103 protein-coding genes, 4 tRNA genes and 1 pseudogene (1 of these 108 only partly in view) are annotated in these 113,952 nt (G+C 71.1%); 51 read left to right on the top strand and 57 right to left on the bottom strand.

Annotation, left to right across the window (positions count from 1 at the left end; genetic code table 11):
* Positions 1 to 154, bottom strand: the 5' portion of a protein-coding gene (locus tag IF00_RS0124335) for a YciI family protein (protein ID WP_030321382.1). Its footprint begins 422 nt before the window's first position; 154 of the gene's 576 nt are visible here — the first part of the coding sequence; the start codon lies at positions 152 to 154; its stop codon lies off the left edge, out of view.
* Between the two features lie 89 nt (positions 155 to 243).
* On the opposite strand from IF00_RS0124335, the gene IF00_RS0124330 reads away from it, so the two are divergent.
* The 5 genes from IF00_RS0124330 to IF00_RS0124310 all read left to right on the top strand — a co-directional run bounded on the left by IF00_RS0124330 (position 244) and on the right by IF00_RS0124310 (position 5,843).
* Positions 244 to 1,551: a M18 family aminopeptidase gene (locus tag IF00_RS0124330; RefSeq protein ID WP_030321381.1), complete on the top strand. Its 1,308-nt coding sequence runs from the start codon at positions 244 to 246 to the stop codon at positions 1,549 to 1,551.
* A gap of 147 nt (positions 1,552 to 1,698) precedes the next feature.
* Positions 1,699 to 2,040 (top strand): hypothetical protein, encoded by a 342-nt coding sequence (locus tag IF00_RS0124325; protein ID WP_030321380.1) that lies wholly within the window; start codon positions 1,699 to 1,701, stop codon positions 2,038 to 2,040.
* Positions 2,041 to 2,310: 270 nt separating this feature from the next.
* Positions 2,311 to 3,009, top strand: a complete 699-nt coding sequence (locus tag IF00_RS0124320) for a hypothetical protein (RefSeq protein WP_030321378.1) — start codon at positions 2,311 to 2,313, stop codon at positions 3,007 to 3,009.
* 108 nt (positions 3,010 to 3,117) lie between these two features.
* Positions 3,118 to 5,445: a hypothetical protein gene (locus IF00_RS0124315; RefSeq protein WP_209439792.1), complete on the top strand. Its 2,328-nt coding sequence runs from the start codon at positions 3,118 to 3,120 to the stop codon at positions 5,443 to 5,445.
* Positions 5,446 to 5,498: 53 nt separating this feature from the next.
* On the top strand, positions 5,499 to 5,843 hold the full coding sequence (locus tag IF00_RS0124310; protein ID WP_051820588.1) for a hypothetical protein: 345 nt from the start codon (positions 5,499 to 5,501) through the stop codon (positions 5,841 to 5,843).
* On the opposite strand, the gene IF00_RS0124305 is transcribed toward IF00_RS0124310, so the two are convergent.
* Entirely contained in the window at positions 5,844 to 7,649 is a 1,806-nt protein-coding gene (locus tag IF00_RS0124305) for an NHL domain-containing thioredoxin family protein (protein ID WP_030321373.1), read from the bottom strand.
* A gap of 178 nt (positions 7,650 to 7,827) precedes the next feature.
* On the opposite strand from IF00_RS0124305, the gene IF00_RS0124300 reads away from it, so the two are divergent.
* A complete protein-coding gene (locus IF00_RS0124300; RefSeq protein ID WP_030321371.1) occupies positions 7,828 to 8,319 on the top strand; it encodes an LURP-one-related/scramblase family protein in 492 nt (163 codons plus the stop codon).
* 12 nt (positions 8,320 to 8,331) lie between these two features.
* Here the strand turns inward: IF00_RS0124300 and IF00_RS0124295 are convergent, their stop codons facing one another.
* Positions 8,332 to 9,579: a trans-sulfuration enzyme family protein gene (locus IF00_RS0124295; protein ID WP_030321369.1), complete on the bottom strand. Its 1,248-nt coding sequence runs from the start codon at positions 9,577 to 9,579 to the stop codon at positions 8,332 to 8,334.
* 63 nt (positions 9,580 to 9,642) lie between these two features.
* On the opposite strand from IF00_RS0124295, the gene IF00_RS0124290 reads away from it, so the two are divergent.
* From IF00_RS0124290 to IF00_RS0124270, 5 genes are all read left to right on the top strand, one after another.
* Complete coding sequence (locus IF00_RS0124290) at positions 9,643 to 11,157, top strand: aminotransferase-like domain-containing protein (protein WP_030321367.1); 1,515 nt, start codon at positions 9,643 to 9,645, stop codon at positions 11,155 to 11,157.
* Between the two features lie 101 nt (positions 11,158 to 11,258).
* Positions 11,259 to 11,699 carry a hypothetical protein gene (locus IF00_RS0124285; protein ID WP_030321365.1) on the top strand — a complete coding sequence of 147 codons (441 nt, stop codon included), beginning with the start codon at positions 11,259 to 11,261 and terminating at the stop codon, positions 11,697 to 11,699.
* A 14-nt stretch (positions 11,700 to 11,713) separates the two neighbouring features.
* Positions 11,714 to 13,171, top strand: a complete 1,458-nt coding sequence (locus tag IF00_RS0124280; protein ID WP_030321364.1) for a hypothetical protein — start codon at positions 11,714 to 11,716, stop codon at positions 13,169 to 13,171.
* Positions 13,172 to 13,219: 48 nt separating this feature from the next.
* The gene (locus tag IF00_RS0124275; protein ID WP_030321362.1) at positions 13,220 to 13,828 is read left to right on the top strand and encodes a hypothetical protein; all 609 of its coding nucleotides are present in this window, start codon (positions 13,220 to 13,222) and stop codon (positions 13,826 to 13,828) included.
* 88 nt (positions 13,829 to 13,916) lie between these two features.
* A complete protein-coding gene (locus IF00_RS0124270; RefSeq protein ID WP_030321361.1) occupies positions 13,917 to 14,768 on the top strand; it encodes a hypothetical protein in 852 nt (283 codons plus the stop codon).
* Between the two features lie 377 nt (positions 14,769 to 15,145).
* Here the strand turns inward: IF00_RS0124270 and IF00_RS0124265 are convergent, their stop codons facing one another.
* Complete coding sequence (locus tag IF00_RS0124265) at positions 15,146 to 15,943, bottom strand: carbon-nitrogen family hydrolase (protein ID WP_030321359.1); 798 nt, start codon at positions 15,941 to 15,943, stop codon at positions 15,146 to 15,148.
* A 155-nt stretch (positions 15,944 to 16,098) separates the two neighbouring features.
* Here IF00_RS0124265 and IF00_RS0124260 point away from each other — a divergent pair, with 155 nt between their 5' ends.
* Positions 16,099 to 16,926 carry a maleylpyruvate isomerase family mycothiol-dependent enzyme gene (locus IF00_RS0124260; RefSeq protein WP_030321358.1) on the top strand — a complete coding sequence of 276 codons (828 nt, stop codon included), beginning with the start codon at positions 16,099 to 16,101 and terminating at the stop codon, positions 16,924 to 16,926.
* Between the two features lie 134 nt (positions 16,927 to 17,060).
* Here IF00_RS0124260 and IF00_RS0124255 read toward each other — a convergent pair whose 3' ends face one another.
* The 6 genes from IF00_RS0124255 to pdhA (IF00_RS0124230) all read right to left on the bottom strand — a co-directional run bounded on the left by IF00_RS0124255 (position 17,061) and on the right by pdhA (IF00_RS0124230) (position 23,270).
* Positions 17,061 to 18,377 (bottom strand): MFS transporter, encoded by a 1,317-nt coding sequence (locus tag IF00_RS0124255; protein WP_030321355.1) that lies wholly within the window; start codon positions 18,375 to 18,377, stop codon positions 17,061 to 17,063.
* The gene (locus IF00_RS0124250) at positions 18,374 to 19,027 is read right to left on the bottom strand and encodes a GntR family transcriptional regulator (protein WP_030321354.1); all 654 of its coding nucleotides are present in this window, start codon (positions 19,025 to 19,027) and stop codon (positions 18,374 to 18,376) included. Before IF00_RS0124250 ends, IF00_RS0124255 begins: the two co-directional genes overlap by 4 nt.
* 67 nt (positions 19,028 to 19,094) lie before the next feature.
* A complete protein-coding gene (locus IF00_RS0124245; protein WP_030321353.1) occupies positions 19,095 to 19,565 on the bottom strand; it encodes a hypothetical protein in 471 nt (156 codons plus the stop codon).
* Positions 19,566 to 19,646: 81 nt separating this feature from the next.
* Positions 19,647 to 21,077, bottom strand: a complete 1,431-nt coding sequence (locus IF00_RS0124240) for a dihydrolipoamide acetyltransferase family protein (RefSeq protein ID WP_051820594.1) — start codon at positions 21,075 to 21,077, stop codon at positions 19,647 to 19,649.
* A gap of 31 nt (positions 21,078 to 21,108) precedes the next feature.
* The gene (locus IF00_RS0124235; protein WP_030321349.1) at positions 21,109 to 22,089 is read right to left on the bottom strand and encodes an alpha-ketoacid dehydrogenase subunit beta; all 981 of its coding nucleotides are present in this window, start codon (positions 22,087 to 22,089) and stop codon (positions 21,109 to 21,111) included.
* 2 nt (positions 22,090 to 22,091) lie between these two features.
* Complete coding sequence (gene pdhA / locus IF00_RS0124230) at positions 22,092 to 23,270, bottom strand: pyruvate dehydrogenase (acetyl-transferring) E1 component subunit alpha (protein ID WP_030321347.1); 1,179 nt, start codon at positions 23,268 to 23,270, stop codon at positions 22,092 to 22,094.
* A 338-nt stretch (positions 23,271 to 23,608) separates the two neighbouring features.
* Here pdhA (IF00_RS0124230) and IF00_RS0124225 point away from each other — a divergent pair, with 338 nt between their 5' ends.
* The 3 genes from IF00_RS0124225 (at position 23,609) to IF00_RS0124215 (ending at position 26,030) form a co-directional block, all read left to right on the top strand.
* Positions 23,609 to 24,268: a response regulator gene (locus IF00_RS0124225; protein WP_030321346.1), complete on the top strand. Its 660-nt coding sequence runs from the start codon at positions 23,609 to 23,611 to the stop codon at positions 24,266 to 24,268.
* A 178-nt stretch (positions 24,269 to 24,446) separates the two neighbouring features.
* The gene (locus IF00_RS0124220; protein WP_030321344.1) at positions 24,447 to 24,899 is read left to right on the top strand and encodes a pyridoxamine 5'-phosphate oxidase family protein; all 453 of its coding nucleotides are present in this window, start codon (positions 24,447 to 24,449) and stop codon (positions 24,897 to 24,899) included.
* A gap of 132 nt (positions 24,900 to 25,031) precedes the next feature.
* Positions 25,032 to 26,030 (top strand): phosphotransferase, encoded by a 999-nt coding sequence (locus IF00_RS0124215; protein ID WP_051820593.1) that lies wholly within the window; start codon positions 25,032 to 25,034, stop codon positions 26,028 to 26,030.
* A 37-nt stretch (positions 26,031 to 26,067) separates the two neighbouring features.
* Here the strand turns inward: IF00_RS0124215 and IF00_RS0124210 are convergent, their stop codons facing one another.
* The gene (locus IF00_RS0124210; RefSeq protein ID WP_037638963.1) at positions 26,068 to 27,684 is read right to left on the bottom strand and encodes a protein kinase domain-containing protein; all 1,617 of its coding nucleotides are present in this window, start codon (positions 27,682 to 27,684) and stop codon (positions 26,068 to 26,070) included.
* Between the two features lie 275 nt (positions 27,685 to 27,959).
* Between IF00_RS0124210 and IF00_RS0124205 the strand changes: the two genes are divergently transcribed.
* The 6 genes from IF00_RS0124205 to IF00_RS0124180 all read left to right on the top strand — a co-directional run bounded on the left by IF00_RS0124205 (position 27,960) and on the right by IF00_RS0124180 (position 35,729).
* Positions 27,960 to 29,639: a protein kinase domain-containing protein gene (locus IF00_RS0124205; RefSeq protein WP_030321337.1), complete on the top strand. Its 1,680-nt coding sequence runs from the start codon at positions 27,960 to 27,962 to the stop codon at positions 29,637 to 29,639.
* A 167-nt stretch (positions 29,640 to 29,806) separates the two neighbouring features.
* Entirely contained in the window at positions 29,807 to 30,556 is a 750-nt protein-coding gene (locus IF00_RS46480) for a hypothetical protein (RefSeq protein ID WP_209439791.1), read from the top strand.
* 95 nt (positions 30,557 to 30,651) lie between these two features.
* A complete protein-coding gene (locus IF00_RS0124195) occupies positions 30,652 to 31,341 on the top strand; it encodes a PadR family transcriptional regulator (protein WP_030321334.1) in 690 nt (229 codons plus the stop codon).
* A gap of 146 nt (positions 31,342 to 31,487) precedes the next feature.
* Complete coding sequence (locus IF00_RS0124190; protein WP_030321332.1) at positions 31,488 to 32,222, top strand: ABC transporter ATP-binding protein; 735 nt, start codon at positions 31,488 to 31,490, stop codon at positions 32,220 to 32,222.
* Positions 32,219 to 35,083 carry an ABC transporter permease gene (locus IF00_RS0124185; protein WP_030321331.1) on the top strand — a complete coding sequence of 955 codons (2,865 nt, stop codon included), beginning with the start codon at positions 32,219 to 32,221 and terminating at the stop codon, positions 35,081 to 35,083. Before IF00_RS0124190 ends, IF00_RS0124185 begins: the two co-directional genes overlap by 4 nt.
* 97 nt (positions 35,084 to 35,180) lie before the next feature.
* The gene (locus IF00_RS0124180; protein WP_017240334.1) at positions 35,181 to 35,729 is read left to right on the top strand and encodes a bacterial proteasome activator family protein; all 549 of its coding nucleotides are present in this window, start codon (positions 35,181 to 35,183) and stop codon (positions 35,727 to 35,729) included.
* Positions 35,730 to 36,042: 313 nt separating this feature from the next.
* Here IF00_RS0124180 and IF00_RS0124175 read toward each other — a convergent pair whose 3' ends face one another.
* The 7 genes from IF00_RS0124175 to pdhA (IF00_RS0124145) all read right to left on the bottom strand — a co-directional run bounded on the left by IF00_RS0124175 (position 36,043) and on the right by pdhA (IF00_RS0124145) (position 44,253).
* Positions 36,043 to 37,029 (bottom strand): NAD(P)H-quinone oxidoreductase, encoded by a 987-nt coding sequence (locus tag IF00_RS0124175; RefSeq protein WP_030321329.1) that lies wholly within the window; start codon positions 37,027 to 37,029, stop codon positions 36,043 to 36,045.
* A 48-nt stretch (positions 37,030 to 37,077) separates the two neighbouring features.
* Positions 37,078 to 38,163 carry a potassium channel family protein gene (locus tag IF00_RS0124170; protein WP_078944833.1) on the bottom strand — a complete coding sequence of 362 codons (1,086 nt, stop codon included), beginning with the start codon at positions 38,161 to 38,163 and terminating at the stop codon, positions 37,078 to 37,080.
* Positions 38,160 to 39,545, bottom strand: coding sequence for a molybdopterin molybdotransferase MoeA (locus tag IF00_RS0124165; RefSeq protein WP_030321326.1), 1,386 nt, complete (start codon positions 39,543 to 39,545; stop codon positions 38,160 to 38,162). Before IF00_RS0124165 ends, IF00_RS0124170 begins: the two co-directional genes overlap by 4 nt.
* Complete coding sequence (locus IF00_RS0124160) at positions 39,542 to 40,396, bottom strand: NTP transferase domain-containing protein (RefSeq protein WP_030321324.1); 855 nt, start codon at positions 40,394 to 40,396, stop codon at positions 39,542 to 39,544. The genes IF00_RS0124165 and IF00_RS0124160 overlap by 4 nt, the downstream gene beginning before the upstream one ends.
* Positions 40,397 to 40,640: 244 nt before the next feature.
* Positions 40,641 to 42,029 carry a dihydrolipoamide acetyltransferase family protein gene (locus IF00_RS0124155; protein WP_030321322.1) on the bottom strand — a complete coding sequence of 463 codons (1,389 nt, stop codon included), beginning with the start codon at positions 42,027 to 42,029 and terminating at the stop codon, positions 40,641 to 40,643.
* Entirely contained in the window at positions 42,029 to 43,093 is a 1,065-nt protein-coding gene (locus IF00_RS0124150; protein WP_030321321.1) for an alpha-ketoacid dehydrogenase subunit beta, read from the bottom strand. The genes IF00_RS0124155 and IF00_RS0124150 overlap by 1 nt, the downstream gene beginning before the upstream one ends.
* The gene (pdhA, locus tag IF00_RS0124145) at positions 43,093 to 44,253 is read right to left on the bottom strand and encodes a pyruvate dehydrogenase (acetyl-transferring) E1 component subunit alpha (protein WP_030321319.1); all 1,161 of its coding nucleotides are present in this window, start codon (positions 44,251 to 44,253) and stop codon (positions 43,093 to 43,095) included. The genes IF00_RS0124150 and pdhA (IF00_RS0124145) overlap by 1 nt, the downstream gene beginning before the upstream one ends.
* Before the next feature lie 177 nt (positions 44,254 to 44,430).
* Here pdhA (IF00_RS0124145) and IF00_RS0124140 point away from each other — a divergent pair, with 177 nt between their 5' ends.
* Complete coding sequence (locus tag IF00_RS0124140; RefSeq protein WP_106975873.1) at positions 44,431 to 45,033, top strand: Lrp/AsnC family transcriptional regulator; 603 nt, start codon at positions 44,431 to 44,433, stop codon at positions 45,031 to 45,033.
* 128 nt (positions 45,034 to 45,161) lie between these two features.
* On the opposite strand, the gene IF00_RS0124135 is transcribed toward IF00_RS0124140, so the two are convergent.
* Both IF00_RS0124135 and IF00_RS0124130 read right to left on the bottom strand, forming a co-directional pair.
* Positions 45,162 to 45,755 carry a TetR/AcrR family transcriptional regulator gene (locus tag IF00_RS0124135; RefSeq protein ID WP_030321315.1) on the bottom strand — a complete coding sequence of 198 codons (594 nt, stop codon included), beginning with the start codon at positions 45,753 to 45,755 and terminating at the stop codon, positions 45,162 to 45,164.
* Positions 45,752 to 47,362: a 3-hydroxyacyl-CoA dehydrogenase gene (locus tag IF00_RS0124130; RefSeq protein ID WP_078944832.1), complete on the bottom strand. Its 1,611-nt coding sequence runs from the start codon at positions 47,360 to 47,362 to the stop codon at positions 45,752 to 45,754. The genes IF00_RS0124135 and IF00_RS0124130 overlap by 4 nt, the downstream gene beginning before the upstream one ends.
* A 124-nt stretch (positions 47,363 to 47,486) precedes the next feature.
* Here IF00_RS0124130 and paaN point away from each other — a divergent pair, with 124 nt between their 5' ends.
* Positions 47,487 to 49,184: a phenylacetic acid degradation protein PaaN gene (gene paaN / locus IF00_RS0124125; protein ID WP_030321311.1), complete on the top strand. Its 1,698-nt coding sequence runs from the start codon at positions 47,487 to 47,489 to the stop codon at positions 49,182 to 49,184.
* A 77-nt stretch (positions 49,185 to 49,261) separates the two neighbouring features.
* Here paaN and IF00_RS0124120 read toward each other — a convergent pair whose 3' ends face one another.
* From IF00_RS0124120 to IF00_RS0124110, 3 genes are read right to left on the bottom strand one after another with little or no spacing between them, the layout of a single operon-like run.
* Positions 49,262 to 49,939 (bottom strand): TrmH family RNA methyltransferase, encoded by a 678-nt coding sequence (locus tag IF00_RS0124120; RefSeq protein WP_030321309.1) that lies wholly within the window; start codon positions 49,937 to 49,939, stop codon positions 49,262 to 49,264.
* Complete coding sequence (locus IF00_RS0124115; protein WP_030321306.1) at positions 49,936 to 51,231, bottom strand: HTTM domain-containing protein; 1,296 nt, start codon at positions 51,229 to 51,231, stop codon at positions 49,936 to 49,938. Before IF00_RS0124115 ends, IF00_RS0124120 begins: the two co-directional genes overlap by 4 nt.
* On the bottom strand, positions 51,228 to 52,043 hold the full coding sequence (locus IF00_RS0124110) for a DUF5819 family protein (RefSeq protein WP_030321304.1): 816 nt from the start codon (positions 52,041 to 52,043) through the stop codon (positions 51,228 to 51,230). The genes IF00_RS0124115 and IF00_RS0124110 overlap by 4 nt, the downstream gene beginning before the upstream one ends.
* A 112-nt stretch (positions 52,044 to 52,155) precedes the next feature.
* Between IF00_RS0124110 and paaA the strand changes: the two genes are divergently transcribed.
* The 6 genes from paaA (at position 52,156) to IF00_RS0124080 (ending at position 57,079) form a co-directional block, all read left to right on the top strand.
* Positions 52,156 to 53,208: a 1,2-phenylacetyl-CoA epoxidase subunit PaaA gene (gene paaA, locus IF00_RS0124105; RefSeq protein ID WP_030321303.1), complete on the top strand. Its 1,053-nt coding sequence runs from the start codon at positions 52,156 to 52,158 to the stop codon at positions 53,206 to 53,208.
* Positions 53,205 to 53,492 (top strand): 1,2-phenylacetyl-CoA epoxidase subunit PaaB, encoded by a 288-nt coding sequence (paaB, locus tag IF00_RS0124100; protein WP_030321301.1) that lies wholly within the window; start codon positions 53,205 to 53,207, stop codon positions 53,490 to 53,492. Before paaA ends, paaB begins: the two co-directional genes overlap by 4 nt.
* Positions 53,489 to 54,229, top strand: a complete 741-nt coding sequence (gene paaC, locus IF00_RS0124095) for a 1,2-phenylacetyl-CoA epoxidase subunit PaaC (RefSeq protein WP_051820586.1) — start codon at positions 53,489 to 53,491, stop codon at positions 54,227 to 54,229. The genes paaB and paaC overlap by 4 nt, the downstream gene beginning before the upstream one ends.
* The gene (paaD, locus tag IF00_RS0124090; protein WP_030321298.1) at positions 54,223 to 54,720 is read left to right on the top strand and encodes a 1,2-phenylacetyl-CoA epoxidase subunit PaaD; all 498 of its coding nucleotides are present in this window, start codon (positions 54,223 to 54,225) and stop codon (positions 54,718 to 54,720) included. The genes paaC and paaD overlap by 7 nt, the downstream gene beginning before the upstream one ends.
* Positions 54,721 to 55,824 (top strand): 2Fe-2S iron-sulfur cluster-binding protein, encoded by a 1,104-nt coding sequence (locus IF00_RS0124085; RefSeq protein WP_051820585.1) that lies wholly within the window; start codon positions 54,721 to 54,723, stop codon positions 55,822 to 55,824.
* 121 nt (positions 55,825 to 55,945) lie between these two features.
* Positions 55,946 to 57,079: an acyl-CoA dehydrogenase family protein gene (locus IF00_RS0124080; RefSeq protein ID WP_030321295.1), complete on the top strand. Its 1,134-nt coding sequence runs from the start codon at positions 55,946 to 55,948 to the stop codon at positions 57,077 to 57,079.
* Positions 57,080 to 57,114: 35 nt separating this feature from the next.
* On the opposite strand, the gene IF00_RS0124075 is transcribed toward IF00_RS0124080, so the two are convergent.
* The 6 genes from IF00_RS0124075 to IF00_RS0124050 form a co-directional block, all read right to left on the bottom strand.
* Positions 57,115 to 57,459, bottom strand: coding sequence for a rhodanese-like domain-containing protein (locus IF00_RS0124075; RefSeq protein WP_030321294.1), 345 nt, complete (start codon positions 57,457 to 57,459; stop codon positions 57,115 to 57,117).
* Positions 57,460 to 57,516: 57 nt separating this feature from the next.
* Complete coding sequence (locus IF00_RS0124070) at positions 57,517 to 58,260, bottom strand: hypothetical protein (RefSeq protein ID WP_106975874.1); 744 nt, start codon at positions 58,258 to 58,260, stop codon at positions 57,517 to 57,519.
* Between the two features lie 250 nt (positions 58,261 to 58,510).
* Positions 58,511 to 60,010 carry a DUF2252 domain-containing protein gene (locus IF00_RS0124065; protein ID WP_030321290.1) on the bottom strand — a complete coding sequence of 500 codons (1,500 nt, stop codon included), beginning with the start codon at positions 60,008 to 60,010 and terminating at the stop codon, positions 58,511 to 58,513.
* A 195-nt stretch (positions 60,011 to 60,205) separates the two neighbouring features.
* Positions 60,206 to 60,865: a response regulator transcription factor gene (locus IF00_RS0124060; protein ID WP_030321289.1), complete on the bottom strand. Its 660-nt coding sequence runs from the start codon at positions 60,863 to 60,865 to the stop codon at positions 60,206 to 60,208.
* Between the two features lie 37 nt (positions 60,866 to 60,902).
* Positions 60,903 to 62,681, bottom strand: coding sequence for a sensor histidine kinase (locus IF00_RS0124055; RefSeq protein ID WP_051820583.1), 1,779 nt, complete (start codon positions 62,679 to 62,681; stop codon positions 60,903 to 60,905).
* Between the two features lie 249 nt (positions 62,682 to 62,930).
* On the bottom strand, positions 62,931 to 63,380 hold the full coding sequence (locus tag IF00_RS0124050; RefSeq protein ID WP_030321287.1) for a MarR family winged helix-turn-helix transcriptional regulator: 450 nt from the start codon (positions 63,378 to 63,380) through the stop codon (positions 62,931 to 62,933).
* A gap of 196 nt (positions 63,381 to 63,576) precedes the next feature.
* Here IF00_RS0124050 and IF00_RS0124045 point away from each other — a divergent pair, with 196 nt between their 5' ends.
* The 3 genes from IF00_RS0124045 to IF00_RS0124035 all read left to right on the top strand — a co-directional run bounded on the left by IF00_RS0124045 (position 63,577) and on the right by IF00_RS0124035 (position 65,362).
* Positions 63,577 to 64,533: an aldo/keto reductase gene (locus tag IF00_RS0124045; protein ID WP_030321285.1), complete on the top strand. Its 957-nt coding sequence runs from the start codon at positions 63,577 to 63,579 to the stop codon at positions 64,531 to 64,533.
* Positions 64,534 to 64,552: 19 nt separating this feature from the next.
* Positions 64,553 to 65,200 carry an MBL fold metallo-hydrolase gene (locus IF00_RS0124040; RefSeq protein WP_030321283.1) on the top strand — a complete coding sequence of 216 codons (648 nt, stop codon included), beginning with the start codon at positions 64,553 to 64,555 and terminating at the stop codon, positions 65,198 to 65,200.
* Positions 65,201 to 65,288: 88 nt separating this feature from the next.
* Positions 65,289 to 65,362 (top strand) — tRNA-Met (locus IF00_RS0124035).
* A gap of 352 nt (positions 65,363 to 65,714) precedes the next feature.
* Here IF00_RS0124035 and IF00_RS0124030 read toward each other — a convergent pair.
* Positions 65,715 to 65,801 (bottom strand) — tRNA-Leu (locus IF00_RS0124030).
* A gap of 544 nt (positions 65,802 to 66,345) precedes the next feature.
* On the opposite strand from IF00_RS0124030, the gene IF00_RS0124025 reads away from it, so the two are divergent.
* The 6 genes from IF00_RS0124025 to pknB all read left to right on the top strand — a co-directional run bounded on the left by IF00_RS0124025 (position 66,346) and on the right by pknB (position 74,517).
* Positions 66,346 to 67,215, top strand: a complete 870-nt coding sequence (locus IF00_RS0124025; protein WP_030321281.1) for an FHA domain-containing protein — start codon at positions 66,346 to 66,348, stop codon at positions 67,213 to 67,215.
* Positions 67,216 to 67,225: 10 nt separating this feature from the next.
* On the top strand, positions 67,226 to 67,750 hold the full coding sequence (locus IF00_RS0124020; RefSeq protein ID WP_030321277.1) for an FHA domain-containing protein FhaB/FipA: 525 nt from the start codon (positions 67,226 to 67,228) through the stop codon (positions 67,748 to 67,750).
* A 179-nt stretch (positions 67,751 to 67,929) separates the two neighbouring features.
* Positions 67,930 to 69,423, top strand: coding sequence for a Stp1/IreP family PP2C-type Ser/Thr phosphatase (locus IF00_RS0124015; RefSeq protein ID WP_030321275.1), 1,494 nt, complete (start codon positions 67,930 to 67,932; stop codon positions 69,421 to 69,423).
* A gap of 26 nt (positions 69,424 to 69,449) precedes the next feature.
* Positions 69,450 to 70,874, top strand: coding sequence for an FtsW/RodA/SpoVE family cell cycle protein (locus IF00_RS0124010; protein WP_030321274.1), 1,425 nt, complete (start codon positions 69,450 to 69,452; stop codon positions 70,872 to 70,874).
* On the top strand, positions 70,871 to 72,337 hold the full coding sequence (locus IF00_RS0124005) for a peptidoglycan D,D-transpeptidase FtsI family protein (RefSeq protein ID WP_030321273.1): 1,467 nt from the start codon (positions 70,871 to 70,873) through the stop codon (positions 72,335 to 72,337). Before IF00_RS0124010 ends, IF00_RS0124005 begins: the two co-directional genes overlap by 4 nt.
* Positions 72,338 to 72,492: 155 nt before the next feature.
* Entirely contained in the window at positions 72,493 to 74,517 is a 2,025-nt protein-coding gene (gene pknB / locus IF00_RS0124000) for a Stk1 family PASTA domain-containing Ser/Thr kinase (protein WP_030321272.1), read from the top strand.
* A 121-nt stretch (positions 74,518 to 74,638) separates the two neighbouring features.
* Here pknB and IF00_RS0123995 read toward each other — a convergent pair whose 3' ends face one another.
* The 6 genes from IF00_RS0123995 to IF00_RS0123970 form a co-directional block, all read right to left on the bottom strand.
* A complete protein-coding gene (locus IF00_RS0123995) occupies positions 74,639 to 75,313 on the bottom strand; it encodes a class E sortase (protein ID WP_030321269.1) in 675 nt (224 codons plus the stop codon).
* Positions 75,314 to 75,350: 37 nt separating this feature from the next.
* Positions 75,351 to 76,574 (bottom strand): class E sortase, encoded by a 1,224-nt coding sequence (locus tag IF00_RS0123990; protein WP_030321268.1) that lies wholly within the window; start codon positions 76,572 to 76,574, stop codon positions 75,351 to 75,353.
* The gene (locus IF00_RS0123985) at positions 76,571 to 77,209 is read right to left on the bottom strand and encodes an aminodeoxychorismate/anthranilate synthase component II (RefSeq protein WP_030321266.1); all 639 of its coding nucleotides are present in this window, start codon (positions 77,207 to 77,209) and stop codon (positions 76,571 to 76,573) included. Before IF00_RS0123985 ends, IF00_RS0123990 begins: the two co-directional genes overlap by 4 nt.
* Positions 77,206 to 77,367 carry a hypothetical protein gene (locus tag IF00_RS46185; protein ID WP_024760376.1) on the bottom strand — a complete coding sequence of 54 codons (162 nt, stop codon included), beginning with the start codon at positions 77,365 to 77,367 and terminating at the stop codon, positions 77,206 to 77,208. The genes IF00_RS0123985 and IF00_RS46185 overlap by 4 nt, the downstream gene beginning before the upstream one ends.
* A gap of 64 nt (positions 77,368 to 77,431) precedes the next feature.
* Positions 77,432 to 78,100 (bottom strand): class E sortase, encoded by a 669-nt coding sequence (locus tag IF00_RS0123975; protein WP_030321263.1) that lies wholly within the window; start codon positions 78,098 to 78,100, stop codon positions 77,432 to 77,434.
* Positions 78,101 to 78,154: 54 nt separating this feature from the next.
* Positions 78,155 to 78,922 (bottom strand): DUF881 domain-containing protein, encoded by a 768-nt coding sequence (locus IF00_RS0123970; protein ID WP_078944831.1) that lies wholly within the window; start codon positions 78,920 to 78,922, stop codon positions 78,155 to 78,157.
* 140 nt (positions 78,923 to 79,062) lie between these two features.
* Between IF00_RS0123970 and crgA the strand changes: the two genes are divergently transcribed.
* The gene (gene crgA / locus IF00_RS0123965) at positions 79,063 to 79,317 is read left to right on the top strand and encodes a cell division protein CrgA (RefSeq protein WP_030321260.1); all 255 of its coding nucleotides are present in this window, start codon (positions 79,063 to 79,065) and stop codon (positions 79,315 to 79,317) included.
* A 315-nt stretch (positions 79,318 to 79,632) separates the two neighbouring features.
* Here the strand turns inward: crgA and IF00_RS0123960 are convergent, their stop codons facing one another.
* Both IF00_RS0123960 and IF00_RS0123955 read right to left on the bottom strand, forming a co-directional pair.
* The gene (locus IF00_RS0123960; RefSeq protein WP_030321259.1) at positions 79,633 to 80,517 is read right to left on the bottom strand and encodes a rhomboid family intramembrane serine protease; all 885 of its coding nucleotides are present in this window, start codon (positions 80,515 to 80,517) and stop codon (positions 79,633 to 79,635) included.
* Positions 80,518 to 80,540: 23 nt separating this feature from the next.
* A complete protein-coding gene (locus tag IF00_RS0123955) occupies positions 80,541 to 81,068 on the bottom strand; it encodes a peptidylprolyl isomerase (protein WP_030321258.1) in 528 nt (175 codons plus the stop codon).
* A gap of 166 nt (positions 81,069 to 81,234) precedes the next feature.
* On the opposite strand from IF00_RS0123955, the gene IF00_RS0123950 reads away from it, so the two are divergent.
* Entirely contained in the window at positions 81,235 to 81,945 is a 711-nt protein-coding gene (locus IF00_RS0123950; protein WP_030321257.1) for a DUF5324 family protein, read from the top strand.
* A 349-nt stretch (positions 81,946 to 82,294) separates the two neighbouring features.
* Here IF00_RS0123950 and IF00_RS0123945 read toward each other — a convergent pair whose 3' ends face one another.
* A complete protein-coding gene (locus tag IF00_RS0123945; protein WP_030321255.1) occupies positions 82,295 to 82,681 on the bottom strand; it encodes a DUF6344 domain-containing protein in 387 nt (128 codons plus the stop codon).
* Between the two features lie 602 nt (positions 82,682 to 83,283).
* Positions 83,284 to 83,356 (bottom strand) — tRNA-Ala (locus IF00_RS0123940).
* 128 nt (positions 83,357 to 83,484) lie between these two features.
* On the opposite strand from IF00_RS0123940, the gene IF00_RS0123935 reads away from it, so the two are divergent.
* The gene (locus IF00_RS0123935; protein WP_030321253.1) at positions 83,485 to 84,033 is read left to right on the top strand and encodes a helix-turn-helix domain-containing protein; all 549 of its coding nucleotides are present in this window, start codon (positions 83,485 to 83,487) and stop codon (positions 84,031 to 84,033) included.
* Between the two features lie 61 nt (positions 84,034 to 84,094).
* Positions 84,095 to 85,477 (top strand): serine/threonine-protein kinase, encoded by a 1,383-nt coding sequence (locus tag IF00_RS0123930; protein WP_030321251.1) that lies wholly within the window; start codon positions 84,095 to 84,097, stop codon positions 85,475 to 85,477.
* A gap of 22 nt (positions 85,478 to 85,499) precedes the next feature.
* On the opposite strand, the gene IF00_RS0123925 is transcribed toward IF00_RS0123930, so the two are convergent.
* The 11 genes from IF00_RS0123925 to dnaA form a co-directional block, all read right to left on the bottom strand.
* Entirely contained in the window at positions 85,500 to 86,816 is a 1,317-nt protein-coding gene (locus IF00_RS0123925) for a hypothetical protein (protein WP_030321249.1), read from the bottom strand.
* Positions 86,817 to 86,920: 104 nt separating this feature from the next.
* Positions 86,921 to 87,055 (bottom strand): DLW-39 family protein, encoded by a 135-nt coding sequence (locus IF00_RS43990; protein WP_003958712.1) that lies wholly within the window; start codon positions 87,053 to 87,055, stop codon positions 86,921 to 86,923.
* A gap of 158 nt (positions 87,056 to 87,213) precedes the next feature.
* Positions 87,214 to 87,287 (bottom strand) — tRNA-Ile (locus tag IF00_RS0123915).
* Between the two features lie 109 nt (positions 87,288 to 87,396).
* Positions 87,397 to 87,963 carry a DUF3566 domain-containing protein gene (locus tag IF00_RS0123910; RefSeq protein WP_030321248.1) on the bottom strand — a complete coding sequence of 189 codons (567 nt, stop codon included), beginning with the start codon at positions 87,961 to 87,963 and terminating at the stop codon, positions 87,397 to 87,399.
* 106 nt (positions 87,964 to 88,069) lie between these two features.
* Positions 88,070 to 90,700 carry a DNA gyrase subunit A gene (gyrA, locus tag IF00_RS0123905; protein ID WP_030321246.1) on the bottom strand — a complete coding sequence of 877 codons (2,631 nt, stop codon included), beginning with the start codon at positions 90,698 to 90,700 and terminating at the stop codon, positions 88,070 to 88,072.
* Positions 90,701 to 90,741: 41 nt separating this feature from the next.
* Positions 90,742 to 92,772, bottom strand: coding sequence for a DNA topoisomerase (ATP-hydrolyzing) subunit B (gene gyrB, locus IF00_RS0123900; RefSeq protein WP_030321245.1), 2,031 nt, complete (start codon positions 92,770 to 92,772; stop codon positions 90,742 to 90,744).
* 360 nt (positions 92,773 to 93,132) lie between these two features.
* The gene (locus IF00_RS0123895) at positions 93,133 to 93,696 is read right to left on the bottom strand and encodes a DciA family protein (protein WP_030321244.1); all 564 of its coding nucleotides are present in this window, start codon (positions 93,694 to 93,696) and stop codon (positions 93,133 to 93,135) included.
* Positions 93,693 to 94,814: a DNA replication/repair protein RecF gene (gene recF, locus IF00_RS0123890; protein ID WP_030321242.1), complete on the bottom strand. Its 1,122-nt coding sequence runs from the start codon at positions 94,812 to 94,814 to the stop codon at positions 93,693 to 93,695. The genes IF00_RS0123895 and recF overlap by 4 nt, the downstream gene beginning before the upstream one ends.
* A 60-nt stretch (positions 94,815 to 94,874) precedes the next feature.
* Positions 94,875 to 95,753 (bottom strand): phosphogluconate dehydrogenase (NAD(+)-dependent, decarboxylating), encoded by an 879-nt coding sequence (gene gnd / locus IF00_RS0123885; RefSeq protein ID WP_030321240.1) that lies wholly within the window; start codon positions 95,751 to 95,753, stop codon positions 94,875 to 94,877.
* A gap of 120 nt (positions 95,754 to 95,873) precedes the next feature.
* Positions 95,874 to 97,004, bottom strand: a complete 1,131-nt coding sequence (dnaN, locus tag IF00_RS0123880; RefSeq protein WP_030205035.1) for a DNA polymerase III subunit beta — start codon at positions 97,002 to 97,004, stop codon at positions 95,874 to 95,876.
* Positions 97,005 to 98,051: 1,047 nt separating this feature from the next.
* Positions 98,052 to 99,827, bottom strand: coding sequence for a chromosomal replication initiator protein DnaA (gene dnaA / locus IF00_RS0123875; protein ID WP_078944830.1), 1,776 nt, complete (start codon positions 99,825 to 99,827; stop codon positions 98,052 to 98,054).
* 397 nt (positions 99,828 to 100,224) lie between these two features.
* On the opposite strand from dnaA, the gene rpmH reads away from it, so the two are divergent.
* The 9 genes from rpmH to IF00_RS0123830 all read left to right on the top strand — a co-directional run bounded on the left by rpmH (position 100,225) and on the right by IF00_RS0123830 (position 106,961).
* Positions 100,225 to 100,362: a 50S ribosomal protein L34 gene (rpmH, locus tag IF00_RS0123870; RefSeq protein WP_007265229.1), complete on the top strand. Its 138-nt coding sequence runs from the start codon at positions 100,225 to 100,227 to the stop codon at positions 100,360 to 100,362.
* 21 nt (positions 100,363 to 100,383) lie between these two features.
* The gene (gene rnpA / locus IF00_RS43980) at positions 100,384 to 100,755 is read left to right on the top strand and encodes a ribonuclease P protein component (RefSeq protein WP_078944829.1); all 372 of its coding nucleotides are present in this window, start codon (positions 100,384 to 100,386) and stop codon (positions 100,753 to 100,755) included.
* Positions 100,752 to 101,078, top strand: a complete 327-nt coding sequence (yidD, locus tag IF00_RS0123860) for a membrane protein insertion efficiency factor YidD (protein WP_015034858.1) — start codon at positions 100,752 to 100,754, stop codon at positions 101,076 to 101,078. The genes rnpA and yidD overlap by 4 nt, the downstream gene beginning before the upstream one ends.
* Positions 101,079 to 101,081: 3 nt before the next feature.
* The gene (yidC, locus tag IF00_RS0123855) at positions 101,082 to 102,407 is read left to right on the top strand and encodes a membrane protein insertase YidC (RefSeq protein WP_030321236.1); all 1,326 of its coding nucleotides are present in this window, start codon (positions 101,082 to 101,084) and stop codon (positions 102,405 to 102,407) included.
* Positions 102,408 to 102,436: 29 nt separating this feature from the next.
* A complete protein-coding gene (locus IF00_RS0123850; protein ID WP_030321234.1) occupies positions 102,437 to 102,946 on the top strand; it encodes a Jag family protein in 510 nt (169 codons plus the stop codon).
* A gap of 117 nt (positions 102,947 to 103,063) precedes the next feature.
* Positions 103,064 to 103,780, top strand: a complete 717-nt coding sequence (gene rsmG, locus IF00_RS0123845) for a 16S rRNA (guanine(527)-N(7))-methyltransferase RsmG (protein ID WP_030321232.1) — start codon at positions 103,064 to 103,066, stop codon at positions 103,778 to 103,780.
* Positions 103,781 to 104,016: 236 nt separating this feature from the next.
* Positions 104,017 to 105,093 (top strand): ParA family protein, encoded by a 1,077-nt coding sequence (locus tag IF00_RS0123840; RefSeq protein WP_078944828.1) that lies wholly within the window; start codon positions 104,017 to 104,019, stop codon positions 105,091 to 105,093.
* Entirely contained in the window at positions 105,090 to 106,184 is a 1,095-nt protein-coding gene (locus tag IF00_RS0123835) for a ParB/RepB/Spo0J family partition protein (RefSeq protein WP_078944827.1), read from the top strand. The genes IF00_RS0123840 and IF00_RS0123835 overlap by 4 nt, the downstream gene beginning before the upstream one ends.
* Before the next feature lie 159 nt (positions 106,185 to 106,343).
* Positions 106,344 to 106,961: a GNAT family N-acetyltransferase gene (locus IF00_RS0123830; RefSeq protein WP_030321225.1), complete on the top strand. Its 618-nt coding sequence runs from the start codon at positions 106,344 to 106,346 to the stop codon at positions 106,959 to 106,961.
* Positions 106,962 to 107,091: 130 nt separating this feature from the next.
* On the opposite strand, the gene trxA is transcribed toward IF00_RS0123830, so the two are convergent.
* From trxA to murJ, 6 genes and pseudogenes are all read right to left on the bottom strand, one after another.
* Complete coding sequence (trxA, locus tag IF00_RS0123825; RefSeq protein WP_030321223.1) at positions 107,092 to 107,424, bottom strand: thioredoxin; 333 nt, start codon at positions 107,422 to 107,424, stop codon at positions 107,092 to 107,094.
* A gap of 46 nt (positions 107,425 to 107,470) precedes the next feature.
* The gene (gene trxB, locus IF00_RS0123820) at positions 107,471 to 108,436 is read right to left on the bottom strand and encodes a thioredoxin-disulfide reductase (RefSeq protein WP_030321222.1); all 966 of its coding nucleotides are present in this window, start codon (positions 108,434 to 108,436) and stop codon (positions 107,471 to 107,473) included.
* 139 nt (positions 108,437 to 108,575) lie between these two features.
* Entirely contained in the window at positions 108,576 to 109,535 is a 960-nt protein-coding gene (locus tag IF00_RS0123815) for a zf-HC2 domain-containing protein (RefSeq protein WP_030321220.1), read from the bottom strand.
* Complete coding sequence (sigM, locus tag IF00_RS0123810) at positions 109,532 to 110,236, bottom strand: RNA polymerase sigma factor SigM (protein ID WP_425338340.1); 705 nt, start codon at positions 110,234 to 110,236, stop codon at positions 109,532 to 109,534. Before sigM ends, IF00_RS0123815 begins: the two co-directional genes overlap by 4 nt.
* 25 nt (positions 110,237 to 110,261) lie before the next feature.
* On the bottom strand, positions 110,262 to 111,950 hold the full coding sequence (locus IF00_RS0123805) for a protein kinase family protein (protein WP_030321217.1): 1,689 nt from the start codon (positions 111,948 to 111,950) through the stop codon (positions 110,262 to 110,264).
* A 118-nt stretch (positions 111,951 to 112,068) separates the two neighbouring features.
* Positions 112,069 to 113,805 (bottom strand): annotated as a pseudogene (murJ, locus tag IF00_RS0123800) (murein biosynthesis integral membrane protein MurJ); the annotation flags it as partial.
* Positions 113,806 to 113,952: the final 147 nt, after the last annotated feature.

The following is a 113,952-nucleotide window of genomic DNA, read 5'->3' as shown; positions in this document are numbered from 1 at the left end:
TGCCGGTGACCGTCTCGCCGTCCTCACCGAAGGTCGGACCGCGGGCGATCATCTCCTTGGCGTACTGGTCCATATAGGCCCAGTGGGCCTCGATCAACTCGTCGCGCAACGCCAGGGACCCGGTCCGGTCCCGGTGATAGCAGAGAAACTCCATGGCCGAAGCATCTCCCCGCACAGGCGCGCGGGGCGAGCGTTCTGCGGGGCCCCGTATTCGTATACCGGGCTCTGCGTAAGGTGGAACCCATGAGCAGCGCAGCCTCCCGTCCCGCCGCAGGCCCCTTCGACCGCGGACACACCGACGACCTCATGGCCTTCCTGACGGCCTCGCCCTCGCCGTACCACGCGGTCGCGAGCGCCGCCGAGCGGCTTGAGAAGGCCGGGTTCCGCCGGGTCGAGGAGACGGCCGCCTGGGACGCCACGAGCGGCGGGAAGTACGTGATCCGCGGCGGCGCGATCATCGCCTGGTACGTGCCGGAGGGCGCCTCCGCCCACACCCCGTACCGGATCGTCGGCGCCCACACCGACTCCCCCAACCTCCGCGTCAAGCCGCAGCCCGACATGGGCGCGCACGGCTGGCGACAGGTCGCGGTCGAGATCTACGGCGGCACCCTGCTCAACACCTGGCTCGACCGCGACCTCGGCCTCGCCGGGCGGCTCACGCTCCGCGACGGCAGCCACCACCTGGTCAACGTGGACCGGCCGCTGCTGCGCGTCCCGCAGCTCGCGATCCACCTCGACCGGGGCGTCAACGACGGCCTCAAGCTGGAGCGCCAGCGCCACATGCAGCCGATCTGGGGCATCGGCGAGGTCCACGAGGGCGACCTGATCTCCTTCGTCGCCGCCGAGGCCGGGGTCGACGCCGAGGACGTGAGCGGCTGGGACCTGATGGTGCACGCCGTCGACGCGCCCGCCTATCTGGGCCGCGACCGCGAGCTGCTCGCCGGGCCGCGCATGGACAACCTGCTGTCCGTGCACGCCGCCGTCGCCGCGCTCGCCTCCCTCGCGGGCCGCGACGACCTCCCGTACATCCCGGTCCTCGCCGCCTTCGACCACGAGGAGAACGGCTCCGAGGCCGACACCGGCGCCCAGGGCCCGCTCCTCGGCAACGTCCTGGAGCGTTCGGTGTACGCGCGCGGCGGCTCCTACGAGGACCGCGCCCGGGCCTTCGCCGGCACCGTCTGCCTCTCCTCCGACACCGGCCACGCCGTCCACCCGAACTACGCGGAGCGCCACGACCCGACGCACCACCCGCGCGTCAACGGCGGCCCGATCCTCAAGGTGAACGTCAACCAGCGGTACGCCACCGACGGCAGCGGCCGCGCGGTCTTCGCCGCCGCCTGCGAGAAGGCGGGCGTGCCGTGGCAGTCGTTCGTCTCCAACAACGACATGCCCTGCGGCACGACGATCGGCCCGATCACCGCCGCGCGCCACGGCATCAAGACGGTCGACATCGGCGTGGCGATCCTCTCCATGCACAGCGCCCGCGAACTCTGCGGCGCCGACGACCCGTACCTCCTGGCCAACGCCCTGGTCGCCTTCCTGGAGGGCTGATACGTACCCGCATCCGAGCCGAACTCCCCGCTCCTGGTTCGCGCTTGGGCCAGGAGCGGTACTCTTTTGGGGAGAAGTCGCAGGTGGGAGGGGTGGGACGGGCCCCCTCTTCACAACTGGGTTCCTAATTCAGTAACTTACTAAGTTATGGACCTCACTCTTATCAAGCACGCCGTCGAGTGCGATGACGGCGCCAAGCGGCTCAGCATGCGCTTCCTCAAGGATCGTGCGACCGAGGGACTCCGATCGCGCTTGAGCAGGGAGCTGTGCACCCAGATCAGCGCAGAGCTGAGTAGGCTCGGCCTGACGACGATCCCTCGGACACTTCCGACATCCGAGAACGATTTCGTCTGGATCATCCAGAAGGACAGCATCCTGGGTGAAATCACTGATGTGGCCTCGGTGTTCGCCAACCTGGACAGGCTAGGACAGAACCCTCTCCCTAAGCTTTTCGATAACTACCCGAACGCCAAAGAGGGATTGCTCTAACTACGGCGGCGTCTGCATGCCATAGACGGTGGCGTATTTACATGTGCTGCCCCTGAGCGGCGAGTTACCTTTGCCATGTCGTCTCACCAGGACGCCTGAAGATGAGGGGGAAATCTCAAGGTGCTTAGGTTCCGGCCATAACCTGATTAGCCGTTGCGCCCCAGATCGCGACCGTGCCACGCTCATAGGGCAGTCGCACTATCCAACTGGGCTCATTGCACGGCGTGTTGCGTGCGGTCGGCGCCCCGTAGAGCCCCGGAGGCGCCCATCATGAGCTCCGCACCGCACACCCCCCGCCTCGGCGAGCACGACTCGACCGAGGCCTCCACCGGTCTCACGCCGGAATCCGCGCCGTCGCACCACGTCATGAAGCGGATGATCGACGTCCAGTTGCCCCCTGCGCGAGACGCCCCGCCCCCGTCCTTCCACGCCATGGGCTACTCGCGCTGGCGGGGACGGGCCACCCTCTCCGCCATTTCGCTCGCGGCCGATGAACTCCCCGCCTTCCTGGACCGGTTGACGTTGCACCTGAAGGTGATGAGGCGGCCCCGCCCGGGCCCCTTCGGCGGCCCCCCGGCTGAGTTCTTCCGGACCCTGGCCTCCCTCACCGCCGCCAGGACGACCGTCTTCCACATGCGGGAGACCCACGAGGAGCAGGCCTTCCTGCGGGCTATGGCGAGGATCGCCAACCGCCTCACCGACGGGGCTACGACCCTCGCCCTCATGCGCGTGCGGGGCGGCGCCCCCGTCGGGTACCACCTCACCCAGCACCGTACGGTCCTTCTTCCGCCCGGCTCCCCGCTGCTCGCCGGGCTGCCTTGTTCCGAGGCCGACACCCTGCTTCCCGTCGACCTTGCGCGGGACCACGCCTGGGCGAGCCACCAGTACCTCCACCGTCCGGCCACGACAGACGACCCGCGACGGCCCTCGTCGCCGCCGCCGGGTGCCGAGTCCCCGATCGAGCTCTAGCACGCACAACGCCCCTCCGGGCGGCGGCGATCACCTGCCTCGCCGCCGCCCGGAGGGGCGCTCGCCGTACTCGTTCCCCACTGCCTCTCCATCAAGGAGGTCACCACCGTGTCCACAGGCCCGACCACCACTCTCACTCTGGACGTCCCCTGGGAAGGGGAAACCGTCCAGGTTGCCAACATCGCCCGCCAGCTCCCCCAGGAGCCGACCGCCGAGCAGCAGAGCGCCGTCCTCTCCGCCGCGCTGAGCAACCCGGGGATTCAGCTTCCGGACGGCGCCTGGGCCGCCATAGCCCGTGCCACGACCCACCCCGACGCCCTGGCCGTCCAGCTCCGCCCCACCCCGAGCGACCCCACCGGCATCCTCATGGCCGAGAACGTCGAGGGCGCCACACTCCGCTCGGCCGGGACCCGCGTCCTGACGAGTGAGCTGTTCCCCGGCATCCAGCCACGCACCGGCATGTCGGTCATGGAGGTCCCCGACCCCCAGGTCCAGGGCCTGACCCACGACGGACAGCCGAGCGCGATCGTCGAGTACCGCTACGAAAGTTTCGCCCACCTGCGGGATCACATGTGGCAGACCATCAACTCCACGCTGTCGATCAACAGCTACGCCCAGTCGATCCTGACCCGGTCGGTGACCCGCAACCTGATCGTCCATCCGGTCAGGATCACGTTCGAGGACGGCACCGATCCGGTCGAGGTGCTCGTGGTACGGGACGGCATCACCCGGCTCGCGAGCACCTGGTCCGTGTACGCCGGGCCGGGCGAGGAACCGAGCACCGTCGCCACGACGGCCACGGACGCTCTCCTCGGCGGCATCTCGGTCGCCTCAGCCCAAGAAAACGGCTCTGACCTGGGAAAACGTCTGGCGGACTCCCGAGCGTCATGGCGAGCGAAGCTCCGGGAGGAGTTCGACGCGGAGATCAAGGGAGAGGTGCCCGGACCGCGCGCTGCCCAGATCTTCCAGTCCTACGCCGTGCCGGCTCAGATCGCCGTCGGCGTCGACGGGCACACGGGGCGTCTGCTGTCTCCGGAAGACCTCTTCGACGACGCCATCCGCTCCGTACTCGCTTCGATCCACGTCGAGTTCAGGCAGTGGGACACCGCCGCCCAGAACGTGGAGGTCATCACGCGTGCGCTCAAGCGAGTCATCCAGATCGGAGATCCTCGCTGGAGCACCTCCGACCTCCAGGACGTGTACGGGCTCGCTGTCGGCCGCATCCCCGTGGCCGACCTCCCTGAGGTGTTCGGCAGCACCGGGCGCCCTCCGGGCACCGCACTCTGGCGCGCCGTCTACTTGGTCAGCGCCCTGACCAAGCCCGACCTGCTTGAGGCGCTCAAAGACCAGGCCAAGGCCATCAAGGGCGGCAAGCGTATGGCCATGAAGGCCTTCGGCGGCCTGCTCGGACCGATGATCGACCTGCCGTGGCGCTCGCGGAAGAGCCTGGTCACCAAGACCGCGCGCAACGCGTGGAGCAACGGCGGCGTGCTTGCCGCCGTGGTCACCGGCGAATGGGATCCCGTGCCCACGGACGACTTCACCACGCTGGTGGAGCCGGCCCTGCTCGGGGACGTCAACGCCCGCTGCACGCTGGCCGTGGCCGGCGGTGTGGCGCTGATCGCGGACAAACTGCTCACGCGAAACGTCGGCTCGTCGCTCGACGCGCCGAAGGAGAAGAGCGGAGTCCCGTTCCGGGCCGACACCAGCGTCGTCATCGAAGGGCTGTCCCGTGAGGGCAACGAGCTGGGCCTCTGGACCCTGGCGACAGCCGCCAACACCTTCCGGGCCGACGACCTGCCGCTGAACTCGGTCACCAGGCAGAGCCTCACCGGGAGGGAGACGGCCGAGTCCGACGAGAAGCCCTACGCCTACTTCCAGGTCGATCTGACGGCGGAGGACAAGATCGCGCGGACCGCGGACGGCGTTCCGGTGCTGCTCTACGAGTGGGACGTCGTCGCCGCGTCCGACCCGGACCGAGTCAAGAAGCCCGTGGTCCCCGGCCCCGCTCCCGCCACCCAGCAGGCTCCGTCCTCCTCCCCCTCTAACGAGGAGGGCGGCTCGGACGCCGATCCGGACTGGATTCCCGAGTTCGAAGGACAGTTCCCCGAGGACGGCACCCCGGCCTCCGGCGCCATTCCCCCGCCCAGGACCTTCGACACGCCCGTGCCCCCGAGCCAGCGGGCGGCCGAGCACCGCAAGGATCTGCGCCTCCATGTGCTGGCTGCCCGGGACGCCATGGACCGCCTCCTCGCCCTGGAGCCGGAGGTCGGCGAGCACACCCCGCTCGCGCCACTGAGCACGCTCGACGACCTCCACAAGCTGCTCCTGGGCATCCAGACCGACGTGGAGAACCTGCGGCGCAGGACCCCGGCCGACGACCTGGGCGAGGATCCGTACGACGTGGTGGACGACGAGGACACCTACGCGGAGTAGGCGGCCCCGGTCGCGAAACATCCGCGAAAGGTGCCGCTTGGCAGGGTCGCCTCATGCATCGTCATGAGGGGCCCTCCCGGGGCAGGTTCTTCGCGGGTGTCGGGGGCGCCGTCGTGGTCGCCACGGCGGCGGCGGGGGTGTTGATCGGCACGTACAACGACCGGCCGCCGTGGGGGACGGACATCGCCTACGAGGGCGGCTTCATCATGGCGTCCCGGATCCGCGGGTACGACGTGGACGGCTCGCGGACGAAGGCGCTGCTCGCCGGGGAGTGCGCGCTCATGGAGCGGCAGGGCATGGGCGGCGACCGGGCCGTGCACGACCCGGCCGCCTGGGTGGACGGGTGCCTGGACGCCGCCGCCGGGCGGCCGTCCAGGCATCAGGGTCTCGTCCGCTGACTACGCGTCCATACCGGCCAGGATCAGCGGCAGCCGGGACACACCCGCCTCCGTGATCTTCACCGGGACGCCCCAGTCCTGCTGGTGGACGTGGCAGGCCGGGTACTCGTTCGCCGGGTCGTCGTCGCAGGACGCGGCCATGGCCGAGACGTGCAGGACGCCCTCGGTGAGCTCGGGGTCGAGGTCGAGCTCGCGGAAGAGGTCCGTGCCCGTGCCCTCGCCCGCGAGGAGCAGTTCCGGCGGGGTCGAGGAGACCAGGAGGCGGGTCGAGGGGCCGTACCGCTCGTCCAGCTTCTGGCCGGTGGGCGCCTGGAAGACCACGTCCAGACGGAGGCGGCCCGGGGCGACCTCGGTGGCCTCGCGGCGGGTGCGGTGGGCGACGGCCTCGACCCGGACGGCCTCCTCGGGGAGACGCAGCCGGGTCAGCCGGTGCCGGGCGGACTCGACGACCACGATGTCGCCGTCGACGAGGACCGCGTCGCTGGGCTCGCGCAGGTCCGTGGCGAGCGTCGTCACCTCGCCGGACGCCGGGTCGTAGCGGCGCAGGGCGTGGTTGTACGTGTCGGAGACCGCGACCGAGCCGTCCGGGAGGGCCGTCACGCCCAGCGGGTGCTGGAGCAGGGCCTGGCCGGCGGCGCCGTCGCGGTGGCCGAAGTCGAAGAGTCCGGTGCCGACGGCGGTGTGGACCACGCCCTCCGTGTCGACCCAGCGCAGCGCGCTGGTCTCGGAGTCGGCGACCCACAGCCGGTCCTCGGTGGCGGCGAGCCCGGAGGGCTGCGCGAACCAGGCCTCGGCGGCGGGCCCGTCGACGAGCCCCTCGTTGGTGGTGCCGGCCGCGACCTCGACGGTCTTGGTGGCCGGGTCGTACGTCCACAGCTGGTGGACGCCGGCCATGGCGATCCACACCTTGCCCTGCCACCAGGCGACGTCCCACGGCGAGGACAGGTCGACGTCCAGGGCGGGCCCGGACGTGGGGGAGCCCTGCCACCACTGCTTCCCGGTGCCGGCGATCCGCTCGATCGCGCCGGTCGCCGGGTCGAGGACGCGCAGGGCGTGGTTCACGGTGTCCGCGACGACGACGGTGCCGTCGGGCAGCTGCGTGAGGCCCTGCGGCTCCCGGAAGACGCCCTCGCCGATCCGCCGTACGACGGTCTCGCCGTCGGCGGCCAGCTCGACGAGCTGGTGCCGGGTGGTGTCGGAGACCAGGAGGTTCCCGGAGGGCAGAAGGATCGCCTTGCCCGGGAAGCGCAGGTCGGTGGCGACGGGCTCGGGCGCCACGTACGGTCCGTCGCCGCGCCGCAGGGTCCCCTTGGCCTCGTGCTCGGCCTCCAGCTCCTCGACGAGCGTCCGGATCGCGTTGGCGTGCCCCTCACCCGCGTGCTGGGCGACGACGTACCCCTCGGGGTCGATCACGACGAGCGTCGGCCACGCGCGCACGGCGTACTGCTTCCACGTCGCGAGCTCCGGGTCGTCGAGGACGGGGTGGTGCACCTCGTACCGCTCGACGGCGTCGACGACGGCCTGGTGCTCGGCCTCGTGGACGAACTTCGGCGAGTGCACGCCGACGATGACGAGCGTGTCGCGGTGCTTCTCCTCCAGGTCGCGCAGCTCGTCGAGCACGTGGAGGCAGTTCACACAGCAGAAGGTCCAGAAGTCGAGCAGAACGATCTTTCCTCGCAGGTCGGCGAGGGTCAGATCGTCCCCGCCCGTGTTCAGCCAGCCACCCTTGCCGATCAGCTCGGGGGCGCGGACACGGGCACGGCGGGACGCGGGCGCGGGAGTGGGCGCCGAAGCGGCATCGTTCATGGTTCAAGCTTGCCATCCGGGTGTGAATGCCGGATCACGCGTGTACGTCGGGGGTGCCGTGCGGATGGCCGACCCGGTGTTTCGGGTGAACACGTCAGGGTGAGATCCCCGGGAGATCCGGGTGGGATCCGGGTGGGATCCGGGTGAGAGACACCGGACGCGCGGGCAGCATAACGGCGTGAAATATCTCGTACGGGACAAGATCTTCGCGATCGGCGACGACTACTGGATCGAGGACGAGCAGGGCCGCCACGCCTTCCTCGTCGACGGCAAGGCCCTGCGCCTGCGCGACACCCTGGAGCTGAAGGACCCCGACGGGCAGGTCCTGATCACCCTGCGGCAGAAGATGTTCAGCCTGCGGGACGCCATGACGATCGAGCGCGGCGAGCGGCCGCTCGCGACCGTCCGCCGCAAGCGGCTCTCGCTGCTGCGCAACCACTACCGGGTGACGCTGGTCGAGGGCACGGAGCTCGACGTCAGCGGCCGGATCCTGGACCGGGAGTTCACCGTCGAGTACGAGGGTGAACTCCTGGCCCACATCTCCCGGCAGTGGTTCCACGTCCGCGAGACCTACGCGGTGAACGTGATCCGCGAGGACGCGGACGCCGCGCTGCTCGTCGCTGTCGCGGTGTGCGTGATCCGGATGGCCGAGCGGGAGCGGGAGGACTGACGCGGCGGACGCCTAGACGGCCTTCTCCAGCGCCTGCTCCAGGTCCGCCCACAGGTCCTCGACGTGTTCGATGCCGATGGAGATCCTGACCGTGCCGGGGCCGATCCCCGCCGCTTCCAGGGCCGTCGCGTCGAGCTGGTGGTGGGAGGTGGAGGCCGGGTGCATCACCAGGGTCTTCACATCGCCGAGGGAGACGCTGAGGGAGGCGAGCCGGACCGCCTCGACGAAGGTGCGGCCCGCCTCCCGGCCACCCGCCAGGTCGACCGAGATCACGCCGCCTCCCCCGTCGGGCAGCAGGCGCGCGGCGATCGCCCGGTCCGGGTGGTCGGCGAGGGCGGGGTGGCGTACGGCCGCCACCGCCGGGTGCGCGGCGAGCCTGGCCGCCAGATCGGCGGCGCTCGCGCACTGGCGCTCCATGCGCAGGGAGAGGGTCTGCATGCCGCGCAGGGTGAGCCAGGCGGCGAACGGGTCGGTGGACGCGCCCTGTTCGACCGCGTGGTGGCGGATCCGCCCGTACAGCCCGGCGTCCTTGAAGACGGCGAGGCCGCCGAGGACGTCCGCGTGCCCGGACAGGTACTTGGTCGCGGAGTGGATGACGATGTCGGCGCCGTGGTCGAGCGGCCGGAAGAGGAGCGGCGAGGCGAAGGTGTTGTCGACGGCGACCGGGACCCCGGCCTCGGCGGCGACGGCGGCGAGCGCGGGCACGTCGGAGACCCGGGTGGTCGGGTTGGCGATGGTCTCCAGGTAGAGCAGCCGGGTCTCGGGGCGCAGCGCCGCCCGGACCTCCTCCGGGTCGGTGCCGGAGACGTAGGTGACGTCGACGCCCCAGCGCGTGGCGAGGTCGGTGAGGACCGCGTACGTGCCGCCGTACAGGCAGGTCTGGGCGATGACGTGGCCGCCGCTGCCGAGCAGGCCGAGGAGGACGGCGTTCACCGCGCCCATGCCCGAGGCGAAGGAGACGCCGGCGGTGCCGCCTTCGAGGCGGGCGACGGCGTCCTCGAGGGTGCGGACGGTGGGGTTGCCGTGGCGGCTGTAGAGGAAGGCCTCCGTGGAGGTGAAGGCGGTGGCGAGGGCGTCGGCCGAGTCGAAGGCGAAGACATGGCCCTGGTGGAGCGGGACGCCGAGGGGCCGGCTGCCGGTGATCTCCACGTGCGGGGGGTGGACGGCGAGGGTCTCGGGGCGGGGAGACGACGAGGAGGCGGCCGTGGGGGAGGCCGTGGCGGGGACTGCGGACACGGCGGACGTGGAGTCGGTGCTCATGAACTCAGTCTGTGGACAGCGCGTTTGTCTTCCCAGGTCCAATCCCGGCAGATTGGTTCGGCCATGAAGCCAATCGCCCACTCTCCTGATCCCGACGACCTCGTCTCGCGGCTCGGCCGCTGGTCCGCCGGCCGCGGGCCCCTCTACCTGCTGCTCGCGGCCCGGCTGCGCCGCCTCGTCGACGAGGGTGCGCTGCCCCCGGGCAGCCTGCTGCCGCCCGACCGGCGGCTCGCGAAGGCCCTGGCCGTGGGCCGTACGACGGTGGTCGCGGCGTACGACACCCTGCGCCAGGAGGGGCGGCTCGTACGGCGGCAGGGCAGCGGGACCCGGGTCGCGCGGGCCGCGCTCGCGCCGGCGGCGGCCGTGGCGGGGGACGCGCCCCGCGTGACGGAGACGTCCAACCCGCTGTTCCTGCATCTCCTGGAGGCGCCGGACGACGTCATCCTGCTGAGCTGCGCCGCCCCCGCGGAGCCGCCGCCCGAGCTGGCGGAGGCGTACCACTCGCTCGTCCTGCCGGGCGGGGACCTCGGCTACCACCCGGCCGGTCTCGGCGTACTGCGGGAGGCGGTGGCCGCGCGGTACGCCGGGCGGGGCGTTCCGACCGGACCCGGGCAGATCCTGGTCACCACCGGTGCGCAGCAGGGGCTTTCCCTGCTCGCCCGGCTGCTGTTGGCGCCGGGGGACGGGGTGCTGGTGGAGGCGCCGACGTATCCGGGGGCGCTCGATCTGTTCCGGGAGGCCGCGGCCGTGCCGCTGCCCGTGGCCGTCGGGCCGGACGGGCTCGACGTGGCGGAGGCTGTACGGGTGATGGAACGGCACCGTCCCGCCCTGGCCTACGTGGTGGCCCGCTTCCAGAACCCCACGGGCACCGTGCTCCCGCCGCTCGCCGGGCGCCGGCTCGTCGAGGCGGCGAACGCGCTGGGGGTGCCGCTCGTGGACGACGAGGTGCTGGCCGACCTGGCGTTCGGCACGGCGCGGGAGCCGCTGCCCCTCTCCGCGTACGGCGAGGTGATCGCCGTCGGTTCGCTCAGCAAGGTCGTGTGGGGCGGGCTGCGGATCGGCTGGGTGCGCGGCCCGGCGTCGCTGATCGCCCGCCTCGCCCGGCTGAAGGCCCTGCACGACCTGGGCTGCGACGTGCCGTCCCAGCTGGTCGCGGTGCGTCTCCTCGGCGATCTCGGGTCCGTACGGGCCGCCCGGCTGCGCACCCTCCGCGCGGGTCACGCCCATCTGCGCGGCGAGCTCGCCCGGCTCCTCCCGTCGTGGTCCTGCGCCCCGGCGACCGGCGGCCAGACCCTCTGGGTGCGGCTCCCGCACGGCGACGGCGTCTCCTTCGCCCAGGTCGCCCTCCGGCACGGGGTGGCCGTCCTGCCGGGTGCGACCGCCGATGCCCTCGGCGGCAGCGTCCGGCACCTGCGGCTGCATTTCCTGCTGCCGCCGGACGTGCTCACGGAGGCGGTACGGAGACTGGCGGCGGCCTGGGCGGAGTACGCGCCGGCCCTGGGAGCGGAGCCGGACGAGGAGGCGAAGGCGAAACCGGGCGGGAAACCGGGGGCGTCGCTTCAGGGCATCACGCTCTGACCAGGCAGGAGATATCCAGCCTTGCATCCCGGGCTTCACCACGGAAACATACGGTGCACCTGCAAAGTGATGATCATTCTTTCTCATGGGGGCGCAGCGGCATGGGTTTTGACGAGGACTGGGCCGGAATACGGTCCGGCGCGACCGAACAAGCCCCCGTCGGAATGCGGTTGAACCAGCTCGACGGCGGCGGCGGTGGCGGCCCGTCCGGCGGGCCGCCCAGCCTCGCTACCGCACCAGCAAAGAAGAAGGCGGCGGCAAACACCATCGAGAACGAGCTGGAACCGGACACGGCCAAGGCCGCCAAGGTGGCAGACGCCGCCACGACCGCCGCCGTCGGCGGCTTCGAGGGCTGGGCGACCGCGGCCGGCCTGAAGACGGTCGAGACCACCTGGGACAGCCAGGTGAAGACACTCCTCGCCCGCCTCGCCTCCGAGAAGACCGCCCTGCGCAGCACGGCGCTCACGTTCGGCCAGCAGGAGCTCGACAACCGGGCCCGTCTCGCCGGGGTCAGGCCGACCTCGCGCATCGAGCAGTACTGAGGGGGCGGACGTACATGCTGACGTACTCCGAGATCATGACGACCGACCTGGGCAAGCTCGCCACCACCGCCGACAAGTGGACCGAGATGGCGGGCGACCTGCACAAGGTGGAGGAGCGCTACCGCGACAGCGTCGAATCGCTGACGACCTCCCAGGCCTGGCTGGGCGAGAGCGCCACCGCCGCGCAGACCAACTTCGCGGCCACCCGCTACGAGTACCAGGCCGCCCAGACCCAGGCGAAGGCCACCGCGACGGTGCTGCGCAACGCCCACGAGCAGTTCACCGAGCTGAAGAAGCAGCTGGAGAACGCCCGCGCCGACGCCGTCAAGGCCGGGATGAAGGTGTCCGAGCAGGGCAGGGTCGCCTACGACTACGAGCGGCTCTCGCCGAGCGAGCGCAGCGCCCTGCACCACGACCCGGACGGCGCCAAGAGCGTGCGGGAGGCCGAGACGGCCTGGACCGAGCACATCGACGGCTGCGTCAAGGCCTTCGACCTCGCCGACCAGGACCTGAAGAAGGACCTGGAGGCCGTGGTCAAGGACGGCCAGGGCAACAAGAACGACGCCACCGCCGGCACCGGGTTCAACGGTGACGCCGGGAAGGTCGCCGCGGCCGACGACAAGGCCAAGGACGACCGGATGAACCTGGCCTGGCTGAAGATGAAGGACAACGAGACGCTCGACGACTACGTCCAGCGGCTTCAGCGCGACGGCCTCGCCAAGCTCACCGGCAACGAGAAACTGGCCGACCTGGTCGCGGGGTTCACCAAGGGCACCGTCACGGCGGGCGCGTTCGCGGGCGCCCTGACCGCGGCCGGCCTGTACTCGTACAAGCTGTCCAAGGCGATCCGGCCGCCGTTCGTCCACCCGACGGCGCCCGGCACCTTCCTGTCCAAGCACTTCAACATGCGGCTCGCGGGCGCGGCTCCCGGCAGCCTGCTCACCAAGATCCCGCCGGGCCTCGCGACCGCGCTGACCGGCTCGGACGAGGCCGCCATGCTCGGCGGGTTCATGCGCAACGGCGCCTTCTTCATGCCGACCGCCGCCGAGGCCAACCTCCTGAAGGTCGCGCAGAACGGCGGTCTCGCCAACGCCGCCAAGGCGGCCGGCGTGCTGCGCGGCGCCGGTGTCGTCGGCGGCGTCGCGGCCACCGCGTACGGCATCGCCAACCTCACCACGTACAACTCGGACATGATCAAGGCCGACCCGGCGAAGTTCGCCTCGGACCTCACCGGAACAGCCTTCAGCGCCTCGATGACGGCGCTGACCGTCGCCCCGAACCCGGTGACCCTCGGCCTCGCCGTCGGCACCGGCGTGGCCTACGGAGCCGCGCTCATCTGGGACAACCACGAGGCCATCGGGAAGGGTATCGAGGAGGCCGGGGACTGGATCGGCGACAAGGCGTCCGACGTGGGCTCCGGGATCGCGAGCGGAGCGAAGAAACTGGGCAGTGCCCTGAACCCCTTCGACTGACGCCGACCGCGAGACCCGAGATCCCTGAGACCGAAGAGGAATCCGTTCATGCACACCCAGGTCAGCCCGTTCGAACTCCACGCCTGGAAGGAGGGGAACCGGCACAACTACAGCGCGGGCTGGAAGGGGGTCTCGCCGGAGTTCGGCGAGATCACGCTGACGGCTCCCCTCCCCCGCACCAACCCCGAGACGCTCGTCTCGGAGGTGCGCGGCGGGCTGCTCCCCGTGGCCTCGTTCGAGGCCCGCGGGATGCATGCCGAGGGGCTCAAGCTGCCGACCCTGAACCGGTCCACGCTGCGGGTCGGCGACCGGATGGTGTACGTCTCGCGGAACCGATTCGGCGCCACGCTCGACCAGCGCGCCCTGGAGATGAAGTACGCGGGCGACCAGTACCGGCTCGCGGCCCTCGACAAGAACGCCTACGTCCTGACCCGCGAGCCCGACGACGAGGACCCCGGGGTCCGGATGACCGTCCGCGAGACCGGGCGCGGCAAGAACCGCCGGCTCTCCGTGCGGGTCGAAGGGCGCGCCGAGGGCGGGGACCTGGCCCTCGGACTGATCTTCGCGGGCGTCGACCGGTCGACCCTGACCCGGATCGGCGCGGTGAAGGCGGGCATCTCCCGCGTGACCCACTTCTGGACCGAGGCGACGTACTGATTCCCCGCCCCCGGACCCATCCGTCCTGCCCGCCCTGCCCGCCCTGCCCGCCCTGTCCGCCGTCCCCGCCTACCCGAGTGAGCGACACATGCCTTCCTTCGACGTGACCCGATCCCGTTTCCGGCTGGCCGACGACGAGGTCTTCGTCCTCGCCCAGCTGGCGACCGGTCAGCCGGTCCCGGAGTCCATGGCGCCCGCCGAGGCGCGGCTCCGGGACGCCGGGCTCATGAGCGGGGCCGGGGAGCTGTCCACGCTCCTGCTGCCCCTGATGCAGACCCTCGTCAACCCCTCCGTGATCGTCTCCCTGGAAGCGGGCGGCCGGCAGGGCACCCTGCACCACGGGCTGCTCATCGGCGACGAGCACGTCGTCTGCCACGAAACCTGGCCGGGCGAGGAGGAGGCGGTCTACCGGCTCGTCGAGCCGCGGACCGTGGTGTGGACGCTGGCCGACCTGATCGCCCTGCGCCAGTCCGACGCCGCGGGCGCCGGCAACACCGAGGAGCAGGTCGTCGAGACCACCGTCGGCGTCCTGGAGGCGGGCCTCCAGGCCCTGGAGAAGGCCGCGTCGACGCCCGGCGCGGACGAGCGGTCCCTGGTCGTCGAGGCGCTGCGGGCGGCCGGAACGGCGGAGGGCACCGCCACGCGGCTCTCGCAGCTGATCGTGGAGGTGCGCTCCAACTGGCGGATGACCGCGGCCTGGCAGGGCCGCCAGGACGGGGTGCCGGGTGTGACGGCCCGCGCGGTCGCCGCCTGGGACTGCGGTCCGCTCGGATACTGGCTGCGCGAGCTGCCCGCCGAGCCGATGGCGGAGGGCGGGGCGGCGGCCGGCAGCCCGTTCCGGCTGCGCCGCGTCGCCCCGAAGCGGATCTGGCAGGAGCTGACGGGCCTGCTCCCGGACGAGTCGGAGATCGTCCGGCGGGAGGCCCCGGCACAGCCGTAGCGGCCTGCGCGGCGGAGCTCGTACGAGAAAAGGCACCGGCCCCACGTCGGCCCCCGCACCGACGGGGGCCGACTGCGGGGCCGGCGGCGCTTCCGGGGCCGGATCCCGGGCGGGGGTCCGGGCAGGCTCCCGGGTCGGGTCCCGGGCAGGGGCCGGGTCGGGTCCTGGTCGGGTCCCGGACTGTCTCCGGGGCCGCTTCCCGGGGCGGGAGGCGGCTTCGGGTCGGGCCCCGGGGCAGGGTCCCGGGTCGGGTCCGGGGCGGGTCCAAGTCGGGTCCCGGACTGCCTCCGGGGCCGCTTCCCCGGGCGGGAGGCGCTTTCGGGTCCGGGTCCGGTCAGGGACTGCTTCCGGGCCGGGCCCCTGTGGCTCCCGGCCCCTCAGCCCCGCTTCGGCGGTGCGATTCCCAGCACGCGGTCCTTCAGCGCCGGGAACTGTTCGCGGGTCGCCGTGACCTTCGCCGGGTCCAGGACCACCCGGAGGGTCTCCTCGTCCGGGCCCGCCTCGGCGACGGTCTCGCCCCAGGGGTCGACGACGATCGAGTGACCGGCCTGCTCCACGCCCGCGTGCGTGCCCGCCGTACCGCAGGCGAGGACGTACGCCTGGTTCTCGACGGCACGGGCCCTGGCGAGCAGGCTCCAGTGGGCGCGGCGACGGGCCGGCCAGCCCGCCGGGACGACGAAGGCCTGGGCGCCCGCGTCGACGAGCCCGCGGAACAGCTCGGGGAAGCGCAGGTCGTAGCAGGTGCCGACGCCGACGGTGAGGTGCGGCAGGTCGACGGTGACCAGGTCCTCTCCCGCGGCCATCATCACCGCCTCGCCCTTGTCGAAGCCGAAGCGGTGGATCTTGCGGTAGGAGGCGGCGAGTTCGCCGTCGGGGGAGAGGACCAGCGAGGTGTTGTACAGCGCGCCGCCCTCCGCCTCGACGAAGGATCCGGCGTGGAGCCAGACCCCGGCGTCACGCGCGGCGGCGGCCATCGCGCGGTGCGTGGGGCCGTTCAGCGGCTCGGACTCGGCGGCGAAGGACTCGTACGCGAAGGCCCCCATGGGCCACAGTTCCGGCAGGACGACGAGGTCGGCGCGGCCGGATTCCTCCCGTACGAGACGGGCCACGCGGGCACGTCGGGCGTCGACCGGTTCGTCCGGGTCTACCGCGATCTGGATCAGCGAGGCGCGCACACTACCACCGTCCTGGCATTCGAGCCGTCAACACCGGCCTACGATCGTCACACGAAAGCACTGCCGGGGTGCCTTCGGGCAGCGTAACTTAGCGTCCGAGCCTCCCACCCAGTCGTGTTTTCAGCCCGCGCACCGAAGAACCGCCGAGGGGTCCCGTGACCGTCCATCCCAGCCTCCAGAACTACGCCGACGCCTGGACCCACTCCATCGAGGCGATAGCCGAGCTGGTGCAGCCGCTCGTGGAGGGCGAGTGGAACCGGCCCACACCGTGCCCCGGCTGGTCGGTGCGGGACATCGTGTCCCATGTGATCGGCATGGAGACCGAGATGCTCGGCGACCCGCGCCCGATCCACTCCCTGCCGCGCGACCTCTACCACGTACGCAGTGACTTCGCGCGCTACATGGAGGTCCAGGTCGACGTGCGGCGGCACCACACCGCGCCGGAGATGACGTCGGAGCTCGAGTACATCCTGATCCGCCGGGCCCGGCAGCTCCGCAACGAGAACCGCTCCCCCGAGCACCTGATCCGCGCGCCCCTCGGCGCCGAGCAGTCCCTGGAACTGGCGTACCGGATGCGCGCCTTCGACGTGTGGGTGCACGAGCAGGACCTGCGGGTCGCGCTCGGCACGCCGGGCAACCTGGACTCGGCGGGCGCGCACGTGACGCGTGACGTGCTTCTGGAGGCCCTGCCGAAGGTCATCGCCAAGGACGCGGGGGCACCCGCCTCTTCGGCCGTGGTCATAGACGTCAGCGGCCCGGTGGAGTTCCTGCGGACCGTACGGGTCGACGCGGAGGGCCGGGGTTCCATCGACGGCGCGCCCTCGCTGGGCCCCGCGGTGACGCTCGCGACGGACTGGGAGACGTTCGTGCGGCTCGCCTGCGGCCGGGTCCGGCCGGCCGATGTGGCCGACCGGGTCAAGACGGAGGGCGACGAGGCGCTGGCCCGGGCCATCCTCGACAACTTCGCGGTGACTCCGCGCTAGTCCGCGCCGCGGCGGTTCGACGCCCGGCGGTTCGACGTCCGGCGGTCGAGGTCCGGCGGTCGAGGTCCGGCGGTTCGACGTCCGGCGGTCGAGGTCCGGCGGTCGAGGTCCGGCGGTTCGACGTCCGGCGTTCCCTAGACGGGGACGTGCACGGCTTCCACCCTGCTGGCGACGAGCCGGTCCCGTTCCCTGCGGTGGGTACGGGCCTTGAGGCGCAGGATCTGCACGACCCCCAGGGCCTCCAGGACGAAGACCGACGAGAACGCGATCCGGTAGTTGTCGCCGGTCGCGTCGAGCAGCACGCCCACGGCGAGCAGCGTCGTCATCGAGGCCACGAAACCGCCCATGTTGACGATGCCGGACGCGGTGCCCTGACGCTCCGGCGGGTTCGCCGGGCGGGCGAAGTCGAAGCCGATCATCGAGGCCGGTCCGCAGGCGCCGAGGACCAGGCAGAGGGTGACGAGCAGCCACATCGGGGCGTGATCGCCGGGGTACGCGAGGGTGGTCGCCCACAGCAGCGCGGTCGCGGCGACGGTACCGAGGGCGAGCGGGGCGCGAGCCGTGTGGTGACGGGCGATGATCTGCCCGTACGCGAGGCCGACGACCATGTTCGACAGGACGACCAGGGTGAGCAGGGTCCCGGCGGTCGACCGGGACAGGCCCTGTGCCTCCACCAGGTACGGCAGTCCCCACAGCAGCAGGAAGACCATCGCGGGGAACTGGGTGGTGAAGTGCACCCACATGCCGAGCCGGGTGCCGGGTTCCCGCCAGGACTCGGCGATCTGACGGCGCACGAAGGCGGCGCCCGCGTGCGTGGCGGGCTGCGGCTCGTGTCCCTCGGGGTGGTCCTTGAGGAAGAGCAGCAGCAGGACCAGGACGACCACGCCGGCGAGGGAGCTGCCGACGAAGGTGGTGGTCCAGCCGAGGCCGTGCAGGGCGCGGGCGATGAAGACGGTGGAGACGAGGTTGCCGGCCATGCCGAAGAGCGCGGCGACCTGCCCGATGAGCGGGCCTCGGCGGGCCGGGAACCAGCGGCTGCCGAGCCGCAGGACGCTGATGAAGGTCATGGCGTCGCCGCAGCCGAGCAGCGCCCGGGAGGCGAGGGCGGTGCCGTACGACGGGGAGAGCGCGAAGCCCAGCTGGCCGAGGGTGAAGAGGACGACGCCGAGGGCGAGGACCTTCTTGGTGCCGAGCCGGTCGACCATGAGGCCGACGGGTATCTGCATGCCCGCGTAGACGAGCAGCTGGAGTATGGAGAAGGTGGAGAGCGCGGAGGCGTTGACGTCGAAGCGGTCGGCGGCGTCGAGGCCGGCGACACCGAGGGACGTACGGAAGATGACGGCGACGAAGTAGACGGCGACACCGACGCCCCAGACGAGGGCCGCCCGGCGGCCGCCGGGCGGATCGCCGGGGAGGGTGACGGCGGAGCCGTATCCGTTGCGGTTGCTCATCGGTCCTCGCCCCGGACCAGGACCTTGACCCAGCTGAGGTGCTGGCGGACGCAGTGCGCCGCGCCCTCGGCGTCGCCGGCTCTTATCCGGTCGAGGATCTCGGCGTGCTCGGTGATGTTCTTGGCGACGCGGTCGGGCTGGGACTGCATCACGGCGACGCCCATCCGCAGCTGACGGTCGCGGAGCTGGTCGTAGAGGCGGGAGAGGATCTGGTTGCCGGCGTGCTGCACGATCTCGGCGTGGAAGCACCGGTCGGTGACCGCCACCTCGGCGAGGTCCCCGGCGGCGGCACGCAGCTTCTGCTCCTCCAGGAGCTCCTCCAGCCGCTCGATGAGCGAGGCGGGGGCGGGCACGGCCCGGCGGACGGCGAACTCCTCCACGAGCAGCCGGGTTTCGACGACGTCGGCGATCTCCTGCGCGGAGACGGCGAGGACGAGGGCGCCCTTCTTCGGGTAGAGCTTGAGCAGCCCTTCCATCTCCAGCTTGAGCAGCGCCTCCCGGACGGGCGTCCGTGACACCCCTACGGCGAGGGCGAGTTCGCCCTCGGTGAGGAGGGTGCCTCCCTCGTAGCGCCGGTCGAGTACGGCCTGCTTGACGTGCATGTAGACACGGTCGGCTGCGGGGGCCTGCTTGGCCGGGGCGGAGGGCATGCGCACAGCATAGATACAACAGAGGTGCAACAGACCCCCCTGTCCGCATCCTGGAACGAGGGGGCGCCTACGGGAGCCTGTGGTCGTAGTAGTCCGCGCCACCGACGAGGACCGAGGTGACATGCACCGGGAGCCCGTCCGGCCGGCGCGGGACCTCCTGGGAGGTGCTGCGGGTGAAGCCGAGCGAGAGGCCGGGGACGAAGGGGGACTCGCCGTCCGCCCCGCGAGCCGGGAGGCCCCGCAACAACTCGTCGGCGGGGGTACGGAACACGTCGGCACCGTCCAGGAGGACCCGCGTCGCGGTCTCCCGGCCTTCCCCCGGCCACCACAGCTCGACGGCCGTGACCCTGTCCCGCTCCTCCAGGAGCACCTCGCCGCCGACACGGTCGCAGGCCGTCGAGAGGGTCACGAGGACGCGGTTCGGCCGGGTCCGCACCCGGGGCTCACCCCAGGGGGAGACGGCGGCCACCGCCTCGTCGAGCGTCATGCCGAGCCGCACGGGCCCGGCGCCGTGCGGAGGTTCGAGGAGCAGGTCCATTCCCCCACCCTTGTGGAAAGACGTCCGGCGGTGGCCGAGGCCACCGCCGGACGTTTCACGTGAAACGGGCCAAGCTGTCCGTCACGCCCAGCTGATCAGGCGCTTCGGCTGCTCCAGGATCGCGGCGACGTCCGCCAGGAACTTGGAGCCGAGCTCGCCGTCGACCAGTCGGTGGTCGAAGGAGAGAGCCAGCGTGGTGACCTGACGCGGCTTCACCTTGCCCTTGTGGACCCACGGCTGGAGCTTGATCGCACCGACCGCGAGGATCGCGGACTCGCCGGGGTTCAGGATGGGCGTACCGGTGTCGACGCCGAAGACGCCGACGTTGGTGATGGTGAAGGTGCCGCCCTGCATCGCCGCCGGGGTCGTCTTCCCGTCGCGGGCGGTGGAGATCAGCTCGCTCAGCGACGCCGAGAGCTCGGGCAGGGTCTGCGCGTGCGCGTCCTTGATGTTCGGCACGAGCAGACCGCGCGGGGTGGCCGCGGCGATGCCCAGGTTCACGTAGTGCTTGAGGACGATCTCCTGCGCCGCCTCGTCCCAGGCCGCGTTGATCTCCGGGTTGCGCCGGACGGCGACCAGGACGGCCTTCGCGATGAGAAGCAGCGGGTTGACCCGCAGGCCCGCCATGTCCGTACCGGACTTGAGCTCCTCGACCAGCTTCATCGTGCGCGTGATGTCGAAGGTCACGAACTCGGTGACGTGCGGGGCGGTGAAGGCCGAACCGACCATCGCCGCCGCCGTGGCCTTCCGTACGCCCTTGACGGGGATACGGGTCTCCCGGGCGTCGGTCGACACGACGGGAGCCGCCTGCGCGGCCGCCGGCGCGGCCACGGACTGGGCGACGGGCGTCGGGGCCGGGGCCTCGACGACCGGCGCGGGCGCCGGCGCGGCCGCCGCGTGGACGTCCGCACGGGTGATGATGCCGTCCGGGCCGGTCGGGGTGACCGTCGCCAGGTCGACGCCGAGGTCCTTCGCGAGCTTCCGGACCGGCGGCTTGGCCAGCGGGCGCCCGCCGCCCGGGCCGTGCCCGTTGAGCTGCTCCGGTACGGACACCGGGACGGCGACGGTCGCCGGAGCGGCCTGCGCCGGAGCGACGGGAGCGGCCGGAACCGCGCCCTGCGCCGCCTTGCGCGGGCGCCGCTTGGTGGAGCTGGCGGCCACGCCGTAGCCGACGAGGACCGGCGTGCGGCCCTTCGGCTCGGCCTCCTCCTCGGCGACCGGAGCGGGCGCGGGCGCCACGGCCTGGGCGACCGGAGCGGCCTCGGCCACCGGCGCCTCGGGCGCCGCCCCGCCGCCGACGTTCACCGAGATGATGACCTGGCCGACGTCGACCGTGGTCCCCTCGGGGAAGCACAGCTCGTGGACCGTGCCGTCGAAGGGGATCGGCAGCTCGACCGCGGCCTTGGCCGTCTCGACCTCGCACACGATCTGGCCGTCCTCGACCGTGTCACCGGGCTGGACGTACCACTTGAGGATCTCGGCCTCGGTGAGGCCCTCGCCCACATCGGGCATCTTGAATTCGCGGATCGTCACGGTGCTCTCCTCAGTACGCCAGCGAACGGTCGACGGCGTCGAGCACGCGATCGAGACCCGGCAGGTACTCCTCCTCCAGGCGCGCCGGCGGGTACGGCGCGTGGTAGCCGCCGACCCGCAGGACGGGGGCCTCCAGGTGGTAGAAGCAGCGCTCGGTGATCCGGGCGGCGATCTCCGCGCCGGAGCCGAAGAACACCGGCGCCTCGTGGACGACGACCAGGCGGCGGGTCTTCTCGACCGAGGCCTGGAGGGTGTCGAAGTCGAGCGGGGAGATCGAGCGCACGTCCACGACCTCGATCGACTTGCCCTCTCCGGCGGCGGCCTCGGCCACCTCCAGGCAGGTCTTCACCATCGGGCCGTAGGCCGCCAGGGTGAGGTCCGTGCCCTCACGGGCGACCCGGGCCTTGTGCAGCTCGCCGGGGATGGCATCGGTGTCGACATCGCTCTTGTCCCAGTAGCGGCGCTTGGGCTCGAAGAAGATGACCGGGTCGTCGCTCTGGATCGCCTGCTGGAGCATCCAGTAGGCGTCGTTGGAGTTCGCCGGGGTGACGACCTTGAGGCCCGGGACGTGCGCGAAGAGCGCCTCGGGGGACTCGGAGTGGTGCTCGACGGCACCGATGCCGCCGCCGTACGGGATGCGGATGACGATCGGCATCTTCACCGTGCCGAGCGAACGGGCCCGCATCTTCGCCAGCTGGGACACGATCTGGTCGTACGCCGGGAAGACGAAGCCGTCGAACTGGATCTCCACGACCGGGCGGTAGCCGCGCAGGGCGAGACCGATCGCGGTGCCGACGATGCCGGACTCGGCGAGCGGGGTGTCGATGACCCGGTCCTCGCCGAAGTCCTTCTGCAGCCCGTCGGTGATCCGGAAGACACCGCCGAGCTTGCCGACGTCCAGGCCCATGATCAGGACCTTGGGGTCGGTCTCCAGGGCCTTGCGCAGGGACTCGTTGAGCGCCTTCGCGAGGGGAAGCTTCTGAACAGCCATGATTACTCGGCCTCTCCGCCCTCGAAGGACGCCTGGTAGGCGGCGAACTGAGCCCGCTCCTCGTCGACGAGCGCGTGCCCGTCCGCGTACACGTTGTCGAAGATCGCCATGTGCTCCGGGACGGGCATGGCGCGGACGACCTCGCGGACGTGCTTGCCGAGCGCCTCGCTCTCCGTCTCCAGCTCCTCGAAGAAGGCCGCGTCGGCGTGGCCCTCGTTCTCCATGTACGTCTTGAGGCGCTGGATCGGGTCCTTGGCCTCCCACTCCTCGCGCTCTGCGTCGCGGCGGTAGCGGGTCGGGTCGTCGGAGGTGGTGTGGGCGGCCATGCGGTAGGTGTACGCCTCGATGAGCGTCGGGCCCTCGCCGCGGCGGGCGCGCTCCAGCGCCGACCGGGTCACGGCCAGGCACGCGAGGACGTCGTTGCCGTCGACGCGGACGCCGGGGAAGCCGAAGCCGCGGGCGCGCTGGTAGAGCGGGACGCGGGTCTGCTTCTCGATGGGCTCGGAAATGGCCCACTGGTTGTTCTGGCAGAAGAACACGACCGGGGCGTTGTACACCGCGGAGAAGACGAACGACTCGTTCACGTCACCCTGGCTGGAGGCGCCGTCACCGAAATACGCGATCACGGCGGAATCCGCGCCGTCCTTGGCGACGCCCATGGCGTAACCGGTGGCGTGCAGGGTCTGCGAGCCGAGAACGATCGTGTACAGGTGGAAATTGTTGGTGCTCGGGTCCCAGCCGCCGTTGTTCACACCGCGGAACATGCCGAGCAGGTTGGTGGGGTCGACCCCACGGCACCACGCGACGGCGTGCTCACGGTAGGTGGGGAAGACGTAGTCGTCGTCCCGCAGGGCACGGCCGGAGCCGATCTGGGCGGCCTCCTGGCCGAGCAGCGACGCCCACAGGCCCAGCTCGCCCTGGCGCTGGAGCGCGGTGGCCTCCGCGTCGAAGCGACGGCTGAGGACCATGTCGCGGTAGAGACCGCGCAGCTCCTCGGCGCTCAGGTCGATGTCGTAATCGGGGTGCTGGACGCGCTCTCCCTCGGGCGTCAGCAGCTGAACGAGCTCGGGCTCTGCGCCCTGCGCTGCCGGTGCCTTCTTAGCGCTTGCGGCGCTGGTGGTGCGCTTGGCGCCGCTGCTGCGTCGCGTCGTCTTGCGCGCGGCAGTGCTCTCCACGGTCACGTGCGTGCTCCTCCGTCGGTCCGGCCTCCGGGTTCGCCGGTAAGCCAGTGCGGCTCCGCCTTATCCGTACCCTTCGCACGGGGTGGGTGCGACGCGGCCGGAGTCGGGCGTGACAGGTGCCCCGGCGAGCGCCGTCATAGGCACGTTACCCATAGTGCAGCATTCCCGCGAAACCCCACTTGACCTGCGATTTTGCTTGGATTTCCAAGTAAATCGAGAAAAGGGGGACTCGCTGCTGGTCAGCGCATGGACAACGGCCCGACACCGTCGTCGGAACATCCGGCACGTTATCCCGCGCACCCCGGGCGCGGGAAGAGCCAATATGTGAGACTGGCAGCGTGCGCGAAGAAGGAAAAATCCGGGTATTTCTGCTGGACGACCACGAAGTGGTCCGGCGCGGCGTCCACGAGCTGCTCTCCGTGGAGAACGACATCGAGGTCGTCGGGGAGGCCGGGACGGCCGCGGACGCGCTGGTCAGGATCCCTGCGACCCGTCCCGACGTCGCCGTGCTCGACGTCCGGCTGCCCGACGGCAGCGGCGTGGAGGTGTGCCGCGAGATCCGTTCGCAGGACGAGGGCATCAAGTGCCTGATGCTGACCTCGTACGCGGACGACGAGGCGCTCTTCGACGCGATCATGGCCGGAGCCTCGGGTTACGTCCTCAAGGCAATCCGCGGCAACGAACTCCTGAACGCGGTACGGGACGTGGCGGCCGGCAAGTCGCTGCTCGACCCGGTGGCGACCGCCCGCGTCCTGGAGCGGCTGCGCGACGGCAACAATCCGAAGGGTGACGACAGGCTCGCCAATCTGACGGAGCAGGAGCGCAAGATCCTGGACCTGATCGGCGAGGGCCTGACCAACCGGGTCATCGGCGAGCGGCTGCACCTCGCGGAGAAGACCATCAAGAACTATGTCTCCAGCCTGCTGTCGAAGCTGGGCATGGAGCGGCGCTCGCAGGCCGCCGCCTACGTGGCGCGGCTCCAGGCGGAACGCCACTGACGTACGGCGGGGCCCGGAGCCCGTCGTGAGGCGTCGGTGACGCCGGACCGGCCGCTCGGACCCCTCACCCGTACGGGCCAGAGTGCGCCCGGCGGCCCCGATTCGGGACCTACGTCCCCGTGAGAGCGGGGCGGGGGCCCCTTTTCCGACACGGTGCCGGTGGCGGAGAGTGGATGCCATGTCCACCGACGAGATCCGCGCCATCGAGTTGCTCAGCCGCGTGTCGTACGGCCGGGTGGCGACGAGCATGCGGGCGATGCCGTTCGTCGCCCCCGCCCGCCACATCGTGGCCGACGGGTGCGTCCTGCTCCGGCTGCACCGGGGCCTCGGCTACCACCGCGCCTGCAACGGCAGCGTCGTCGCCTACGGCGCGGACAACTTCAGCTCCGGATCCGCGAACCTCTGGTCCGTGCAGTTCACCGGCACCGCCGAGATCGTCGAGCCGACCGCGAAGGAGCTCGCGAACTTCGGTGCCGAGCCGGAACTGGTGGACGGCGAGGCCTTCGACCCGGTCTACATGCGGATCGAACCGCAGTTCGTGACGGTGCACGCGCTCGACTACGCGAACGAGACCCCGGTGACCCGGCCCGCCGCCCACTCCGTCCGGCGACACCTCCACCACGTAGCGTGATCTAACATCTGGCGGGTGCCGCGCTCATCTGAAACGCTCACCCCATCGGCCCAACCGCCCGCCCCGCGGACCGGTGGTCGACCGGGCGCGACCCGGCCCGCCGACGCCCCACCCGCTCCTCCGGTCGGTGCCCTGCTCCGCCGCCACCGGCACGCCGGAGAACCCCTCTCCTGCGTGCCCGTCGCCGAAGGGCTGCTCAACCGCGGCTTCCGCCTCTCCACCACCCGCGGCACCTATTTCCTCAAGCAGCACCTGGACGCCCCCACTGCCGACCGCGCCACCATCGTCCGCCAGCACCGCGCCACCCAGCGGCTGCACGCCCTCGGCCTGCCCGTCGCCCCGCCGCTGCCCGACGCCACCGGCCGCACGGTCGCCGTCGTCGACGGCCACTGCTACGCCCTGCACCCCTGGGTCGACGGCCGACACCGCGACGGCGCCCAGCTCTCCACCGGCTGCTCCCGGCGCCTCGGCACCCTCCTCGGACAGGTCCACACGGCACTGGACCGGGTCATGGAGCCCTCGGGGCCGGACGGGGCGCCCGAGACCGCCGACGACGGTGTCTGCGCCAGCGCCGACCTCCAGGACACCTTCCGGGCCATCGACGAGCTGATCCGCCTGGCCCGTGCCCACCGCCCCCGCGACAGCTTCGACGCGCTGGCCGAGCACCGGCTCAGGGAGCGCCGCCGGCTTCTCGCCCAGCACGCCCACCACCGGCCGCCGCCGGCCGCGGCCGTCGGCTGGGTGCACGGCGACTTCCACCCGCTGAACCTGCTCTACCGGGGCGCCGAGCCCGCCGCGATCGTCGACTGGGACCGGCTCGGGGTCCGTCCGAGGGCCGAGGAGGCGGTCAGGGCCGCCGCCATCTTCTTCGTACGGCCGGGGGGCGAGCTGGCCCTGGAGAAGGTCCGGGCGTACGCGCGCGCGTACCGGCGGGCGACCGGCGCCGACCGCGCCGAGCTGGCGGCGGCGGCGCACCGGGTGTGGTGGGAGCGGCTCAACGACTTCTGGACCTTGCGCTGGCGCTACCAGCTGCACGACCGAAGGGCCGACCCGCAGTTTCCCGCGGTGTCGGCCCTGGCGGTCTGGTGGACCCGCGAGTACGAGGCGGTGAGCGACGCGTTCGCGGGGTGAGGCGGGGTCCGGCCCGGGAAGCCCGGGCCGAGCCCGGTCAGCCGGTCTGGGCGCCGCCCGAGGGCGGCGGGTCCGAGTTGTTGCCGCCCCCGGTGGGGTCGGTGGGCGTATCGGTCGACGGCGTGCCCGTGGGATTCGTGGGCTGACCCGTCGGCTCCGTCGGCTCGTCCGTGGGATCCGTCGGCGGCTCGGTCGTCCTCGACGGCTCGGTCGTCGGCGGAGTCGTGGTCGGCGGCTGGGTCGTCGGCTCGTACGAGGTCGGCGGCGGCCACGGCGCCTCCGTGACGCCCCCGTCGCTCGTGCCCGAGTCGGTCGACGGCTGCTCGGAGGGCTCGTCCGAGGGCGTCGGCTCCTCCGACTGCGTCGACGGCGAGGTGCTGACCGTCGGCGTCGGTGTGCCGCCCTTCTGGTTGCCCGCGTCGCCCGCCTTGTCGAGGGCGTAGACGACACCGGCGACGACCGCGATCAGCGCGAGCGCGGCGAACAGCCAGATCTTGCCGCGGCGGCCGTTGCCACCGTTGTGCGAGCCGTACGAGCCGTCCTGGCCGTAGCCGCCGTTCCCGCCCGTACCGCCGTCGTAGCCGTACCCGCCGTCCTCCGGGTTCACCGGGGGAAGGATCGGGCGCTGCGCGGTCTCGCCGTGCATGGGGTGGCCCATCGCGGTCGTCGCGGCCATGCCGCCGCCCGGGGTGTGACCGCCGTCGTGCATCTCGACCGGCCCGGTGTTCCACGTGCCGGTGTGACCGCCCTGCTGCTGGAGCATCTGCAGGCCGTACTGGATGAGGCCGCGCATCTCCTCGGCGCTCTGGAACCGGTCGTCCGGGTCCTTCGCGAGCGAGCGCATCACCAGACCGTCCAGCTCCGGCGGCACGGACTGCGTGACGTCGGACGGCGGGACCGGGGCGTCCTGGACGTGCTGGTACACGACGGACAGCGGGGTCTCACCGGTGAACGGGGGCCGCAGCGCGAGGAGTTCGTAGAGGAGGCAGCCCGTCGCGTACAGGTCGGAGCGGTGGTCGACGGCCTTGCCGAGCGCCTGCTCCGGGGAGAGGTACTGCGGCGTGCCCATGACCATGCCGGTCTGGGTCATCGTCGACTGCGCGCCGTGCAGGGCACGGGCGATGCCGAAGTCCATGACCTTCACGGCGCCGCCGTGGGTGATGATCACGTTCGCCGGCTTGATGTCACGGTGCACGATGCCGTGCTGGTGCGAATAGGCCAGCGCCTCCAGGACTCCGGAGACGATGATGAGGGCCTGCTCGGGCCCGGGGGCCTCGGCGCTGAGCAGCAGGTCGCGGATCGTGCGTCCCTCGACCAGCTCCATCACGATGTACGGCACGGGCCGGCCGGCCACGAGGTCCTCGCCGGAGTCGTAGACCGCGACGATGGCGTGGTGGTTGAGCCCGGCGACCGACTGCGCCTCGCGGGTGAAACGGGCCTTGGAGACCGGGTCCTCGGCGAGATCGGCGCGGAGGAGCTTGACCGCGACCGTGCGGCCGAGCCGTACGTCCTCGGCGGCGAAGACCTCCGCCATGCCGCCGCGCCCCAGACGGTGCGTCAAGCGGTAGCGGCCGTCGCCGACGACTCCGCCGACGCCCCAGGACTCCGCCGACGACTCCGGCACACCGCCGCCTGCTCCGGATTCGGGTGCCATCAGTCCTCGCCGTCGTCTGTCGTGCCGTGTCCAGTCGTCACGCTACAGGCTCCGTACGACACCACGGTCCGAGATGGACCGGCCATCCAACCCCTTCCACGTACACCTGTGCAAATTCGGCAGGATTCCTCCGCCCCCGCGGAAACGGTTCGGGGAACCTTCCTGTGCGGAGGGTCACGGAACGGGCACCTGGCTTGACGTGTCACTGCCCTCGGGCAGACTTGGCCAGGAAATTCCGGATCAACGCCGCCACGCGCGCGTAGGGGGAAGCACAGATGAGCCAGGACGGCGCACAGGGCCGCTATGCGGGCGGTTCGGTCGCGGGCGGCCGGTACCAGCTGCGCGACCTTCTCGGCGAGGGCGGCATGGCGTCGGTCTACCTGGCCTACGACAGCGCGCTCGACCGCCAGGTCGCCATCAAGACGCTGCACACCGAGCTCGGCCGGGAGCAGTCCTTCCGCGAGCGCTTCCGCCGCGAGGCGCAGGCGGTCGCGAAGCTGTCGCACACCAACATCGTCTCGGTCTTCGACACCGGCGAGGACACCCTCGACGGCGCCGTCATGCCGTACATCGTCATGGAGTACGTGGAGGGGCAGCCGCTCGGCTCCGTCCTCGCCTCGGACATCCAGCAGTACGGCGCGATGCCGGCCGACAAGGCGCTGAAGGTCACGGCCGACGTGCTCGCCGCCCTCGAGGTCAGCCACGAGATGGGCCTGGTCCACCGCGACATCAAGCCCGGCAACGTGATGCAGACCAAGCGCGGCGTGGTCAAGGTCATGGACTTCGGCATCGCGCGGGCCATGCAGTCCGGCGTCACCTCGATGACCCAGACCGGCATGGTCGTCGGCACCCCTCAGTACCTCTCCCCCGAGCAGGCCCTCGGGCGCGCGGTGGACGCCCGCTCCGACCTCTACTCGGTCGGCATCATGCTCTTCCAGCTGCTGACGGGCCGGCTGCCCTTCGACGCCGACTCCCCGCTGGCGATCGCCTACGCGCACGTGCAGGAGGAGCCGGTCGCCCCGTCGACCGTCAACCGGGCGGTGACGCCGGCGATGGACGCGCTCGTCGCCCGCGCGCTGCGAAAGAACCCGAACGAGCGGTTCCCGAGCGCGGCCGCGATGCGCGACGAGTGCCTCCGGGTGCTCTCCGCCGGTCAGACCGGTGCCCCGATGATCGTCCCCGGCGGTCCCGTCAGCAGCGGCTCGGGTGTCGGCTCGGCGGTCTTCCCGCCCGTCGGCCAGACCCCGCCGCCGGCCCCGCAGTCCGGACCGCACGGGGTGCAGCACCCCTACCAGCCGCCGACGCCGCAGCCGGGACCGTACGGTCCGGCCACCCCGGCGCCCGCCCCTTCGTACGGCTACCCGCAGCAGGCGCCGACGCCCGCTCCGGGGTACCAGACCCAGGCCCCCGCCCCACAGGCCTCCTACCAGGCGCCCGCCTCCGCGCCGTACGCCCCGGTGCACACGCCCGTGCCCTCCCCGGCGGGCGGCGGTTCGCGGCGGAACATGCCGGTGATCGTGGGCGCGGCCGTCGTCGCGCTGCTCGCGATCGGCGGCGTCATCGCGGCCGTCAACCTGGACAAGGACGACGACCCCCAGGCCGGTGCCACGGGTGGCACGGGCGGCACGGAGACCCAGCAGAGCCAGTCGGCGGCCCCCGGCCACAAGGGCCCGGACCTGACCAAGACGATCGACCCGAAGAAGTGCACCCAGCCGACCGAGTCGAGCGACGACCCCGCGAAGTTCGAGGTCCCCAACTTCACCTACAAGAACATCCAGTCGGTGAAGGAGTGCATCCAAGCGGCCGGCTGGAAGCTCATGACCCAGCGTCCGGTGGACGAGGCGACGTACGGCGAGGGCACCGTCCTCGAGCAGTACCCGCCGGCGGGCCAGGACATCGAGGCCAAGGACGCCGAGTTCACCCTCACCATCTCGACGGGCGACCCGGGGCAGTAGGGCGGGCCTGCCCCCGCTCCCGGACCCGTCCGTGTTCCCGGGGGCTCGCCCTTACTCCTCCTGACGCTCCTTTACGTCTGCCGACCCCGTCCCGGATGCCGGAAGTGTCCCGACATGTGACGCTGAGTTCATTGTCTCGGCGGCTCGGTACGGGAGGGGGTCACCCGGTGACTCCAGCACTCCGCAGGGCACGGGCGCGGGCCCTCGGCCCCGCTCTCACCTGCGTGTTCGCCTGCGCGTGCGTCCTGTACGGGGTGCCGCTCGCGTACGGAGCCGAGGCCCCCGGCAGCTCCGTGGGGGCCACGGCCCCGACCACGCCGTCGACCCCCGCGCCGCTCCCGTCCTCACCCTCCTCGACGTCCGTCGCTCCGTCACCCTCCTCCGTCACGCCCTCCGCGACGGTCACGCCCTCCGCCTCCACCTCCGCCTCTCCGGGGCGGACCGGGGGCGCCGGCACACCCGCGCGTCCCGCGCCCGCGCCGACCGGCACCGGGGCGCTGCCCCCCGCCACGCCGAGCGCCGAGCCCAGCGACGCGCCCTCTCCCGACGGCTCCGCGTCGCTTGCGGGCCGGCCCGCGGGCGAAGGGCGGCCGAGACCCGGACGCTCCGTGCCGCCGACGCCCCCGGCGGGCGACACGACCCCGCCGCCGGAGTCCTCTCGTACCGAAACTGCAACAGACCCGGAGAGCCCCGAGGGCCCCGACGCCGTCGAACAGGAAGTCGAAGGGGTACGCGAGGAGGAGGCCGTCGTACCGGAGGCGGCGCCCGCCAGCCGGCCGGGCACGGCGCCGCGGATGGCGGCCGAATCCACGTCACCCCTCGGCGACCAGCGGATTCCCGTGCTCACACTGGGGGTCGGACTTGCCCTGATGGGACTCGGAATCGGCTTCCTCGGGCTCCGGATGCGGCGCCGCTGAGCCCCCCGGCCCGCCCGGGTCCCCCTTGAGGCGGACGCGTCCCTTCCCCCTCAGGACGGTTGTTCGCGGCACCATACTCGGTATACATACTGAGTATGTCGATCCGCCACGGGCTTCTCGCCCTCCTCGAACGCGGCCCTCGGTACGGCTCCCAGCTCCGTACGGAGTTCGAGTCCCGCACCGGTTCCACCTGGCCGCTCAACGTGGGCCAGGTCTACACGACCCTCAGCCGGCTCGAGCGCGACGGCATGGTCGCCCAGGGCGGCGAGGACGCGGCCGGGCACGCGCTCTACGCGATCACGGACAGCGGCCGCGCCGAACTCAGGACCTGGTTCGAGAAGCCGGTGGACCGCACCAGCCCCGCACGTGACGAGCTGGCCATCAAGCTCGCCATGGCCGTCGGCGCTCCCAACGTCGACATCCGCGACGTCATCCAGTCCCAGCGCCGGCACACCGTGAAGGCCATGCAGGACTACACCCGCCTCAAGGCCCAGGCGCTCATCGCCGTCGAGAGCGGCGGGGCCCGGGAACGGGACGACGTGGCCTGGCTGCTCGTCCTGGAGCAGCTGATCTTCCAGACCGAGGCCGAGGCCCGCTGGCTGGACCACTGCGAGTCCCGGCTGATCCGCCTCTCGGCGACGGCCGCGCACACCGGGTCCGCCACGGCGACCACGGCCGCGGGCACCGCGGGGGCACCGACCGCGGCCGCCCCGACAGGCGCCGATGCGGCGCCCACCGAAGCCGCACCACCCGAGGCCGCGTCACCCGCGGCCGGAGCGCGCTGACCGCACCGTCGCGCCCCACCCGTACCGCTCGCGCCTCACCCGCCGTACGGCCCGCGCATCGCCCGCCGTACCACTCCCGCATCACCTTTCCACCGCTCGCTCCCGTACTCGGCCGACCGCCGGGCACGCCCAAGGGGGGACCCCTCATGTCCGCACAGCAGCCCGTGCTGCAACTCCAGAACCTGACCCGCGTCCACGGCGCGGGTGCCACCGAGGTGCATGCCCTGCGCGGCATCGACCTCGCCGTGTACCCGGGTGAACTCGTCGCCGTCATGGGCCCGTCCGGCTCCGGCAAGTCCACGCTCCTCACCATCGCCGGCGGCCTCGACGCCCCCACCTCGGGCCGCGTGATCGTCGAGGACACCGACATCACCACGGCGAGCGTCAAGGAGCTCGCGGCCCTGCGCCGCCGCAGCATCGGCTACGTCTTCCAGGACTACAACCTCATCCCCGCCCTCACCGCCGCCGAGAACGTGGCCCTTCCGCGCGAACTGGACGGGACCTCCTCCCGCAAGGCGCGCGTCGAGGCCCTCAAGGCACTGGAGGAGATGGGCCTCGGCCACCTCTCCGACCGCTTCCCGGACGAGATGTCCGGCGGCCAGCAGCAGCGTGTCGCCATCGCCCGCGCGCTCGTCGGCGATCGCCGGCTCGTCCTCGCCGACGAGCCGACCGGCGCCCTCGACTCCGAGACCGGCGAGTCCGTGCTCGCCCTGCTCCGCAGCCGCTGCGACGCCGGCGCCGCCGGTGTCCTCGTCACCCACGAGCCGCGGTTCGCGGCCTGGGCGGACCGGGTCGTGTTCCTGCGGGACGGCGCCATCGTCGACCAGACCGTGCGCAGCGAGGCCGATTCCCTGCTGTCGGGCCAGGTGGCTGAGGCGTGAAGACCTGGCTCCACTCCTGGCGGGCCGCGATCCGGATCGCCCGCCGCGACGCATGGCGTTCCAAGGGCCGCAGCGCCCTCGTCCTGGCCATGATCGCCCTGCCGATCCTGGGCGTCAGCGCCCTCGATCTGACCTACCGAAGCTCCGAGCTGTCCCCCACCGAGCGGGCGGACCGCATGATCGGCGCGGCGGACGCCCAGTTCAGGGACCCCGGCTACGGCGGGGCACCGATCTTCCAGGATCCGATCGGTGAGATGAGCACGACGGCCAAGGACTACGAGAACACGTCCTGGCCGAGCGGCCCCACCGATGTCACCAAGACGTTCCCCGCGGGTTCCACGTTCCTCTCGGACAGCTCCGGCACGGCCAAGCTGACGACGAAGCACGGCCTGCTCGTGACGCACGTGCGTGAGCTCAAGGCGGCCGATCCGATCGCCCGGGGCATCACGACCCTTCTGGAGGGGCGCTACCCGGAGAAGAACGACGAGGTCGTCGCGACCTCGCGCTTCCTGGAGAGCAGCGGTCTGTCGGTCGGCTCGACCCTTTCCGCACGCAATTTCGACCGCCCGTATCGGATCGTCGGCTCCTACGAGATCCCCGACGACCTGAACGCCGTCCAGGTCAACGCGGTCCCCGGGGCCTTCCTCGCCCCGTACGCGAAGGCCGTCGAGAAGGCCGGTCTGCAGAAGCCCGACATCAGCACCACGTACCTGGTGCGCAAGTCCGGTGGTTTCACGTGGAACATGGTCAAGGAGCTCAACACCAAGGGTGTCATCGTCGCCTCGCGTGCCGTGATCCTCGACCCGCCCGCCACATCCGAGGTCCCGCTCTACCAGAAGGAGAACTGGGGCAACTTCGAATCCAGCGCGGGTGCCAACGCCGCCCAACTCGCCGCCGTCGGCACCGTCGTCGGTCTGGCGATGCTGGAGATCTGCCTGCTCGCCGGACCCGCCTTCGCGGTCGGCGCCCGCCGCTCGCGCCGCCAGCTCGGTCTGGTCGGTGCCAACGGCGGTGCCCGCAGCCACATCCGGGCCATCGTGCTGAGCGGCGGTCTGGTCATCGGCGTCGCCGCCGCGGTCACCGGTACGGTCCTCGCCCTGATCCTCACCAAGGTGCTCCAGCCGTACCTGGAGGAGACCATGGGCCAGCGGTTCGGAGCCTTCGACATCCGGCCGCTCGAAATCCTCGGCATCGCGCTGCTCGCCGTGCTGACCGGCCTGCTCGCCGCCATCGTGCCGGCGATCACCGCCTCCCGGCAGACCGTCCTCGCCTCGCTCACCGGCCGGCGCGGTGTCCGCCGCAGCAGCCGGGTGCTGCCCCTGATCGGCCTCGCGGCCCTCCTGATCGGCGGCGCCATCGCGCTCTTCGGCTCCATGATCAGCCAGCAGTTCATCGTCGTGGCCGGCGGCTCTGCCATCGCCGAGCTGGGCGTCGTCGCGATGACCCCGGCCCTGGTGGGTCTGTTCGGGCGGGCCGGGCGCTGGCTGCCGCTGTCGCCGCGGCTCGCGCTGCGGGACGCCGTGCGCAACCGGGGCCGTACGGCTCCCGCCGTCGCCGCCGTCCTCGCCGCCGTCGCCGGTACGGTCGCCGTCTCCACGTACATGGCCAGCGAGGAGACCCAGCACCGGGCCGAGTACACCGCCCAGATGCCGCACGGAACCGTCGCCGCGTTCGTCATGGAGGAAGGCGGCCGGGACGTCCCCGCGGTCCGCGAGGCGATCGAGCGGTACGTCCCCGTCGACGTCCGTGCGGATGTCGCGCGCGTCGCGGTCGGCAAGCCCAGCTGCCAGCCGTGGGACAGCGGACCGGGCTGCGGCCGCTTCGAGGTCGTCGTCCCCCCGGCGAACGAATGCCCCATGTACGCGACGATCCCCGGCGGCGGAGACGCCTCGGAGAAGTACACGCCCGAACAGCGACTGAAGATGATCACCGACGACTGGCGGTGCAAGGAGGGCCGGAGCAGCGGGATGTACGTCTCCGACGGCGGGCTGCTCGTCGGTGACGCCGCGCTTCTGAAGGTGCTCGGCCTCGACGAGCCGGCGACCGTGAAGGCCCTCGCCGACGGCAAGGTCGTCAGCTTCAACCCTGTCAACGTCGACAAGAACGGCATGTACGGGATCAAGCAGATCACCGACCTCGCCGCCGCCGACAAGGCCTCCGAGCAGGGCAGGCCCGCTCCCGGCAAGGTCGTCGCCCTGCCCGCCTACCAGGTGCCCGGGGACCAGAAGTCCTACGGCGTCCAGGCCCTGATGACGCCGGCCACCGCCAAGGCCGCCGGACTCGCGACGGCGCCGCTCGGCACGTACGCCAGCACCGACCGGCTGCCCGACACCGAGGCACGCCAGAAGCTCGACGGCGAGCTCACCAAGCTCGGCAGCAACGTCGACCTCCGTGTGGAGGAAGGATTCGTCAACGACAACAGCCTCATCCTGCTGTCGCTGGCGATCTTCGCGGGGCTCGTCACCGTCGGCGCCGCCGGCATCGCCACCGGGCTCGCCCAGGCCGACGCCGAGGCCGATCTGAAGACGCTGGCCGCCGTGGGCGCCCCGCCGCGGGTCCGTCGGACCCTCAGCGGCTTCCAGTGTGGCGTCGTCGCCGCGATGGGCGTACTCCTCGGATCGGCCGCCGGAGTGCTGCCGGCGATGGGCCTCCGGCTCAACGAGGAGCGGCAGCAGATGCGCTGGCACGAGGACGCCGTCGCCCAGGGCTGGAGCGCGGCCTCGGAGGTGCCGTACGTCCCGATCGTCATCCCCTGGGAGACCCTCGCCGGCCTGCTCGTCGCCGTCCCCGTGGGCGCCGCGCTGCTCGCCGCCCTGGTGACCCGCTCACGCGGCGCGCTGTCCCGGCGCGAGGCGACCTGACGGTCTTCGTTGTCGTCCTGTGCCCCCGCACGAGGGTGGATCACCCTCGTGCGGGGGCACACCCCGTGGTGACGCATGTGTACGAGAGAATGGCGGCATGGAGATGCCGAGGAATGACAGGTCGCAGGAGAGCCCCCAGGTCCTCATCGTGGGACAGGACGGGATGGCGCTCGGCGGCACTCAGGGCGACGACGAACCCCGCGAGGTCCCGGTGACGGAAATGGTCGAGCAGCCTGCGAAGGTCATGCGGATCGGCAGCATGATCAAGCAGCTCCTGGAGGAAGTACGCGCGGCACCTCTCGACGAGGCCAGCCGGGTCAGGCTCAAGGACATCCACGCAAGCTCCGTGAAGGAGCTGGAGGACGGGCTCGCGCCCGAGCTGGTCGAGGAACTGGAGCGTCTCTCCCTGCCGTTCACGGACGAGGCGATCCCCTCCGAGGCGGAGCTGCGCATCGCGCAGGCTCAGCTGGTGGGCTGGCTGGAGGGCCTCTTCCACGGCATCCAGACGGCGCTCTTCGCCCAGCAGATGGCGGCCCGCGCCCAGCTGGAGCAGATGCGCAGGGCGCTCCCGCCGGGTGCGTCGCACGACGATGACGACGACGACCGCGGCCACGGCCACGCGGTCCGCTCGGGGCCGTACCTGTAGGCCGCGGCGGAAGACGTACGAGGAGGGGCCCGGCACGCCGCGTGCCGGGCCCCTCACGCGTCTGCACGGGGAGGACGGGGTGAGCCCGGAGCGGCCGGAGGTCGGGGTGCCACAGGGGCTGCGGGCGCGGGTGACCCACGGGAGGTCCTGAGGGCGGGGTGACCCCGGGGAGGGCCCGGGCCCGGCCGGCCCGAGGTCGCCGCCCGCCCGGGCCTGAGATCGCCGCCCCGCCGGCCGTGAGGGCGCCCCTCCTGGCCCCGAGATCGCCGCCCGCCGGCCCCTGCGGCAGTCCGCCCGCCGCCCTGGGGGCCCCTCAGCCCTTCGGGGCCACGAGCAGGACCTTGCCCACATGGGTGCCGGACTCCAGCGCCCGGTGGCCCTCGGCGGCGTCGTCCAGCGGCAGCGTCCGGTCGACGACCGGCCTGACCGTGCCCGCGCCGATCAGCGGCCAGACGTGCTCCCGTACGGCGGCCACGATCGCCGCCTTCTCGTCCGCCGGGCGCGCCCGCAGCGTGGTCGCCATGACCGCGGCGCGCTTCGCGAGCAGCGCCCCGAGGTTCAGCTCGCCCTTGACGCCGCCCTGGAGACCGATGACGACGAGCCGGCCGTTCACGGCCAGCGCCTTCACGTTCCGCTCCAGGTACTTGGCGCCGACGATGTCCAGGATGACGTCCGCGCCCGCCCCGTCGGTCGCCTTGGCCAGCTCCTCGACGAAGTCCTGCTCGCGGTAGTCGATGAGAACGTCCGCGCCGAGCTCGGCGCAGCGCGCCAGCTTCTCGGGGCCACCGGCGGTGACCGCGACCCGCGCCCCGACCGCCTTCGCCAGCTGGATCGCCATCGTGCCGATCCCGCTCGCACCACCGTGCACGAGCAGCGTCTCGCCGGGACGCAGATGCGCGATCATGAAGATGTTGGACCAGACGGTGCAGGCGACCTCGGGGAGCGCCGCGGCCGTGGCCAGGTCGACGCCCTCCGGCACCGGCAGCAGCTGCCCCACGGGGACGACGACCTTCTCCGCGTAACCGCCGCCGGCGAGCAGCGCGCAGACCTCGTCGCCGACAGCCCAGCCGGATACCCCCGGGCCGAGCCCGGCGATTCGGCCCGAGCACTCCAGGCCGGGGTAGGGCGAGCTGCCCGGCGGCGGGTCGTAGAAGCCCTGGCGCTGGAGCAGATCGGCGCGGTTGACCGCGCTCGCCACCACCTCGACGAGGACCTCGCCCTCGCCGGGTACGGGATCGGGCACCTCGGCCCAGACGAGGGCCTCGGGACCACCGGGTTCCGGAATCGTGATCGCATACATGGCGGCGAGGCTACTCCCGGCACCGGCCGGGGGCGCGGTCCTCCGGGCTCAGTCCTCCGGCGGCGTCCTGAGCGGGGTGACCGGGGCGGCACGCACGATGGTGATCACTCGGTCGGTGAGCTGGAGCGGGCTGGCCGCGGGGTCGTCGTAGCCGAGCAGCCGGTGGCCGCGGAGTACGGTCACGACCAGGTCATCGGTCTCCCGCACGCTCTTCCCGACCTCGCTCTTGGTCACCGGGCGTTCGACCAGGTCGAGACCGGAGCCCTGCTGGATGAGGTCCTCCATGACCGTGCCGGCACTGGGGCTCAGCACGGAGAGGCCGAGCAGGCGCCCGGCGGCGCTGGCACTGGTGATGACCGCGTCCGCGCCGGACTGGCGCAGCAGCGGCGCGTTCTCCTCCTCGCGGACCGCGGCGACGATCTTCGCGCCCCGGTTGAGCTGCCGGGCCGTGAGGGTCACCAGGACGGCCGTGTCGTCGCGCTGGGTGGCGATGACGATCTGCCGGGCCCGCTGCACCTCGGCACGGAGCAGGACGTCGCTGCGGGTCGCGTCGCCGACCACGCCGACGAAACCGTCCGCGTTCGCCGTCTCGATCACCTTGTTGGAGGGATCGACGATGACGATCTGCTCCTTGCTGAGCCCGGTCGCGCAGAGCGTCTGGATCGCGGACCGCCCCTTGGTGCCGAAGCCGACGATGACGGTGTGGTCGCGCAAGGTGGACCTCCAGCGGTTCAGCCGGAACTCCTCGCGGGTCCGCTCCGTGAGGACCTCGAGGGTGGTGCCGACCAGGATGATCAGAAACAGCACGCGCAGGGGCGTGACCAGCAGGATGTTGGCGAGCCGCGCCGAGTCGCTGTACGGGACGATGTCGCCGTATCCGGTGGTGGAGAGCGTGACGGTCGCGTAGTAGGCGCAGTCGAGGAAGTCGAGCGTCTCGTTGGCGTTGTCGTGGTAGCCCTCACGGTCGACGTAGACGATGAGGACCGTCACCACCAGCACGCCGAGGGCCATCAGGAGCCGCTTGCCGACCTGACGCAGGGGCCGCTCGACCTCTCGGCGCGGCAGCCTGATCTGCGGACCGGAGATCCGCTCGTCCGCGTGACGGGCCATCGCGTCACGACTGGGAAGTTTCACGTGAAACACGCTCCTTGGGCCGGTACGGCCCCCTCGGCCGCCGGCCAGGGAAGGTCGAGGACATCCAACTCTTGGCCGGGGCGGGCGCCGCCGGGCGGAATGACGGCCAGGCCGTCGGCGGCGGCGATGCCACGGAGCATGGCCGGTCCGTTGAAGCGCAGGGCTACGGCGCGTCCACCACGGCGGACGACCGGGACGAGCCGGGTGTCGAACGGATGCCCGTGCACCTCGTCCCGGACAGGAACGCGGGGCGGGGCGGGCGCCGCCGCCGCGGCCCCGGTCAGGGCGGCCAGGAGCGGCTGCGCCAAGGTCAGAAGCCCGGAGACGGCCGCGAGCGGGTTGCCGGGGAGCCCGACGAGATGACGGACGCGCGCGGGCCGGGTGCGCTCGGACGACGTGGCCACGGACGGCGTGGGATCGGACGGCGTGGGATCGGGCCGGGTTGGCTCGGGCCGGGTGGGCTCGGCGGCGAGGCGGGCGAGCAGCATCGGGTGACCGGGCCGGACCTTCACGCCGTCGACCAGGAGGGTCGCGCCGGCCTTGTCCAGTACGCCGTGGACGTGGTCCACGGGCCCGGCGGCGGTCCCGCCGGTGGTGAGGACCAGGTCGGCGGTGGAACCGGTGACGGCCGCGTACAGCTCCTCGGCCTCGTCGCCGATCCTGCGGGTGGCGAGGACGTCGGCGCCGAGCGCTGTCAGCCACGGGCCGAGCATGGGGCCGAGGGCGTCGCGGATCAGGCCGTCGTGGGGGAGACCCGTCGTGAGCAGCTCGTCGCCGAGGACCAGGATCTCGACCCGGGGGCGCGGCGGTACGGGGAGCTCGTCGTAACCGGCGGCCGCGGCGAGGCCGAGCACGGCGGGGGTCACGGCGGTGCCGGCGGGCAGCAGCTCGTCGCCTGCACGGCACTCCTGGCCCCGGGGCCGGATGTCCTGACCCGGCACGACCTCGCGCAGGGCGTGCAGCAGCGCACCCTCCGTGCGTGAGTGCTCGGTGCGGACGACGGCGGTGGTCCCGGCGGGGACGCGAGCGCCGGTGGCGATCCGTACGGCCTCGCCGTCGGCCGTCACGGCCGGGGACGCCTGTCCGGCGAGGACGGCGCCTTCCGGGCGTACGGTCCAGGGTCCGGGACCCGCGACCGCCCAGCCGTCCATGGCGGAGGTGTCGAAGGGCGGCAGGTCGGTGAGGGCGAGCAGCGGCTCGGCCATGACCTGTCCGAGCGCCTGCCCGAGGGGGACGCCGAGCGGCGCCCGGCCTGCCCGCGCCGAGGCCCCGGCGCGGACGGCCGCGGCACGGGCCTCGGGCCAGGCGGCGGCCCGGTGCGGCCCCCCGGCCCGCGTGTCGTCGGTTCCGGGGGCCACCGGGAGGGGCTCCTTCAGGGTCATCCCGCCTCGTCCTGCTCGGCGGCCCAGCGCTGGGCCAGCGCGGCGGCCTTGCGGGCGGCCTCGGCGACCGCCTCGGGACCTCCCTCGCTGCCCGCGCGCGCCGCCGCGTATCCGACCAGGAAGGTGGTCAGGGGCGCGGCGGGACGCGCCACTCCATGGGCGGCGTCGCGGGCCAGATCGAGCAGTACGCCGGTGTCGACGTCCAGCTCGATGCCCAGTTCGTCCTTGACTGCGGTGATCCATTCATCCAGCACGGTCCCATGCTCCCTGATACGGGCCCGGGCCGTGGCGATGTCCTCCCAGGTGTCGCAGTCGAAGGAGGCGAGAGGCCCGGCGGCGACCCGGGTGAGGCTCAGTGCGCCGGTGAGCTGCCGCAGCGGGCCGCCGGCGAGGGTGCCACGCTCCTCGGTGATCCGCGCCAACTCCCGCCGCAGCGGGGCGGCTCGGTAGGCGGCGACGAGCGGCTGGTCCCGTCCCCCGGCGTCGGTGAGGAGGGAGGCCTCGGCGTCGGGGGCGTCGGCGAGCGCTCCGAGCAGTCGGTGGACGGTGTCCTCGTCGAGGAAGGGCAGGTCGGCGGAGAGGACGAGCAGAACGTCGGCCCCGGTCTCCCGTACTCCCGCGCCGAGGGCGGCGAGCGGCCCCCCACCGGGCGGGTCCTCCCTGGTCCAGCGGACGGGGCGGACGGTCGGCCGGGAGTCGCCGACGACCACCGTCCGGTCCGCGCCACGGGACGCGGCGAGGACCCGGTCGAGGAGCGCCCGGCCTCCGACCCGTACGCCGGGCTTGTCGGCACCGCCGAGTCGCTGGGCGGCGCCTCCGGCGAGTACGACGGCGTCGTGTGGGGTGGTCACCCCAGCAGTATGGTCCGCCGCCTCTTCCCGCCGTCGGCTGGTCTCCCTTGGTGGGACGACGCGGGTGGCGGAACCCGCGGCGGACGGGACCACGGACGGGTGCGGACAGTCCGGGGGAGGGGCCGGTGGACGGTCCGGGGGAGAGTCCGAGGGAGGCCCGGTGGACGTTCCGGGGGCCGCGGTCCGAGGGGCGATCCGGGGGCGGTCCGGCGGGACCGGGAAGGTCCCGCCGGAGCGCCGGGTGTCAGAGCGTGCGCAGCAGGACCGCGGGCTGCTCGACGCAGTCCGCCACGTACCGCAGGAAGCCGCCCGCCGTGCCGCCGTCGCAGACGCGGTGGTCGAAGGTGAGCGAGAGCTGCACCACCTGACGTACGGCCAGTTCGCCCTGGTGGACCCACGGTTTGGGGATGATCCGGCCGACGCCGAGCATCGCGGCCTCGGGGTGGTTGATGATCGGCGTGGATCCGTCGACCCCGAACACCCCGTAGTTGTTCAGGGTGAACGTGCCGCCCGTCAGGTCGGCCGGGGTGAGCGCCGACTCCCTTGCGGCCTCCGTCAGCCGGGCGAACTCCGCCGTCAGCGACTCGGCCGTCCGGGTCCCCGCGTCCTTGACCACGGGGACGACCAGACCGCGCGGGGTCTGGGCGGCGAAACCGAGATGCACGGCCGGCAGCCGGACGATCTCCCGGGCCGCCATGTCCACGGTGGAGTTGAGCTCGGGGAACCGCGCCAGGGCGTGGACACAGATGCGGGCGAGGAGCGCGAGCAGGGAGATCTTCGGCCCACCCGCCGCGTTCATCGCCGCCCGCGCGGCCATCAGCTCGGTCGCGTCGGCGTCCACCCAGCAGGTCGCGTCCGGGATCTCCGTACGGCTGCGCGACAGCTTGTCCGCCACGGCGCCGCGGACCCCTCGTAGCGGCACCCGCTCACCGGCCGAAGCGGCCGCGGAGGAGGGCGCCGAAGCGGGCACGGCGGCCGGGGCGGGCGCCGACGCGGCGACGGGCCGCTCCAGGGCCGCGATGGCCAGCTCCACATCGGCCCGCAGGATCAGGCCCTCGGGCCCCGATCCGCGCACCTCGCGCAGATCGAGCCCCCGGTCCCTGGCCAGCTTCCGCACGAGCGGCGAGATGACCGGCACCGGGCCCTCGTGGCCCGGGACGGCGACGGGAGCCGGAGCCGCCACCGCGACCGGGGCGGGTGCGGGGGTCTTCGCCACGGCGTGGCTCTCGTGCCGCACCCGGCGGCGCCGGGCGGCGGGCTCGGCCGTGCCGTACCCGACGAGCACATTGCCCGAGTACTCGGACGACACGGCGGACTCGGCGGCGGTCTCCCCCACCGTGGGGGTGGCTCCGGGAGCCGCCTCCGCGAGCTCCTCCGGCGCGCCCGTGCCACCCACCGCGACCGTCAGAAGCGGCGCGCCGACGGGCAGTTCGGTGCCCTCCTCGCCGTACCGGGCGGTGACGACACCGCCGTACGGGCAGGGCACCTCGACCATGGCCTTGGCCGTCTCGACCTCGACGACCGGCTGGTCGATGGCGACGACGTCGCCGACTGCGACCAGCCAGCGGACGATCTCCGCCTCGGTGAGTCCCTCACCGAGGTCGGGCAGCTTGAACTCGAGCACCTGCGCCATCAGCTTCCCGCCTCCCACTGCAGTCGCGCCACCGCGTCCAGGACCCGGTCGACGCCCGGCAGATGGTGCCGCTCCAGCATCGGCGGCGGGTAGGGGATGTCGAAGCCCGCGACCCGCAGCACCGGCGCCTCCAGGTGGTGGAAGCAGCGCTCGGTCACGCGCGCGGCGATCTCCGCGCCGGGGCCGCCGAAGCCCGTCGACTCGTGGACGACGACCGCGCGGCCGGTGCGCCGCACCGAGGCGCAGACCGTCTCGTCGTCGAAGGGGACGAGCGAGCGCAGGTCGACGACCTCCAGGTCCCAGCCCTCCGCCTGCGCGGCCTCCGCCGCCTCCAGACAGACGGGAACGGACGGACCGTAGGTGATCAGCGTGGCACCGGTGCCCCGCCGTCGCACCACGGCCTTGCCGATCGGCTCCACGGCCGCCGGCGCCTCGGGGGACCAGTCGGACTTGGACCAGTAGAGCCGCTTGGGCTCCAGGAAGACCACCGGGTCGTCGGAGGCGATGGCCGCGCGCAGCAACCCGTAGGCGTCCTCGACGGTGGCCGGGGTGACGACGTGGAGTCCCGGGGTGGCCATGTAGTAGGCCTCGGAGGAGTCGCTGTGGTGCTCGACGCCGCCGATCCCGCCGCCGTACGGGACACGGATGACGATCGGCATCGGCATCGCGCCGCGCGTCCGGTTCCGCATCTTCGCCACGTGGGAGATCAGCTGCTCGAACGCCGGGTAGGCGAACGCGTCGAACTGCATCTCGACGACCGGCCGCAGGCCGTACATGGCCATGCCGACGGCCGCGCCGAGGATGCCGGCCTCGGCCAGCGGGGTGTCCGTGCAGCGGTCCTCGCCGAACTCCTTCGCGAGCCCGTCGGTGACCCGGAAGACGCCGCCGAGGGTGCCGACGTCCTCGCCCATCACATGGACGGTCGGGTCCTCGGCCATCGCGTCGCGCATGGCGCGCTGGAGCGCCTGCGCCATCGTGGCGGGCTTGGCCTTCCCGGCCTTGCCGCCCTTACCGGCGTTCCCGGCGGTCCTGTCCGCCGTGGGTCCGGTCGTCGCCGTCGTCATCACGCCTCACCCTCGGCTTCGAGCTCGGCGCGCAGCTGCGCCGCCTGTTCCCGCAGCTGCGTGGTCTGCTCGGCGTACACGTGCGAGAAGAGGTCCATCGGGTTCAGCACGGGGTCGGCGTTCATCCGCTCGCGCAGCTCCGCGGCCATCGTCTCGGCGGCCTCGGCCGCCGCGCGCCTGCCGTCCTCGTCGAGCAGGCCGCGCTCCGTCAGTTCCCGTTCGAGGATCAGGATCGGGTCGTGTGCCCGCCAGGTCTCGACCTCGCCGGCCGCGCGGTAGCGGGTGGCGTCGTCGGCGTTGGTGTGGGCGTCGATGCGGTACGTGATCGCCTCGACGAGGGTGGGGCCGCCGCCGCGCCGCGCGCGGGCCACGGCCTCGGTGAGCACCTGGTGGACGGCGATCGCGTCGTTGCCGTCGACGAGCCGGCCGGGCATGCCGTATCCGACGGCCTTGTGGGCCAGGGACGGGGCGGCGGTCTGCTTGGCGAGCGGTACGGAGATCGCGAAGCCGTTGTTCTGCACGAGGAAGACCACGGGGGCCTGCCAGACGGCCGCGAAGTTCAGCGCCTCGTGGAAGTCGCCCTCGCTGGTGCCGCCGTCGCCGACCATGGCGAGCGCGACGACGTCGTCGCCCTTGAGCCGGGCGGCGTGGGCGAGGCCCACGGCGTGCGGGAGCTGGGTGGCCAGCGGGGTGGAGAGCGGCGCGATGCGGTGCTCGTGCGGGTCGTACCCGGTGTGCCAGTCGCCGCGCAGCAGGGTCAGGGCCTGCACGGGGTCGAGGCCACGGGCGACCGCGGCCAGGGTGTCGCGGTACGAGGGGAAGAGCCAGTCCCGCTCCTCCAGGGCGAGGGCGGCGGCGATCTCGCACGCCTCCTGGCCGTGGGTGGAGGGATACACGGCGAGCCGGCCCTGCTTGGTGAGGGCGGTGGCCTGCGTGTTGTACCGGCGGCCGCGGATCAGCTCCGCGTAGAGCCGGAGCAGCAGCGCGGGGTCGGCGTCGGCCACGGCGTCCGTGCCGAGCACGCGCAGCGGCTCGGTGTCGGGCAGCAGCGGGGCGGGGTCGGTCCGCGGCTGCCATGCCGGCGGCGGGGTCGGCCGGTAGGCGGGAACGGCACCGGGCGGCTCTTGGACTGTCGAACTGCGCTGTTGCAACGAGTCCACCTCCTCGTGGGAGCGGGCATAAGACCCGAAGGCGGGTGGCGCGAGTGTGGCGCGCCTCACCTACCGATTGTTCGGTCGTGGAGGCATTTTGGCTACAGGCACCTGCAGCCTGTGGACAAACGGTTCTCCACAGCCTGGGATGAGTACAGGTCGTCCACCGGAGAGAGGCGGGGGGACATGGCGGATGAACAAATGGCCGTCGACCGGAGCGGGGCTCCGGACGACGAGACGGGCGGCGACCCGGGCGGCGCGCTCCGCGGGACCGGGAGCGAGGTGCCCGGCGAGGCCCTGAGCGCCCCGATCGGCACGCCGACGGGCGCCCTTCCGGCACGCCCGCTGGACGCGATCGACCGGGACATCCTGCGACTGCTGCAAACGGACGGTCGCGCCTCGGTACGCTCCGTCGCCGAGCGGGTGCACGTCTCCCGGGCCAACGCCTACGCGCGCATCAACCGGCTCATCGACGACGGGGTGATCCGCGGCTTCAGCGCCCGGGTCAACCACGAGCGGGCGGGCCACGGCGCCTCCGCCTACATCACGCTCAAGATCGTCCAGAACTCCTGGCGCACGGTCCGCGAGCAGCTCGGCGCGCTGCCGGGGGCCACGCACATCGCGCTGGTCAGCGGCGATTTCGACGTCCTGTTGCTGGTGCACACGCCGGACAACCGGACGCTGCGCGAGCTGGTGCTCACCCGGATCCAGGCGATCCCCGAGGTGCTGTCCACGCGCACGCTGCTGGTCTTCGAGGAGACGGACCTCAACACGGACCCGCACGCCTGACGACGGGAGGACGGCCCCCGCCAGGGGCCGTCCTCCCGTCAGGGCCCACAGGGGCCGTCGAAGGACCGTGGGGCGGGCCCTCCGGCCACGGACCTTCGGACGGCCCCTCAGCAGGGCTCCTCAGTCCTTCAGCGGGCCGTCCTGAGCCCGTCGAACGCCAGGTGCGCGACGGTCTCCGCGAGCTGCTCGCGCTCCGCCGCCGCGTCCGGATGCGGCCGGTACCACTCCACCAGCGAATTGATCATTCCGAAGAGCAGCCGGGTCGCGAGCCTGATGTCCACATCGGCCCGCAGATCGCCCTCCTCGGCGGCCGCCTTGAGCAGGTCGGCCACCTTGTGGTCGAACTCGCGCCGCCGCTCCATGGCCCACCGCTCGGTGCCGGTGTTGCCGCGCACCCGCAGGAGCAGCGTCACGTACGGCAGCTCCGCGATCAGCACCTCCACGGTGCGGCGCGTGACGTACTCGACCCGCTCGACGGCCCGGCCGCGCCCGGCGTCCGGCTCGTCGAGGATCGCGAAGAGCCCGTCGAGCGCCCGGCTGACCGCCCGCCGCAGCAGCTCCTCCTTGCCGGACACATGGTGGTAGATCGACGACTTGGAGATCCCGGCCGCCTTGGAGAGGTGCTCCATGGACGTGCCGTCGTAGCCGCGCTCGTTGAAGACCCGCACGGCCACCGAGAGCAGCGTCTCCGGGGTGTAGGTGTCGCGCTTGGCGGTGGTCATCGGGAGTCCCCCGCTTCCTCGGCGTACCCCCGGCGCATGAGACCGATACCCGGCGCGTAGCGGCCGTTCGCATACCGCGAGTGCAGCTCGCTCAGCAGACCGCACGTGCGCCGGTAGCCGACCTTCCCCGCCCACTCCAGCGGTCCGGCGGGATAGTTGACCCCGAGCCGCATCGCCGTGTCCACGTCCTCCGCCGTCGCGACGCCCCGGTCGACCGCGTCGGCCGCGACATCGGCCAGCATGGCGACCGTACGGGCGACGATCATGCCGGGCACGTCCCCGATGACGGAGACCTTCTTGCCGAGAGCCTGGAAGAGCCCCACCGCCTCCGCGAGGACCTCGGGGTCGACGCCCTCGCGCGCCGACAGCACGATCCTGCTCGCGGCGGCGTAGTCGAGCGCGAGGTCGAAGTAGAGGATCTCCTCCTTGTGGTACTCGAAGGAGGACTCGCCGTCCGCGAGGCTGAGCTCGCCGCCGCACGGCAGCTTGATGTACCCGCCGTCCCCCTTCTTGCGCCGGACCGCGATCCCGGCCGCCTCGAAAAGCCCCACCAGAGGCTCCGCCGGTCCGAGATCGCCCCGGACGACGATCCGCTCGGGCGCCGGCGCCGGCGCCGCCGTGTGCGGCTCGGGCCGCTCGGCGCCCTCCGCGTACGAGAACCAGCCCTGGCCCGTCTTGCGGCCGAGGCGCCCCGACTCCACGAGCCGCCGCTGCGCGAGCGACGGCGTGAACTTCGGGTCCTGGTGGAAGGACTCCCAGACGGACCGGGTCACGGCCTCGTTCACGTCCTGGCCGATGAGGTCGGTCAGCTCGAACGGGCCCATCTTGAAGCCGCCGCACTCGCGCAGGGCCGCGTCGATGGTGGCCGGGTCGGCCGCGCCCTCCTCGAAGACCCTCAGCGCCTCCGCGTAGAACGGACGGGCGACCCGGTTCACGATGAAACCGGGGGTGTCCGCGCAGCGCACCGGGGTCTTCCCCCAGCCCTTCACCGTCTCGTACGCGCGCGTGGCGACGTCCGGCTCGGTGGCGAAGCCGCTGACGACCTCGACGAGGGGGAGCAGCGGCGCCGGGTTGAAGAAGTGCAGTCCGACGAACCGGCCGGGCAGCCGCAGGCCTCCCGCGATGGCGGTGACGGAGAGCGAGGAGGTGTTGGTGGCGAGGACGGTGTCGTCGCCGACGACCTTCTCCAGGTCGGCGAAGAGCTGCTGCTTGACGGGGAGCAGCTCGACGATCGCCTCGACGACGAGCGCCGCGTCCGCGAGCTCCCCGAGGTCCTGGGCGGCGTACAGGCGTCCGGCGGCGGCCTCGCGCGCGGTGGCGTCGAGACGCCCCTTCTCGACGAGGCGGTCGAGGCGTGCCGTGAGGGCGGCCACGGCCTCCTCGGCGCGGCCGGGGGCGCTGTCGTAGAGCCGCACGGGGTGGCCGGCGACCAGTGCGACCTGGGCGATGCCCTGGCCCATGGTGCCGGTGCCGACGACGGCGACGGTCCGGTCCCGCCCGACGGGGCCCAGGACCCCTCCGGCCACGGCTTCGGATGCCTCCACGGCGGCGGCAGGCTCACTGGCGGTCACGTCGTCGCTCCCCCTGACGGTCACGTTGGCGCTCATAGGAGTGATCCTCCCCGATGGGTTTTCCACAGGATCGACAGGCCCCCTTGTCCCGACCGATCGTTCGGTTACTCTAACTCCGTACGTGTCTCCCTGCCCAGCTCGACGAGGAGTTGGTCCACTCATGGCCACCGCTCTGCCGACCACCGACCGTCTGGCCGAGAAGCACCGGTCCACGCTCGACCAGGCGCTCGACACCATCCGGACCCGTGCCTACTGGTCGCCGTATCCCGAGCACCCGAAGGCGTACGGGGAGGGCGGCTCGCTCGACGCGGCGGCCGGTCTCGCCGCCCACCAGGCCCTGCTGAACACCCGCTTCGAGCTCGACCAGCCCGGCACCGACGGCTGGACCGGCGGCGAGACCTCGCCGTACGGCCCGGAGCTCGGCATCGAGTACCCGCACGCCGACATCGACGTCCTGCTCCCCGCGATGCGCGCGGGCATGGGTGCCTGGCGCGACGCCGGGGCCGAGACCCGCGCCCTGGTCTGTCTGGAGATCCTCGCCCGGATCTCCGCCCGCACCCACGAGTTCGCCCACGCCGTCATGCACACCAGCGGCCAGGCGTTCATGATGGCGTTCCAGGCCGGCGGCCCGCACGCCCAGGACCGCGGCCTGGAGGCCGTGGCGTACGCGTACGCGGAGCAGACCCGCACCCCCGCCGGCAGGGCCGACTGGTCCAAGCCGCAGGGCAAGCGCGACCCCCTGGAGCTGAGCAAGGAGTTCACCCCGGTCGGCCGCGGCATCGCCCTGGTGATCGGCTGCAACACCTTCCCCACGTGGAACGGCTACCCGGGCCTGTTCGCCTCCCTCGCCACCGGCAACCCGGTCCTGGTCAAGCCGCACCCGCGCGCGGTGCTCCCGCTCGCGCTGACCGTGCAGGTCGCCCGTGAGGTGCTCGCCGAGTCCGGCTTCGACCCGAACCTGGTCGCGCTCGCCGTCGAGTGGCCGGGCGAGGGCATCGCCAAGACCCTGGCCGTGCGCCCCGAGATCCGGATCATCGACTACACCGGCTCGACCGCCTTCGGCGACTGGCTGGAGGCGAACGCCCGCCAGGCGCAGGTCTACACCGAGAAGGCCGGCGTCAACACGGTGGTGGTCGACTCCACCGACGACTACAAGGGGATGCTCGCCAACCTGGCCTTCTCGCTGTCCCTGTACAGCGGCCAGATGTGCACCACCCCGCAGAACCTGCTGATCCCCCGCGACGGCATCACCACCGACCAGGGCCCCAAGTCGTACGACGAGGTCGTCGCCGACCTCGCCGCGTCGGTCGGCGGTCTGCTCGGCGACGACGCCCGGGCGAACGGTCTGCTGGGCGCCCTGGTCAACCCGGACGTGAAGGCGCGACTCGAGGCCGCCGCCGGTCTCGGCGAGGTGGCGCTCGCCTCCCGCGAGGTCGTCAACCCGGACTACCCGGACGCGGTGGTCCGTACGCCGGTCGTCGTGAAGCTGGACGGATCCAAGCCGGACGCCCAGGCCGCGTACTTCTCGGAGTGCTTCGGCCCGGTCTCCTTCGCCGTCTCGGTGGACTCCACCGCCGACGCCCTGGAGCTGCTGCGGCGCACGGTCCGCGAGAAGGGCGCGATGACGGTCGGGGCCTACACGACCTCGGCGGACGTCGAGCGTGCGGTGGAGGAGGTCTGTCTGGAGGAGTCGGCGCAGCTGTCGCTGAACCTCACGGGCGGGGTCTATGTGAACCAGACCGCCGCGTTCTCCGACTTCCACGGCTCCGGCGGCAACCCGGCGGCGAACGCGGCCCTGTGCGACGGCGCCTTCGTCTCCAACCGCTTCCGGGTGGTGGAGGTCCGCCGCCAGGCCTGAGGCACACCCGTGTGGAGGCTCCCCGGGGCCTCCACACGGCTCCCGCGGGCGCTCTCCCCCAGGGGGGTCTCGATCTCCTAGGGGGTCTCGATCTCCGCGTAGCGCTGGACCCACGCGTGCATGGCGATGGCGGCGGCCGCTCCCGCGTTGATCGAGCGGGTCGAGCCGAACTGGGCGATCGAGCAGACCGTCTCCACATGGGCGCGGGCCTCCTCGGTGAGCCCCGGGCCCTCCTGCCCGAAGAGCAGCACGCAGCGGCGGGGCAGCACGGTCCGCTCCAGCGGTACGGCACCGGGCAGGTTGTCGATGCCGATGACCGGGATGCCCTCGGCCGCCGCCCACGAGGTCAGCGACTCGGTGTCCGGGTGGTGCCGGACGTGCTGGTAGCGGTCGGTGACCATGGCCCCGCGCCGGTTCCAGCGCCGCCGGCCCACGATGTGGACCTCCTTCGCCAGGAACGCGTTGGCCGTCCGTACCACCGAACCGATGTTGAAGTCGTGGCCCCAGTTCTCCACGGCCACGTGGAAGTCGTGCCGCCGGGTGTCCAGGTCGGCGACGACCGCCTCCCGCGTCCAGTACCGGTAGCGGTCCACGACATTGCGCCGGTCGCCCCCGGCGAGCAGCTCGGGGTCGTACCGCTCGTCCTCGGGCCACGGCTCGGGGTGCGGCCCGACGCCGATCTCGGGGCCGAAGCCCTCGTCGTACTGGACCGGCTCCGACGCCTCGGGCGCTGCCGTCTCTTCGGTGGTGCTCACCCGACGAGGGTACGGGGACCGTGCTCCTCACCCGTACGGCGCTGCTCGGGCACCGTCCCGGCGGGTGTCCGCCGCCACAACCGGTCCCTGCCCCGTACGACCCGGGCGCCGAGCGCCACCAGGAACGGCGTCGGCAGGAACACGGCGTCGGCGGAGATCATCGCGAGCGAGAAGACCGGCAGCCCGAGGAGCACCGCGATCCCGGCGTGCTCCAGCATCATCGCGACGAGCAGGACGTTCTTGACCTTGCGGTGGAAGAGCGTGAACGGGAAGGCGACCTGCACGATCACCGTGCCGTAGGTCAGCAGCATCACCATGACCCCGCTGGTCCCGAGCAGCTCGGAGAGGGCGGGCCAGGGCGTGAAGTAGTCGAGGTTGAGCGGGTAGAACAGCGCGGTGCCGTCCTGCCAGCGCGAGCCCTGGATCTTGTACCAGCCGGCCGTGGCGTAGATCAGACAGACCTCCGCCATGATCACGACGAGGGCGGTGTTGTGCGCGAGGTTCGCGAGGGCGTCGAGCAGGGTGCGAGGCTCCCCGGGCGCAAACCGGCACACCAGCCACCACAGCCCGTTCCCCAGCCACAGGACCCACAGCAGCACCGGAAGCCACCACTCGCCGGTGACCTGGCTGAACCAGGTGGTGGCGAGGAGGAAGCCGCCGAGCACCGTCCACAGGAGGGGGCCGACGGGATCGTGGCGCGCGGGTTCTCCGGCGGCCGCGGCGCCGGCCGCGCGGGCTGCCCGACGGGCGTCGAGGGACCACACCTGGGAGCAGCGGGTCAGCACGAGGTAGATCGCGGCGAGGTGCAGGACGTTGTCGCCGCCGTCGCCGACGAAGACGGACCGGTTCTGCAGCGAGAGCACGCCGGCCATGAAGACCACCGACACGGCGCGGGTTCGCCAGCCGACCAGGAGCAGCACGGCCGAGAGCACGGCGAGCCCGTAGACGAGCTCGAACCAGAGCCGGCCGTCCGACCACATGAGCACGGTGAAGGACCGGTTGTCGGCGATCAGCCGGCGGGCCATCTCCCAGGACCAGGGGCCGTCGGGGCCGTACAGCTCGTGCCGGAACGGCAGCTCGCGCAGCAGGAAGACCAGCCAGGTCAGCGAGAAGCCGATCCGCACGATCGCGGTCTGGTACGGGCCGAGGGAACGGCCTGTGACGTTCTGGACGGCGCGGGCGAGCCGACGGTCGAAGGGCTCGCGGGCACGGCCACGCGTGGGCGTGGGAGCGGCGGAGGAGGCAGGAGCGGGGCCGGGGCCAGGAGCGGGTCTGGGGGTGGGAGTGCTCATCGGCCCGCCTCCGTGCGGCTTCGGTCGACCCCGGCGGGCCGGTCGGCGTCGGTGACCGGCCACCACGGGAAGTCACGGTAGGAGGGAGCGGTGTCGTTCTTCTCGGAGCTCCACCCGGGGGCGGGGACCGCCCGGGTGACGGTACGCAGCTGGACGCGCTCCACGTCACCGGACAGGTCCGCGAGGCGGAGCATCGCGATGCGGCGCATGTACTCCTCCGAGAGACGGCCGCGCATCCCGTTGGGGGTGTGGTCGTCGGAGTGCGAGTTGAGGTAGAAGTCCACGGCCCGCCGGAGCTCGTTCTGCTGGGCGTGGCTGGGCATCGGGTTGTGCCGGATCGCCTCGGTGTCCTGGGCGGTGAGATCGATCCAGCCGGTGGTCCGGCGGCTGCCGTCGGCGGCGACGATCTCGGCCCGGACCTCGACGGAGACGTTCTGCTGGAGCGGGTTGGGCGCGAAGAGCTTCCAGTTCTGTTCGAACTCGGGATAGACCCAGTCGTCGACGGCCTGACCGTGCCGTTTGGTCAGCGTGTTGGACGGCGCGACGTGCAGGAACACCATCGCCAGATGGACGCACGCGAAGACCCCGGCGACGGCGAGCGCCACGGCGAGGACGACTTGGTAGGGCATCGACAGGGCCATGATCCCGACGCCCCCGCGGTCCGCCGCGGGCGACCCGCCCGAGCCGTCGGCCGTGGGGCCCGTGAAGGGCTCTGTCACGGGGCCCGGCGGGGCCTCGATCCCGGTGCCGGCCGGGGGCGTCGGACGGCCGTCGTCCGCGTCGGCGGCGCCTTTTTCGACGTACGCGTCCATCCCGCCCCGATCCCGATCGGCTCACCTCGGTTATCCACAGGGTTGACACCATACGGGCCGCCGACTCACCATTGAAGCTATTCAACCGAACGATCGGTCGGTAGGGAGTCCGATGACCGCAGTGACGGCAGGGACGGCAGAGACCACGGGCGCGCCCGGCGTGTCGGACGCGGCCGTGGCGGCGGAGCAGGCCGCCTACGAGGCCGTGTTCGACGCCGCAGTGGCCGCCGACGAGCGGATCGAGCCGCGCGACTGGATGCCCGAGGCCTATCGCGCCTCGCTCGTCCGGCAGATCGCGCAGCACGCCCACTCCGAGATCATCGGCATGCAGCCGGAGGCGAACTGGATCACCCGCGCGCCCTCGCTGCGGCGCAAGGCGATCCTCATGGCGAAGGTCCAGGACGAGGCCGGCCACGGCCTGTACCTGTACAGCGCGGCGGAGACCCTCGGCACCAGCCGCGACGAGCTGCTCGACAAGCTCCACTCGGGCCGCCAGAAGTACTCCTCCATCTTCAACTACCCCACGCTGACCTGGGCCGACGTCGGCGCGATCGGCTGGCTCGTGGACGGCGCCGCGATCACCAACCAGGTCCCGCTGTGCCGCTGCTCCTACGGGCCGTACGCCCGCGCGATGGTCAGGGTCTGCAAGGAGGAGTCCTTCCACCAGCGCCAGGGGTACGAGGCGCTGCTCGCCCTCTCCCGTGGCACCGAGGCGCAGCACGCCATGGCGCAGGACGCCGTGGACCGGTGGTGGTGGCCCTCGCTGATGATGTTCGGCCCGCCGGACGACGAGTCCACCCACACCGCCCAGGCGATGGCCTGGAAGATCAAGCGCCACTCCAACGACGAGCTGCGGCAGCGCTTCGTCGACATCGCCGTGCCCCAGGCCGAGGCGCTCGGACTCACCCTCCCCGACCCCGACCTCCGGTGGAACGAGGAGCGCGGGCACTACGACTTCGGCGCCATCGACTGGGCCGAGTTCTGGGACGTCCTCAAGGGCAACGGCCCCTGCAACGAGGAGCGGCTGAGCCGTCGGCGTCAGGCCCACGAGGACGGCGCCTGGGTCAGAGAGGCCGCGGCGGCCCACGCGGAGAAGCACCGCGTGGACAAGCACCACGCCGAGCAGCACCAGCACACCGGCAAGCACGGGGAGGCACAGGCATGACGAGCGACAGTTGGCCGCTGTGGGAGGTGTTCGTGCGCTCCCGCCGCGGGCTGTCCCACACCCACGCGGGCAGTCTCCACGCACCCGACGCGGAGATGGCCCTGCGCAACGCCCGTGACCTGTACACCCGCAGGAGCGAGGGCGTGTCCATCTGGGTCGTGCCCTCCGCGGAGATCACCGCCTCCTCGCCCGACGAGAAGGACCCGTTCTTCGAGCCGGCCGCGGACAAGCCCTACCGCCACCCGACGTTCTACGAGATCCCGGAGGGGGTGAAGCACCTGTGAGCACCACCCCGGTCACGAGCGGGGCCGCCGTGATCACCGGCGCCGCCCTCGCCCTCGGCGACGACGCCCTCGTCCTCTCCCACCGCCTGGGGGAGTGGGCGGGATCCGCCCCCGTCCTGGAGGAGGAGGTGGCCCTGGCCAACATCGCGCTCGACCTCCTCGGCCAGGCCCGCATCCTGCTGTCCCTCGTCGGCGACGAGGACGAACTGGCGTACCTCCGCGAGGAGCGCTCCTTCCGGAACGCGCAGCTGGTCGAACAGCCGAACGGCGACTTCGCCCACACCATCGCCCGGCAGCTCTACTTCTCCACCTACCAGCGACTCCTGTACGGGCAGCTGGCCTCCGGCGACGGCCCCTTCGCCGGCCTCGCGGCCAAGGCCGTCAAGGAGGTCGCCTACCACCAGGACCACGCCGAGCACTGGGCGCTCCGCCTCGGCGACGGCACCGACGAGAGCCACCGCCGCATGCAGCGGGCCTGCGACGCCCTCTGGCGGTACACGGGCGAACTGTTCCAGCCCGTCGAGGGAGTCGACGTGGACCACGCGGCCATGGAGAGCGCCTGGCTGGCCTCGGTGACCGACGTCCTCGGCAGGGCCACGCTCACCGTGCCCGAGGGTCCGCGCACCGGCGCCTGGGCCGCGGGCGCCGGCCGGCAGGGACTGCACACCGAGCCGTTCGGACGGATGATCGCCGAGATGCAGCACCTCCACCGCAGCCACCCGGGGGCGACATGGTGACCATGACGGCCCTGGAGGAGGAGCTGAGCCGGATCGCCGGCGCCGTCCTCGACCCCGAGCTGCCCGTCCTCACCCTGGCGGAGCTGGGCGTCCTGCGCGGCGTACACGTCACGGGCCCGGGCCGGGTCGAGGTCGCCCTCACGCCGACGTACACGGGCTGCCCCGCCGTCGAGACCATGTCCTCGGACATCGAGCGCGCGCTCCACGAGCACGGAGTGCCGGAGGTCTCCGTCGTCACGGTCCTCGCTCCCGCCTGGTCCACCGACGACATCAGCGAGGAAGGGCGGCGCAAGCTCGCCGAGTTCGGCGTCGCGCCACCGCGCCCCCAGGGCCCGGACGGAGGCCCGGTAGCACTGACCCTCGCGATCCGCTGCCCCCACTGCGGCTCCACCGACACCGAACTCCTCAGCCGCTTCTCCTCCACCGCGTGCAAGGCTCTGCGCCGCTGCACCGCCTGCCGCGAACCGTTCGACCACTTCAAGGAGCTGTAGATGGAGTCCTCAGGCGTGGGCGCCCGGGCCGGCGGACGGGCCGGGTTCCATCCCCTCAGGGTGAGCGAGGTCGAGCAGCTCACGGACGACTCCGTGGCGGTCACCTTCGCCGTCCCGCCCGAGCTCCACGACACGTACCGGCACCTCCCCGGCCAGCACCTCGCCCTGCGCCGCACGGGCGAACACGGGGAGGAGGTCCGGCGCACGTACTCGATCTGCGCCCCCGCCACCCCGCCCGGCGAGGCCCCCGTCCTCCGCGTCGGCATCCGGCTCGTGGACGGCGGCGCCTTCTCGACGTACGCCCTCAAGGAGCTGGCCGTCGGCGACCTCGTCGAGGTCATGGAGCCGATGGGCCGCTTCTCGCTCGCCCCGCGCCCCGGCCACTTCGCGGCCGTCGTCGGCGGCAGCGGCATCACTCCGGTCCTGTCGATCGCGGCCACCCTGCTCGCCCGCGAGCCCGAGGCCCGGTTCTGCCTGATCCGCAGCGACCGCACCGCCTCGTCCACGATGTTCCTGGACGAGGTCGCCGACCTGAAGGACCGCTACCCCGACCGGTTCCAGCTGGTCACCGTCCTCTCCCGGGAGGAGCAGCAAGCGGGTCTGCCGTCCGGCCGGCTCGACCGCGAGCGGCTCGCCTCGCTCCTGCCTTCGCTCCTGCCCGTCGAGACCATCGACGGCTGGTTCCTCTGCGGCCCCTTCGGGCTCGTCCAGGGCGCTGAGGGAGCCCTGCGCGGCCTCGGTGTCGACCGCGGCCGGATCCACCAGGAGATCTTCCACGTCGACGACGGCTCCGCGCCCGCCCCCGTCTCCACTGCCGACACCCCGGCGCACGCCACACTGACCGCGACCCTGCACGGCCGGTCCGGCACCTGGCCGGTGGACCGCGGCGAGACCCTCCTCGACACGGTGCTCCGCTCCCGCGCGGACGCCCCGTACGCCTGCAAGGGCGGAGTGTGCGGCACCTGCCGTGCCTTCCTCGTCGGCGGAGAGGTGCGGATGGACCGCAACTTCGCGCTGGAACCGGAGGAGACCGAAGCCGGATACGTCCTGGCCTGTCAGTCCCACCCGGTCACCCCCGACGTGGAGCTGGACTTCGACCGCTGACGAATGAGGAGCCGGCGCCACACCCCGACCCGACTGTGGCGCCGCCATTCCCTTCCACTAGAACCTGTTCTATCTTGACCAACCGTCAGGACCAGCAGGGGCACAACGGGAGGGCAGGGCAGTGGACTTCACCTTCACCGAAGAGCAGCAGGCGGCCGTCGAGGCCGCCAAGGCGGTCTTCTCGGGCGTCACGCCCGACGCGGTACCGAGCCCCGCCCTCACACCGGGCGCCGTGTCCGAGGACCTCGACCGACCGCTCTGGTCCCACCTCGCCGCCGCCGACCTCCTCGGCCTCGTGGTGTCCCCGGAGCACGGCGGTGGAGGGCTCGACCCCGTCGCCCTCTGTCTCGTCCTCCGCGAATCGGCCCGCGTCCTGGCCCGCGTCCCCCTCCTGGAGACCAGCGCCGTCGCCATGACCGTCGAGCGGTACGCACCCCCGCAAACGGCCTCCGGACTGCTCCCCCGCGTGAGCCGCGGCGAACTCGTCCTCACCGCCGCCTCCCAGGGACGCACCGGCCACGACCCCGCCGAACGCGCCGTCACCGCACGCCGCGACGGCACCGACTGGATCCTCGACGGCCTGCAGACCGCCGTCCCCTGGGCCCACGGCGCCGACATCATCGCCGTGCCGGCACACACCCCCGACGGCGCCACCGTCCTCGCCCTGCTGCCCCGCACCCACGACGGACTGACCCTCACCGCGCAGTACTCCACGAGTGGCGAACTCCTCGCGGAACTACGGCTCGACGCCGTCCGCCTCGACAGCGCCGACGTCATCGACACCGAAGGCGCCTGGGACTGGCTGCGCGGACTCCTCACCACCGGCACCTGCGCGCTCGCCCTCGGCCTCGGCGAGGCCGTCCTCACCATGACGAGCCAATACACCGGAAAGCGCGAACAGTTCGGGCACCCCGTCGCCACCTTCCAGGCCGTCGCCGTTCAGACCGCCGACCGCTACATCGACCTGCGCGCCATGGAGGTCACCCTCTGGCAGGCCGCATGGCGCCTGTCCAGCGGAGCCGAAGCGGCACTCCCCGCCGAAGGGGACATCGCCGTCGCGAAGATCTGGGCCTCCGAAGGCGTCCGACGGGTGGTGCAGACCGCTCAGCACCTGCACGGCGGCTTCGGCGCCGACACCGACTACCCGCTGCACCGCTTCCACGCCTGGGCCAAGCACCTGGAGCTGTCACTCGGCCCCGCCGCGGCCCACGAGGACGCCCTGGGCGACCTCTTGGCCGCCCACCCCCTCGGCTGAGCCCCGCCGGAGCCGGTCGGGAAGCCCGGAGAACGTCAGAGAACGAAGGCCGGGCTTCCGGTACCCGCCACCATCGGGCGCCCGGCACCGTCCCAGGCGAGCATGCCGCCCTCCACGTTCACCGCGTCGAAGCCCTGCTGCACCAGATACTGCGTGACCTGCGCCGACCGGCCACCCACCCGGCACATCACATACGCGCGGCCACGCTCGGCCACCGCCTCGGTCACCTCACCGAAGCGGGCCACGAAGTCGCTCATCGGCACGTGCAGCGCACCCTCGACATGCCCGGCCGCCCACTCGTCGTCCTCCCTGACGTCCAGCACCAGGGCATCGGCCGGCACGGAAGCCGCGTCCACCGAGGGCAGAGGGGAGAAATTCATGGAACCGGCCTTCTCTCGATCAGTACCGCCCGAAGGGTCTCGAGCGCACGGAAAAACCTACTGCACCAGCCCGGCCAGCTCGCTCTCCCGCTCGGAGACCTGCGCGAGCAGCTGCTCCGCGATCTCCTCCAGGAGACGGTCCGGGTCCTCCGGCGCCATCCGCAGCATCGCGCCGATAGCGCTCTCCTCCAGCTCACGCGCCAGCGTCGACAGCATGTCCTTGCGCTGCGCCAGCCACTCGAGGCGCGCGTACAGCTCCTCGCTCTCGCTGAGCCGCTCCTCGGCCGGCACGGGACCGGCCTCCCACTCGGCGGACAGCTCGCGGAGGACGGCCTCGTCCCCGCGGGCGTAGGCGGCGTTCACCCGCGTGATGAACTCCTCGCGCCGCTTCCGCTCGTCCTCCTCGCGGGCCAGGTCGGGGTGGGCCTTACGGGCCAGCTCCCGGTAGAGCCTGCGGACCTCCTCGTTGGGACGGACCCGCTTCGGCGGCCGCACCGGACGGTCGGTGAGCATGGCCTCGGCCTCGGGGGAGAACCCGTCGGAGTCGATCCAGTCGTGGAAGAGCTCGTCCACCCCGGGCATCGGCATGACCGCGGCCCGCGCCTCCTGCGCACGCCGCAGATCCTCGGGGTCACCGGTCCGCGCCGCCCGCGCCTCGGCGATCCGGGCATCGAGCTCGTCGAGCCGCGCGTACATCGGGCCCAGCTTCTGGTGGTGCAGCCGCGAGAAGTTGTCCACCTCGACGCGGAAGGTCTCGACGGCGATCTCGAACTCGATCAACGCCTGCTCGGCCACCCGCACGGCCCGCTCAAGCCGCGCCTCGGGCCGCTCGTCCCGCTCGGCCTGCGGCGTCCCGCTCGCAAGCGGCTCGTCCCGGCCCGGCTCCTGCTGCGGCGACTCGCTCCCGGACGGCTCGTCCTGAGGCCGCTCGCTCTCGGGGCCCTCGTTCGCACCCTGGTGCACGCTCACGTCTACGCCCGCCCACGTCCTCGTTCCGGCTCGTCCCACCCAGCCTACGGTCCTTCCGACTCCGAACTCCTCGGGGCGTCGGTCAGACGCCCAGTTCTGCCGCTATGCGGCCCGCCCGGACGGCGGTGAGCAGGTCGGCGTGGTCGGCGGTGGTGCGGTCCGCGTAGGAGACGGCGAACGCGGCGACGGCCTCGTCGAACTCCTCGTTCTTCCCGCAGTACCCGGCTATCAGGCGCGGGTCGGCACTGTGGGCGTGGGCGCGGGCGAGGAGGGCCCCGGTCATCCGGCCGTAGTCGTCCACCTGGTCCACGGTGAGTGCGGCGGGATCGACGCTGCCCTTGCGGTTGCGGAACTGGCGCACCTGGAAGGGGCGGCCCTCCACGGTGGTCCAGCCGAGCAGAATGTCGCTCACGACCTGCATGCGCTTCTGCCCGAGCACCACGCGCCGCCCTTCGTGACCGGGGTCCGGCACGGTGTATCCGGCGGTCGGCAGATGGGGCAGCAGAGCGGACGGGCGGGCCTCCTTGACCTGGAGGACGAGTGCCTCGCCCCGGTGGTCGAGGAGCAGCACGACATAGGAACGGGTGCCGACGCTGCCGGTGCCGACGACCCGGAAGGCGACGTCGTGCACGGCGTACCGCGCGAGGAGCGGCAGCCGGTCCTCGGACACGGTCTCCAGGTAGGGGCCGAGGGAGGCGGCGACGGCGGCCGCCTCGGCGTCCGGGACCCTGCGCAGGACCGGGGGAGCGTCCACGAAGCGGCGGCCGCCGCCCTCGTCGTCGGTGACGGCTTCGGTGGAGCGGGCGGCGAACCGCGCGCTGGTGTTGTTGCGGGCCTTGGCGGAGACCCGTTCCAGTGTGCCGAGGAGGTCGCGGGCGTCGGTGTGGGAGACGAGTTCCTCGTCGGCGATGGCGTTCCACGCGTCGAGGGCGGGGAGACGGGCGAGCAGCCGCATGGTGCGCCGGTAGGCGCCTACGGTGTCGAAGGCGGCGGCCCGGCACACCTCCTCGCTCGCGCCCACTTCCCGGCCGACGAGGACGAGGGAGGTGGCGAGCCGCTTGAGGTCCCATTCCCAGGGGCCGACGACGGTCTCGTCGAAGTCGTTCAGGTCCATCACGAGCCGGCCGCGCGCGTCTCCGTAGAGCCCGAAGTTGGCCGCGTGGGCGTCGCCGCACAGCTGGGCCGCGATCCCGGTGACAGGGGTGCCGGCGAGGTCCTGGGCCATGAGCCCGGCGGCTCCGCGCAGGAAGGTGAAGGGGCTGGCCGCCATCCTGCCGACCCGTATCGGTGCGAGCTCGGGGACGCGGTCCCGGTTCGACTCCTCGACGGCCCGCACGGCGTCGGGGCGGTCGGCGGCGAGGGCGGGCTGCCGGTGGGCGGAGCGCGGGACCCGCTCGCGCAGTGCCTTGCCGCGCGCCTTGGGGGAGGCTGCGGCCCCCGCGGTCCCGCCGACGACGGCGGCGCGGCGGGCGAAGCCCGGCACGTGCGGCACGCGCACGCCGCCCGAGCCGCTGTCCGACCCGCCGTCCTGTGCTCCGTCCGTGCCGCGCGGTCCCGGCACCACGACCTGGTTGTCGTCCATGGCCTGCCCTCCCCCGATGAGAAAGTCCAACATCATCCGGCCTGAAGGTACCGCCGCACCCGAGCGGCCGTCTCCCCCTGTGGACAAGCGCCTGTGGATAACTCCTGGGGCGGCGCCGGCCCCGTTCCGCCTCCTCCCCACCTCGCCCCTGCCACCCCGTGAGCGGTAGCGGGGCTGCCCGCCCCTACGACCCCGCTACAGCCCCGCGTCCCGCGCGAGCAGTGCCGCCTGGACCCGGTTCTCGCAGTCCAGCTTGGCGAGGATCCGGCTCACGTACGTCTTCACCGTGGCCTCGCTCATGTGCAGCCGCTTCCCCGCGTCCGCGTTGGACAGCCCCTCGCCGAGCAGCGCCAGCACATCGCGCTCCTTCTCGCTCAGGCCCGCGACCCGCCCCCGAGCCTCCTCGGCACGGGCCGCCTCCCGGCCCATGGCGAGCCGCTCCACGACATGCCGGGTCGCCGCCGGTGACAGATACGCGTCCCCCGCCGCGGCGGCCCGTACCGCCCGGATCAGCTCCGCGGGCGCCGTGTCCTTCAGCAGGAACCCGGCGCCCCCGTGCTCCAGGGTCCTCAGGACGTTGTCCCGCTCCCCGAACGTCGTCAGGACGATCACCCGGGCCGCCGGCGCCGACCGGCGCAGCTCCGGCAGCGCGGAGAGGCCGTCGAGCACCGGCATCTGGATGTCGAGCAGCACCACGTCGGCGGCGTGCGCCCGTGTCGCCTCGACCGCCTCCCGGCCGTTGGCGGCCTCGGCGACGACCTCGATCTCCGGGTCGGAGGTGAGGATCATCCGGATCCCGGCCCTGATCAGCGGCTCGTCGTCGGCGATCACCACCCTGATGGGCTGCCCTGCCACAGCTACTCCCCACGGCTCCGGTACGGGCGGGTCGGCGCTAGCGCGCCTCGACCTCGTACGACTTCTTCTCGATCAGCTTGCCGTCCTTGAAGCAGAACCGGAAAACGGGTTCCTTCTCGAAGGTGTCGCTCAACTCCGAGGACATCAGCACCAGACAGTCGGCTCCCTCCGGCTGCGCCGGTCCCTTGCCGCTGAGGCCGGCCGTGGCGATCGTGTCGCCGGACGGGAGCTGGCCGCGCACCTCCTTCTCCGGCGCCCCGACCTTCACCGCGTCGTACTGCGCGGGCTCGATCATCCCCTCCTTCACCGATCCCATCAGGAAGTAGAGACCGAAGCCCACCGCCACCACGAGCAGGACGAGCGCCGCGAACGCGATCCCGCAGCCCAGCGCGATCGAACCGCCCGTGCTTCTGCCTCTTCCCCCACGCACCGCCATGGCCAGCTCCCGCTCCGTGAATGTCCAGTCGGCCGGTCCGACCACGACCGGACGACCCTCACCCACCAGCGGCTTCGTGGTCTGCTGCCGGAAGTCGTCGGCAGCATCGACCAAAGGCGCCGCTTCCGCGAGGGGCGCCGCCCCGTAGGGCAGCATCCCGGCCACCCGGAACCCGCCGCCGTCGGCCGGACCCGCATGGCACATGCCGCCCACCAGCCGGGCCCGCTCGGCGAGACCGGTCAGCCCCTGCCCGCCGCTCACCACGTCCTCGGCGGGCTTCTCCGTGGGCTTCTCGTTGAGGACCTCGACGACGAAGGTGTCCGGCTCGTACCGCAGGTCGACGCCGATCGCCGCCCCCGGCGCGTACTTGTAGGCGTTGGTGAGGGCCTCCTGCACGATCCGGTACGCGGCGTGGTCGGCAGCCGGGGCCAGCGACCGCTCCTCCCCCGACCGTCTCAGGCCGACCGAGGTGCCGGCCGTGCGCGCCGCCTCCACGAGCCCCTCGATGCCCGCGATCCCCCGCGCCGCGCGGCCCGTCTCGTCCCCGGACCGCCCGGGCGCCGCCGCCGAACCGTCGGGGGCCTCGATCCCGTCGCGGAGGATCCCGACGACCTCCCGCAGCTCGTGCATCGCGGTCACCGACGCGTTCCGCAGGACGCCGACGACCTCGCGCTGGCGCTCGCTCAGCTGCCGGTCCACCTCCAGGGCCCCGGTGTGGACGGCTATCAGGGCCAGTTGGTGCCCGAGGCTGTCGTGCATGTCCTGGGCGATCCGCTGCCGCTCCCGCAGCCGCGCCTGCCCGACCACCATGGTCCGCTCCCGCAGCAGCTGGGCGTTGCGCTCCTGGAGCGCGTGCAGCAGGGTCCGCCGCTGGGTCCAGTACCGGTGGGCGAGCCCGGGGGCCAGGGTGGTGCCCAGGTAGTAGAGGGTCGCCGTGAGGGCGATGGTGAGCAGCCGGCCCCCCTCCCAGGGCCCCACGAGACTCCCCCCGACGTTCAGCACGAAGGCGGCGATGAACGCGGCGAGCGCGCGGCCCGCCCCCGCGATGTACCGGCCGGAGGACCAGCCGACGACGAGCAGCAGGGGCCCGAAGCCGGGCACGAAAGGCGTGAGTCCCGCGGTCAGGACGAGCACGCTCGCGGGAAGTCTGCGCCGCACGAGGGACAGCAGGGCGGACCCGGCGGCGACGACGCCCAGCACCCATCCCTCGCCGCCCAGGAGGTCCTCGGTCCCGGCGCCGAGCAGCGCGACGACCGCGGCGAGTGCCACCTCACCGGTGGTCCTGCGCCCCGACCACTGCCCCGGCACCGCGAACCACGCCCACCCTGCGGCGAGCGCGGCCCCGATCCCGTACGAACTCCGGGTCCCCGACTTCGACATAACGTCCACGCTCGCACCGTAGGCGGCAGCCCTGTCCCGGGTCGTCCCTCTTTCGTCGCACCCGCCGTCGACAAAAGTCGCACCCTCCGGCCCGCCACCCGCGGCCACCGCCGCCACGCGCAACCCGCCACCCGCGGCCCGCGGCCGCCGCGCGCAACCCGCCACCCGGGGACCACCGCCGCCTCCGGCGACTCGCAGCCCACCCCGCGCAGCCCACCACCGGCAGCACGCCACCCGCAGCGGAGCCGTCTATTCGAGCGATCCCAGAACAGCGACCGCCCGCTCCAGGTACTCCTCGAACCGCGCCCTCTCCTCGGGCGTGAACTCGGCGCCCAGCGCCCCCTCGACGCGAAGCGCCGCCTTGTCGGCCTTCTTCACGACGGCCCGGCCGGCCCGGGTCGCCCGGTTGACCACGACCTTCTGGTGCAGCTCCGAGGGCTCCCGGACCACCAGGTCGGCCTTCTCCAGGTTGGTCAGAACCGTGGCCATCGTCTGCGGCGTGACCATGCACTCGCGTGCCAGCTGCGCCGCGGACATGCCGTCCGAGGCCGACAACAGCATCAGGACCGCGTACTGCGGCACGGTCAGACCGAACTCCCGCAGCGCCTCCGTCTTGCGCCCGATCAGAGCCTGCTCGGCCCTCTTGATCGTGTGCCCGAGTCGACCTGCGGCGACCGTCTCCGTCGTCGTCTTCGCCATATCAAGAGTCTCCCATGAGGCAGAGGGCGAACCAGCGGCACACATGTAGCAGAGCCCTGTCATACAAAAGACATCTGGCTCTAGTAGACATCCATGGCGTATGGCAGAGTTCTGGCTGCACATGACGGGGCGTCCGGCACACGGAACGAGGTCGGGGCTCCACGGGGGCACAACGGGAGAGGCGGTGCGCACGACCATGCGCAGAATCCAACTGGGCGGCTCGCAGAGGACCTTCGCGTCCGTGGGCATCGGCTGCATGGGCATGTCGTGGGGATACGACGAGCTGGGCCGGGACGAGAGCGAGTCCATCGCGGTCGTACGGCACGCCGTCGACCTCGGCGTCGACCTGATCGACACGGCGGACCAGTACGGCCCGTTCACCAACGAACTGCTGGTCGGCAAGGCGCTCAAGGGACGTCGCGAGAAGACGCTGCTCGCCACCAAGGGCGGGCTCGTCGTCGACGACCCGGCCACCTACAGGAGCCACCGCGACGGCCGGCCCGCGCATCTGCGCGCAGCCGTCGACGCGAGCCTGCGGCGGCTCGACGTGGACCACATCGACCTCTATCAGCTGCACCGCATCGACCCCGAGGTACCGGTCGAGGAGAGCTGGGGCGCGCTCGCGGAGCTGGTGGAGGAGGGCAAGCTCGGTGCGATCGGGCTCTCCGAGGCCTCGGTCGCGGAGATCGGCCGGGCACACGCCATCCACCCGGTGGCGTCCGTGCAGAGCGAGCTCTCGCTGGGGAGCCGGGACGCCCTGAAGGACGGCGTGGTGGCGTACTGCGGGCGCCAGGGCATCGCGTTCATCGCGTTCGCCCCGCTCGGCCGGGGGTTCCTGTCCGGCCTGATCGGCAGCCCGCAGGACCTGCCGACGGCGGACGGACGGCACGGGATCCCGCGGTTCCAGGCCGAGGCCCTCAGCGCCAACCAGCCGATCATCGACCGGGTACGGGTCCTGGCCGACGGCCTCGGCGCCACCGTCGCCCAGGTGGCGCTCGCATGGGTGCTGGCCCAGGGCGAGCACGTGGCTGTCATCCCGGGCACCAAGACCCGCCGCTACCTGGAGGACAACGTGGAGGCCGGTTCCCTGACCCTCCCGCCGGAAGCCCTGGCCGAACTCGCCGCCCTGCCGGAACCGGTCGGCGCGCGCTGAACGAACGGGGTTCCCAGCCATGCGCCTGCTCGTCCTGTCCACCGCCACCGGCATGTTCGGAACGAACGTCCACCTCGTCGCCGCCGGACCGGGAAATCCCTGCCTCGTCGTCGATCCCGGCCACGACTCCCGCGAGGCGGTCCTGCGGGCCGTCCGCGCCCACCGCCTCGAACCCGAGGCCATCCTCATCACCCACGGCCACATGGACCACACCTGGGACGCCGTTCCGCTCGCCCGGCACTACGGCGTCCCTGCCTGGATCCACCCGGCCGACCGCTACCAACTCGGTGCTCCCGCCAAGGGGCTGCCCGACTCGTTCCCCCGCGACCTGCTCGTCGGCCATCCGGACCGGGAGCCCGACGAGGTGCGCGAACTTCCCGAGCGGGGCGGTGAGCTGGCCTTCGCCGCCGGCACCGTCACGGTGCTGCACACGCCCGGCCACACCGGCGGCTCGGTGATGTTCCGTTTCGACGGTGGCGACGAGCCGCTGCTCGCCACCGGCGACACCCTGCTGGCGAGCGGCCGGGGACGCGCGGACGCACCGACCGCGAGCCCGGCGAGCATGGAGGACTCCCTCCGCCTGGTCGGCGACCTCTGCCCGGAGGACACCCGTCTGCTCACCGGTCACGGCCCCACGTCCTTCCTCGGCCGGACGGGAATCCGATGACGCACACCACCCCCGGGCGACCGGTGTGACGTTGGTCATGGCGCGCGGGAAAGGGCGGGCTCGGAAGTGTGTAGAGTGGCATCACCGACGCGGGGTGGAGCAGCTCGGTAGCTCGCTGGGCTCATAACCCAGAGGTCGCAGGTTCAAATCCTGTCCCCGCTACGAGAAGAAAGGGGCCCGGCATCAGCCGGGCCCCTTTCGCGTTCCTCTGCCTGGTGACCCGCAGCCCTCTGCCACGTGACCCCGTGGCCTTCCGCCACACGCCCCCGCAACCCCGTGGCCTTCCGCCACGTGACCCGTGGCTCCCCGCCCGTGTGGCCCCCGCCCCGTGGCCGCCCCCTGACGCGTGGGCTCTTGACCGCTGATCACAGCCCGAGGTCCCGGCGTGCGAGCCACCTCACACCCCCACCCGATCGCTCTACGGGGGCCGCGCCCTCGTCACATCGGGGGATAAACGAAACGGTCGGCATCGTGATCACGATGCCGACCGTTTCCTCGGTTTCCCGAGTTGAACTGGTGCGCGAGGGGGGAGTTGAACCCCCACGCCCTTTCGGGCACTGGAACCTGAATCCAGCGCGTCTGCCTATTCCGCCACCCGCGCATTGGGTGTGCTCCGGACTCTCTCACTTTGCGGTGCGAGCGCCTGGCGACATCAGAAGATTAGCACGTCGCAGACCGTGGATTCACATCCGTTGTTTGGCCCCCGCTCACGCAGACCAAGGTGAGGGAGGGACAGATGCCCGGAGAAGGGAAGGAGGGTGCGGGGAGGGCACCAGGAGAAGGGGAGACGTGGAGGAAGTCGGAGGGATGAAGAGGAGGAAGGGGGAGAAGAGGGAGGAGGGGTAAGAAGAGGGATGCATCACCCGGGACCGTCCGGGAGCGCCCCCGAACCGGCCCCGGTTCGGCGCCGAGCCCGCCTCGGATCGCCCCGAACCACCCTCGATCCGCCCCCGGACCGCGACCGAGCCCCCGCTCCCACAGCCGGGTGCGGGACACTGTCCACAGGCCGCCTCTACGATCCGTGGGGAAGGCTTGTGAGAGGTGACACTCGTCCACAGGGCAGAGAAGGGGAACCAGCCGATTTCCCGACGCGTGGATACGATCAGTAAGCAGTACCAGGACGACAACGACGGAGGAGGTGCCCTATGGGAGTCATGAAGCGTTTCGAGCAGCGTCTCGAAGGTCTGGTCAACGGCACCTTCGCCAAAGTCTTCAAGTCCGAGGTCCAGCCTGTCGAGATCGCCGGCGCGCTCCAGCGCGAGTGCGACAACAACGCGCAGATCTGGAACCGCGAGCGGACCGTCGTCCCCAACGACTTCATCGTGGAGCTGAGCGCGCCGGACTACGAGCGTCTCAGCCCCTACTCGGGTCAGCTCGGCGACGAGCTCGCCGGCCTGGTCAGGGATTACGCGAAGCAGCAGCGGTACACCTTCATGGGGCCGATCAAGGTCCACCTGGAGAAGGCCGAGGACCTCGACACCGGTCTGTACCGAGTCCGCAGCCGCACCCTGGCGTCGAGTACGTCACAGCCGCAGCCGCCCGCGGGCGGCCAGCAGCAGCCTCACCAGCAGCAGGGCCCGGGACAGGGCCGCGGCGGATACGGGTACCCCCCGGCCGGCGCCCCGCCCATGCCCGCCTCCCCGCCTCCCGGCGGTCCCGGCCACCGGCCGGCGGCCGCTGCCGCGGGCCGTCCGGCGGCCCCCGGCCCCGGTACGCACGGGGGAGCGGGCGCCCAGGTGCGCCGCTGGATCGAGATCAACGGCACCCGCCACCAGATCTCCCGCCCGACCCTGGTCCTCGGCCGCAGCACCGACGCGGACGTGAGGATCGACGATCCCGGCGTCTCCCGCCGGCACTGCGAGATCCGGACCGGAACGCCCTCGACGATCCAGGATCTGGGTTCCACCAACGGCATCGTGGTGGACGGGCAGCACACAACCCACGCTACGCTCCGCGACGGCTCGCGGATCGTCGTGGGCAGCACCACCATCGTTTACCGGCAAGCCGAAGGGTGAAGCGGGGGCAATGTCAGAGCTGACCCTGACGGTCATGCGGTTGGGTTTCCTGGCCGTTCTGTGGCTGTTCGTCATCGTGGCCGTCCAGGTCATCCGCAGCGACCTCTTCGGTACGCGGGTCACCCAGCGCGGTTCACGTCGCCAGGAGGCGCGACCTCAGCAGCAGCAGGCGCGGCAAGCCGCCGCGCCTCCGCAGCAGCGCGGCCAGCAGACCGCGGGCGGTGGGCGGCAGCGCCGCGGCGCCCCGACCAAGCTGGTCGTGTCCGAGGGCACCCTCACCGGCACGACCGTCGCCCTCCAGGGGCAGACGATCACGCTGGGCCGGGCCCATGATTCGACGATCGTGCTGGACGACGACTACGCGTCCAGCCGGCACGCCAGGATCTACCCGGACCGGGACGGCCAGTGGATCGTCGAGGATCTCGGGTCCACGAACGGCACGTATCTCGACCGGGCGCGCCTCACCACCGCCACACCCATTCCGCTGGGCGCGCCGATCCGCATCGGCAAGACCGTCATCGAGCTGCGGAAGTAGTGCTACATCATGAATAGGCGCGAGCGGAGCGAGCGAGTCGGGACGGTCCCCGCCACAGACCGTGCCGGGCTCCTGACCGGAGCGACTGAAGCGACCGGCGTGACCGGAGCGACCGGAGGGTGGGCAGTGTGGGTCGAGACCGGCTGTACCCCGATGCAGCGTCGACAGGGCAGGTGCGCATGACTCTGTCCCTGCGATTCGCCGCGGGCTCGCACAAGGGCATGATCCGCGAGGGCAACGAGGACTCCGGCTACGCCGGCCCCCGGCTGCTCGCCATCGCCGACGGCATGGGCGGCCAGGCCGCCGGTGAGGTCGCCTCCTCCGAGGTGATCTCCACCCTCGTCACGCTCGACGACGACGTCCCCGGCTCCGACATCCTCACCTCGCTCGGCACGGCGGTGCAGCGCGCCAACGACCAGCTCCGGATGATGGTCGAGGAGGACCCGCAGCTCGAAGGCATGGGCACCACGCTCACCGCCCTGCTGTGGACCGGTCAGCGGCTCGGTCTGGTGCACGTCGGCGACTCGCGCGCCTATCTGCTCCGCGACGGTGTGCTGACCCAGATCACCCAGGACCACACCTGGGTCCAGCGGCTCGTCGACGAGGGCCGGATCACCGAGGAAGAGGCCACCACCCACCCGCAGCGCTCGCTCCTCATGCGCGCGCTCGGCAGTGGCGACCACGTCGAACCCGACCTCTCCATCCGTGAGGTCCGAGCCGGCGACCGCTATCTGATCTGCTCCGACGGCCTGTCCGGCGTGGTCTCGCACCAGACGCTCGAGGACACCCTCGCCAGCTACCAGGGCCCGCAGGAGACCGTGCAGGAGCTGATCCAGCTCGCCCTGCGCGGCGGCGGCCCCGACAACATCACGGTGATCGTCGCCGATGTCCTGGACGTCGACGGCGGAGACACCCTCGCCGGTCACCTCAGCGACACCCCGGTCATCGTGGGCGCGGTCGCCGAGAACCAGGCCGCCCAGCTGAACGACGGCGGGGCGATGCAGACCCCGGCGGGCCGCGCCTCCGGACTCGGTCGCCCGGCCCCGCACCAGCAGCCGCCCGCCGGCGGGTTCGGCCCGCCCGGAAGCGGCGACGGCCACGGCTACGGCGGAATGCCCCCGCAAGGCTCCTTCGAGTCGTACACCGACGACGACTTCGTGAAGCCGCGCAAGGGCCGCAAGTGGCTCAAGCGCTCCTTCTTCCTGATCCTCGTCCTCGCGATCATCGGCGGCGGGCTGTACGGCGGCTGGCGCTGGACGCAGACCCAGTACTTCGTCGGGTCCAAGGACCAGCACGTGGCGCTGTACCAGGGCATCAGCCAGGACCTGGCCTGGGTCTCGCTGTCGAAGGTCGAGAAGGACCACCCCGAGATCGAACTCAAGTACCTCCCCGCGTACCAGCAGAAGCAGGTCGAGGACACGATCACGGGCGGCAGCCTCGCCAAGGCCGAGACGAAGATCGCCGAGCTGGCCGTGCAGGCCTCGGCCTGCAAGAAGACGGCGGAGCGCCGCGCGGCCGCCGAGAAGGCGGCCGACCAGGCGAGCAAGCCGCCGGCCGAAACGCCGGACGGCGCCGCCACCCCTGACTCCAAGCCCACCACAGCCGCTCCGACCCCGGGTCCCACCCTCACCGCGGAGGAGCAGAAGCTGGCCTCGAACTGCGGCAAGCAGTAAGCACCCGTAGGGGGCCTTTCACCACCATGAGCGTTGTCACCAACACGACCACCATCGGCGCGATCGAGGCGCCGAGCCGGCGCAACACCGAGCTGGCACTGCTGGCGTTCGCCGTCGCCATCCCGGTGTTCGCCTACCTCAACGTGGGCCTGGCCATGGACGGCAAAGTCCCGGCCGGCATGCTCGGGTACGGGCTCGGCCTCGCGCTCCTCGCGGGCGTCGCGCACCTCGTGGTGCGGAAGTGGGCCCCGTACTCGGACCCGCTGCTGCTGCCCCTGGCGACCCTGCTCAACGGCATGGGGCTGGTGCTGATCTGGCGGCTGGACCAGTCGCCGCGGCTGATCGCGACGTCGATGCGGCTGTACGACAGCTTCAGCCCGGACGCCCCGAAGCAGATGATGTACTCGGCCATCGGCATCGCCATGTTCGTCGGCATGCTGCTGTTCCTGAAGGACCACCGGGTCCTCCAGCGCTACACGTACATCTCGATGGTGGTGGCGCTCGTCCTCCTGCTGCTGCCGCTGGTCCCGGGGCTCGGGTCGGCCGTCTACGGCGCCAAGATCTGGATCAACGTCGCCGGTTTCTCCATCCAGCCCGGTGAGTTCGCGAAGATCGTGCTCGCGATCTTCTTCTCCGGCTACCTGATGGTGAAGCGCGACGCGCTCGCCCTGGCCAGCCGCCGCTTCATGGGGCTCTACCTGCCCCGCGGACGCGACCTCGGCCCGATCCTGACGATCTGGGCGGTCAGCCTCCTCATCCTGATCTTCGAGAACGACCTCGGTACCTCGCTGCTGTTCTTCGGCATGTTCGTGATCATGCTGTACGTGGCGACGGAGCGGACCAGCTGGATCGTCATGGGTCTTCTCATGTCGGTCGCGGGCGCGGTCGGTGTGGCCTCCTTCGCCGGCCACGTGCAGGACCGCGTGGATGCCTGGGCCGACCCGTTCGGCTGCGCCAAGGAGGGCGTCGCGGCCTGCCAGCAGATGAGCCAGGTCATGATGTCCTTCGGCTCCGGCGGCATCCTCGGCACCGGCCTCGGCCAGGGCAACTCCGACCTGATCGGCTTCGCCGCCAACTCGGACTTCATCTTCGCCACCGTCGGCGAGGAGCTCGGTCTCGCCGGCGTGATGGTCTTCCTGCTCATCTACGGGCTGATCATCGAGCGCGGTGTCCGCACCTCCCTCGCCGCCCGTGACCCCTTCGGCAAGCTGCTCGCGATGGGCCTCTCCGGCGCCTTCGCACTCCAGATCTTCGTCGTCGCCGGCGGCGTGATGGGCCTCATCCCGCTCACCGGTATGACCATGCCGTTCCTCGCGTACGGCGGATCGTCCGTGATCGCCAACTGGGCTCTGATCGGCATCCTGATCCGGATCAGCGACACCGCGCGCCGCCCGGCACCCGCGCCCGCCCCGTCCCCCGACGCTGAGATGACCCAGGTGGTCCGTCCGTGAACAAGCCGCTGCGCCGGGTCGCGATCTTCTGCGGCCTGCTCATCCTCGCCCTGCTCCTGCGGGACAACTGGCTCCAGTTCGTCCGCGCCGACGAGCTGAACGCCCACCCGACCAACAAGCGCGTCCAGATCGAGCGGTACGCCAACGCCCGCGGCAACATCATCGTGGACGGCAAGCCGATCACCGGCTCCGTCGACTCCAAGGACCCGTACTACAAGTTCAAGCGGACCTACACCGACGGCCCCATGTGGGCCCCGGTCACGGGCTACGCCTCGCAGGCCTACGACGCCAACCAGATCGAGAAGATCGAGGACGGCATCCTCACCGGCAACGACGACCGGCTCTTCTTCGACCGCACCCTCGCCATGTTCACCGGCGAGACGAAGAAGGGCGGCGACGTCGTCACCACCCTCAACGGCGCCGCGCAGAAGGCCGCCTTCGAGGGTCTGGGCAACAAGACCGGCGCCGTCGTCGCGATCGAGCCGAAGACCGGCAAGATCCTGACGATGGCCTCCACGCCCTCGTACGACCCCTCCTCCTTCGCCGGCTACTCCGCCAAGGACGAGAAGGCCTGGGTGGCGCTGGAGAAGGACAAGAACAAGCCGAAGCAGAACCGCGCGATCCGTGAGATCTACCCGCCCGGTTCCGTCTTCAAGGTCGTGACCGCCGCCGCCGCGCTGGAGAACGGCAAGGTCAAGGACATCAATGCGGCGACCGACACCCCCGAGGGCTGGAAGATCCCCCTCTCCAAGCGAGAGATGATCAACCACGCCAAGGGCTGCGCCAACGCCAGCCTGAAGCATGCCCTCGACATCTCCTGCAACTCGGTCTTCGCGAAGCTCGGCGACGACGTCGGCCGCGACAAGATGGTGGAGATGGCCGAGAAGTTCGGCTTCAACGCCGAGCAGTTCACCCCGGTCCGTTCCTCCGCCTCGGTCTACGACAAGACGGCCGACCGCGGTGGCAACGCGCTCTCGTCCATCGGCCAGTTCAACACCGCGACCACCCCGCTCCAGATGGCGATGGTCACGGCGGCGATCGCCAACGACGGCAAGCTGATGAAGCCGTACATGATCGACGAGCTGCGCGCGCCCAACGTCGACCTGCTCAAGAAGACCGAGCCGGAGGAGATGAGCCGCCCGGTCTCGGAGGAGAACGCGCAGCTGCTCCAGCAGATGATGGAGAGCGTCGTCACCAACGGCACCGGCGGCAACGCCGACGTGAACATGGACGGCGTGAAGGTCGGCGGCAAGACCGGTACGGCCCAGCACGGCGAGAAGAACGCCAAGCGCCCGTACGCCTGGTTCATCTCGTACGCGAAGACCGCAGAGGGCTCCCCGGTCGCGGTCGCCGTGATCGTCGAGGATTCGGCGGGCACCTCACGTGAGGACATCAGCGGTGGCGGTCTCGCCGCCCCCATCGCGAAGGCCGTGATGAAGGCGGTCCTGAACACCCGGGGCTGACGTCTCGGGCCCGTACGTGCGAGGTACCGGTCAGGTATCAGCTACCGGCCCCGGGCGGATCGTCTACCCGGGGCCGGTACCGTATGCGCGAACAGCACACACCGCCGGACCACCCATGGGTGCGGTCGGGACAGACGGAGAGGGCTGGATTAGCTATGGAAGAGCCGCGTCGCCTCGGCGGCCGGTACGAGCTGGGCTCGGTGCTCGGCCGTGGTGGCATGGCCGAGGTGTATCTCGCCCAGGACACCCGGCTCGGCCGCACCGTCGCCGTGAAGACGCTGCGGGCCGACCTGGCCCGCGATCCGTCCTTCCAGGCCCGGTTCCGCCGTGAGGCACAGTCCGCCGCCTCGCTGAACCATCCGGCGATCGTCGCGGTCTACGACACCGGCGAGGACTACGTCGACAACGTCTCCATCCCGTACATCGTGATGGAGTACGTCGACGGGTCGACCCTGCGTGAGCTGCTGCACTCCGGGCGCAAGCTGCTGCCCGAGCGCACCCTCGAGATGACGGTCGGCATCCTCCAGGCGCTGGAGTACTCGCACCGCGCCGGCATCGTGCACCGAGACATCAAGCCGGCGAACGTCATGCTGACGCGCACCGGCCAGGTCAAGGTCATGGACTTCGGCATCGCGCGCGCCATGGGCGACTCGGGCATGACCATGACGCAGACCGCCGCGGTCATCGGCACGGCCCAGTACCTCTCCCCCGAGCAGGCCAAGGGCGAGCAGGTCGACGCCCGCTCCGACCTGTACTCCACGGGCTGCCTGCTGTACGAGCTCCTCACCGTCCGTCCCCCGTTCATCGGCGACTCCCCGGTCGCGGTCGCGTACCAGCACGTCCGCGAGGAGCCGCAGCCGCCGAGCAACTTCGACCACGAGATCACGCCCGAGATGGACGCCATCGTCCTCAAGGCGCTGGTCAAGGACCCCGACTACCGGTACCAGTCCGCCGACGAGATGCGCGCGGACATCGAGGCCTGCCTCGACGGTCAGCCGGTCGCGGCCGCCGCCGCGATGGGCATGGGTATGGGCATGACGGGCGCCCCCGCGTACGGCGGCGGCTACGGCGGCTACCCGGAGGACCAGCCGACGACGGCGCTGCGCCAGGCCGACCCGGCGGGCCAGACCTCGATGCTGCCCCCGATCAACCCGGACGACGGTGGCTACGGCTACGACGACCGCCCGGACCGCCGTCGCGGTGGCCAGAAGAAGTCGAACACCTCGACGATCCTGCTGGCCCTCGCGGGCATCCTGGTGCTCGTCGGCGCGATCTTCATCGGCGTCTCGCTGTTCGAGAAGAAGGACGGCACCCGGCAGGTCGCCGTCCCGCAGCTGGTCGGCCAGACCGTCGCGGTGGCGACGGAGCGGGCGACCAACGCGGAAGTGAAGGTGCAGGAGACCGGCACCGAGCGCTGCGATCAGCCCAAGGGCACCATCTGCCGCCAGTCCCCGGTCGCGGACGGCACCACGAAGATGGACACCGGCGCCACGATCCAGGTGGTCGTCTCCGAGGGCTCGCCGCTCGTGGAGGTTCCGGACGTCCAGGAACAGTCCCAGGAGCGCGCCGAGCAGTCCCTGAAGGACAAGGGCTTCAAGGTCAAGGTCGAGCAGCAGGAGTCCGATGAGGACCCCGGCACGGTCCTGCAGCAGAATCCGGACGGCGGCACCAGGGCGGAGAAGAACTCCGAGGTGACGATCACCGTCGCGAAGCAGAAGCTGCTGCAGCTTCCCGATGTGAAGACGCGGAGCTACGACCAGGCCGTTCAGCAGCTGAACGGGGTCGGCTTCACCAACATCACCAAGGAAGAGGTCGACTCGGACCAGCCCGCGGGCACGGTCATCGATCAGACTCCGCAGGGCCCCTCGGACCAGTCCAAGGAGACCCAGATCACGCTGAAGGTCTCCAAGGGACCGCAGCAGACCCAGGTCCAGATCCCCACCGGTCTGACCGGCAAGAAGTTCAGCGAGGTCAGGGACATGCTCCAGGGCCTGGGCCTGACGGTCGTGCAGCAGAACTCCGACAAGGAGGACGCGGTGGTCCTCGGCACGAACCCCCCTGAGGGTTCGACGGTCCCCACGACCCAGCCGATCACCGTCGTCACGCTGGGCGGCGGCAACGGCGGCAACCCCGGCGGCGGAGACAACAACGGTGGCGGCGGCGGCGGCTTCTTCGACTGACGCCCCCACGACCGTTCAGACGGTCGGACCGTTCGAAGGGGAGAGCCCCGGCATCCACTGGATGCCGGGGCTCTCCCCTTCGGCCCGCCCGGGGCGCTTCGACTCTTCCCGTGCGGGGCGCTCAGCGCAGCTCCGCCGGAGGCGTCCGGTCGCGGTCGACCTTCTCCGTACGCACCAGCTCGCCCCAGACGATGTACCGGTAGTCGGAGGTGTACATGGGCGTGCAGGTGGTCAGCGTGATGAACCGGCCGGGCTTCGTCCTCCCCGACTCCTTGGGGACGGGCTGCAGGACGTCCACGTTGTACTTCGTGGTCTCCGGCAGGGTCTTGTAGACCTTGTAGACGTACCAGGTGTCCTTGGACTCGAAGACGATCGGGTCGCCGTTCTTCAACTTGTGGATGTTGTGGAACTTGGCGCCGTGTCCGTCCCGGTGCGCGGCGAGCGTGAAGTTGCCCTGCTTGTCCTGCGGGAGCGCGGACTTGATCGGGTCGGTGTAGTAGCCGGCGACGCCGTTGTTGAGGATCGCGCTCTTGGTGCCCTGCTTGACCAGGACTTCGCCGTTGTTCATCGCCGGCACGTGGAGGAAGCCGATGCCGTCCTTGGTGTCGAGCGCGCCGGGTCCGTCGGCCCAGCGGTCGCGGACCTGGGCGCCGTCCTGGTCGGCGGCGCGGTCGGCGAGGACGTTGGTCCACCACAGGGAGTAGACGACGAAGAGGCCGAGCACCAGGCCCGCCGTGATGAGGAGTTCGCCGAAGAAGCTGATGACTCCGGCGATCCGATTACGCACGCGTGCCACTAGGTCGTCCCGTCGTCCCGTCCGGAGGTGTGGGGTCTCAGCCTACGAGCGCTTTCGGCTTTCCCTCACTGCGCGGGCGTTCCTCGACCAGCCTGCCCCACACGATCATGCGGTACGTGCTGGTGAATTCGGGTGTGCAGGTGGTCAGCGTGATGAACCGGCCGGGCTCGGTGAAGCCGGAGCCCTTGGGCACCGGTTCGATCACGGAGACGTTCGAGGGCGCGGTCTGCGGCAGGATGCTCGCCATCTCGTACGTGTAGTACGCGCTCCGGGTCTCGACGACGATCGGGTCGCCGGGCTTCAGCTGGTTGATGTAGCGGAACGGCTCGCCGTGGGTGTTGCGGTGTCCGGCGACGGCGAAGTTGCCCTGCTTGTCGGAGGGCATGGCCGTCTTGAGCTTGCCCTCGGCGTAGTGGCCGACCATGCCCTTGTCGAGGACCTTCGCCTTGTTGATGCCCTCGGCGACGGGGACGACGACGTCCAGCTTGGGGATGTACATGATGGCGAAGCCCTCGCCTGGCTCGAACGCCCCCGGCTCGCTGTCGTCCTTCTCGGCGTCGCCCTTGGCCCAGGTGTCCTCGATCTGTTCCTTGGCCCGGTCGGTCTCCTGGCCGGCGAGGATGTTCGTCCACCACAGCTGGTAGGTGACGAAGAGCAGCATGACGACGCCGAAGGTGATGAAGAGTTCCCCGACGGCGCGGCTGGCGACGACGCCGACGCTGTCCTTGGCGGCGCGGGCGGCGCGCCGGGCCTCGACGCGCGAGAGCGGCGCCGCGGGCGGTTCGCCGGTCGGGGCGCCGGCCGTGGTGGCGGTCGGGCCGCCTCGACGGCCCTTGCCCCGGCTGCCCCCCTTGGCCGCGCGCCGGCGTTCGGCCCGGCCGGGCCCGGGAAGGGGCTCCACGGCCTCCAGAACGGTCGTGTCGCCCGAGGAGGGAGGCGGAGGAGCCACAGGGGCCTCGTACGGCTCGTACGGGGCCGTGTAGGCGTCCTCGCGCGGAGTCTCACGGGGAGCGTCGTAGGCGGTCTGGTGAGGGGCCTCGTAGACGGGCTCGGGCTCCCGGTACGCCTGCGCGGGCTCCCCGTACCCCTGCGTGGGGTCCTGGTACGGCTGCGTGGGTTCCTGGTACGCCTGCTCGGTGTACGGGTACGGGGACGGAGCCGGTTCCTGGTACGGCGAGGGGACCCCGTAGGGGTCCGCGGGTATCGGCTCCGGCTCCGGCTCGTTCGTCGTCGCCCGGAACCACGGAGAGCCCGTCGTCACGCGACGGCCTTGCCCACCACCGGCGCGAGCCCCGCCGACCGTCCGACCGCCCCCTTGTCGCCGCACTGCTCCAGCCAGTTGGCGAGCATGAGGTGTCCGTGCTCCGTGAGGACCGACTCGGGGTGGAACTGGACGCCTTCGACGGGAAGTTCGCGGTGGCGCAGGCCCATGATGATGCCGTCCTCGGTCCGCGCGGTGACCTGGAGCTCGTCCGGCAGGGCGGCGGGCTCGGCGGCGAGCGAGTGGTAGCGGGTCGCGGTGAACGGCGAGGGCAGCCCGGCGAAGACGCCCTGTCCCTCGTGGGTGACGAGGGAGGTCTTGCCGTGAAGCAGCTCGGGCGCCCGGTCGACGACGCCGCCGTACGCCACGGCCATCGACTGCATGCCGAGGCAGACGCCGAAGACGGGGACGCCGGTGGCCGCGCAGTGCCGGACCATGTCGATGCAGACCCCGGCCTGTTCGGGCGCGCCGGGGCCGGGCGAGAGCAGGACGCCGTCGAAGCCGTCCTGCGCGTGGCTCAGCTCGACCTCGTCGTTGCGGAGCACTTCGCACTCCGCGCCGAGCTGGTAGAGGTACTGAACGAGGTTGAAGACGAAGCTGTCGTAGTTGTCGACGACGAGAATTCGCGCGCTCACTGGCCGTCCACCGTCACATCGTTGAACGGAAGCAGTGGCTCCGCCCAGGGGAACACGTACTGGAAGAGGGCGTACACGACCGCGAGGACCAGCACGATCGAGATCAGCGCCCGCACCCACGCGTTGCCCGGCAGATGCCGCCAGATCCAGCCGTACATGACGTCGACCGCCCCTTCCGTTCGTTACGGGGACCAGAGTACGGGGCGAGGGGGCCGTGGGGGGTCAGCTGTCCAAAGCCTGTGGACGACCGTCGGCGACCGGCCGGGTGGCGTCGAGGTGTGCCCAGACGACGAGCCGGTGGCTGCTTCCCCACTCGGGTTCACAGGTGGTGAGGGTGAGATAGCGGCCGGGCCCGTCGAATCCGGACTTCGCGGGTACGGGGTCGATGACGCCGACATCGGTGGGCACGGTCCGGTAGGGCGCGCGGTCGACGCGGTACGTGAACCAGGTCGTCCCGTCGGTGAGGACGATCGCGTCGCCCCTGCGCAGCCGGGGGAAGTCCTTGAAGGGGTCGCCGTAGGTGCGGCGGTGGCCGGCGACGGCGAAGTTCCCGGTCGCGCCGAGGCGGGCGGTGCCGGCGTAGTGGCCCAGCCCCTTCTTCAGGGTGCCGACCTCGGTGCCCTGGAGGACGGGCCACTTCCAGTCCTCGCCGAGCCGGGGGACGTACATGACGGCGATGCCCTGTCCGGGGGCGTACGGCACGACCTCGGGGACCGGAGCGGCGGTACGGACCGGGGTGCTGCTCCACTCGCGCTGCAGGGTGTCGATCTGGCCGGCGCTCGCGCTCGCGGCCTGGACCCCGGTCCAGTACAGGACGTACACGACGAAGAGGACGATCAGGCCGCCGACGGTGATGCACAGCTCGCTGAAGGTCCTCACGACGAGACGCAAGCGCCCCTCCCGCAGTCGGCTCCCGGCGGCGCCACCCCGCCCCCGCGCGTGGTGTCAGCTCACCGGCTTCGCTTGGTGGAGGTCCACTGTGCCCGAGTACCCGGGAAGAGTCACCGCCCTGTGCTCGTCGACTTTCCAGCCGAGCCCGTACGCCTTCACGTACAGCTGGTAGTTCTGGATCGCCGGGGAGCCCGCGAGGGCCTTGGTCAGCCTCCCCCGGTCACCGACAGCGGTGATCTTGTACGGGGGCGAGTAGACGCGGCCCTGGAGGATCAGCGTGTTGCCGACGCAGCGCACGGCGCTGGTGGAGATGAGCCGCTGGTCCATGACCCGGATGCCCTCGGCGCCGCCCTGCCAGAGGGCGTTGACGACGGCCTGGAGGTCCTGCTGGTGGATGACCAGGTCGTTGGCCTGCGGCTCGGGGTAGCCGGGGGCGGCCTGGGCGTTCGGCGGGGCGTCGTTGAGGGTGACGGTGAGACCGGAGCCGGAGACCTCGGTGGTGCCCGCCGCCGCCTCGAGCGCGTCGAGTTTCCGGTCCTCCGCGCGCGTGGAGCCGTCGTCGCGGGCGGCGAGGGAGTCGACCTGGGCACGGAGGGCGGAGGTGGACTCGTCGAGACCCGCGTTCTTGTGGCTGCGCTCCTCGATCAGGTCGGAGAGCCGCAGGAGCGAGGCGTCGGTGCGGATGTTGGTGCCCTTGGCGGTGTTGAAACTCGTGACGAAGATCAGTCCGGCGAGGGCGAAAACGGCAAGGGTGAGCACCTGGACGGGGCGCCACCTCGCGGTGCGGCCAGGTCCTTCGGGAGTGCCGGCGGAATTGCTCAACGTACCCTGATCCCCTTCGGTGCCGCGGAACCACTACGCTAACGGACGCCTGGGGGACGCAGTCGTCCTCCTTCGTCACATCCCGGCGCCAGCCACAGTTCCCTGCGCGGTCACGCAGCGCATCGACAGGAGAGTCCCTCGTGCCGAAGTCACGGATCCGCAAGAAGGCCGACTTCACGCCCCCGCCCGCGAAGCAGGCCACCTCGATCAAGCTGACCAACCGCAGCTGGGTGGCGCCTGTGATGCTCGCGCTGTTCGCCATCGGTCTGGTGTGGATCGTGGTCTTCTACGTCACCGACGGGTCGATGCCGATCGAGTCGATCCGGAACTGGAACATCGTGGTGGGCTTCGGCTTCATCGCGGCCGGCTTCGGTGTCTCCACGCAGTGGAAGTAGCGACGAAGAGCAGGGGTACGGCGGCCGTCTAGCGCCCGCACCAGTTGCTCGTCAAGCTCTCCCCTGAACTTATCCACAGCGTTGTGCACAGCACTGGATAACTTACGAAGATCTGTGGATAACTCGCACGAGGTTGACGCCGGTATGACCGGAATCACCCTCGGCGGAGACCACGACGCCCCTCGCCTCCCTGGAGAAACACCAGGTCAGAGGCGAGGGGCGCAGTCTTTCCCCACAGAGTGGGGAGAGATCGCCACGCGCTGTGGATAACTCTGGGGAAAGCTCACAGAGAAGCTCGTCCACAGCGCTGTGCGCTCAGGTGAGCGCCGCCGAACGGGCCAGCACGATCCCCACGTCGATCAACAGCACCAGGGCCAGCGCCCCGTACTGCACCAGGCCCCGGCGGGCCCTCGGCGCGTGCACGAGCGCGTACGTCACCACGACACCCGCGACCAGACCACCGACGTGGGCCTCCCAGGAGATCCCCGGTCGGGTGAATGTCATGAGCAGCGACAGGGCCACGAAGAGGAGCACCGGCCGCATGTCGTGACGGCGCCGGCGGGCGAGCACCGCCCAGGCGCCGATCAGCCCGTAGACGACGCCGGAGGCGCCGAGCGAGGGCTGGTTCTGCGCGGCGACGAGATAGGCCAGCACGGAGCCGGAGAGCCCCGAGAGGAGGCACAGAGCCGCGTACCGGATCCGGCCCAGCTCGGGCTCGACGATCCCGCCGATCACCCACAGGCCCAGCACGTTGAAGAGGATGTGCCAGACCTCCTGGTGGAGGACCGTCGAGGTCAGCAGCCGGTACCACTCGCCGTCGGCGACCCCGACGAGCTCGCCGAGCGCCGGGCTGTAGGCGTAGCCGATGAGCACGAGCTCGTCGACGAGCCGGTCGCCGAACGCCAGGACGGCGAGGTAGACCGCGAGGTTGATCCCGATGAGGATCTTGGTGACGAGGCGGTCGTCCGCCACGACCCGGCCACCCGCGAGTGTCCGCGGCTGGTTGGCTTCGGCGGCGTGGCCGGTCCCCGAACCGTTGCGTACGCAGTCGGGGCACTGGAAGCCGACGGAGGCGGAGACCATGCACGTGGGGCAGATCGGCTTCTCGCAGCGCGTGCAGCGGATGCCGGTCTCCACCTCGGGGTGGCGGTAGCAGCGCGGCAGACCGGCGGGCGGGTTCTCGGAGGGTTTCGGTTCCATGAAGAGGTGCCGTCCCTTCCGCCTCAGCGCTTCTCGATCACCACGGACTCGATGACCACGTCCTGCAGCGGTCGCTCGGTGTGCGGGTCGGTCGCGGTGGCGGCGATCGCGTCCACGACCTTCCGGCTCTCCTTGTCGACGACCTCACCGAAGATCGTGTGCTTGCGGTTCAGCCAGGTCGCGGGGGCGACGGTGACGAAGAACTGCGAGCCGTTGGTGCCCGGGCCGGCGTTGGCCATGGCCAGCAGGTAGGGACGGTCGAAGAAGAGCTCCGGGTGGAACTCGTCGGCGAACTCGTAGCCGGGACCGCCCGTGCCGTTCCCCAGCGGGTCACCGGCCTGGATCATGAATCCCTTGATGACCCGGTGGAAGACCGTGCCGTCGTAGAGCGGCTCCGAGGAGACCGTGCCGGTCGCGGGGTGCGTCCACTCGCGCTCACCGCCGGCGAGCTCGACGAAGTTCCTGACCGTCTTCGGGGCGTGGAACGGCATCAGCCGCACCTCGATGTCACCCAGGCTGGTCTTGAGGATCGCGTACAGCTGCTCGGCCACGGTCGCCTTCCGTCCACGTCATGTCACGTCTGTCTCTGGCGTGTCCGATCCTCGCATGCCCCGGATGCCCACCCCCACATGCCGGACCTTGCTCCGGGGGGCATGATTCCGAAAAGGATGGAAAGGCGAAAACCCGACATCGTCGCCACCGAGGAGGAGGAATCCCGTGACCCGCATGGACAGCGTGCGCGCCGCGTCAGATTCGGCGAAGGAGAGCGTCCTGCACGCCGCGGAAGTGGTGGCGCCGTACGCCGGCACGGCCAAGGACCAGGCCGCGCACTACGCCCATGAGGCGCGTGTGCTGATCGCGCCGAAAGTCTCGAAAGCCGCTCAACAGGCCAAGGCGCAGGCTCGTGCGCAGTACGACTCGTATGTCGCACCGCATGTACCGCCGCAGGTCGACGCGGCCGCACAGCGTGCGGCGGTCAAGACCCGCTGGGCCTGCCGTCAGGCGGCCGATTACACCGTTCCACGTGTCGAGCAGGCGGTCGCCGCGACCGGTCCCGTCCTTGAGGAGGCCGGGTCGCGTTCCACCGCGGCCTGGGCCGCGCTGCGCGGTCAGGTGACGCCGAGGGAAATCGAGAGGATCGTGCGGAAGCACGAGCGTCGGGCACGGGCCGGACGCCTCGCCAAGGGCCTCTTGGTCCTGGGCGTCGTCGTCGGCGGCGCGTTCGCCGCCTGGAAGTGGTGGGACAAGCAGGCCAATCCCGACTGGCTGGTCGAGCCGCCCGCTGCCACCGAGGTGGAGGAGGGTTCCGTACCGACGTCCTACGAGGAGGGTGAGGATTCCCTCGACTCGGAGGTGGTGGCCAAGGAGTCCGAGGCCGAAGCCGCTGCCGCGGCGGAAGAGGCGGCCGAACGCGACGAGCGCCGCTGACCGACCGGGGTACCGCCGGGTGCTGCCGAGGTTCTGCCGGGTTCCACCAGGGCCCTGTCGATGTCTGCCGGGGTCCTGGTTCCCGCGGGGTCCTGCCGAGTCCTGTCCACAGGGTTCCTGCCGGACCCCGCCGTTGCGGTAGTCCTGCCGGGTCCTGCCGTCGCCGGCGTCCTGCCGGGTCCTGCCGTCGCCGGCGTCCTGCCGGGTCCTGCCGGGATCCGGTTCGGCTCCACGGAGGTCCTGCCGTGTCCCGCTTGGTCGTACGCAGCGAACGCGTACGAAGAGGTTCGGGCAGAGCGGGTGGTGCGGGTACGAGTGTGGGGAGTGCGCATCGTCTTCTCCCCGTGCCCTACGCCGACGCGGCGAGCGCCAGCTCCGTCAGCGCGGCCGGCTCGTCGCTCTCGGCCACGGTGGTCACGCCGGCGGCGGAGCGGTTCCGGGTGGCGGGAGAGGAACCGTGGGCCTCGGCGGCGATGCGCTGCTTGATCGTGGGCGGCAGGGAACGGTCCCCGACGAGCGGCCACCGGTGAGCCCTCTGCGCCGGTACGGAGGCGAGTGCGGCCCGCTTCTCCCCGACGGCGGGTGCGGCCTTGGTGGGGCCGGCCGGCTCCTCGGGCTGCTGGACGGCGGGCTGCTGTGCGGCGGCGGCGGTGCCCGCCAGGCCGACGGAGGCCAGCAGGGCGAAGAGGACGGAGATGAAGGCGGTCCAGAACTGCTTGACCTTGGCGGTGGCCATGGCCCCTCACTTTCGTGACGTTCTCGAATGGTTCATTTCGGTTTGCGCGCTTTACGTACTTTCCTCATGATGTGGATGCGCTCCCGATTTCCACGGAACGTCGCCGCCGTCGCGCAGTTCTTCCGATGAACACCACCCGTCCGGAGCAGCGGACCCTCCCGGGGGGAATGGATCCCGGCGGCCCCATGGTCCTGACGAACGCCGGTTCCGGCCTCTCCGACGCGGTCAAGGCGACCGTCGCCGCCCCCGAATCGACCCGACGGGGATGTACTCGCCCCGCACCGGGTTCCAGGCCGCCGGCCACAAGGAGAGGGAGGCCGGGGGCGGGGCCGACGATAGACGCGTCGAGTTTCACCCTCTTCGCGTTCGCCTCTCCGGCCGAGGCGCGGGCCGCGGTGAAGGCCCTGGCCGAGAAGCAGCGCGCGACGGCCGCGAAGGACGGCCGCCCGACGAAGCCGACGTCTACCTGCGCATCGGCTCGGTCGTGTCGCACATCTACCCGTCCGAGACGGGCCGACCGCTGACCCCGGACTCCTCCGGCGCCACTACGCGAAACACCCTCTGTGACCTGCGTTTCCGCAGTTCACAGAGGGTGTTTGTCGTGGAGCCTAGGGGAGTCGAACCCCTGACATCTGCCATGCAAAGACAGCGCTCTACCAACTGAGCTAAGGCCCCGGAACGAGAACAGAGTACCGGGTCACCCCCCATGTCCGGCAAAAGGATTGGGACTCCCGGTCGGCGACCACTCTCCGTAAGATGCTGAGCGAGGTTCGCAGTGGCGAACCTAGGGATGGGGAGAAGAAATGGACGCAGCGCAGCAGGAAGCCACGGCGCGAGCCAGAGAGCTTCAGCGCAGTTGGTACGGAGAGCCGCTGGGGGCGCTCTTCCGTCGGCTGATCGACGATCTCGGACTCAATCAGGCCAGGCTCGCGGCCGTGCTGGGATTGTCCGCGCCCATGCTGTCCCAGCTGATGAGCGGCCAGCGTGCCAAGATCGGAAACCCGGCCGTCGTCCAGCGCGTCCAGGCGCTCCAGGAGCTCGCCGTACAGGTCGCCGACGGCACCGTCAGCGCCGCCGAGGCCACCGACCGGATGGACGAGGTCAAGAAGTCGCAGGGCGGCTCCGTCCTCACCAGCACCGCTCAGCCCGCCACCGGCTCGGGCGCTCCGACCGTCCGCCGGGTGGTCCGCGAGATCCAGTCGCTGCTGCGCTCCGTAGCCGCTGCGGGGGACATCATCGACGCCGCCGACTCCCTCGCCCCGGCCCACCCGGAACTGGCAGAGTTCCTCCGGGTGTACGGCGCGGGGCGCACCGCGGACGCAGTCGCGCACTACGAGTCGCACCAGAACTGACGCGGTCGGCAGTCGGCCGGTACCGCCCACAGACGAGGCAACGGGGAGCGGACACAGCACGATGGGTGAGGTATTCGCTGGTCGGTACGAGCTGGTCGACCCGATCGGACGGGGCGGGGCGGGCGCCGTGTGGCGCGCCTGGGACCACCGGCGCCGCCGCTATGTGGCGGCCAAGGTGCTCCTGCAGAGCGACGCGCACACGCTGCTCCGCTTCGTCCGCGAGCAGGCGCTGCGGATCGACCATCCGCACGTCCTCGCCCCCGCCAGCTGGGCCGCCGACGACGACAAGGTCCTGTTCACCATGGACCTGGTCGCCGGCGGCTCTCTGGCGCACGTCATCGGCGACTACGGCCCGCTGCCGCCCCGGTTCGTCTGCGTCCTGCTCGACCAGCTGCTCTCGGGCCTGGCCACGGTGCATGCCGAGGGGGTCGTGCACCGCGACATCAAGCCCGCGAACATCCTGATGGACGTCACCGGGACCGGACGGCCGCATCTGCGGCTGTCCGACTTCGGCATCTCCATGCGCAAGGGCGAGCCCCGCCTCACCGAGACCAACTACGTGGTGGGCACGCCCGGTTACTTCGCACCCGAGCAGCTCCTCGGTGCCGAACCCGACTTCACCGCCGACCTCTTCGCCGTCGGTCTGGTCGCCCTCTATCTGCTCCAGGGCCGCAAGCCGGACTCGCAGGCCCTCGTCGAGCATTTCCTCACGCACGGCACTCCCGGCGCCCCCGAGGGCGTCCCGGAGCCCCTGTGGCAGGTGCTCGCCGGTCTGCTGCAGCCCGATCCGCAGGCCCGCTTCCGGACGGCCACGGGCGCGCGCAAGGCCCTGACCGCCGCCGTCGACATGCTTCCCGAGCCGCGCCCCGACGAGGACCGGGTCGAGATCTTCGACCAACTCGGCCCCCTGCCGTCCGGCTTCGGCCCCCAGGGCCCGACGGGCCCGGCCGGCACCGCCGCCCCCACCGGCCCGGCCGGCGACGCGGCCACGGCCGCCCAGGGCGCCTCCACGGCCGCCGCGCCCGGCGGCGTGCCGACGCCCGCCGCCACGCCCGTACCGCCCCAGCAGCAGCCCCCACAGCCGCACTACCAGCCCCAGCACCCGGTCTCCCCGGCCACGGCCCCGGCCACGGCTCCCGCGCCGCTGCCCGGGCCCTCCGAGACGGGCAGCTTCCACCTGCCCCCGCCGGTCGGCCACCCGACCCCCTCCTTCGCCCCGGCACCGACCTCGACGGCGCCGTACGGACAAGCCCCTACTCATCCATACACCGCACGGCCCCTTCAGGTTCCCGCGCAGCACGCGGCCCCCGTCACGGTCCCGGCGGCGCCTTCCTCCCCGGTCCCGGTACGCCGACCGGGACCGCCCCCGAAGGTGACGATCCCGGTTCTGCTGCTCGCGCTGGTCTGCTTCGCGGTCGGCTTCTGGGCCCTCGCCCAGACCTGAGCCGACCCGAGGCCACCCCGCCTTACGCCGCCCGCCTCCGCGCCACCAGCGTCCACGCGCCTAGTCCGAGGAGCAGGAGCGTCCCGCTGCCGATCCCGGCCGCCGCCACGACCCGCATGGAGTCGCTGTCCGACGCGGCCTGCGCCACCGAGGTGCCCTTCTCCGCCGCCTCCTTGTCGTCGGCGGTCACGCTGAACTGCCCGGGATCCCCGTCGTACCCGGGCCCCGGCCTCGCGTTGCCCCGAAGCGAGACCCGCAGGGTCAGCGGCACCGTCTTGTCCCCGTACTCATTGGCCATCGCCGGGTTGAGCGTGGCCGACAGGTAGTACCAGCCCGCGAAGCGCATCCCGTTGGTGGCCTCGTCGTACGAGCTGCGGTTCTCGTGGGCCACCGGCCGCAGCGCGTCGAGCGCGAGCGTCGAGGGCTTGCCGCTGTAGCTGACGGTGTTCTCGTCGACGTGGCCGAGCGCGGGGTTCTCCAGGGAGAGGACCAGCGCGTGGCCGATGTACTCGTCGCCGGTGGCGCTGCTGCCGAGTTCGGCGGTGGCGAAGAGCTGCTGTCCCCAGTCGACGGGCACCCGGTAGAAGAGCGTCTGACCGGGCCGGATGTCGGACCGCCACTCTCCCTGCGTCAACGAGGCGGCGTCGTGGACGCCGGAGCCGCCCTGGCGCGGCCGCGGGTCGCCCGCGGGCGGCCCGGGCGTGCCGGAGGCCCAGACCTCGGGGAGCTCGGTCGGGCCTGCCTTCTTCAGCCCCGGCTCGGACGCGTAGCGGATCTCCAGCTCCCAGTCGTCCGTGCTCGCCTTCGACTCGCGCTCGACGAGGACGTAGTAGGCGCCGGCGCGCTGGCAGATGGAGCTGTCGGCGTCGACGGTGCGGCGGGCGTAGGCGGCGAGCGGCCGGGTGTACTCGCTGGAGGAGAAGTTCGCCTGCTGGTATCCGCATTCGGTGCCGGAGCCGTCCTGCATGCTCACCTTGAAGCCGTCGCCGTACTCGACCTTGCCGCCGGCCTTGGGCACCGCGACGACGGAGACGTAGGCGTTCTGCTGATCGAGGTCGACCCGGTAGTAGACCTTGCCGTTCTTCTTGAGCGTGTCGCGGTAGGTCTGCCCGGTCTTCAGCTGCACGGCGTCCGAGCTCGAGGCGGCGCCCTGGACGCGCTGGGCCGAGCTGTCGAAGGTGTACGGCGGAATCGCACCCCCGGCGGCCGGGCTCAGGACTGCCGCGCCCCCGGCGGCCGCGGCCGCCGTCTGCCCGGGGAGCGCCACGACCGCTCCCACCGCCGCGGCCGCCGTGATCAGGGCCCCCGCCCTCCGGCCGAGGCCGGCCTGCGTCTTCACGCGCTGCTCCTCTTCACTTAAGCAAGTAGAAAATTTGCTCAGGCAAAGCGAAGCCCCGGCCCGCTCTCGCGCGGCCGGGGCTTCACCCACAGACGGTTTTCGTCTCAGACACCGGAACCTGCGGGCACGGAGTCGGTCGCCTCCGTCCACAGATCCTGCTCGGCGCGATCCGCCTGGATCTGGCGGTACACGAGGAGCCCGCCGATGGCGGCCAGTGCGACCAGGAGAAGCTTCTTCACCGCGCGACCTCGTCTTTCGTTGACGTAGGAGACTTCTGACGCCCACTCTACACATCGACCGATACCGATCGGTGACCTGTACGAGGTTCAAACCTTCCAAGGCTCCCGGACAAACAAATCGACCCGGACGGAGGAACCGTCCGGGTCGATCGATACTGTGGGGCTAACAGGATTTGAACCTGTGGCCTCATCCTTATCAGGGATGCGCTCTAACCAACTGAGCTATAGCCCCGCCGCGCTCTGCGGTGTGTGTCCCGCGCGCTGACTCCTGAACATTAGCGCACAGGGGGGCCAGTCCCAAAATCGGTAACCGACCGGCCCCCTCGCAGGTCACTCGGCCGTCACTCGTCCTCGGCGAGCGTGAGCTCCACGCCGCCCACGAAGCCGGCCGACAGGTTGTAGACGAACGCGCCCAGCGTCGCCAGCGCGGTCATCAGGACCACGTCGATCACGGCGATCACCGAGGTGAACATCAGCACCCGCGGCAGCGACAGGAACGACTGCAGATCGAAGCCGTTGGACTCGTTCGAGCCCGTGGCCTCGCTGATCGTGCCGCCGACCGTCGAGAAGACGCCCATGGCGTCCATGACCATCCACAGCACGGCCGCCGCGACGATCGTGCAGATGCCCAGCGCGATGGAGAGCAGGAAGCTCACCTTCATCACCGACCACGGGTCGGCCTTGGCCACCCGCAGCCGCGCCTTGCGCGTACGGGGCGTCGTGCGGGCCCCCGTTCGCGGCCGGCGCACGGCACCGGTCTGCCCACCCGCCGTACCGCCCGACGCCGGAGCGCCGTACGCCTGCGGCGGATGGTAGGGCCCGCCCGGCTGCTGCGCACCCGTGCGCTCGCCGGGCAGCGGCCCGTTGTAGGTCTCGTACGAGGGCTGCTGCCCTCGAGTGTCCGTCACCGCAACCCCCTGGGAGTCCGTGGCGGGGCCACGGGCGCCGTTCGCTCCAGCACCAGCAGAAGCTCCGGCAGCCGCCGATCCGGCGCCCGTGGCTCCACTCACGCTCTTACTCCTCGTGCTCCCCGGCCGAGGGCTCCGTGCCCTCGACTGCCTCGGTCTCGACCACGACGGTCTCGACCACCGCCGCCTCGGACGCCTCCACGGCGCCCTCGGCGTCGTCGATGTCCTCGTCCTCGCCGCCGGCCTCGGCGTTCCGTGCGATGCCGACGACGGCATCACGCTTGCCCAGGTTGATCAGCTGGACGCCCATGGTGTCACGGCCGGTCTCCCTGACTTCGTTGACTCGCGTACGAATCACACCGCCGGACAGCGTGATGGCGAGGATCTCGTCCGTCTCCTCGACCACCAGCGCGCCCACGAGCGAGCCGCGGTCCTCCACGATCTTGGCGGCCTTGATACCGAGGCCGCCACGGCCCTGGACGCGGTACTCGTCGACGGGGGTGCGCTTCGCGTACCCGCCGTCGGTCGCGGTGAAGACGAACGTACCGGGCCGGACGACATTCATCGAGAGCAGCTCGTCGTCCGCTCGGAAACTCATCCCCTTGACGCCCGAGGTGGCACGTCCCATCGGACGCAGCGCGTCGTCGGTGGCGGTGAAGCGGATCGACTGCGCCTTCCTGCTGATGAGCAGCAGATCGTCCTCGGCAGAGACCAGCTCGGCCCCGATCAGCTCGTCGGCGACGCCTTCGGCGCCGTTGTCCGTCTCCCGGAGGTTGATCGCGATGACACCACCGGAACGCGGCGAGTCGTAGTCCTTCAGCGCGGTCTTCTTGACCAGGCCGGCCTTGGTGGCGAGCACCAGGTACGGCGCGGCCTCGTAGTCGCGGATCGCCAGGATCTGGGCGATCTGCTCGTCCGGCTGGAAGGCCAGCAGGTTGGCCACGTGCTGGCCGCGCGCGTCCCGGCCGGCGTCGGGCAGCTCGTACGCCTTGACGCGGTAGACCCGGCCCTTGTTGGTGAAGAAGAGCAGCCAGTGGTGGGTGGTGGAGACGAAGAAGTGGTCGACGATGTCGTCCTGCTTCAGCTTCGTGCCCCGCACGCCCTTGCCGCCGCGCTTCTGCGAGCGGTAGTCCTCGGTCTTCGTCCGCTTCACGTAGCCACCGCGCGAGATGGTGACGACGATGTCCTCCTCGGCGATCAGGTCCTCGATGGACATGTCACCGTCGAAGGGCACGAGCTTGGACCGGCGGTCGTCGCCGAACTTCTCGACGAGCGCGGCCAGCTCCTCGCTGACGATCGCGCGCTGGCGCTCGGGCGAGGCCAGGATCGCGTTGTACTCGTTGATCTTGGCCTGCAGTTCGTCGTGCTCGGCGACGATCTTCTGGCGCTCCAGGGCGGCGAGCCTGCGGAGCTGCATCTCCAGGATCGCGTTGGCCTGGATCTCGTCGATCTGGAGCAGGTCCATCAGGCCGCCGCGGGCGACCTCGACCGTGTCGCTGCGCCGGATGAGCGCGATGACCTCGTCGATCGCGTCGAGCGCCTTGAGCAGACCACGGAGGATGTGGGCGCGCTCCTCGGCCTTGCGCAGCCGGAAGCGGGTCCGGCGCACGATGACCTCGATCTGGTGCGTCACCCAGTGGCGGATGAACGCGTCGAGCGAGAGGGTGCGCGGCACGCCGTCGACGAGCGCCAGCATGTTCGCGCCGAAGTTCGTCTGCAGATCGGTGTGCTTGTACAGGTTGTTGAGGACGACCTTGGCGACGGCGTCGCGCTTGAGCACGATGACGAGGCGCTGACCGGTCCGGGACGAGGTCTCGTCGCGGACGTCGGCGATGCCGCCGATCTTGCCGTCCTTGACCAGGTCGGCGATCTTCTGCGCGAGGTTGTCCGGGTTGGTCTGGTACGGAAGCTCCGTGACCACCAGGCACTGGCGGTTGTGGATCTCCTCGACCTCGACGACCGCGCGCATCGTGATCGAGCCACGACCGGTGCGGTACGCCTCCTCGATGCCCTTGCGGCCGACGACGAGCGCGCCGGTGGGGAAGTCCGGTCCCTTGATCCGCTCGATCAGCGCGTCGAGGAGCTCCTCGTGGCTGGCGTCGGGGTGCTCCAGCGCCCACTGCGCACCGGCCGCGACCTCGCGGAGGTTGTGCGGCGGGATGTTGGTGGCCATACCGACGGCGATGCCGGCGCTGCCGTTGATCAGCAGGTTCGGGAAGCGGGACGGCAGGACCGTCGGCTCCTGGTTGCGGCCGTCGTAGTTGTCCTGGAAGTCGACGGTCTCCTCGTCGATGTCCCGGAGCATCTCCATCGACAGCGTCATGAGCTTGCACTCGGTGTAACGCATGGCGGCGGCCGGGTCGTTGCCCGGGGAGCCGAAGTTGCCGTTGGAGTCGACGAGCGGCATGCGCATCGACCAGGGCTGGGCGAGGCGGACGAGCGCGTCGTAGATCGAGGAGTCGCCGTGCGGGTGGTACGTACCCATGACGTCACCGACGACGCGGGCGCACTTGTAGAAGCCCTTCTCGGGCCGGTAGCCGCCGTCGTACATCGCGTACAGCACGCGACGGTGGACCGGCTTGAGGCCGTCCCGTACGTCGGGCAGCGCGCGGGACACGATGACGGACATCGCGTAGTCGAGGTACGAGCGCTGCATCTCGGTCTCGAGCCCGACGGGCTCGATCCGCAGCACGGGCTCTTCTTCGGTGGTCCCGGTCGGGGTGGTTTCGTCGGCCATTGCTGGTCGTCAGTCCTTTCGTACGGTCAGCTGAGACCGACTCAGATGTCGAGGAAGCGAACGTCCTTGGCGTTGCGCTGGATGAACGAGCGGCGTGCCTCGACGTCCTCGCCCATCAGCACCGAGAACAGGTCGTCGGCCTGCGCGGCGTCGTCCAGGGTGACCTGGCCGAGTACGCGGTGCTCGACGTCCATGGTGGTGACGCGCAGCTCCTCGGCGTTCATCTCGCCGAGACCCTTGAAGCGCTGGATCGAGTCTTCCTTGATCCGCTTGCCGCTCTGCTTGCCCAGCTCGACGAGCGCGTCCCGCTCACGGTCCGAGTAGGCGTACTCGAAGTCGTCCCGGCCCCACTTGATCTTGTAGAGCGGCGGACGGGAGAGGTAGACGTGACCGGCCTCGACCAGCGGACGCATGAAGCGGAAGAGGAAGGTCAGCAGCAGGGTGTTGATGTGCTGACCGTCGACGTCGGCGTCCGCCATCAGGATGATCTTGTGATAGCGGAGCTTCTCGATGTCGAAGTCCTCGTGCACACCGGTGCCGAAGGCCGAGATGAGGGCCTGGACCTCGGTGTTCTGCAGGATCTTGTCGATCCGGGCCTTCTCGACGTTCAGGATCTTGCCGCGGATCGGCAGGATGGCCTGGTACATCGGGTTGCGGCCGGACTTGGCCGAGCCGCCGGCGGAGTCACCCTCGACGATGAAGATCTCGCACTTGGCCGGGTCGTTCGACTGGCAGTCGGACAGCTTGCCCGGCAGCGAAGCCGACTCGAGCAGGCCCTTGCGACGGGTCAGGTCGCGCGCCTTGCGCGCGGCCACGCGCGCGGTGGCGGCCTGGATCGACTTGCGGATGATGTCCGCGGCCTCGATCGGGTTGCGGTCGAGCCAGTCGTTGAGGTGCTCGTAGACCGCCCGCTGGACGAAGGTCTTGACCTCCGTGTTGCCCAGCTTGGTCTTGGTCTGGCCCTCGAACTGCGGCTCGCTCAGCTTGACCGAGATGATCGCCGTCAGACCCTCGCGGATGTCGTCGCCCGTGAGGTTGTCGTCCTTCTCGCGGAGCAGCTTCTTGTCGCGCGCGTACTTGTTGATCAGCGAGGTCAGCGCAGCGCGGAAGCCCTCCTCGTGCGTGCCGCCCTCGTGGGTGTGGATGATGTTGGCGAAGGAGTACACGCCCTCGCTGTAGCCGCTGTTCCACTGCATCGCGACCTCGAGGGACAGGGCCTTGTCCTTGTCCTCCGCCTCGAGGTCGATCACGGTGGGGTGGACCAGCTCGCCCTTGCGCGAGTTGAGGTACTTCACGAAGTCGACGATGCCGCCCTCGTAGTGGTACTTCACCGTGCGCGCGGCCGGCTCGGCGGCCGCCTCGGCGTCCGGGTCGTCGGCGCCGACCGTGGCCTTGGCGGACTCGCGCTCGTCGGTGAGCGAGATGGTCAGGCCCTTGTTGAGGAAGGCCATCTCCTGGAAGCGGCGCGAGAGCGTCTCGAAGGAGTACTCGGTCGTCTCGAAGATGTCCGGGTCGGCCCAGAACGTGACCGAGGTACCGGTCTCGTCGGTCGCCTCGTGCTGCGCGAGGGGCGCGGTCGGGGCGCCCATCTTGTAGTCCTGCGTCCAGCGGTGGCCGTCCGTCTTGATCTCGACGGAGACCTTGGTGGACAGGGCGTTCACGACGGACACACCGACGCCGTGCAGACCGCCGGAGACGGCGTAGCCGCCGCCGCCGAACTTTCCGCCCGCGTGGAGCACGGTCAGCACGACCTCGACGGCCGGCTTGCCCTCGGAGGCCACGATGCCCACGGGGATGCCACGGCCGTTGTCGACGACGCGCACGGCGCCGTCGGCAAGGATCGTCACGTCGATGGTGTCGGCGTGGCCGGCCAGGGCTTCGTCGACCGAGTTGTCGACGACCTCCTGCACCATGTGGTGCAGACCGCGCTCGCCGGTCGAGCCGATGTACATACCAGGGCGCTTGCGCACGGCATCCAGGCCTTCGAGGACCTGGATGTTGCTGGCGGTGTACTGGTTGTTCTCGTTGGGGTCGCCGGAATCGGCCACGAAGCGCCCTTTCTGGCACAGCACAGGCCGTTCTCCGGGCATACGGGAGCGGCTGCGTCGTTCGACTTGTTCCGCAGGGTGGCGGGATTGTCTCCCAGTCTACCGGTAGCGCCGACAGTCATGGGGGTTTGCCGGTGCCTGAGTCCGCATGTGCCGCCCTGAGCGGGAGCTGAACGACTCCCCATATCCGGACAGGGGCTTCAGAGCCCCCTGACGGCCACCCAGCGCTTCGACCCGTAGCGCGTTGTGGGCATACGTTCCGCAGGCGTGGGGGTCGCCCCGGACGGGGTCGGAGAGAGGGTGGGCGCAACGCCTCCACGCACGGCGCTCTCTGCTCGGACCCGCACCCCGGACCCCGCTCCCGAAGCCCGGGCCGCCGGCGCTCTAGCCGTACGTGTCCCCGGGGCCCACCGACCCCGGCGCCCTGAGCGGCCCGTACCCCCGCCGAGGCGCACCCGGCCCCAGCACCTTGATCATCCGCACGGTGCCGTGCCCGAGGTCCTCGTTGAGCCGCGCCACCAGCGTCGGCGCGAGCAGCCGCAGCTGCGTGGCCCACGCCGTCGAGTCGCACTGCACGGTCAGCACCCGCGCGTCCGGCTCGTCGTCGAACTTCACGGGCACGCAGTGCTTGGCCAGGTCCTCGCCGACGATCTGCGGCCAGCGGCCCATGACCCCGCCGACCGCCGCCGGTGTCTCCCAGCCCCGCTCGGTGATCAGCCGGTTGATCGCGGCGCCGAGCGCCATCGGGTCGCGCCCGTCGGCGCGCGCGCCGGAGCGCAGGCCGCCCCCGCGCCGGGCCTGCTTCTTCTGCTGGGCGGCGGCGCCCTTGGCCTTCGCCTGTTCCTTGGCGGCGCGCAGCGCGACCCGCGCGAGATCCACACCCGAGGGTTCGGGAACGGACGGCACCGGAGGCGTATCCACAGGCTGGGGAAGGTTTTCCTCGCTCATACGCGCTCCACCGTCCCTCCGGCCACGTGGTACCTCGTCCCCGCGAGGACCCCCGGGACGTCGTCGTCCACAGCGGCCGTCACCAGGACCTGCTCGCCGCCCGCCACCAGCTCCGCGAGCCGCTCGCGCCGCCGCGCGTCCAGCTCGGCGAAGACGTCGTCGAGGACGAGGACGGGCTCGTTGCCCTCGGACCGCAGCAGGTCGTACGAGGCGAGCCGCAGCGCCAGCGCGTACGACCAGGACTCACCGTGGCTGGCGTACCCCTTGGCGGGCAGCTGGCCGAGCTTCAGGAGCAGCTCGTCACGGTGGGGTCCGACGAGGGTGACGCCCCGCTCGATCTCCTGCTTGCGCACCTCTGCCAGCGCGGCGGTCAGCTGTTCGTACAGCTCCTCGCGGGTGTGCCCGGTGCCCGGCGCGGAGGGCCGGTACTCCAGGAGGATCGGCCCGCCGCCGGGAGCGAGCTGCTCGTACGCCTTGTCCGCGAGCGGCTGCAGTACGGCGATCAGGTCGAGCCGCTGGGCGAGCAGCTCGGCCCCGGCCCGCGCGAGGTGCTGATCCCAGACGTCGAGGGTGGACAGGTCCATGCCGCGGCCGCCGTGCCGGCGGGCCATCGCCGCGGACTTCAGGAGCGTGTTGCGCTGCTTGAGCACGCGCTCGTAGTCGGAGCGCACCCCCGCCATGCGCGGCGTGCGCGCCGTGATCAGCTCGTCGAGGAAGCGCCGGCGCTCGCCGGGGTCGCCCTTCACCAGGGCGAGGTCCTCGGGCGCGAACAGCACGGTCCGTACGATTCCGAGCACGTCACGCGGTCTGACCTGCGAGGACCTGTTGATACGGGCGCGGTTGGCCCGGCCCGGGTTGAGCTCCAGCTCGACCAGCTGGGAGCGCTCGCCCTGGGTGACGGCGGCGCGGACGACCGCGCGTTCCGCCCCCATCCGGACGAGCGGGGCGTCGGAGGCGACGCGGTGGCTGGAGAGGGTCGCGAGATAGCCGACGGCCTCGACCAGATTGGTCTTGCCCTGGCCGTTCGCGCCCACGAAAGCGGTGACGCCCGGGTCGAGCGGGACCTCGACCCGGGCGTAGGAGCGGAAGTCGGCCAGCGACAGATGCGTGACGTGCATGGTTGGGCGCCGACCTTCTTCCCCCGGCGGCTGTGCACCGCGGGGTGCACAGCCTGTGGATTACTTCTTCGTCTCGACCGCGTGGCCACCGAACTGGTTGCGCAGCGCGGCGATCATCTTCATCTGCGGGGAGTCGTCCTGACGGGAGGCGAACCGCGCGAACAGCGAGGCGGTGATCGCCGGCAGCGGTACGGCGTTGTCGATGGCGGCCTCGACCGTCCACCGGCCCTCGCCGGAGTCCGACGCGTAGCCGCGCAGCTGGTCCAGGTGCTCGTCCTCGTCGAGGGCGTTGACCGCGAGGTCCAGCAGCCAGGAACGGATGACCGTGCCCTCCTGCCAGGAGCGGAAGACCTCGCGCACGTCGGTGACGGAGTCGACCTTCTCCAGGAGCTCCCAGCCCTCGGCGTAGGCCTGCATCATCGCGTACTCGATGCCGTTGTGGACCATCTTCGCGAAGTGGCCGGCGCCGACCTTGCCGGCGTGCACCGACCCGAACTCGCCCTCCGGCTTGAGCGCGTCGAAGATCGGCTGGACCCTCGCGACGTCCTCGGCGGAGCCGCCGTACATCAGCGCGTAGCCGTTCTCCAGGCCCCAGACACCACCGGAGACGCCGCAGTCGACGAAGCCGATGCCCTTGGCCGCCAGCTCCTCGGCGTGCTTCTCGTCGTCCGTCCAGCGGGAGTTGCCGCCGTCCACGACGATGTCGCCGGGGGAGAGCAGATCGGCCAGCTCGTCGATGGTGGACTGGGTCGCGGCACCGGCCGGAACCATGACCCACACGACGCGGGGCCCCTTGAGCTTGCCCACAAGCTCCTCGAGGCTGTGGACATCGGCGAGGTCCGGATTGCGGTCGTATCCGATGACGGTGTGGCCTGCGCGGCGGATGCGCTCACGCATGTTGCCGCCCATCTTGCCGAGACCGACGAGACCGAGCTCCATCAGAGATTCCTTAAGCGTCGTGTGCGGTTTACCCGGATCCGAGCCTACGCCCGGACCCGGGTGCACACCTGTGGGGTCAGCCGCTCAGGCGATGCCCCGAAAAGACCTACGTCAGCCGGCTCAGCCGCTGAGGCGCACCGGCATGATCAGGTACTTGTACGCCTCGTCCGCCTCGGCGTCCACGGCCGGCTTGCCGCTCAGCAGCGCGGGCTTCGTGGAGGTCGTGAAGGAGAGCTGGGCGACCGGGGAGTCGATCGCGCTCAGGCCGTCCAGCAGGAAGGTCGGGTTGAAGGCGATCGAGATGTCGTCGCCCTCGAGCTGGGCGTCGACTCGCTCCACAGCCTGTGCGTCGTCGCTGGAGCCGGCCTCCAGGATCAGCACGCCCTGCTCGAAGCTCAGCCGGACGGGGGTGTTGCGCTCGGCCACCAGGGCCACGCGCTTGACGGCCTCGACGAACGGCGCGGTCTCGATGACCGCGACCGAGTTGAACTCGGTGGGGAAGAGAGTCCGGTACTTCGGCAGGTCGCCCTCGAGGAGACGGGTGGTGGTGCGGCGGCCCGCGCCCTCGAAGCCGATGAGGCCCTCGCCCTTGCCGGAGCCCGAGAGCGCCAGGGTGACCGTGTCGCCGCTCGTGAGCGCCTTGGCGGTGTCCAGGAGGGTCTTCGCGGGCACCAGGGCGACCGCGGAGGCGTCCGGGGACTCCGGCTTCCACAGGAACTCGCGGACCGCGAAGCGGTAGCGGTCGGTGGAGGCCAGGGTGACCGTGTCGCCCTCGATCTCGATGCGCACACCGGTGAGCACGGGCAGCGTGTCGTCACGCCCGGCGGCGATGGCCACCTGCGCGGCGGCGGAGGCGAAGACCTCACCGGGGACGGTGCCGGTCGCGGTGGGCATCTCCGGCAGCGCCGGGTACTCCTCCACAGGCAGGGTGTGGAGGGTGAAGCGGGAGGAGCCGCAGACCACGGTCGCCCGTACACCGTCTGTGGAAATCTCCACCGGCCGGTTGGGGAGAGCGCGGCAGATGTCGGCGAGCAGTCGGCCGGAGACCAGGACGGTGCCGTCCTCCTCCACCTCCGCCTCGACGGAGACACGGGCCGAGACCTCGTAGTCGAAGCTCGAGAAGCTCAGTGCGCCGTCCTCGGCCTTCAGCAGAAGGCCTGCGAGCACCGGAGCCGGCGGACGGGCCGGGAGGCTGCGGGCCACCCAGGCCACCGCCTCGGCAAGTACGTCGCGCTCCACCCGGATCTTCACCGGAACCGCCTCCTGCTTGTTGCTGGCTCTTCGTCGACTGCGGGAACCAGTCTGACGTACGCCGCCGACACTCGGTGCTGCTCGGGGTCAAGTCGCGACAAGAGCGCGTCGGAGCTCCGGCGCCGAGTTGTGCACAGGCCCCACTTCGAAGCGGATTCCTAGCTAACTCTAAGTGGGAGTAGTAGTAGGGCCTGTGGAAACGGTGGATAACGTCGTTTTCGCAGGTCAGACCCGGTTTTTTGTCCACTGCGCCTGTGGGTGGAGCCGGTGGACAACTGGGGTTCTCTGTGGACACCCGAAAGTTCTGCACACCCGATACACAGGCCATGGGGAGTTCTCCCCAGCGCTGTCCCCAGCTTTACCCACGTTCCCCACAGCCCAACCGTCCTCCTTGGTGTGACGGCTTTCACTCGACGCGGTGAGAGGGGGCGATTCGTTGCCGAACAGTGGACAGGGGTGTGGAGAAGCTGTGGGCAACGGACCCGTCCCTGTGGGCAGCCAGTGGACAACCTTCGGGAGCCCCTGTGGACGAAAGTTCTGTCCACAGCCTGTGGAGATCTTTTACCAACAATTCCACAAGGGTCTGACCTGGGGTGATGATCTGTCAGCAGTCCGGCCTGTGGACACAATCCGGATAACTCGACAGTCCCCACCCTGTGGACGGGAGATCATCCCGCAATCTGTGGAGAACCCGCCACCGGAACGGAGTAATCGAACAGCTCGCCCCCCGGACGGGGTGCCGACCGGGGGTTGCAAGCGCTCCGAGAGGACTCCGGGAGGGCTCTTCGGCGCCCTCCGGAGGGCTCGGGAAGCCTTCCGGAAGGTCTCGGGGACAGCCTTACGGCGGCGCCAGGAGGACTTGGGAAGAGCCGGAGGGAAGCCTCAGGACGGCCGCACGCTGCCTTAGGACGGCCGCACGACTGCCTCGGGACCGCCGCACGGCCGCCTCAGGACCGCCTCAGGACCGCCTCAGGGAGTTCGGGAATGCCGAAGGGCGCCCCGGGAGGTGTCCCGGGGCGCCCTTCGGAGGCCGGCCGCAGCCGGCTGTCAGCCGTTCTTGATGCGGTTGGTGAGCTCGGTGACCTGGTTGTAGATGGAGCGCCGCTCCGCCATCAGCGCGCGGATCTTCCGGTCCGCGTGCATCACCGTCGTGTGGTCACGGCCGCCGAACTGCGCGCCGATCTTCGGCAGCGACAGGTCCGTGAGCTCGCGGCACAGATACATGGCGATCTGCCGGGCCGTCACCAGGACGCGGCTGCGCGAGGATCCGCAGAGGTCCTCCACCGTCAGACCGAAGTAGTCGGCGGTGGCCGCCATGATGGCCGGTGCCGTGATCTCCGGCGACGAGTCCTCGCCGCCCGGGATCAGGTCCTTGAGGACGATCTCGGTGAGCCCGAGGTCCACCGGCTGCCGGTTGAGGCTCGCGAAGGCCGTCACCCGGATCAACGCGCCCTCCAGCTCACGGATGTTCCGCGAGATCCGGGACGCGATGAACTCCAGCACCTCCGGCGGGGCGTTGAGCTGCTCCTGCACCGCCTTCTTGCGGAGGATCGCGATACGCGTCTCCAGCTCCGGCGGCTGCACATCGGTGGTGAGGCCCCACTCGAAACGGTTGCGGAGCCGGTCCTCCAGGGTCACCAGCTGCTTGGGCGGCCGGTCCGAGGAGAGCACGATCTGCTTGTTCGCGTTGTGGAGGGTGTTGAAGGTGTGGAAGAACTCCTCCTGCGTCGACTCCTTGCTCGCGAGGAACTGGATGTCGTCGACGAGCAGGATGTCCACATCGCGGTAGCGCTTGCGGAAGGCGTCGCCCTTGCCGTCGCGGATCGAGTTGATGAACTCGTTCGTGAACTCCTCCGAGCTCACGTACCGCACGCGCGTGCCCGGGTAGAGGCTCCGCGCGTAGTGCCCGATCGCGTGCAGGAGATGGGTCTTGCCGAGGCCCGACTCCCCGTAGATGAAGAGCGGGTTGTACGCCTTCGCCGGCGCCTCGGCCACCGCGACCGCGGCCGCGTGCGCGAAGCGGTTCGAGGAACCGATGACGAAGGTGTCGAAGAGGTACTTGGGGTTCAGCCGCGCGTGCTGCTCACCGGGCGCGCCGGCGCCCTGCGCGGTGGAGGAACCGTGGCCGCCGCCCGGGCCGCCGCCCCCAGGACCGCCGGGCCGGGGGCCGGGACGTGCGCCGTGGTTCTGCGGGTCGGGCAGCTCGGCGCGCTCGGGCCGCTGCTGCTCGTAGCCCCGGGGCGGCTCGTCGTACCGCGACGGCCGGGACTGCTCGGGGCCGGTCGGGCCGGTGTACGGAGCACGCTCCTGGTAGCCGCCCAGCCGGGGCTGCTGCCAGGACAGGTCCTCCTGGGTGCGCGGCCAGGCGCCGGGGTCGGGGCGCTGCTGCGAGTAGTCCGGGTAGGCCGGGCGGGCGGTGGGCAGCCCGTCGTCGGGCATCGGCCGGTGGCCGTACCCGCCGTCGTACTTCTCGTACGGCTCGGGCTGCTGGCGCTCGTCGTAGCGGGGCTGCGACGGCTGGAGCGGAGGCGCCGGCGGGGTGGGCTCGCCGACGGAGTCGTCGACGGTGATCGCGATCCGGATCGGGCGGCCGCACTCACGGCTGAGGGTCTCGCTGATCAGCGGGGCGAGCCGGCCCTCGAGGACGCGCTTGCCCCACTCGTTGGGTACGGCGAGGAGCGCCGTGTCGGCGACCAGGGCGAGGGGCTGGCAGCGCTCGATCCACTGCTTGTCCTTGGACTCGATTCCCTGCTGGCCCTCTGCGAGGAGATGCTCGAGGACGCGTGGCCACACTGCGGCAAGATCGGCAGGTACGTCAGCCACGGGGCACGCTTTCTCGCAGGTCCCACGATGGTGTGGTTCTCGGGGGACGGTGGGTCGATGTCCGTGAGGACGGACCCGTGAGGACAGGTAAGGACAGAACGGAAAAGATTGTGGAGTCCGACCACGGTAGTCGCGGCGGCTGACGTGGTTCAAGTTGTTGTCCACAGCCTGTGCACAATGGGAGGTGGCGACAGGTCGGTTTGACCGGATGGCGTAGCCGCGCGTACCGTGACCAGGTCGAGTTGTCGATGGCTGCTGCCGCCTGCCTCCGATGGGCAAAGATCACGGTTCTCTGAACGTGTAGCGGTGCACTCGGGCGTATTGCGAGCTACTCGTGGGCGCACGGTGACAGCCAGGCGATGTCCCGCCATCTACGAATCATTTCTGGAGCCCCCGAGTGAGCAAGCGCACCTTCCAGCCGAACAACCGTCGTCGCGCCAAGACCCACGGCTTCCGCCTGCGGATGCGTACGCGTGCCGGTCGCGCCATCCTTGCGAACCGCCGTTCCAAGGGTCGCTCGGCGCTGTCCGCCTGATCCGCTTAAACAGGTCATGACGTGCTGCCTACCGAGAATCGGCTGAGGCGGCGCGAGGACTTCGCAACCGCGGTACGCCGAGGTCGCCGGGCCGGTCGCCCGCTCCTCGTCGTCCACCTACGCAGCGGTGCAACGAACCCGCACGCGCCTGGGGAGAGCGCTCCCCCGGCACGTGCGGGTTTCGTCGTGAGCAAGGCCGTGGGCGGTGCGGTCGTACGCAACCAAGTGAAGCGTCGTCTGCGCCACCTCGTCCGCGACCGGCTCACCGAGCTGCCCCCCGGTAGCCTGGTGGTCGTACGGGCGTTGCCCGGAGCCGGCGACGCCGAACACGCACAGCTGGCCCGAGACCTGGACGCCGCTCTTCAGCGGCTGCTGGGAGGGGGCGCGCGATGAAGTACCCGCTGCTGGCTCTCATCAAGCTGTACCAGTGGACGATCAGCCCGCTCCTCGGGCCCGTCTGCCGGTACTACCCGTCGTGTTCCCACTACGGATTCACGGCCATCGACCGGCATGGCGCGATCAAGGGCACGGCCCTGACCGCCTGGCGCATCCTGCGGTGCAACCCGTGGTCGCCCGGCGGTGTGGACCATGTCCCCCCGCGTAAGCGCCCCCGCTGGCACGAAATGCTGAGGAACGCGCTGCGCGGCGACAAGGGCGGGTCCACCGCCGAGACGAGCCCGGCCGCAGAGACCTCGCCCAATGCTCAAGGAGCCTGATTAGTGGACACGATTGCCAGTCTGTTCAGCTTCATCACCACACCTGTCTCATGGGTGATCGTCCAGTTCCACAAGGTGTACGGGGCGATCTTCGGTCCTGACACGGGCTGGGCCTGGGGCCTTTCCATCGTGTCCCTCGTGGTGCTGATCCGTATCTGTCTGATCCCGCTGTTCGTCAAGCAGATCAAGTCGACGCGGAACATGCAGGCGCTCCAGCCGAAGATGAAGGCGATCCAGGAGCGCTACAAGAGCGACAAGCAGCGTCAGTCCGAAGAGATGATGAAGCTGTACAAGGAGACGGGCACCAACCCGCTCTCCTCGTGCCTTCCCATCCTGGCGCAGTCGCCGTTCTTCTTCGCCCTGTACCACGTGCTCTCCAGCATCGCCTCGGGCAAGACCATCGGCGTCATCGACGACCAGCTGCTCGCCAGCGCCCGTCAGGCCCACATCTTCGGTGCCCCGCTCGCGTCGAAGTTCACCGACTCGGCCGCCGAGGTCGCCGCGCTCGACGCCTCGCTGACCTCGGTCCGCATCGTCACCGCGGTCATGATCATCCTGATGTCGGCCTCGCAGTTCTTCACTCAGCGCCAGCTGATGATGAAGAACGTCGACCTCTCGGTGAAGACGCCGTACATGCAGCAGCAGAAGATGCTCATGTACATCTTCCCGGTGATCTTCGCCGTCATGGGTATCAACTTCCCCGTCGGTGTCCTCGTCTACTGGCTGACCACCAACGTGTGGACCATGGGCCAGCAGATGTACGTGATCAACCAGAACCCGACCCCGGGCAGCAAGGCGCAGGACTCCTACCTCCAGCGTCTGCTGAAGAGCATCACGCAGCACGAAGAGGTCCGTGGCCGTCGCCGGAAGAACATCGTCAAGGTCATCGTCGCCAAGGGCAGTGACCGCAACGAGAACGAGCGCCGCTTCTTCGCGGGTCTGACCAAGGCCGGGTTCGCCGCCCAGGCCGACGGCACCGTGATCAAGAGCGACACGATCGTGGCCGAGGCCGAGGGCGGTTCCGCCGCCAAGCGCCAGCAGCCCAAGCGCCAGACCAAGGCCCAGCGCCAGGCCGCCGCGGCCCAGCACGCCATGGCGAAGGACACCGAGGAAGCTTCCGAGCCGGCCGCCGATGAAGCGCCGACCACCTCGCTCGAGAAGAAGCCCCAGGAGTCGGCCAAGGCCGCCGCTGCGGAAGAGCCGAAGGGCGAGGCCCAGGGCGACAAGCCCGCGCGTCCCCGCGCCAACTCCGGAGGGTCCCGTCAGCAGGGCAAGTCCGGTCAGCGCAAGGGCCAGCAGCGGCCCAAGCACCCGTCCTCCAAGAAGTAAGCCTCGCCGAAGCAAGAAGGAGTCCATCCGTGACGGAAGGCACCACCTCCGCCGCCGCCGAGGGTGGCGACACCCTGACCCGCCTGGAGCAGGAGGGTGAGATCGCGGCTGACTACCTCGAGGGCCTGCTCGACATCGCCGATCTCGACGGCGACATCGACATGGACGTCGAGGCGGACCGGGCCGCGGTCTCGATCATCAGCGACTCGGCTCGTGAGCTGCAGAAGCTCGTGGGCCGCGACGGCGAGGTCCTGGAGGCGCTCCAGGAGCTGACCCGCCTGGCCGTGCACCGGGAGACCGGTGACCGCAGCCGTCTGATGCTCGACATCGCCGGATTCCGCGCCAAGAAGCGCGCCGAGCTCGCCGAGCTGGGCGCCAAGGCCGCGGGCGAGGTCAAGTCCACCGGCCAGCCGGTCAAGCTGGACCCGATGACGCCGTTCGAGCGCAAGGTCGTGCACGACGCGATCGCCGCCGCCGGTCTGCGCAGCGAGTCCGAGGGCGAGGAGCCGCAGCGCTTCGTCGTTGTTCTCCCGGCCTGAACCCTCACGTAGTGTCGGCCCCGTCTGTTCGCAGGCGGGGCCGATCTTTGTCAGCCTGATAGTCAGCCACCACAGTGCGCCCGCACACGATGCGTGCGGTACGGAAGGACGGTTCCCGTGACGGAGGAAGCGGAGCTCCCCGAGGCTCCGGAGCAGGCGCGGACAGTCTTCGGCGAGTACTTCCCGGAGGCCGTGCGGTACGCGGAGCTCCTCGCGGACGCGGGTGTGAAGCGCGGTCTGATCGGCCCGCGTGAGGTCCCGCGGCTGTGGGAGCGGCACCTGCTGAACTGTGCCGTTCTCTCCGAGGTCGTCCCCGAGGGCGTCACCGTCTGCGACGTGGGCTCGGGCGCCGGGCTTCCCGGTATCCCGCTGGCGCTGGTCCGGCCCGACCTGAAGATCACGCTCCTGGAGCCGCTTCTCCGCCGGACGAACTTCCTCCAGGAGGTCGTCGAGCTGCTCGGCCTCGACCACGTCACGGTGGTCCGCGGGCGCGCGGAGGAGATGCTCGGCAAGATCACGCCCGTGCATGTGGTGACGGCCCGCGCGGTGGCGCCGCTCGACCGGCTGGCCGGCTGGGGAGTCCCCCTGCTGCGCCCGTACGGGGAGATGCTGGCGCTCAAGGGCGACACCGCGGAGGAGGAGATCAGCGGGGCTCGCGCCGCACTCTCCCGCCTCGGTGTGGTGGAGACCTCTGTGCTGCAGGTGGGCGAGGGGATCGTCGATCCGCTGTCCACGGTCGTGCGGGTGGAGGTCGGCGAGAGCCCGGGTGGTGTGCGGTTCGCAGCCAAGCGCGCCAAGGCCGCCCGGACGAGCAAGACCCGTCGACGCCGCTGAGCGTCGCATTCGTACCATTTCGGAGTGTCGAACGGTCCCGGCCGGATAGCAGGGGCATGGTGTTTCACGTGAAACGTCGCTCACTGCTGCAGGGGATCATCAGCCGCGGTCGCGCGGCCGCCACGCCCCGGGACCGTAGACCCCGCGTCAACCCACCCGCGAGGGTTACGGAGATGTCCACAGAGGTGGATTCACCCACAGAACCACCGGCCTCGCTGGTTCACGACCCCGAAAGCATGGCAGGCTCTCCCCATCGCGAGCCTGAAGCCGAGGAGAGTGAATCCTTGCGGTCCGACGCCAACATCGCGGGACCGATGACCGATCCGGTCCCCGGTCCCCGAACCGAATCGGTGGGGGAGGATGTTTCACGTGAAACACCGCCCCCGATGGACGACACCCCCATTGGTCGTGCTGCCCAGCTGGCAGTAGAGGCCCTGGGTCGTGCCGGTGAGGGACTTCCCCGGCCGGCGCAGACACGCGTGATGGTGGTCGCCAATCAGAAGGGCGGCGTGGGCAAGACGACCACGACGGTCAACCTTGCCGCGTCCCTCGCCCTGCACGGGGCCCGGGTCCTGGTCATCGACCTCGACCCGCAGGGCAACGCTTCCACGGCGCTCGGCATCGACCACCACGCCGAGGTCCCCTCGATCTACGACGTTCTCGTGGACAGCAGGCCGCTCTCCGAAGTCGTGCAACCGGTCATGGATGTCGAGGGCCTGTTCTGCGCCCCCGCCACCATCGACCTCGCCGGCGCGGAGATCGAGCTGGTGTCACTCGTGGCCCGTGAGAGCCGCCTGCAGCGGGCGATCCAGGCCTACGAGCAGCCGCTCGACTACATCCTGATCGACTGCCCGCCCTCGCTCGGTCTCCTCACGGTCAACGCCATGGTGGCCGGAGCCGAGGTGCTGATCCCGATCCAGTGCGAGTACTACGCGCTGGAGGGACTCGGCCAGCTCCTGCGGAACGTCGACCTGGTCCGGGGGCACCTCAACCCGGCGCTCCATGTCTCGACGATCCTGCTCACCATGTACGACGGCCGGACGAGGCTCGCCTCCCAGGTCGCCGACGAGGTGCGTACCCACTTCGCCGAGGAGGTGCTGCGGACCAGCATCCCGAGGTCCGTCCGTATCTCGGAGGCACCGAGCTACGGACAGACGGTCCTCACCTACGACCCGGGCTCCAGTGGCGCCCTGTCGTATCTCGAAGCGGCCCGTGAGATCGCCCTGCGGGGGGCGGCCGTGCACTACGACCCGCAGCACGCCCATGTCGGGCACCAGAACCACCAGCGCAGCATGTCGGAGGGGATCCAGTGAGTGAGCGACGTAGGGGATTGGGGCGTGGGCTCGGTGCGCTGATCCCGGCTGCTCCCCAGGAACGGCAGTCGTCGGCGGGTGGCGTGGGCGTGGCCTCGCCTGGTGCCGCCCCCGCCATGCCTGCGGGCCGGGGGGTGGCGGCCGCGAAGCTGGCGTCGCTGCCGCAGAGCGCGCAGTCTCCGGAGTCGGCTTCGTCGTGGAACGACGCAGAGCCGGTGGTCAGGCCGGAGCCTCCGGCGGGTGCCTACTTCACCGAGCTTCCGCTCGACTCCATCGTTCCCAACCGGCACCAGCCGCGTGAGGTCTTCGACGAGGACGCCCTGGCGGAGCTCGTCGTCTCCATCAAGGAGGTCGGCCTCCTCCAGCCCGTGGTCGTGCGCAAGACCGATGACGAGGGCTATGAGCTGGTCATGGGTGAGAGGCGTCTTCGGGCGTCCAAGGAAGCGGGTCTTGAGCGGATCCCGGCGATCGTCCGGGACACCGACGACGAGAAGATGCTCCTGGACGCGCTCCTGGAGAACCTTCACCGCGCCCAGCTGAACGCGATCGAAGAGGCTCACGCCTACGAGCAGCTACTCAAGGACTTCGGCTGCACTCACGATCAGCTCGCGGAGCGGATCGGGCGCTCCCGCCCGCAGATCTCCAACACGCTGCGACTGCTGCGTCTCTCCCCGCCGGTGCAGCGCCGGGTCGCCGCCGGCGTGCTCTCCGCCGGCCACGCGCGCGCGCTGCTCGGGGTCGAGGACCCGGAGGCCCAGGACAAGCTGGCGTACCGGATCGTCTCCGAGGGCCTCTCGGTACGTACGGTCGAGGAGATGGTGAGCCTCATGGGCTCCGAGGAGCCCGGCGATGCGGTCAAGCCGACGAAGCCGCGAGCCGGTGGCCGGGTCTCGCCCGCGCTCACGGATCTCGCCTCCCGTCTTTCGGACCGCTTCGAGACCCGGGTGAAGGTCGACCTCGGTCAGAAGAAGGGAAAGATCGTCGTCGAGTTCGCCTCGGTGGAGGACCTGGACCGGATCCTGGCGACTCTGGCTCCCGGCGAGGGACGGGTCATGGACCAGAAGAACGTCGAGAAGGGGGCGGAGGGCTGACACCTTCCGCTCTCCAAGGCCGCTGAGGGCGGGCCGTGCGCCGGTTTCACCGGAACACGGCCCGCCCTTTGCCTATGAGCGGTGTCGTCCCGATCAACCGATCGATACGATTCCGGGAGGCGTATCCGTGCTCGATCGCGAGGGAAGTGAGGCGCGGCCGTGGGGCGTCGGCTCGTACCGCTCACGCTGGACAACCTTCCGGATCTGCCCAAGCGGTGTCGCTCCTGCGTCTTCTGGGAGCTCGACCCGGTCAGCGGAGAAGCCGCGGTGAAGGCAGGGCGTTCGGAGCTGGAGAAGGAGGCCTGGATCTCGGGGGTTCTCCTGGAGTGGGGCTCCTGCGGCCGGGTGGTCTATGTCGACGAGGTACCGGTCGGCTACGTCCTCTACGCTCCCCCGGCCTATGTGCCGCGTTCCATCGCCTTCCCCACCAGCCCGGTGGCGGCCGATGCCGCGCAGTTGATGACGGCCTGGATCATGCCCGGCTACCAGGGGCAGGGCCTCGGCCGGATGGTCGTACAGACCGTGGCCAAGGACCTGCTGCGGAGGGGCTTCAAGGCTATCGAGGCGTTTGGGGACGCCCGGTGGAAGGAGCCGGCCTGTGTGCTGCCGGCCGATCATCTGCTGGCGGTGGGCTTCAAGACGGTGCGGCCGCATCCGGCCTTCCCCCGGCTGCGGCTGGAACTCCGGACGACGCTCTCCTGGAAGGAGGATGTCGAGATGGCGCTCGACCGGCTCCTCGGCGCGGTCCAGAAGGAACCCGTTCTGCGCCCTCTGTAGCTTCGGTCCACGAAGACGGCCCGCTCGGGACACGAGAACGGCCCGCCCCCTTCCGGGGGCGGGCCGTTCTTCGTTTCACGTGAAACGAAGCTTCTGTTTCACGGTTTCACGTGAAACAGAAGCGGAAGCATCAGGCCTTGGTCGGCTCGACGAAGCCCTCGAGGTCGCGCAGGATGGCGGCCTTCGGCTTGGCACCGACGATCGTCTTCACGACCTCGCCGCCCTGGTAGACGTTCAGCGTCGGGATGGACATGACGCCGTACTTGGCAGCCGTGGCCGGGTTCTGGTCGATGTTGAGCTTCACGATCTCGATCTCGCCGTGCTCGGCCGCGATGGCCTCCAGCGACGGGGCGATCTGGCGGCACGGGCCGCACCACTCGGCCCAGAAGTCCACCAGGACAGGCTTGTCGCTCTTGAGGACGTCCTCTTCGAAGGAAGCGTCGGTCACAGTCTTCAGGGCCACAGCGGCCTCCTTGATCTCGCGGGGTGTGGGGTGAGGAGAGACGGGGTCAGACCGCGGGGGTCTCGGCCAGCTTCTCGCTGTCGGCGAGGGCGGCCAGGAAGCGCTCGGCGTCGAGCGCGGCGGAGCAGCCGGTGCCGGCGGCCGTGATGGCCTGACGGTAGGTGTGGTCGACGACGTCGCCGGCGGCGAAGACACCGGTGAGGTTGGTGCGCGTCGACGGGGCGGCGACCTTGAGGTAGCCCTCCTCGTCAAGGTCCAGCTGGCCCTTGAAGAGCTCGGTCCGCGGGTCGTGGCCCACGGCGATGAAGAGGCCGGTGACGGGCAGCTGGCGGGTCTCGCCGGTCTTCGTGTCGCGCAGGGTCAGGCCGCTGAGCTTCTGCTCACCGTGGATCTCGGTGACCTCGCTGTCCCAGGCGAAGGAGATCTTCGGGTCGGCGAAGGCGCGCTCCTGCATGGCCTTCGAGGCACGCAGGCTGTCCCGGCGGTGGACGATGGTGACCGTCTTGGCGAAGCGCGAGAGGAAGGTGGCCTCCTCGATCGCGGTGTCGCCGCCGCCGACGACGGCGATGTCCTGGTCCTTGAAGAAGAACCCGTCGCAGGTGGCGCACCAGGAGACACCGCGGCCGGAGAGAGCGTCCTCGTTCGGGAGGCCGAGCTTGCGGTGCTGCGAGCCGGTGGTGACGATGACGGCCTTGGCGCGGTGCACGGTGCCGGCGGTGTCGGTGACGGTCTTGATCTCACCGGACAGGTCCACGGAGATGATGTCGTCGGGGACGAGCTCGGCGCCGAAGCGCTCGGCCTGGGCCCGCATGTTGTCCATCAGGTCGGGGCCCATGATGCCGTCGCGGAAGCCGGGGAAGTTCTCGACCTCGGTCGTGTTCATGAGCGCGCCACCGGCGGTGACGGCACCTTCGAAGACCAGGGGGTTCAGCGACGCTCGGGCGGTGTAGAGCGCAGCGGTGTAACCCGCGGGCCCGGAGCCGATAATGATCACGTTACGGACGTCGCTCACGGGTTTCTTCCTCGTCTCTGCAGACTGGCACTGCCTACGGGGGCGGTTGTCTCGGTCACTCTCACCCCACCCAACGGATCCTAAGGGGCGTACATTCCCGAAACTGCCGCGCGGCACCGCCGTGGGACGGGGAGAGAGGTCAGGAGCGGGGGTATGTCTCGCTGAACAGCAGATCAGCGTCCGCGCTTCCGCTCCCGGTGGACCCCTCCGCGCAGGAGGCGTCGACCACATAGGCCTGGACCCGCTTGCTGTCCGCGGGGTCGGTGAGGACCAGCAGATAGGCGGGCTTCCCCTGGTATTCGCCCCGCTCGTGTTCCAGGACCGCGTCGGAGCGGCCGGTGCCGGCCAGGACACAGCCGGGGACCACGCTGTCCCTGTTCCGCTGGGGGGCCTTGGTCTCGGCCTCGGCGGACATCGACTCCGGTCCGATTCCACGGGGTGTCCCGGTGGAATCATCCTCGGCCAGGAGCGCGTGGACCCGGTCCTCGACCGGGGAGCCGGAGAAGGGGCTCAGGGCCGCCCCGGCGACGGTGTCGGCCTTCTTGGTGTCGCCCGCCTCACCGCCGGCGGTGATGTTGCCGGCCTGGCTGAGGTAGAGGCTCGTGCCGAGGACCACGGCACCGAAGGCGGCGCCGAGGGTCGAGAACAGGGCGATGCGGCGGCGGGGCTTCCCGGCCCGCCCGGGGCCGGTGGCGGCACCGGAGCGACCGGCGGGGCGGTCCGTGGCGCGGTCCGCGGGGCGGTCCGTGACCGGGGCGGGCGAGTCCGCGGGAGCCGCTCCGGCGGTGGCGGGTGACGTTTCACGTGAAACGGGGGTGTCGCTCTCCGGCGTGGTGGCGTTGAGGAGGGCTTCGGCGGCGAGGGCGGCATCGATCCGTCCGGCGATCTCCGCGGGCATGCGGGGCGGCCCGGGAAGGGTGCCGAGCAGTCCCCGGATCTCCTCCAGGGAGGTCCGTACGTCCGCGCAGAGGGGGCAGCCGTCCAGGTGCCGGCGGACGGCGGCCGAGCGGGTCGGTGAGAGGAGCCCCTCGGTCAGATCGGAGATTTCCGAGACGTCCGGGTGCTGTGTGGTGTTGGCCCTGCCGGCCGTGGAAGTCACGTGCGCCCACCTCCGCCCTTCACAGCAGCTGGATCAGTCGGTCCGGTGTCCGTCGGCCCCGGCACCGGTGGGACGGATGTCCCCGGCGTCCGGTTCCTTCCCCCATCAGGGGCTTCGTTACCCACGGTGTCGACGCGCAGATGAGTGACCATCGGAAGCAGCCGTGCCCGCCCGCGCGCGCAGCGGCTCTTCACCGTGCCGGTGGGAACGCCGAGGATACGGGCCGCCTCCGCGACCGGGTATCCCTGCATGTCGACCAGGACGAGGGCGGCGCGCTGATCGGCGGGGATCGAGGCCAGTGCGGCGAGGACTTCACGGTGGACGTCCTGCCGCTCCACGGGGGCCTCGGCGGATTCGTGGGGCTCGAGGAGCTGCTCGAAGCGGTCGTTGTCGTCGACGGGTGAGGTCCTGCGCGAGGCCGTCTTGCGGAGGCGGTCGAGGCAGGCGTTCACCGTGATGCGGTGGAGCCACGTTGTGACGGCCGACTGGCCGCGGAAGGTATGGGCGGCCCGGAAGGCCGACAGAAGGGCGTCCTGGACGGCGTCAGCGGCCTCCTCGCGGTCCCCCAGGGTGCGCAGGGCCACCGCCCAGAGCCGGTCGCGGTGGCGCCGTACGAGCTCACCGAAGGCGTCGGGATCGCCGGCGACATGACGAGCCAGGAGTTCCTGGTCGTCCGTGGCGTCGTCTATCGGTCGGTCCAACGGTGAGCCCCCTCCCCTGCGGTCGTCAGCCCATGATCTTGACTTCGCTCAGCTTGCCTCGGTAGCCCCCGTCGTTGGAGGGCAGTTGCGTCAGCCACACGAGAACGTAGCGGGTCGTGACGGGCTTGGTGAGCTTCAGCGCCACCTGGCTGCCGTCGCCGGACGCCTGGGTCGTGTACGCGTCGGGCCGGGACGGCTCCGACGTCGCGTCGGACGGCGCCGTGCGCAGTTCCACCGAGGTGTTGCCCACGAACGACAGGTCGACCTCGCTGATCTGCTGTGCCTTGCCCAGGTCGAGCACGAGGCCCACGCCGGTCTTCAGATTGGCGAAGTCGGAGCCGTAGTAGTTCTCGGTGTACCAGGACGTACTGGGATCGCCGTCGTAGGCGAGGTCTATGGCCTGGGGCTTCTCGGAGCCGTTCCCCAGCGGGTCGAAGTCGCGGGCCGACTTGATGGTGATCGGCTTGAGAGGCGCGGGCTTCTCGTCGACCGTCGGCGACGGGACCGGAGTTTCCTTCTGCTCGGAGTCCGGCGCGAGGAGCCGGTCCGCGATCTGCCAGCTGCCGAGGCCCAGGGCGGCGATCAGGAGGGCCGAGACGGCCCACTTGAGCGCCTTGCCGGTACGGCTCTGCAGCGGAGGCGGCGGGACGACCACCGGCTGGGTGACCGCGGGATGGGCCTGGGGACGCCCGTACGTGCCCTGCTGGTACGTCGTGCGCTGGTACTCGGGCGGAGCGGTGAACTCGGGCTCCGGGGGCTTCACACGGGGCATGGCGGCCACGGCCTTGGCCAGCTCGTCCGGAGTGGTGCAGGGCGGCTCCTGACGCGAGGCGGTGGCCCCGTCGTTGGCCAGGGCGCGCATGGCGATCTCGGAGAGGCCCCGGTGGACACCGGCGCGGACCTGGTCGGGCGGGAGCAGGCCGACGCCCTTGGGCAGGCCGGAGAGCCCGTAGGCGTCACTGTCGTACGGCCAGCGCTGGGTGAGCGCGGCGTACAGGAGCGCGCCGATGGCCTCGGTGTCGCTGCGCTGCGGACGTTCGGCGGTGATGCCGCGCAGGGCGGCGTTCACGGCCAGGCCGCGGATCCGGTACTGACCGGTGGAGCTGCGCAGGACGGCGCTCGGCGTGAGCCGGAGGTGGGCGAGGCCTTCGCGGTGGGCGGCGGCCATGGCCTGGGAGACCTGGCTGACGAGCTGGTAGGCGTCGTGGGGCTCCAGTGGGCCGGCCGCGAGCAGCGTGGTCAGTTCGGTGGAGTCGGGCAGCCACTCGTGCACCACGTACACGAGGTCGTTCTCCTCGACGGCGTCGAGGACCTGCACGAAGCGGGGGTCGCCGAGGAGGGCCGAGGAGCGGGCCGCGGCCAGGACCGAACGGGCTCTGGGGTGATCGGCAGGCAGCAGGTGCACCCCGACGGCACGCCGTAGCTTCTCGTCGACGGCACGCCAGCTGCTGAAGCCGTCCAGACGGGTGACGCACTCCTCCAGCCGGTAGCGCCGGGCCAGTTTGTGGCCGCTGTGCAGTTCCGGAGCCGTGATGGAGGGCTGTTCGCCGCTCTGTCGTTCGACCGCCTTCTTGTCCGTGGCCTCGGCGGGCTGTTCCGCCGTCTTCTTCTTGTCCGCCACCCCGTCGGTCGCGGCCGGTTCCGCCTTGGCGGTCAGCGGGTCGTCACCGCTGTTGTCGGCCACGTCGACGGCAGCCGTGCTACGTTCCGCCACCGTCGTTCCTGCCTCCCCATCCGTTGCGCCACATCCAACAGCCAAGCCAATTGTGCCCACAGTCCGACGCTATGCACGACACGCGGTTCCCCCCGATGGTTGTGCGGGACCTGTCGGCTCAGCGTCCCAGGCGTCCGCGCACCATCCCGACCAGGGTGTTCAGCTCCGTGATCCGCATGCGCTTGGCCGCCACGAAGAAGACACCGAGGAGCACCGCTCCGCCGACGATCAGGGCGACGAGCGAGCCCAACGCCCCCTCGCCGAGGAGCTTCAGCAGGCCGAAGCCGACGGCGCCGGAGACGATGGCGGCGGGCACGGAGGCCATGCACAGGCGGGCGTAGGTCCGCATCACGTGGGTGCCGTCCAGGTCGCCGCCCAGCCGCTTGCGGAGGCGGCGCCAGGCGATGCCGACACCGACGGCGTAGGCGAGACCGTACGAGGCGGCCATGCCGACGACGGCCCACTGGGCGGGCAGGACGACGTAACAGATCGCGGAGGCTGCCGCGTTGACGGCGGCGACGATGACCGTGTTGTAGAAGGGCGTCCGGGTGTCCTCGTAGGCGTAGAAGCCCCGGAGCACGACGTACTGGACGGAGTAGGGGATCAGACCGAGGCCGAAGGCCATCAGGATGAAGCCCATGCCCTGGGCCGCCTCGACGCCGCTGGAGGCGTACAGCAGGGTGCACATCGGGACGCCGAGCGCCAGGAAGGCGAACGAGACCGGGACGATGGCGACGGCCGAGTTGCGCAGCCCCTGGGAGATGTCGTCCCGGACGGCGCCCGGGTCGTCGTCGTGGGCGGCGCGGGAGATCCGCGGCAGCAGCGCGGCCATGACGGAGACCGTGATGATGGCCTGCGGCATGCCCCAGATCAGCTGGGCGTTGGAGTAGGCGAGGAAGCCGGCGCCGTTCTTCCCGGACTCCTCACCGGCCGCCGTGGCGAGCTGGGTGACGACGAGGACGCCCGCCTGGTTGGCGAGGACGAAGAGCACGGTCCACTTGGCGAGCTTGACCGTCTTGCCGAGCCCGTGACCCTTCCAGTCGAAGCGGGGCCGGAAGCGGAAGCCGGTTTCCCGGAGGTACGGGATCATCGCCAGGGCCTGGACGACGAGTCCGAGCAGGGTGCCGATGCCCAGCAGGCGGATGCCGTCGTCGGGAATGGTCTGCACACCCATGTGGGACTCGGCGGAGGTGCCGTAGACCCAGATGAACAGGCCGAAGGTGACGATCATGACGATGTTGTTGAGGACCGGGGTCCACATCATCGCGCCGAACTTGCCGCGGGCGTTGAGGATCTGACCCATCACCACGTGCACGCCCATGAAGAAGATCGTGGGCAGGCAGTAGCGGGCGAAGGTCACGGCCACGCTGTTGGCCGCGGCATCGTCGGCGATGGTGTTCGACATCAGCCGGATGAGCAGTGGCGCCGCGAAGACGGCCAGGACCACGATCGCGCCGAGCGCCACCATCACCAGGGTGAGCAGGCGGTTGGCGTAGGCCTCGCCGCCGTCCTCGTCGTTCTTCATCGAGCGGACGAGCTGCGGGACGAAGACCGAGTTGAGTCCGCCGCCGACGGTGAGGATGTAGATCATCGTCGGCAGGGTGTAGGCGATGGTGAAGGTGTCACCGAGCAGGGCGGCGCCGAGCGCACCGGTGATCACCAGGCTGCGGACGAAGCCGGTGAGCCGGGAGACCAGGGTGCCGGCGGCCATCACCGCGCTGGACTTGAGCAGCCCCGAGGCGCGGCCTGACTTCTTGGGGGCGGGGGCGGGCATGGGGTCCGGCTCCGGGGCGGGCGGGGGGACCTGGCCGGGCGTCTGCTTATTCCGGGAGGGGGGCGCGGAGGCGTCCGGCTCCGGCGCCCCCCCCCCCGGCCGTACGGCGACGCCGCGCCCCCCGTCCATTCCCCCGGCGTCGACGACCTGGTGACCCGGGCCGGCGAGGAGGAGCCCGAGCCGGACGCCTTCGCGCACCTCTACCGGGATCAGCAGACGCCCGGCCAG

This window comes from Streptomyces flavochromogenes, assembly GCF_000717595.1.
In the GTDB taxonomy this organism is placed as follows: Bacteria; Actinomycetota; Actinomycetes; order Streptomycetales; family Streptomycetaceae; genus Streptomyces; species Streptomyces flavochromogenes.
This window is presented reverse-complemented; position numbering and strand designations above follow the sequence as displayed.

Coding starts and splice junctions, on each gene's coding strand:
- IF00_RS46185 (WP_024760376.1), bottom strand. CDS start 77,367: ATGTACGGCTGGATCTGGCGGCATCTGCCGGGCAACGCGTGGGTGCGG.
- paaB (WP_030321301.1), top strand. CDS start 53,205: ATGACGAGCGACAGTTGGCCGCTGTGGGAGGTGTTCGTGCGCTCCCGC.
- paaN (WP_030321311.1), top strand. CDS start 47,487: ATGGCCACCGCTCTGCCGACCACCGACCGTCTGGCCGAGAAGCACCGG.
- recF (WP_030321242.1), bottom strand. CDS start 94,814: ATGCACGTCACGCATCTGTCGCTGGCCGACTTCCGCTCCTACGCCCGG.
- IF00_RS0124150 (WP_030321321.1), bottom strand. CDS start 43,093: ATGACGACGGCGACGACCGGACCCACGGCGGACAGGACCGCCGGGAAC.
- IF00_RS0124050 (WP_030321287.1), bottom strand. CDS start 63,380: ATGGCGAAGACGACGACGGAGACGGTCGCCGCAGGTCGACTCGGGCAC.
- IF00_RS0124275 (WP_030321362.1), top strand. CDS start 13,220: ATGCACACCCAGGTCAGCCCGTTCGAACTCCACGCCTGGAAGGAGGGG.
- IF00_RS0124190 (WP_030321332.1), top strand. CDS start 31,488: ATGTCCGCACAGCAGCCCGTGCTGCAACTCCAGAACCTGACCCGCGTC.
- IF00_RS0124130 (WP_078944832.1), bottom strand. CDS start 47,362: ATGAGCGCCAACGTGACCGTCAGGGGGAGCGACGACGTGACCGCCAGT.
- IF00_RS0123895 (WP_030321244.1), bottom strand. CDS start 93,696: ATGAGCGAGGAAAACCTTCCCCAGCCTGTGGATACGCCTCCGGTGCCG.
- pknB (WP_030321272.1), top strand. CDS start 72,493: ATGGAAGAGCCGCGTCGCCTCGGCGGCCGGTACGAGCTGGGCTCGGTG.
- IF00_RS0124065 (WP_030321290.1), bottom strand. CDS start 60,010: ATGGACGACAACCAGGTCGTGGTGCCGGGACCGCGCGGCACGGACGGA.
- IF00_RS0124015 (WP_030321275.1), top strand. CDS start 67,930: ATGACTCTGTCCCTGCGATTCGCCGCGGGCTCGCACAAGGGCATGATC.
- IF00_RS0124025 (WP_030321281.1), top strand. CDS start 66,346: ATGGGAGTCATGAAGCGTTTCGAGCAGCGTCTCGAAGGTCTGGTCAAC.
- IF00_RS0124245 (WP_030321353.1), bottom strand. CDS start 19,565: ATGGACCTGCTCCTCGAACCTCCGCACGGCGCCGGGCCCGTGCGGCTC.
- gyrA (WP_030321246.1), bottom strand. CDS start 90,700: ATGGCCGACGAAACCACCCCGACCGGGACCACCGAAGAAGAGCCCGTG.
- IF00_RS0124310 (WP_051820588.1), top strand. CDS start 5,499: ATGCATCGTCATGAGGGGCCCTCCCGGGGCAGGTTCTTCGCGGGTGTC.
- IF00_RS0124220 (WP_030321344.1), top strand. CDS start 24,447: ATGTCCACCGACGAGATCCGCGCCATCGAGTTGCTCAGCCGCGTGTCG.
- IF00_RS0124250 (WP_030321354.1), bottom strand. CDS start 19,027: ATGCCCTCCGCCCCGGCCAAGCAGGCCCCCGCAGCCGACCGTGTCTAC.
- IF00_RS0124020 (WP_030321277.1), top strand. CDS start 67,226: ATGTCAGAGCTGACCCTGACGGTCATGCGGTTGGGTTTCCTGGCCGTT.
- IF00_RS0124295 (WP_030321369.1), bottom strand. CDS start 9,579: ATGAGCACCGACTCCACGTCCGCCGTGTCCGCAGTCCCCGCCACGGCC.
- IF00_RS0124165 (WP_030321326.1), bottom strand. CDS start 39,545: ATGACCCTGAAGGAGCCCCTCCCGGTGGCCCCCGGAACCGACGACACG.
- IF00_RS0124055 (WP_051820583.1), bottom strand. CDS start 62,681: ATGTCGAAGTCGGGGACCCGGAGTTCGTACGGGATCGGGGCCGCGCTC.
- IF00_RS0124320 (WP_030321378.1), top strand. CDS start 2,311: ATGAGCTCCGCACCGCACACCCCCCGCCTCGGCGAGCACGACTCGACC.
- IF00_RS0124110 (WP_030321304.1), bottom strand. CDS start 52,043: ATGGACGCGTACGTCGAAAAAGGCGCCGCCGACGCGGACGACGGCCGT.
- IF00_RS0124075 (WP_030321294.1), bottom strand. CDS start 57,459: ATGAATTTCTCCCCTCTGCCCTCGGTGGACGCGGCTTCCGTGCCGGCC.
- IF00_RS0124085 (WP_051820585.1), top strand. CDS start 54,721: ATGGAGTCCTCAGGCGTGGGCGCCCGGGCCGGCGGACGGGCCGGGTTC.
- paaD (WP_030321298.1), top strand. CDS start 54,223: ATGGTGACCATGACGGCCCTGGAGGAGGAGCTGAGCCGGATCGCCGGC.
- IF00_RS0124325 (WP_030321380.1), top strand. CDS start 1,699: ATGGACCTCACTCTTATCAAGCACGCCGTCGAGTGCGATGACGGCGCC.
- IF00_RS0124195 (WP_030321334.1), top strand. CDS start 30,652: ATGTCGATCCGCCACGGGCTTCTCGCCCTCCTCGAACGCGGCCCTCGG.
- IF00_RS0124285 (WP_030321365.1), top strand. CDS start 11,259: ATGGGTTTTGACGAGGACTGGGCCGGAATACGGTCCGGCGCGACCGAA.
- IF00_RS0124255 (WP_030321355.1), bottom strand. CDS start 18,377: ATGAGCAACCGCAACGGATACGGCTCCGCCGTCACCCTCCCCGGCGAT.
- paaA (WP_030321303.1), top strand. CDS start 52,156: ATGACCGCAGTGACGGCAGGGACGGCAGAGACCACGGGCGCGCCCGGC.
- IF00_RS0123960 (WP_030321259.1), bottom strand. CDS start 80,517: ATGGAACCGAAACCCTCCGAGAACCCGCCCGCCGGTCTGCCGCGCTGC.
- yidD (WP_015034858.1), top strand. CDS start 100,752: ATGAAGTACCCGCTGCTGGCTCTCATCAAGCTGTACCAGTGGACGATC.
- IF00_RS0124290 (WP_030321367.1), top strand. CDS start 9,643: ATGAAGCCAATCGCCCACTCTCCTGATCCCGACGACCTCGTCTCGCGG.
- IF00_RS0123930 (WP_030321251.1), top strand. CDS start 84,095: ATGGGTGAGGTATTCGCTGGTCGGTACGAGCTGGTCGACCCGATCGGA.
- IF00_RS0124235 (WP_030321349.1), bottom strand. CDS start 22,089: ATGGCTGTTCAGAAGCTTCCCCTCGCGAAGGCGCTCAACGAGTCCCTG.
- gnd (WP_030321240.1), bottom strand. CDS start 95,753: ATGGAGCTCGGTCTCGTCGGTCTCGGCAAGATGGGCGGCAACATGCGT.
- IF00_RS0124240 (WP_051820594.1), bottom strand. CDS start 21,077: ATGCCCGATGTGGGCGAGGGCCTCACCGAGGCCGAGATCCTCAAGTGG.
- IF00_RS0124010 (WP_030321274.1), top strand. CDS start 69,450: ATGAGCGTTGTCACCAACACGACCACCATCGGCGCGATCGAGGCGCCG.
- IF00_RS0124180 (WP_017240334.1), top strand. CDS start 35,181: ATGGAGATGCCGAGGAATGACAGGTCGCAGGAGAGCCCCCAGGTCCTC.
- IF00_RS0123945 (WP_030321255.1), bottom strand. CDS start 82,681: ATGGCCACCGCCAAGGTCAAGCAGTTCTGGACCGCCTTCATCTCCGTC.
- IF00_RS0124330 (WP_030321381.1), top strand. CDS start 244: ATGAGCAGCGCAGCCTCCCGTCCCGCCGCAGGCCCCTTCGACCGCGGA.
- IF00_RS0123840 (WP_078944828.1), top strand. CDS start 104,017: ATGGCAGGCTCTCCCCATCGCGAGCCTGAAGCCGAGGAGAGTGAATCC.
- IF00_RS0124140 (WP_106975873.1), top strand. CDS start 44,431: ATGGCGGATGAACAAATGGCCGTCGACCGGAGCGGGGCTCCGGACGAC.
- IF00_RS0124210 (WP_037638963.1), bottom strand. CDS start 27,684: ATGGCACCCGAATCCGGAGCAGGCGGCGGTGTGCCGGAGTCGTCGGCG.
- IF00_RS0124205 (WP_030321337.1), top strand. CDS start 27,960: ATGAGCCAGGACGGCGCACAGGGCCGCTATGCGGGCGGTTCGGTCGCG.
- IF00_RS0124305 (WP_030321373.1), bottom strand. CDS start 7,649: ATGAACGATGCCGCTTCGGCGCCCACTCCCGCGCCCGCGTCCCGCCGT.
- IF00_RS0124280 (WP_030321364.1), top strand. CDS start 11,714: ATGCTGACGTACTCCGAGATCATGACGACCGACCTGGGCAAGCTCGCC.
- IF00_RS0123935 (WP_030321253.1), top strand. CDS start 83,485: ATGGACGCAGCGCAGCAGGAAGCCACGGCGCGAGCCAGAGAGCTTCAG.
- IF00_RS0124115 (WP_030321306.1), bottom strand. CDS start 51,231: ATGAGCACTCCCACCCCCAGACCCGCTCCTGGCCCCGGCCCCGCTCCT.
- IF00_RS0124135 (WP_030321315.1), bottom strand. CDS start 45,755: ATGACCACCGCCAAGCGCGACACCTACACCCCGGAGACGCTGCTCTCG.
- IF00_RS0124175 (WP_030321329.1), bottom strand. CDS start 37,029: ATGTATGCGATCACGATTCCGGAACCCGGTGGTCCCGAGGCCCTCGTC.
- IF00_RS0124270 (WP_030321361.1), top strand. CDS start 13,917: ATGCCTTCCTTCGACGTGACCCGATCCCGTTTCCGGCTGGCCGACGAC.
- IF00_RS0124045 (WP_030321285.1), top strand. CDS start 63,577: ATGCGCAGAATCCAACTGGGCGGCTCGCAGAGGACCTTCGCGTCCGTG.
- IF00_RS0124040 (WP_030321283.1), top strand. CDS start 64,553: ATGCGCCTGCTCGTCCTGTCCACCGCCACCGGCATGTTCGGAACGAAC.
- IF00_RS0124155 (WP_030321322.1), bottom strand. CDS start 42,029: ATGGCGCAGGTGCTCGAGTTCAAGCTGCCCGACCTCGGTGAGGGACTC.